Origin of the sequence: Thiohalospira halophila DSM 15071 (genome assembly GCF_900112605.1) — a bacterium.
Lineage (GTDB): Bacteria > Pseudomonadota > Gammaproteobacteria > Thiohalospirales > Thiohalospiraceae > Thiohalospira > Thiohalospira halophila.
Genome location: NZ_FOMJ01000003.1, coordinates 111,139 through 222,821 on the forward strand (window position 1 = coordinate 111,139; position 111,683 = coordinate 222,821).

The 111,683-nt window shown below is 70.9% G+C and carries 115 protein-coding genes, 1 tRNA gene and 1 other RNA gene (2 of these 117 only partly in view); 39 read left to right on the forward strand and 78 right to left on the reverse strand.

Translation table 11 applies throughout. The features are described 5' to 3' along the window. Positions 1-290: the 5' portion of a DUF4870 family protein gene (locus BM272_RS06040; protein WP_093427877.1), read on the reverse strand. The gene continues 67 nt to the left of window position 1, outside the view; only the first 290 of its 357 coding nucleotides appear in the window; the start codon lies at positions 288-290; the stop codon falls past the left edge of the window. Beyond that, a complete protein-coding gene (gene pgi / locus BM272_RS06045; RefSeq protein WP_093427878.1) occupies positions 290-1,951 on the reverse strand; it encodes a glucose-6-phosphate isomerase in 1,662 nt (553 codons plus the stop codon). Before pgi ends, BM272_RS06040 begins: the two co-directional genes overlap by 1 nt. A gap of 211 nt (positions 1,952-2,162) precedes the next feature. Between pgi and ppc the strand changes: the two genes are divergently transcribed. Next, positions 2,163-4,976, forward strand: a complete 2,814-nt coding sequence (gene ppc / locus BM272_RS06050) for a phosphoenolpyruvate carboxylase (protein WP_093427879.1) — start codon at positions 2,163-2,165, stop codon at positions 4,974-4,976. Between the two features lie 159 nt (positions 4,977-5,135). On the opposite strand, the gene panD is transcribed toward ppc, so the two are convergent. From panD to pcnB, 6 genes are all read right to left on the reverse strand, one after another. Further along, entirely contained in the window at positions 5,136-5,525 is a 390-nt protein-coding gene (panD, locus tag BM272_RS06055; protein WP_093427880.1) for an aspartate 1-decarboxylase, read from the reverse strand. Between the two features lie 83 nt (positions 5,526-5,608). Continuing rightward, positions 5,609-6,457 carry a pantoate--beta-alanine ligase gene (gene panC, locus BM272_RS06060; protein WP_093427881.1) on the reverse strand — a complete coding sequence of 283 codons (849 nt, stop codon included), beginning with the start codon at positions 6,455-6,457 and terminating at the stop codon, positions 5,609-5,611. Positions 6,458-6,477: 20 nt separating this feature from the next. Continuing rightward, complete coding sequence (gene panB / locus BM272_RS06065; RefSeq protein WP_093427882.1) at positions 6,478-7,275, reverse strand: 3-methyl-2-oxobutanoate hydroxymethyltransferase; 798 nt, start codon at positions 7,273-7,275, stop codon at positions 6,478-6,480. Positions 7,276-7,329: 54 nt separating this feature from the next. Continuing rightward, positions 7,330-7,995, reverse strand: a complete 666-nt coding sequence (locus BM272_RS06070) for a deoxynucleoside kinase (protein WP_093427883.1) — start codon at positions 7,993-7,995, stop codon at positions 7,330-7,332. Beyond that, entirely contained in the window at positions 7,988-8,491 is a 504-nt protein-coding gene (gene folK / locus BM272_RS06075; protein WP_093427884.1) for a 2-amino-4-hydroxy-6-hydroxymethyldihydropteridine diphosphokinase, read from the reverse strand. The genes BM272_RS06070 and folK overlap by 8 nt, the downstream gene beginning before the upstream one ends. Further along, positions 8,488-9,774, reverse strand: a complete 1,287-nt coding sequence (gene pcnB, locus BM272_RS06080; RefSeq protein ID WP_240308043.1) for a polynucleotide adenylyltransferase PcnB — start codon at positions 9,772-9,774, stop codon at positions 8,488-8,490. Before pcnB ends, folK begins: the two co-directional genes overlap by 4 nt. A 163-nt stretch (positions 9,775-9,937) precedes the next feature. Here pcnB and BM272_RS06085 point away from each other — a divergent pair. Beyond that, positions 9,938-10,013 (forward strand) — tRNA-Glu (locus BM272_RS06085). 193 nt (positions 10,014-10,206) lie between these two features. Next, positions 10,207-11,412: a conjugal transfer protein TraF gene (gene traF, locus BM272_RS06090; protein ID WP_093427886.1), complete on the forward strand. Its 1,206-nt coding sequence runs from the start codon at positions 10,207-10,209 to the stop codon at positions 11,410-11,412. A gap of 90 nt (positions 11,413-11,502) precedes the next feature. Here traF and nfi read toward each other — a convergent pair whose 3' ends face one another. The 4 genes from nfi to clpB form a co-directional block, all read right to left on the reverse strand. Beyond that, positions 11,503-12,177 (reverse strand): deoxyribonuclease V, encoded by a 675-nt coding sequence (nfi, locus tag BM272_RS06095; RefSeq protein WP_093427887.1) that lies wholly within the window; start codon positions 12,175-12,177, stop codon positions 11,503-11,505. Further along, positions 12,170-12,649 (reverse strand): hypothetical protein, encoded by a 480-nt coding sequence (locus tag BM272_RS06100; protein ID WP_093427888.1) that lies wholly within the window; start codon positions 12,647-12,649, stop codon positions 12,170-12,172. Before BM272_RS06100 ends, nfi begins: the two co-directional genes overlap by 8 nt. Positions 12,650-12,665: 16 nt before the next feature. Beyond that, a complete protein-coding gene (locus BM272_RS06105) occupies positions 12,666-13,052 on the reverse strand; it encodes a DUF5362 family protein (RefSeq protein ID WP_093427889.1) in 387 nt (128 codons plus the stop codon). A 123-nt stretch (positions 13,053-13,175) separates the two neighbouring features. Then, positions 13,176-15,773 (reverse strand): ATP-dependent chaperone ClpB, encoded by a 2,598-nt coding sequence (gene clpB, locus BM272_RS06110; protein ID WP_093428001.1) that lies wholly within the window; start codon positions 15,771-15,773, stop codon positions 13,176-13,178. Positions 15,774-16,090: 317 nt separating this feature from the next. Between clpB and BM272_RS06120 the strand changes: the two genes are divergently transcribed. After that, entirely contained in the window at positions 16,091-16,411 is a 321-nt protein-coding gene (locus BM272_RS06120; RefSeq protein ID WP_093428002.1) for a BrnA antitoxin family protein, read from the forward strand. Positions 16,412-16,418: 7 nt separating this feature from the next. Here the strand turns inward: BM272_RS06120 and BM272_RS06125 are convergent, their stop codons facing one another. Genes BM272_RS06125 through rluD form a run of 3 tightly spaced genes read right to left on the reverse strand, consistent with a single transcriptional unit; the run spans position 16,419 to position 18,789 of the window. After that, complete coding sequence (locus BM272_RS06125; protein WP_093427890.1) at positions 16,419-17,105, reverse strand: lysophospholipid acyltransferase family protein; 687 nt, start codon at positions 17,103-17,105, stop codon at positions 16,419-16,421. Continuing rightward, on the reverse strand, positions 17,105-17,836 hold the full coding sequence (gene pgeF, locus BM272_RS06130; protein WP_093427891.1) for a peptidoglycan editing factor PgeF: 732 nt from the start codon (positions 17,834-17,836) through the stop codon (positions 17,105-17,107). Before pgeF ends, BM272_RS06125 begins: the two co-directional genes overlap by 1 nt. Beyond that, positions 17,833-18,789 (reverse strand): 23S rRNA pseudouridine(1911/1915/1917) synthase RluD, encoded by a 957-nt coding sequence (gene rluD / locus BM272_RS06135; RefSeq protein ID WP_399349084.1) that lies wholly within the window; start codon positions 18,787-18,789, stop codon positions 17,833-17,835. Before rluD ends, pgeF begins: the two co-directional genes overlap by 4 nt. A gap of 115 nt (positions 18,790-18,904) precedes the next feature. Here rluD and BM272_RS06140 point away from each other — a divergent pair, with 115 nt between their 5' ends. Continuing rightward, complete coding sequence (locus tag BM272_RS06140; protein WP_093427893.1) at positions 18,905-19,678, forward strand: outer membrane protein assembly factor BamD; 774 nt, start codon at positions 18,905-18,907, stop codon at positions 19,676-19,678. A 41-nt stretch (positions 19,679-19,719) separates the two neighbouring features. Further along, entirely contained in the window at positions 19,720-20,241 is a 522-nt protein-coding gene (locus BM272_RS06145) for a nitroreductase family protein (RefSeq protein WP_093427894.1), read from the forward strand. Positions 20,242-20,255: 14 nt separating this feature from the next. On the opposite strand, the gene BM272_RS06150 is transcribed toward BM272_RS06145, so the two are convergent. From BM272_RS06150 to sucC, 4 genes are read right to left on the reverse strand one after another with little or no spacing between them, the layout of a single operon-like run. Beyond that, positions 20,256-20,594, reverse strand: coding sequence for a P-II family nitrogen regulator (locus tag BM272_RS06150; RefSeq protein WP_093427895.1), 339 nt, complete (start codon positions 20,592-20,594; stop codon positions 20,256-20,258). Between the two features lie 20 nt (positions 20,595-20,614). Then, positions 20,615-22,252, reverse strand: a complete 1,638-nt coding sequence (locus BM272_RS06155; protein ID WP_093427896.1) for an NAD+ synthase — start codon at positions 22,250-22,252, stop codon at positions 20,615-20,617. Next, entirely contained in the window at positions 22,249-23,130 is an 882-nt protein-coding gene (gene sucD / locus BM272_RS06160) for a succinate--CoA ligase subunit alpha (protein ID WP_093427897.1), read from the reverse strand. Before sucD ends, BM272_RS06155 begins: the two co-directional genes overlap by 4 nt. After that, entirely contained in the window at positions 23,130-24,296 is a 1,167-nt protein-coding gene (gene sucC, locus BM272_RS06165; protein ID WP_093427898.1) for an ADP-forming succinate--CoA ligase subunit beta, read from the reverse strand. The genes sucD and sucC overlap by 1 nt, the downstream gene beginning before the upstream one ends. Before the next feature lie 286 nt (positions 24,297-24,582). Here sucC and BM272_RS06170 point away from each other — a divergent pair, with 286 nt between their 5' ends. From BM272_RS06170 to yacG, 8 genes are all read left to right on the forward strand, one after another. Then, positions 24,583-24,873 carry a PP0621 family protein gene (locus tag BM272_RS06170; protein ID WP_093427899.1) on the forward strand — a complete coding sequence of 97 codons (291 nt, stop codon included), beginning with the start codon at positions 24,583-24,585 and terminating at the stop codon, positions 24,871-24,873. 165 nt (positions 24,874-25,038) lie between these two features. Next, a complete protein-coding gene (locus BM272_RS14175; RefSeq protein ID WP_093427900.1) occupies positions 25,039-25,494 on the forward strand; it encodes a prepilin-type N-terminal cleavage/methylation domain-containing protein in 456 nt (151 codons plus the stop codon). Positions 25,495-25,500: 6 nt separating this feature from the next. Next, the gene (locus tag BM272_RS06180; RefSeq protein ID WP_093427901.1) at positions 25,501-25,878 is read left to right on the forward strand and encodes a type IV pilin protein; all 378 of its coding nucleotides are present in this window, start codon (positions 25,501-25,503) and stop codon (positions 25,876-25,878) included. Then, positions 25,875-27,578 (forward strand): type IV-A pilus assembly ATPase PilB, encoded by a 1,704-nt coding sequence (gene pilB, locus BM272_RS06185; protein WP_093427902.1) that lies wholly within the window; start codon positions 25,875-25,877, stop codon positions 27,576-27,578. Before BM272_RS06180 ends, pilB begins: the two co-directional genes overlap by 4 nt. 3 nt (positions 27,579-27,581) lie before the next feature. Then, complete coding sequence (locus BM272_RS06190) at positions 27,582-28,784, forward strand: type II secretion system F family protein (RefSeq protein ID WP_093427903.1); 1,203 nt, start codon at positions 27,582-27,584, stop codon at positions 28,782-28,784. Positions 28,785-28,815: 31 nt separating this feature from the next. Beyond that, on the forward strand, positions 28,816-29,658 hold the full coding sequence (locus BM272_RS06195) for a prepilin peptidase (protein WP_093427904.1): 843 nt from the start codon (positions 28,816-28,818) through the stop codon (positions 29,656-29,658). Between the two features lie 41 nt (positions 29,659-29,699). Further along, complete coding sequence (gene coaE, locus BM272_RS06200) at positions 29,700-30,323, forward strand: dephospho-CoA kinase (RefSeq protein WP_093427905.1); 624 nt, start codon at positions 29,700-29,702, stop codon at positions 30,321-30,323. 1 nt (position 30,324) lies between these two features. Continuing rightward, positions 30,325-30,525 carry a DNA gyrase inhibitor YacG gene (gene yacG, locus BM272_RS06205; protein ID WP_093427906.1) on the forward strand — a complete coding sequence of 67 codons (201 nt, stop codon included), beginning with the start codon at positions 30,325-30,327 and terminating at the stop codon, positions 30,523-30,525. Between the two features lie 15 nt (positions 30,526-30,540). On the opposite strand, the gene BM272_RS06210 is transcribed toward yacG, so the two are convergent. The 5 genes from BM272_RS06210 to BM272_RS06230 all read right to left on the reverse strand — a co-directional run bounded on the left by BM272_RS06210 (position 30,541) and on the right by BM272_RS06230 (position 36,950). Continuing rightward, positions 30,541-30,993, reverse strand: coding sequence for a hypothetical protein (locus BM272_RS06210; protein ID WP_093427907.1), 453 nt, complete (start codon positions 30,991-30,993; stop codon positions 30,541-30,543). Continuing rightward, positions 30,990-31,934 carry a Nudix family hydrolase gene (locus BM272_RS06215; protein ID WP_093427908.1) on the reverse strand — a complete coding sequence of 315 codons (945 nt, stop codon included), beginning with the start codon at positions 31,932-31,934 and terminating at the stop codon, positions 30,990-30,992. Before BM272_RS06215 ends, BM272_RS06210 begins: the two co-directional genes overlap by 4 nt. A 7-nt stretch (positions 31,935-31,941) precedes the next feature. After that, entirely contained in the window at positions 31,942-33,159 is a 1,218-nt protein-coding gene (gene argJ, locus BM272_RS06220) for a bifunctional glutamate N-acetyltransferase/amino-acid acetyltransferase ArgJ (RefSeq protein ID WP_093427909.1), read from the reverse strand. 2 nt (positions 33,160-33,161) lie between these two features. Further along, positions 33,162-35,921, reverse strand: coding sequence for a preprotein translocase subunit SecA (gene secA / locus BM272_RS06225; protein WP_093427910.1), 2,760 nt, complete (start codon positions 35,919-35,921; stop codon positions 33,162-33,164). Positions 35,922-36,020: 99 nt separating this feature from the next. Continuing rightward, positions 36,021-36,950 carry a M23 family metallopeptidase gene (locus tag BM272_RS06230; protein WP_093427911.1) on the reverse strand — a complete coding sequence of 310 codons (930 nt, stop codon included), beginning with the start codon at positions 36,948-36,950 and terminating at the stop codon, positions 36,021-36,023. An 80-nt stretch (positions 36,951-37,030) separates the two neighbouring features. On the opposite strand from BM272_RS06230, the gene BM272_RS06235 reads away from it, so the two are divergent. Beyond that, positions 37,031-37,444 carry a DUF721 domain-containing protein gene (locus BM272_RS06235; RefSeq protein ID WP_093427912.1) on the forward strand — a complete coding sequence of 138 codons (414 nt, stop codon included), beginning with the start codon at positions 37,031-37,033 and terminating at the stop codon, positions 37,442-37,444. A 19-nt stretch (positions 37,445-37,463) separates the two neighbouring features. On the opposite strand, the gene lpxC is transcribed toward BM272_RS06235, so the two are convergent. The 19 genes from lpxC to rsmI all read right to left on the reverse strand — a co-directional run bounded on the left by lpxC (position 37,464) and on the right by rsmI (position 57,563). Then, entirely contained in the window at positions 37,464-38,387 is a 924-nt protein-coding gene (gene lpxC / locus BM272_RS06240) for a UDP-3-O-acyl-N-acetylglucosamine deacetylase (RefSeq protein ID WP_093427913.1), read from the reverse strand. A 95-nt stretch (positions 38,388-38,482) separates the two neighbouring features. Further along, complete coding sequence (gene ftsZ / locus BM272_RS06245) at positions 38,483-39,631, reverse strand: cell division protein FtsZ (RefSeq protein ID WP_093427914.1); 1,149 nt, start codon at positions 39,629-39,631, stop codon at positions 38,483-38,485. 87 nt (positions 39,632-39,718) lie between these two features. Next, on the reverse strand, positions 39,719-40,954 hold the full coding sequence (gene ftsA / locus BM272_RS06250) for a cell division protein FtsA (protein ID WP_093427915.1): 1,236 nt from the start codon (positions 40,952-40,954) through the stop codon (positions 39,719-39,721). Continuing rightward, positions 40,955-41,749: a cell division protein FtsQ/DivIB gene (locus tag BM272_RS06255; RefSeq protein ID WP_093427916.1), complete on the reverse strand. Its 795-nt coding sequence runs from the start codon at positions 41,747-41,749 to the stop codon at positions 40,955-40,957. Continuing rightward, positions 41,746-42,669, reverse strand: coding sequence for a D-alanine--D-alanine ligase (locus BM272_RS06260; protein WP_093427917.1), 924 nt, complete (start codon positions 42,667-42,669; stop codon positions 41,746-41,748). Before BM272_RS06260 ends, BM272_RS06255 begins: the two co-directional genes overlap by 4 nt. Continuing rightward, positions 42,666-43,556, reverse strand: coding sequence for a UDP-N-acetylmuramate dehydrogenase (murB, locus tag BM272_RS06265; protein WP_093428003.1), 891 nt, complete (start codon positions 43,554-43,556; stop codon positions 42,666-42,668). The genes BM272_RS06260 and murB overlap by 4 nt, the downstream gene beginning before the upstream one ends. Further along, complete coding sequence (gene murC / locus BM272_RS06270; RefSeq protein ID WP_240308045.1) at positions 43,556-44,992, reverse strand: UDP-N-acetylmuramate--L-alanine ligase; 1,437 nt, start codon at positions 44,990-44,992, stop codon at positions 43,556-43,558. The genes murB and murC overlap by 1 nt, the downstream gene beginning before the upstream one ends. Then, the gene (gene murG / locus BM272_RS06275) at positions 44,985-46,076 is read right to left on the reverse strand and encodes an undecaprenyldiphospho-muramoylpentapeptide beta-N-acetylglucosaminyltransferase (protein WP_093427919.1); all 1,092 of its coding nucleotides are present in this window, start codon (positions 46,074-46,076) and stop codon (positions 44,985-44,987) included. Before murG ends, murC begins: the two co-directional genes overlap by 8 nt. After that, on the reverse strand, positions 46,064-47,248 hold the full coding sequence (gene ftsW, locus BM272_RS06280) for a putative lipid II flippase FtsW (protein WP_093428004.1): 1,185 nt from the start codon (positions 47,246-47,248) through the stop codon (positions 46,064-46,066). Before ftsW ends, murG begins: the two co-directional genes overlap by 13 nt. Before the next feature lie 8 nt (positions 47,249-47,256). Beyond that, positions 47,257-48,591 carry a UDP-N-acetylmuramoyl-L-alanine--D-glutamate ligase gene (gene murD, locus BM272_RS06285; RefSeq protein WP_093427920.1) on the reverse strand — a complete coding sequence of 445 codons (1,335 nt, stop codon included), beginning with the start codon at positions 48,589-48,591 and terminating at the stop codon, positions 47,257-47,259. A gap of 13 nt (positions 48,592-48,604) precedes the next feature. Continuing rightward, entirely contained in the window at positions 48,605-49,687 is a 1,083-nt protein-coding gene (gene mraY / locus BM272_RS06290; protein ID WP_093427921.1) for a phospho-N-acetylmuramoyl-pentapeptide-transferase, read from the reverse strand. Between the two features lie 3 nt (positions 49,688-49,690). Then, complete coding sequence (locus tag BM272_RS06295) at positions 49,691-51,037, reverse strand: UDP-N-acetylmuramoyl-tripeptide--D-alanyl-D-alanine ligase (protein WP_093427922.1); 1,347 nt, start codon at positions 51,035-51,037, stop codon at positions 49,691-49,693. Then, on the reverse strand, positions 51,024-52,508 hold the full coding sequence (locus tag BM272_RS06300; RefSeq protein WP_093427923.1) for a UDP-N-acetylmuramoyl-L-alanyl-D-glutamate--2,6-diaminopimelate ligase: 1,485 nt from the start codon (positions 52,506-52,508) through the stop codon (positions 51,024-51,026). Before BM272_RS06300 ends, BM272_RS06295 begins: the two co-directional genes overlap by 14 nt. After that, positions 52,505-54,175: a peptidoglycan D,D-transpeptidase FtsI family protein gene (locus tag BM272_RS06305; RefSeq protein WP_093428005.1), complete on the reverse strand. Its 1,671-nt coding sequence runs from the start codon at positions 54,173-54,175 to the stop codon at positions 52,505-52,507. The genes BM272_RS06300 and BM272_RS06305 overlap by 4 nt, the downstream gene beginning before the upstream one ends. 46 nt (positions 54,176-54,221) lie before the next feature. Continuing rightward, positions 54,222-54,494, reverse strand: a complete 273-nt coding sequence (gene ftsL, locus BM272_RS06310; protein ID WP_399349022.1) for a cell division protein FtsL — start codon at positions 54,492-54,494, stop codon at positions 54,222-54,224. Continuing rightward, the gene (rsmH, locus tag BM272_RS06315) at positions 54,491-55,414 is read right to left on the reverse strand and encodes a 16S rRNA (cytosine(1402)-N(4))-methyltransferase RsmH (protein WP_093427924.1); all 924 of its coding nucleotides are present in this window, start codon (positions 55,412-55,414) and stop codon (positions 54,491-54,493) included. The genes ftsL and rsmH overlap by 4 nt, the downstream gene beginning before the upstream one ends. A gap of 3 nt (positions 55,415-55,417) precedes the next feature. Beyond that, positions 55,418-55,873: a division/cell wall cluster transcriptional repressor MraZ gene (gene mraZ, locus BM272_RS06320; RefSeq protein WP_093427925.1), complete on the reverse strand. Its 456-nt coding sequence runs from the start codon at positions 55,871-55,873 to the stop codon at positions 55,418-55,420. A 281-nt stretch (positions 55,874-56,154) separates the two neighbouring features. Beyond that, positions 56,155-56,512: RNase P RNA component class A (rnpB, locus tag BM272_RS06325), an RNA gene on the reverse strand. A gap of 205 nt (positions 56,513-56,717) precedes the next feature. Then, on the reverse strand, positions 56,718-57,563 hold the full coding sequence (rsmI, locus tag BM272_RS06330) for a 16S rRNA (cytidine(1402)-2'-O)-methyltransferase (RefSeq protein ID WP_093427926.1): 846 nt from the start codon (positions 57,561-57,563) through the stop codon (positions 56,718-56,720). Positions 57,564-57,630: 67 nt separating this feature from the next. Between rsmI and BM272_RS06335 the strand changes: the two genes are divergently transcribed. Genes BM272_RS06335 through BM272_RS06345 form a run of 3 tightly spaced genes read left to right on the forward strand, consistent with a single transcriptional unit; the run spans position 57,631 to position 61,250 of the window. Beyond that, a complete protein-coding gene (locus BM272_RS06335; RefSeq protein ID WP_159433030.1) occupies positions 57,631-59,502 on the forward strand; it encodes a penicillin-binding protein activator in 1,872 nt (623 codons plus the stop codon). A gap of 6 nt (positions 59,503-59,508) precedes the next feature. Continuing rightward, the gene (locus BM272_RS06340; RefSeq protein WP_093427928.1) at positions 59,509-59,865 is read left to right on the forward strand and encodes a YraN family protein; all 357 of its coding nucleotides are present in this window, start codon (positions 59,509-59,511) and stop codon (positions 59,863-59,865) included. Next, positions 59,862-61,250, forward strand: coding sequence for an FAD-binding oxidoreductase (locus BM272_RS06345; protein ID WP_093427929.1), 1,389 nt, complete (start codon positions 59,862-59,864; stop codon positions 61,248-61,250). The genes BM272_RS06340 and BM272_RS06345 overlap by 4 nt, the downstream gene beginning before the upstream one ends. A 6-nt stretch (positions 61,251-61,256) precedes the next feature. Here the strand turns inward: BM272_RS06345 and BM272_RS06350 are convergent, their stop codons facing one another. The 6 genes from BM272_RS06350 to BM272_RS06375 all read right to left on the reverse strand — a co-directional run bounded on the left by BM272_RS06350 (position 61,257) and on the right by BM272_RS06375 (position 65,928). Beyond that, positions 61,257-61,667, reverse strand: a complete 411-nt coding sequence (locus tag BM272_RS06350; protein WP_093428007.1) for a ClpXP protease specificity-enhancing factor — start codon at positions 61,665-61,667, stop codon at positions 61,257-61,259. A gap of 32 nt (positions 61,668-61,699) precedes the next feature. Next, complete coding sequence (locus tag BM272_RS06355) at positions 61,700-62,329, reverse strand: glutathione S-transferase N-terminal domain-containing protein (protein WP_093427930.1); 630 nt, start codon at positions 62,327-62,329, stop codon at positions 61,700-61,702. 105 nt (positions 62,330-62,434) lie between these two features. After that, positions 62,435-63,175, reverse strand: a complete 741-nt coding sequence (locus BM272_RS06360; protein WP_093427931.1) for a cytochrome c1 — start codon at positions 63,173-63,175, stop codon at positions 62,435-62,437. Next, positions 63,175-64,386 carry a cytochrome b gene (locus BM272_RS06365; RefSeq protein WP_093428008.1) on the reverse strand — a complete coding sequence of 404 codons (1,212 nt, stop codon included), beginning with the start codon at positions 64,384-64,386 and terminating at the stop codon, positions 63,175-63,177. Before BM272_RS06365 ends, BM272_RS06360 begins: the two co-directional genes overlap by 1 nt. Positions 64,387-64,395: 9 nt before the next feature. Then, positions 64,396-64,998, reverse strand: a complete 603-nt coding sequence (gene petA, locus BM272_RS06370; RefSeq protein ID WP_093427932.1) for a ubiquinol-cytochrome c reductase iron-sulfur subunit — start codon at positions 64,996-64,998, stop codon at positions 64,396-64,398. Between the two features lie 171 nt (positions 64,999-65,169). Continuing rightward, positions 65,170-65,928, reverse strand: a complete 759-nt coding sequence (locus tag BM272_RS06375) for a Nif3-like dinuclear metal center hexameric protein (protein WP_093427933.1) — start codon at positions 65,926-65,928, stop codon at positions 65,170-65,172. Positions 65,929-65,996: 68 nt separating this feature from the next. On the opposite strand from BM272_RS06375, the gene BM272_RS06380 reads away from it, so the two are divergent. Next, positions 65,997-67,145 (forward strand): S1C family serine protease, encoded by a 1,149-nt coding sequence (locus BM272_RS06380; RefSeq protein WP_317622787.1) that lies wholly within the window; start codon positions 65,997-65,999, stop codon positions 67,143-67,145. Here BM272_RS06380 and BM272_RS06385 read toward each other — a convergent pair. The 17 genes from BM272_RS06385 to BM272_RS06465 all read right to left on the reverse strand — a co-directional run bounded on the left by BM272_RS06385 (position 67,142) and on the right by BM272_RS06465 (position 81,530). After that, on the reverse strand, positions 67,142-67,969 hold the full coding sequence (locus BM272_RS06385) for an inositol monophosphatase family protein (RefSeq protein WP_093427934.1): 828 nt from the start codon (positions 67,967-67,969) through the stop codon (positions 67,142-67,144). The two genes, BM272_RS06380 and BM272_RS06385, sit on opposite strands and share 4 nt — an antisense overlap. After that, positions 67,966-69,525 (reverse strand): bifunctional GNAT family N-acetyltransferase/carbon-nitrogen hydrolase family protein, encoded by a 1,560-nt coding sequence (locus BM272_RS06390; protein WP_093427935.1) that lies wholly within the window; start codon positions 69,523-69,525, stop codon positions 67,966-67,968. The genes BM272_RS06385 and BM272_RS06390 overlap by 4 nt, the downstream gene beginning before the upstream one ends. Beyond that, positions 69,522-70,463, reverse strand: coding sequence for a class I SAM-dependent methyltransferase (locus BM272_RS06395; RefSeq protein ID WP_093427936.1), 942 nt, complete (start codon positions 70,461-70,463; stop codon positions 69,522-69,524). Before BM272_RS06395 ends, BM272_RS06390 begins: the two co-directional genes overlap by 4 nt. Before the next feature lie 94 nt (positions 70,464-70,557). Beyond that, the gene (locus tag BM272_RS06400) at positions 70,558-70,938 is read right to left on the reverse strand and encodes a hypothetical protein (RefSeq protein ID WP_093427937.1); all 381 of its coding nucleotides are present in this window, start codon (positions 70,936-70,938) and stop codon (positions 70,558-70,560) included. Then, a complete protein-coding gene (locus BM272_RS06405) occupies positions 70,931-72,061 on the reverse strand; it encodes a GGDEF domain-containing protein (protein ID WP_093427938.1) in 1,131 nt (376 codons plus the stop codon). Before BM272_RS06405 ends, BM272_RS06400 begins: the two co-directional genes overlap by 8 nt. 113 nt (positions 72,062-72,174) lie before the next feature. Continuing rightward, positions 72,175-73,263, reverse strand: coding sequence for a histidinol-phosphate transaminase (hisC, locus tag BM272_RS06410; protein WP_093427939.1), 1,089 nt, complete (start codon positions 73,261-73,263; stop codon positions 72,175-72,177). Further along, positions 73,256-74,569: a histidinol dehydrogenase gene (gene hisD, locus BM272_RS06415; RefSeq protein ID WP_093427940.1), complete on the reverse strand. Its 1,314-nt coding sequence runs from the start codon at positions 74,567-74,569 to the stop codon at positions 73,256-73,258. Before hisD ends, hisC begins: the two co-directional genes overlap by 8 nt. 1 nt (position 74,570) lies before the next feature. Next, the gene (gene hisG, locus BM272_RS06420; RefSeq protein ID WP_093427941.1) at positions 74,571-75,209 is read right to left on the reverse strand and encodes an ATP phosphoribosyltransferase; all 639 of its coding nucleotides are present in this window, start codon (positions 75,207-75,209) and stop codon (positions 74,571-74,573) included. A gap of 16 nt (positions 75,210-75,225) precedes the next feature. Further along, on the reverse strand, positions 75,226-76,521 hold the full coding sequence (murA, locus tag BM272_RS06425; protein WP_093427942.1) for a UDP-N-acetylglucosamine 1-carboxyvinyltransferase: 1,296 nt from the start codon (positions 76,519-76,521) through the stop codon (positions 75,226-75,228). A gap of 6 nt (positions 76,522-76,527) precedes the next feature. After that, positions 76,528-76,788 carry a BolA family protein gene (locus tag BM272_RS06430; protein WP_093427943.1) on the reverse strand — a complete coding sequence of 87 codons (261 nt, stop codon included), beginning with the start codon at positions 76,786-76,788 and terminating at the stop codon, positions 76,528-76,530. Positions 76,789-76,892: 104 nt separating this feature from the next. Then, positions 76,893-77,654, reverse strand: a complete 762-nt coding sequence (locus BM272_RS06435) for an ABC transporter permease (RefSeq protein ID WP_093427944.1) — start codon at positions 77,652-77,654, stop codon at positions 76,893-76,895. Then, complete coding sequence (locus BM272_RS06440) at positions 77,654-78,568, reverse strand: ABC transporter ATP-binding protein (protein ID WP_093428010.1); 915 nt, start codon at positions 78,566-78,568, stop codon at positions 77,654-77,656. The genes BM272_RS06435 and BM272_RS06440 overlap by 1 nt, the downstream gene beginning before the upstream one ends. A gap of 1 nt (position 78,569) precedes the next feature. Further along, positions 78,570-78,863, reverse strand: coding sequence for an STAS domain-containing protein (locus BM272_RS06445; protein WP_093427945.1), 294 nt, complete (start codon positions 78,861-78,863; stop codon positions 78,570-78,572). Further along, positions 78,860-79,345 (reverse strand): outer membrane lipid asymmetry maintenance protein MlaD, encoded by a 486-nt coding sequence (gene mlaD / locus BM272_RS06450; protein WP_093427946.1) that lies wholly within the window; start codon positions 79,343-79,345, stop codon positions 78,860-78,862. The genes BM272_RS06445 and mlaD overlap by 4 nt, the downstream gene beginning before the upstream one ends. Further along, a complete protein-coding gene (gene mlaE, locus BM272_RS06455) occupies positions 79,342-80,142 on the reverse strand; it encodes a lipid asymmetry maintenance ABC transporter permease subunit MlaE (RefSeq protein WP_399349041.1) in 801 nt (266 codons plus the stop codon). The genes mlaD and mlaE overlap by 4 nt, the downstream gene beginning before the upstream one ends. Then, entirely contained in the window at positions 80,139-80,951 is an 813-nt protein-coding gene (locus tag BM272_RS06460; protein WP_240308046.1) for an ABC transporter ATP-binding protein, read from the reverse strand. The genes mlaE and BM272_RS06460 overlap by 4 nt, the downstream gene beginning before the upstream one ends. A gap of 60 nt (positions 80,952-81,011) precedes the next feature. Further along, positions 81,012-81,530 carry a DUF72 domain-containing protein gene (locus BM272_RS06465; RefSeq protein ID WP_093427947.1) on the reverse strand — a complete coding sequence of 173 codons (519 nt, stop codon included), beginning with the start codon at positions 81,528-81,530 and terminating at the stop codon, positions 81,012-81,014. A gap of 296 nt (positions 81,531-81,826) precedes the next feature. Between BM272_RS06465 and BM272_RS06470 the strand changes: the two genes are divergently transcribed. The 19 genes from BM272_RS06470 (at position 81,827) to BM272_RS06560 (ending at position 97,126) form a co-directional block, all read left to right on the forward strand. Next, the gene (locus tag BM272_RS06470; protein ID WP_093427948.1) at positions 81,827-82,897 is read left to right on the forward strand and encodes an LLM class flavin-dependent oxidoreductase; all 1,071 of its coding nucleotides are present in this window, start codon (positions 81,827-81,829) and stop codon (positions 82,895-82,897) included. Beyond that, entirely contained in the window at positions 82,894-83,844 is a 951-nt protein-coding gene (locus BM272_RS06475; RefSeq protein WP_093427949.1) for an NAD-dependent epimerase/dehydratase family protein, read from the forward strand. Before BM272_RS06470 ends, BM272_RS06475 begins: the two co-directional genes overlap by 4 nt. 34 nt (positions 83,845-83,878) lie before the next feature. Next, a complete protein-coding gene (locus BM272_RS06480) occupies positions 83,879-84,634 on the forward strand; it encodes an MlaA family lipoprotein (RefSeq protein WP_093427950.1) in 756 nt (251 codons plus the stop codon). After that, complete coding sequence (locus BM272_RS06485) at positions 84,631-85,644, forward strand: calcium/sodium antiporter (protein ID WP_317622788.1); 1,014 nt, start codon at positions 84,631-84,633, stop codon at positions 85,642-85,644. Before BM272_RS06480 ends, BM272_RS06485 begins: the two co-directional genes overlap by 4 nt. Continuing rightward, positions 85,641-85,841, forward strand: a complete 201-nt coding sequence (locus tag BM272_RS06490; RefSeq protein WP_093427951.1) for a heavy-metal-associated domain-containing protein — start codon at positions 85,641-85,643, stop codon at positions 85,839-85,841. Before BM272_RS06485 ends, BM272_RS06490 begins: the two co-directional genes overlap by 4 nt. Positions 85,842-85,916: 75 nt before the next feature. Continuing rightward, a complete protein-coding gene (locus BM272_RS06495; RefSeq protein ID WP_093427952.1) occupies positions 85,917-86,915 on the forward strand; it encodes a KpsF/GutQ family sugar-phosphate isomerase in 999 nt (332 codons plus the stop codon). After that, the gene (locus BM272_RS06500) at positions 86,912-87,460 is read left to right on the forward strand and encodes a KdsC family phosphatase (RefSeq protein ID WP_093427953.1); all 549 of its coding nucleotides are present in this window, start codon (positions 86,912-86,914) and stop codon (positions 87,458-87,460) included. Before BM272_RS06495 ends, BM272_RS06500 begins: the two co-directional genes overlap by 4 nt. Beyond that, positions 87,457-88,020 carry an LPS export ABC transporter periplasmic protein LptC gene (lptC, locus tag BM272_RS06505; RefSeq protein ID WP_093427954.1) on the forward strand — a complete coding sequence of 188 codons (564 nt, stop codon included), beginning with the start codon at positions 87,457-87,459 and terminating at the stop codon, positions 88,018-88,020. Before BM272_RS06500 ends, lptC begins: the two co-directional genes overlap by 4 nt. Further along, complete coding sequence (gene lptA, locus BM272_RS06510; RefSeq protein WP_159433031.1) at positions 88,010-88,576, forward strand: lipopolysaccharide transport periplasmic protein LptA; 567 nt, start codon at positions 88,010-88,012, stop codon at positions 88,574-88,576. The genes lptC and lptA overlap by 11 nt, the downstream gene beginning before the upstream one ends. Beyond that, on the forward strand, positions 88,573-89,298 hold the full coding sequence (gene lptB, locus BM272_RS06515) for an LPS export ABC transporter ATP-binding protein (protein ID WP_093427956.1): 726 nt from the start codon (positions 88,573-88,575) through the stop codon (positions 89,296-89,298). The genes lptA and lptB overlap by 4 nt, the downstream gene beginning before the upstream one ends. A gap of 179 nt (positions 89,299-89,477) precedes the next feature. Further along, positions 89,478-90,956 (forward strand): RNA polymerase factor sigma-54, encoded by a 1,479-nt coding sequence (locus BM272_RS06520; RefSeq protein ID WP_093427957.1) that lies wholly within the window; start codon positions 89,478-89,480, stop codon positions 90,954-90,956. A 42-nt stretch (positions 90,957-90,998) separates the two neighbouring features. Then, positions 90,999-91,307 carry a ribosome hibernation-promoting factor, HPF/YfiA family gene (hpf, locus tag BM272_RS06525; protein ID WP_093427958.1) on the forward strand — a complete coding sequence of 103 codons (309 nt, stop codon included), beginning with the start codon at positions 90,999-91,001 and terminating at the stop codon, positions 91,305-91,307. Further along, positions 91,294-91,791 carry a PTS sugar transporter subunit IIA gene (locus BM272_RS06530; protein ID WP_205407766.1) on the forward strand — a complete coding sequence of 166 codons (498 nt, stop codon included), beginning with the start codon at positions 91,294-91,296 and terminating at the stop codon, positions 91,789-91,791. The genes hpf and BM272_RS06530 overlap by 14 nt, the downstream gene beginning before the upstream one ends. Before the next feature lies 1 nt (position 91,792). Further along, the gene (gene hprK, locus BM272_RS06535; protein ID WP_093427959.1) at positions 91,793-92,737 is read left to right on the forward strand and encodes an HPr(Ser) kinase/phosphatase; all 945 of its coding nucleotides are present in this window, start codon (positions 91,793-91,795) and stop codon (positions 92,735-92,737) included. Further along, positions 92,734-93,588, forward strand: coding sequence for an RNase adapter RapZ (gene rapZ, locus BM272_RS06540; protein ID WP_093427960.1), 855 nt, complete (start codon positions 92,734-92,736; stop codon positions 93,586-93,588). The genes hprK and rapZ overlap by 4 nt, the downstream gene beginning before the upstream one ends. Beyond that, complete coding sequence (locus BM272_RS06545; RefSeq protein WP_093427961.1) at positions 93,588-93,974, forward strand: PTS sugar transporter subunit IIA; 387 nt, start codon at positions 93,588-93,590, stop codon at positions 93,972-93,974. Before rapZ ends, BM272_RS06545 begins: the two co-directional genes overlap by 1 nt. A gap of 8 nt (positions 93,975-93,982) precedes the next feature. Further along, a complete protein-coding gene (locus BM272_RS06550) occupies positions 93,983-94,252 on the forward strand; it encodes an HPr family phosphocarrier protein (RefSeq protein WP_093427962.1) in 270 nt (89 codons plus the stop codon). 74 nt (positions 94,253-94,326) lie between these two features. Continuing rightward, positions 94,327-95,694, forward strand: coding sequence for a magnesium transporter (mgtE, locus tag BM272_RS06555; protein WP_093427963.1), 1,368 nt, complete (start codon positions 94,327-94,329; stop codon positions 95,692-95,694). Between the two features lie 22 nt (positions 95,695-95,716). After that, positions 95,717-97,126, forward strand: a complete 1,410-nt coding sequence (locus BM272_RS06560) for a dihydrolipoyl dehydrogenase family protein (RefSeq protein WP_093427964.1) — start codon at positions 95,717-95,719, stop codon at positions 97,124-97,126. 134 nt (positions 97,127-97,260) lie between these two features. Here the strand turns inward: BM272_RS06560 and BM272_RS06565 are convergent, their stop codons facing one another. Genes BM272_RS06565 through BM272_RS06585 form a run of 5 tightly spaced genes read right to left on the reverse strand, consistent with a single transcriptional unit; the run spans position 97,261 to position 104,132 of the window. After that, complete coding sequence (locus tag BM272_RS06565; RefSeq protein ID WP_093427965.1) at positions 97,261-98,070, reverse strand: carbon-nitrogen hydrolase family protein; 810 nt, start codon at positions 98,068-98,070, stop codon at positions 97,261-97,263. Beyond that, a complete protein-coding gene (locus tag BM272_RS06570) occupies positions 98,067-98,432 on the reverse strand; it encodes a hypothetical protein (RefSeq protein ID WP_093427966.1) in 366 nt (121 codons plus the stop codon). The genes BM272_RS06565 and BM272_RS06570 overlap by 4 nt, the downstream gene beginning before the upstream one ends. Further along, positions 98,429-102,067, reverse strand: a complete 3,639-nt coding sequence (locus BM272_RS06575) for a YhdP family phospholipid transporter (protein ID WP_093427967.1) — start codon at positions 102,065-102,067, stop codon at positions 98,429-98,431. The genes BM272_RS06570 and BM272_RS06575 overlap by 4 nt, the downstream gene beginning before the upstream one ends. A gap of 9 nt (positions 102,068-102,076) precedes the next feature. Then, complete coding sequence (rng, locus tag BM272_RS06580) at positions 102,077-103,540, reverse strand: ribonuclease G (RefSeq protein WP_093427968.1); 1,464 nt, start codon at positions 103,538-103,540, stop codon at positions 102,077-102,079. Then, complete coding sequence (locus BM272_RS06585) at positions 103,533-104,132, reverse strand: Maf family protein (RefSeq protein ID WP_093427969.1); 600 nt, start codon at positions 104,130-104,132, stop codon at positions 103,533-103,535. Before BM272_RS06585 ends, rng begins: the two co-directional genes overlap by 8 nt. Positions 104,133-104,386: 254 nt before the next feature. On the opposite strand from BM272_RS06585, the gene BM272_RS06590 reads away from it, so the two are divergent. Next, complete coding sequence (locus BM272_RS06590; RefSeq protein ID WP_093427970.1) at positions 104,387-105,409, forward strand: sodium:calcium antiporter; 1,023 nt, start codon at positions 104,387-104,389, stop codon at positions 105,407-105,409. Positions 105,410-105,436: 27 nt separating this feature from the next. Here BM272_RS06590 and rlmH read toward each other — a convergent pair whose 3' ends face one another. The 7 genes in view from rlmH to leuS are tightly spaced (at most 31 nt apart) and all read right to left on the reverse strand, a layout consistent with a single transcriptional unit that may run on beyond the window. Continuing rightward, positions 105,437-105,910, reverse strand: coding sequence for a 23S rRNA (pseudouridine(1915)-N(3))-methyltransferase RlmH (gene rlmH / locus BM272_RS06595; RefSeq protein ID WP_093427971.1), 474 nt, complete (start codon positions 105,908-105,910; stop codon positions 105,437-105,439). 3 nt (positions 105,911-105,913) lie between these two features. After that, positions 105,914-106,267, reverse strand: a complete 354-nt coding sequence (rsfS, locus tag BM272_RS06600; protein WP_093427972.1) for a ribosome silencing factor — start codon at positions 106,265-106,267, stop codon at positions 105,914-105,916. Continuing rightward, positions 106,267-106,914: a nicotinate-nucleotide adenylyltransferase gene (gene nadD / locus BM272_RS06605; protein WP_093428015.1), complete on the reverse strand. Its 648-nt coding sequence runs from the start codon at positions 106,912-106,914 to the stop codon at positions 106,267-106,269. The genes rsfS and nadD overlap by 1 nt, the downstream gene beginning before the upstream one ends. A 31-nt stretch (positions 106,915-106,945) precedes the next feature. Further along, positions 106,946-108,214: a glutamate-5-semialdehyde dehydrogenase gene (locus BM272_RS06610; protein ID WP_093428016.1), complete on the reverse strand. Its 1,269-nt coding sequence runs from the start codon at positions 108,212-108,214 to the stop codon at positions 106,946-106,948. A 10-nt stretch (positions 108,215-108,224) separates the two neighbouring features. Further along, positions 108,225-109,265 carry a DNA polymerase III subunit delta gene (gene holA / locus BM272_RS06615; RefSeq protein ID WP_093427973.1) on the reverse strand — a complete coding sequence of 347 codons (1,041 nt, stop codon included), beginning with the start codon at positions 109,263-109,265 and terminating at the stop codon, positions 108,225-108,227. Further along, positions 109,262-109,783, reverse strand: a complete 522-nt coding sequence (locus tag BM272_RS06620; protein ID WP_159433032.1) for an LPS-assembly lipoprotein LptE — start codon at positions 109,781-109,783, stop codon at positions 109,262-109,264. The genes holA and BM272_RS06620 overlap by 4 nt, the downstream gene beginning before the upstream one ends. 2 nt (positions 109,784-109,785) lie before the next feature. Beyond that, positions 109,786-111,683, reverse strand: the 3' portion of a protein-coding gene (leuS, locus tag BM272_RS06625) for a leucine--tRNA ligase (RefSeq protein ID WP_093427975.1). The gene runs 559 nt beyond the window's last position; 1,898 of the gene's 2,457 nt are visible here — the last part of the coding sequence; its start codon lies off the right edge, out of view; it ends in the stop codon at positions 109,786-109,788.

Below are 111,683 nucleotides of genomic sequence, written 5' to 3' on the forward strand. Positions count from 1 at the left end.
ACGCAGCGGAAGACCAGCCAGACCGCCCAGAGCAGACCCACCAGCACGGCCAGGGGCCCGCTCAGCGCCATGAGCACCAGGAAGAGGAATCCCATGAAGAAGGTCCGGACCTGGAACCGGAAGTGCTCCGCCACCCAGTGCGGGGCCCCGCGACGGTAGAACAGGGCCATGGCTGCCCCCACCGGGGCGGTCACCACGAAGACGAGGCCGATGAGGTAGAGGACGTAGACCACCCGGATGATGGTCTGCAGCCGCTCCTCCCCCTCGTCCTCCTCCCAGGGGGCAGCCATCAATCGGCCTCCTGCCAGCCCAGGGCGCGCTCCATGAGCCCCTCGGTGGAGGAATCGAAGAGTCCCGGCGCCACACCCGCCTCCAGGTGGGGCAGGACCCGCCCGGCGGTCTGCTTGCCGAACTCCACGCCCCACTGGTCGAAGGCGTTGGTCCCCCACAGCACCGACTCCACGTAGATCCGGTGCTCGTAGAGGGCCACCAGCGCCCCCAGGCTCCAGGGGTCGTGCCGGCGCAGGAGCAGGGTGGTACTCGGCCGGTTCCCCTCCAGCACCTGGTGGGGCACCAGGGCCTCGACCCGCTGCTCGTCCAGCCCCTTCTCCCGCAGCTCGGCGCGCGCCTCGTCGGCCCCCTTGCCGCGCATGAGCGCCCGGGTCTGGGCGAAGAAGTGAGAGAGCAGGATGCGGTGGTGATCGGCGCGACCCGGCGGCGGCTCGGCCACGGCGATGAAATCGGCGGGCACGATGCGGGTCCCCTGGTGGAGGAGCTGGAAGAAGGCGTGCTGGCCGTTGGTCCCGGTGCCGCCCCAGACCACGGCCCCGGTGGGATAGTCCACCGGCGCCCCCTCCAGGGTGACGCGCTTGCCGTTGCTCTCCATGTCGCCCTGCTGGAGGTAGGCGGGCAGCAGGCCCAGGGCCTCGTCGTAGGGGAGGATGGCGTGGGTCTCCCGGCCCAGGACGTCGTTGTTCCAGATCCCGATGAGGCCCAGGATCACGGGCAGGTTCTCGGCCAGCTCGGCGTCGGCGAAGTGCTGGTCCATGGCGCGGGCCCCGGCCAGCAGCTCCTCGAAGGCCTCCGCCCCCAGGTAGAGGACGATGGGCAGGCCGATGGCCGACCACAGGGAGTAGCGCCCGCCCACCCAGTCGCGGAAGGCGAGGACGTTCTCGGCGTCGATGCCGAACTCCGTGGCGGCCGCGGTATTGGCACTCACCGCCACGAAGTGGCGCCGGACCACCTCCGCCGCGTCGGCCTCCGACAGCTGCTCCAGCAGCCAGCTCCGGGCCGAGCGGGCATTGGTCAGCGTCTCCTGGGTCCCGAAGGACTTGGAGGCGACGATGAACAGGGTCTCCGCCGGCTCCACCTCGGCCAGCACCGCCTCCAGGTGGCGGCCATCGATGTTGGAGAGGAAGTGGACCCGCATCCCCGGCTGCGCGCGCTCGGCCAGGGCGTGGCAGACCATGGCCGGCCCCAGGTCGGAGCCGCCGATGCCGATGTTGACCACGTGGCGGATGGGTCGCCCGGTAGCGCCCGTCCACTCGCCGCCGTGGACGGCGTTGGCCATCTCGGCCATGCGCCGCCGCGTGGCCATCACCTCGGGGACGACATCCTCGCCGTCCACCTTGATGGAAGCCCCGGGCGCGGCCCGCAGGGCGGTGTGCAGGGCCGGTCGATCCTCGGTGGCATTGACGTGCTCGCCCTCGAGGAGCCGCCGGATGGCGCCGGGGAGATCCGCCTCCCGCGCCAGGTCCAGGAGGTAACGGAGGGTGGTGTCGGTGACCGGCTGCTTGGACCAGTCCACCAGCAGGGCATCGGCGAAGGTGCGGTGGTGGCGGACGAAGCGGTCGGGGTCGGCCTCGAAGAGGTCGGCGAGCCGGACGCCCTCCCATTCGCGCCCGTGCTCCTGCAGCACCGGCCAGCCAGCCCTCTCCGTGAGTCGCGCCATGTCCTCTCTCCTTGCCGCCGGGGCCACGCCCCGCTTCCGGGGCCGTTCCAAGATAGCAGGGAGAACGCGTGGCATCCACGCCGAAAGGCCCGGCAATCAGGACCCGGCGCACCTCCCGCGGGAAACCGCCGCGGCGGAAAAGGGGAATCGGTCAGTGACCCGCGCGCCGCTTTCGTTATAATGGCGCCCCCTTACGTCAGCCGGGGTCGGCATGAGCGAACCGCACACCGACAAGCAGCTCCGCTCGCGGGTCAAACTGCTGGGCAGACTGCTCGGGAATGTCCTGCGCGATCAGGCCGGAGGCCGGGTCTACACCGCCGTGGAAAAGCTGCGCAAGGGCTTCATCGCCCTGCGCCAGGAGGGGGACGATCCGCGCCAGCGCCAGCAGTTGATGCAGCTCATCGACTCCCTGGATGCGGATACGCTGGCCTGCGTGGTCCGCGCCTTCAACGTCTACTTCAGCCTGGTCAACGTGGCCGAGGAGGCCTTCTCCCACCACAAGCGGCGGGAGCAGCTCCACGAGGGCGGGCCGCTGTGGTTCGGCTCCTTCGACCTCACCCTGCGGGAATTCCACGAACAGGGGGTGAATGCCGACCAGCTCCAGGCCCTGCTGGGGGAGCTGGTCTACCGGCCCGTCTTCACCTCGCACCCCACGGAGTCCCGCCGGCGGACGGTGATGGAGACCCTGCGCCGGATCTTCGTCATCAGTCAGCAGCTGGACAATACGCGCCTGAACAGCGAGGAGCAGGAGGCGGTGGTCGAGTCCCTCCAGGCGCAGATCGAGGTGCTGTGGAAGACCGACGAGGTCCGGGCCCACAAGCCCCAGGTCCGCGACGAGATCAAGAACGGCCTCTACTACTTTCGCGAAAGCCTGTTTACCGCGGTCCCGCAGACCTATCGCAATATGGAGAAGGCGGTCCACCGGATCTACGGCGAGGCGCGCCGCTCCGATGGCAGCGAGATCAGCGTACCCAGCTTCCTGAGCTTCGGCTCCTGGATCGGTGGCGACCGCGACGGCAACCCCTTCGTGAAACCGGAGACCACGGCCCTGGCGGTCCGCCTGCAGCACCGGGAGACCATCCGCGAGTACCTGCGGCGGGTCACCGACCTCTCCTACCGCCTCACCCACTCCCGCTCCCTGTGCGAACCCTCCTCGGCCTTCCTGGACCAGCTCGCCGCCGATGAGCAGCGCTTCCCCACCATCTTCGCCGGGGAGCCCGAGCGCTACGATGCCGAACCCTACCGGCGCAAGCTCCACCTCATGCGCCACCGGCTTCGGGACAACCTGGCGCGGGTGGAGGCAAGGCTCCACGACCACGAGCCGCCGAAACCGGATACCGGCTTCGTGGACGAGACCGAGTTCCTGCGCGACCTCTACCTCATCCGCGACTCCCTCATCGGCCACGATGACGCCCGCTCGGCCGATGCCGAGCTCAAGGACCTCATCCGCCTGGCGGAGACCTTCGGCTTCTACCTCATGCGGCTGGATGTGCGCCAGGAGTCCACCCGGCACACCGAGGCGGTGGCGGCCCTGTTCGACCAGGACACCGCCCTGCCCGACTACCGCGAGCTGGACGAGGAGCAGCGGCTGACCTGGCTCGCCGAACTCATCGGCGACCCCGGCCAGCGCCACTTCAATACCGAACTCATGCCCGAGGGCGACCGCGAAACGGTGGAGACCCTGGAGGTGATGGCCCGGATGCGCGACGAGATCAGCCCGCGCGCCTTCGGCAACTACGTCATCTCCATGACCCACACCGCCAGCCACGTGCTGGAGGTCATGCTCCTGGGCGCCCTGGCGGGCCTGGTGGGCCGTCGCAATGGCGGCTGGTTCTGCCACCTCAGTGCCGCCCCGTTGTTCGAGACCATCGAGGACCTGGACCACATCCGCCCGGTCATGGGCCGACTGCTGGATGTGCCGGTCTATCGCGAGCTTCTGGACGTCTCCGGCAACCTCCAGGAGGTCATGCTCGGCTACTCCGACTCCTGCAAGGACGGCGGCATCGTCTCCTCCTCCTGGAACCTCTACAACGCCCAGAAATCCGTCACCGAGCTGGCCCGCCAGCGCGGCATCGAGACCCTGCTCTTCCACGGCCGCGGCGGCACCCTGGGCCGGGGTGGCGGCCCCACCCACGAGTCCATCATCGCCCAGCCCCCGGGCACGGTGAGCGGCCGGATCAAGTTCACCGAGCAGGGCGAGGTGCTGACCTACAAGTACTCCAACCTGGAGACGGCGGTCTACGAGCTCTCCATGGGTGTCACCGGCCTGATGAAGGCCAGTCGCAGCGTGGTCACCGACTACCACGACGACCGCGACGACTACCTGGGTATCATGGATGATCTGGCCGCCGACGGGGAGCGCGTCTACCGCGACCTCACCGATAACACCCCGGGGATCCTCGACTACTTCTACGAGGCGACGCCCATCAACGAGATCGGGCTGCTCAACATCGGCTCCCGGCCGTCGCACCGCAACAAGAAGGACCGTTCCAAGGCCTCGGTCCGGGCCATCGGCTGGGTCTTCGCCTGGGCGCAGTCCCGCCACACCATCCCGGCTTGGTACGGCATCGGCACCGCCCTGGAGAACTGGCGCGGCGACGACCCCTCGCGGCTGGCCCACCTGCAGACCATGTACCGGGAGTGGCCCTACTTCCGCAGCCTGCTCTCCAACGCGCAGATGTCACTGTTCAAGGCGGAGATGAACATCGCCGCCCACTACGCCGAACTCTGCGACGACCCGGAGACGGCGAAGCGGATCTACCGGGCCATCCAGGACGAGTACCATCGCACGGTCCGCCAGGTCCTGGAGATCAGTGGCAGCGGCCAGCTACTGGAAGAGACGCCGGGGCTCATGCTCTCCCTCACCCGGCGGAATCCCTACCTGGATCCCCTCAACCACATCCAGATCACCCTGCTCCGGCGCTATCGCGACGAGGCGCGCGAAGAGGGAGAACGGGAGCTGTGGCGCGACCCGCTACTGCGCTCCATCAACGCCATCGCCGCCGGCATGCGCAATACCGGCTGATCGCCCCGCCCCCGGGCCCCCGTCGTTCCGGATGGCGCGCAGCGCCAGTCCGGAACCCCGAGAACAGCCCTCCAACGCGCATTCCGGCATCAGTGGCTACGTTCTCGATGTTCCCGCCTGCGCGGGAACGACGGGGTCGCGGAAGGGTGGGTGCGGCCCTCAGGCGGCCTGGATCGGGACGGCGTGCTTGATCTGCTGGATGCGGTTATCGCCGGTGTCGGCGTCGAAGTAGAGCAGCGTCGGCTCGTGGCGATCCGCCTCCGCCTCGGAGAGGGTGGCGTAGGCGCAGATGATCACCGGATCGCCGGGGGTGGCGCGGTGGGCGGCGGCGCCATTGACCGAGATGATCCCGCTACCGGCCTCGGCGCGGATGGCGTAGGTCACCAGCCGCTCGCCGTTGGCGACGTTGTAGAGGTGGATCTGCTCGTACTCGCGGATCCCCGCCTTCTCCAGCAGGTCGCTGTCGATGGCACAGGAGCCCTCGTATTCCACCTCGGCGTGGGTCACGGTGGCGCGATGGAGCTTGGCCTTGAGCAGGGTCAGTTCCATGGGTTCAAGAACCTCGAAAGCAGGGACTCACAACCGATAAAGTATGGCGGCCGGAGTGGCCGCATGCAATCCCGGGACCGCTCTCACCGCTCGAAGCGCACGTTATCGATGAGCCGCGCCTCCCCCAGGCGGGCGGCGGCCAGGGCGACCAGATCACGGTCCTCGGGGCCGGGCTCGTCCAGGTCCGCGGCCCGGCGAATGGTGAAGTACTCCGGCTCAAAGCCGGCCTCCTGAAGCCGGTTCCAGCCGGCGGTGTCGGCATTACCCGGCTCTTCCCCGGCGAGCACGGCGTCCCGGGCGGCCGTCAGGGCCTGGTAGAGCGCCGGCGCCGCCGCCCGCTGCTCCGGGGTGAGGTAGCCGTTGCGCGAGGAGAGCGCCAGGCCGTCGGACTCGCGCACCGTCGGCACCCCGAAGACCTCCACCGGCAGGCAGAGGTCGGCCACCAGCCGCCGGATCACCAGCAGCTGCTGGTAGTCCTTCTCCCCGAACCAGGCGGCATCCGGGGCGACGATGTTGAAGAGCTTGGTGACCACCGTGGCCACGCCGGTGAAGTGGCCGGGCCGGCCGGCGCCGCAGAGGATATCCGATAGACCGGGGACCTCCACCCGCGTGGGCGGCCGGCTCCCCCCATCGGGATAGAGCGTGGCCACGTCGGGGGCGAAGAGCAGGTCGACACCGGCCTCCGCCAGCCGGGCGGCGTCGGCCTCGAAGCTGCGCGGATAGCGCTCGTAGTCCTCGCCGGGGGCGAACTGCAGGGGGTTCACGAAGAGGCTGACCACCACCCGGTCGGCAGTCCGGCGCGCCGCCTCCACCAGCCGTAGATGACCGTCGTGGAGGTTGCCCATGGTGGGCACCAGGCCGATGTACTCCCCTCGCCCCCGCCAGCCGGCGACGGCGGTACGAATGCCGCGAATCTCCCGATCGGTATGCACGATGCGCCTCCGTTCCGGTCTCAGGCCAGGGTGTGCTCCGGCCCCGGGAAGTCGCCCGCCTTTACCGCCCGCACGTACTCGGCCAGGGCGGCGGGGATGGAGCCGGTGGCCGCCAGGAAGTCCCGGCTGAAGGCCGGCCCGCCCCCCGGGGTCAGCCCCAGGGCGTCGTAGGCAACCAGCACCTGGCCATCACAGTCGGGGCCGGCCCCGATACCGATGACCGGGATGGTCAGGGCCCGGCGGACTTTCCCCGCCACCTCGGCGGGGACGGCCTCCAGGACCAGCAGGTCGGCCCCGGCCTCCTCCAGCGCCCGGGCCTCGGCCAGCAGCGCCTCCCCGGCCTCTTCGCCGCGCCCCTGGACGCGGTAGCCGCCGAGCTTGAACACGGTCTGCGGCAGCAGCCCCAGATGGGCGCAGACCGGGACCCCCTGCCGGGTGAGTTCGGCCACGATCTCCACCACGGGCCCGCCCCCCTCCAGCTTGACGCCGTGGGCGCCGCCCTCCTGCATGAGCCGGCCGGCCGCATTGAGGGCGGTAGCCGGATCGCCGAAGGTCAGGAAGGGCAGATCGGCGATGACCGGCCGCTGGCCACTGCCCCGGCGGACGGCGGCGGTATGGTGGACCATGGCATCCAGGGTCACCGGTACCGTGGTCTCGAAGCCCTGCACCACCATCCCCAGGGAATCGCCCACCAGCAGCAGGTCCACCCCCGCCTCGTCCATGCGGGCGGCGAAGCTGGCGTCATAGGCGGTGAGCGTGGCCACCGGCTCGCCCCGCTCCTTGAGCCGTCGCAGTTGCGCCAGGGAGGGCATGGCCATGGGCTTCTCTCCTGCTCGTCGAATCAGTTCGGAATGATACCGCTTGCGCCGCGGCTACAGATCCAGCGGCGCCGGGTTGAAGTAGTGGCGCCCCGCCCGGATCCGGCGGACCTCCCGCAGCAGCAGCTCGTAGTCGGCCTCGCTGTTCACGAAGTCCAGGGATTCAGCGTTGACGATGAGCAGCGGTGTCTCGTCCCAGGCGTGGAAGAAGCGGGTGTAGGCCTCCGCCAGCCGTTCCAGGTAGTCCCGGGCCATGGGCCGCTCGTAGTCGCGGCCGCGCTGTTCCACCCGTCGTACCAGGGTCTCGGCCGGGGCCTGGAGGTAGACCACCAGGTCCGGGCGCGGCGCCTCGGCGGCCAGCCGCTCGGCCAGGCGGTCGTAGAGCTCCAGCTCGGTGGGATCCAGGGTCAGCTCGGCGAAGAGGCGATCCTTGTCCAGGAGGTAGTCGGCCACGCGCACCGGGGCGAAGAGGTCCCCCTGGGCCAGCGCCTCCATCTGCCGGACCCGCTGGAGCAGGAAGGAGAGCTGCGTGGGCAGGGCCGCGCCCCGGGGATCGGTATAGAAGCGCTGGAGGAAGGGGTTGTCCGCCGGGTCCTCCAGCAGCAGGTCACTGCCGAAGCTCGCCGCCAGGCGCCGGGCCAGGCTGGTCTTGCCCACGCCGATGGGCCCCTCCACGGCGACGAATCGCGGCGCCCCCTCGGTAGTCGCCTCCTCAGCCATGGGCCCCCTCCTCGGTCGGTTCCAGCCCCGGCCCTGCCGGCACCCGCGCCAGCTGCTCGCGCAGCGGCCGGCCGCCGGGGAGGATCAGGTCGGGATCGATCTCGGCCAGGGGATGGAGAACGAAGTCCCGCTCCCAGACCCCGGGATGCGGCAGGCGCAGGGCCGGATCGTCACTCTCGGTATCGCCGTGCAGGAGCAGATCGAGATCCAGCACCCGCGGCCCCCAGCGTTCGGCGCGGACCCGGCCGGCGGCATCCTCCTGTTCATGGAGGGCGGCCAGCAGGGCTGCCGGGCCCAGCGCGGTCTCCAGCCGGGCGACGGCATTGGCGTAGTCGGGCTGGTCCGGCGGGCCCATGGGCGGGCTGCGCCAGATCCGGGAGGTCGCGGTGCAGCGGGTGGCCGGGAGGTCGTCCAGCCCGGCGAGCGCCGCGGCTACCTGCCGGAAGGGCCGGTCGAGATTGGCGCCCACGCCGACCCAGGCGGTGACCGTGGTCATTCCCCGCCGTTGCCCCCGGACTGCTCGGACCCGGCATCGGACTTCGGCTTGCGGCGCCGGCCACCGCGCCGGCGCCCCTTCTTGCGATTGTTCCCGCCGCCGCCCTGCTGCTGGGCCGCCATGCGCTCGCGCTCGCCCTCGTCGGCATCCTGGAAGCGGGTCCACCAGTCCGAGACCTCCGGATCGATCTCGCCGGCCGCCGCGCGCAGGACCAGGAAGTCGTAGGCGGCGCGGAAGCGCGGATGCTCCATGAGCTTCCAGGGCCGCTTGCCGGCGCGCTGGTGGAAGCGATCCTGAAGCGACCAGATCTCCCGGGCGGCGGTGGAGAAGCGGCGCGGGATGGCCACGTGCTTCACCTGGCCGCTGACCACCTGCTCCGCCGCCACCTGCAGGGCGCGGCCGGGGTTCTCGCCGGCCTTGCGGGCGGAGGCCACGTGCTGGCGCACCGGCTCCCAGAGCAGCGCGGCGATGAGGAAGGCCGGTGTCACCGGCCGGCCCTCGTTCACCCGCCGGTCGGTGTTCTCCAGGGCGCGGATGAGGAAGAGCAGCGGGAAGCCCTCCTCCTCGCGCTGCAGCGCCTCCTCGGTGATGGGGAAGAGGATGCGGAAGACGTCGTAGTAGCGCAGCAGCTCGTAGCTCTGGACCGCCGCCCCGCTGAGGAAGAGCTTGTTCACCTCCTCGAAGAGGCGGGCCGGGGGCACGCCGTTGAGGAGGTCGCCCAGCTCGCGCATGGGCGCCTCGGTCTCGCGCTCGATGCGGAAGCCGTGCTTGGCGGCGAAGCGCACCGCCCGCAGCACCCGGACCGGGTCCTCGCGGAAGCGCTCCGCCGGGTCGCCGATCATCCGCAGCAGGCCGGCCTGGACATCCTCCCAGCCGCCGCAGTAGTCGACGATGGAGTGATCGGCGATGTTGTAGTAGAGGGCGTTGACGCTGAAATCGCGCCGCCAGGCGTCCTCCTCCAGGGTGCCGTAGACGTTGTCCCGCAGCACCATGCCGTCCTCGCTGCGCTCCACCTCGCCATCGCCGTTCTCGGCAGCCGCCCGGAAGGTGGCTACCTCGATGATCTCGGGGCCGAAGTGGACGTGGACGATCTTGAAACGCCGCCCGATGAGGCGGCTGTTACGAAAGAGGCTGTTGACCTCGTCCGGCGTGGCGTCGGTGGCGACATCGAAGTCCTTGGGTTCGCGGCCCAGGAGCAGATCCCGCACCCCGCCCCCGACCATGTAGGCGGCGTAACCGTGATTGTGGAGCCGTGTCAGGACCTTGAGGACGTTCGCGGACATCGCCGAGCGGGAGACGGGGTGCTCCTCGCGGGGGATGATCCGGGGACCTGGGTCGGGACGACCGACGAGTTTCTGTAATCTGCTCTTGAGCCAGCGAATCATGGCGGTATAATACCACACCTGTCGGCCGCGGCAGGAAGCCTGCAGCGGCCCGGAAGCAAAAGCTCCCATCGTCTAGTGGTCTAGGACGCCGCCCTCTCACGGCGGAAACAGGGGTTCGAGTCCCCTTGGGAGCGCCATCTCTCGACGCCCCCGGCGACCTTCGGTCCCGGGGGCGTTCTCGTTCCCGGCCCCGAAAATCGAACGCCCGCATGGTGGAAACCTTTTCCCGTTCCGGCCTACTATGAGGCCAACAACAGCCCAGGGAAGGGAAACGACCATCAAGGGGCATGCGCCAGGGTCGGCGAGTCCCGTCACCAGGGGAGAATCACCATGCGTATCCGCATCCTCGCCGCCGCCACCGCGGCTGCCCTCACTACCGGGGGCGCCCAGGCCGCCTCCTTCGGCATCTACGATGCCCGCTCCGTGGGCATGGGCAATATCGGCACCTCCGCCGGCAACCCCTCCAACGCCAGCTTCTATAACCCGGCGCTGCTGGGGGCTCCGAACAAGGATGCCGATTTCAATCTGGAGCTGCCCATCGTCTCCCTACGGGCTGCAGCGCAGGATGAGGATATTATCGACAACTTCTCCGACCTTGAAGATGATATCGACCGGTTTGAATCCGCAACGGAACAGCTGGATTCAAACCCGACAATCGAGAATGCTCGGGCAGTGCAGAATGCAGCAGCGGCCCTGGATAGCTCGCTGCAGAGTATCGATAACAGCCCTATCGAGGTGGAGGGTTTCGCCGGGGTCCTGGGCGCCGGCACCACCGGCGAGTGGGGGATGTCCGTTTACGGCGGTGCGCGCGTCTTTGGTGGCGTCAAGGCGCACTACGAGGACCAGGCTAAACTGGAAGGCCTCGCCAATGCCGACCCGAACAACCCAGAGGCCATAAGCACTGACTCCGACCTCCAATCCAGTGTCACGAGTCGGGGGATGATGGTCGGCGAGTATGGGATCTCGCTCGCGAAGGAGTTCAACATCGCCGGCCACGGGATCAGCTTCGGCCTGACCCCCAAGATCCTTCAGGTGCAGACCTTTGACTACACGACTGACCTGAACGATGACACGGACTTCAACATCGACGAGAACACCACTGAGGAGACCGACTTCAATACTGACCTTGGTGTTTCCAAGATGTGGGACAACGGTGTCCGCACTGGTCTGATGGTCAAGAACATCATTGGCCAGACCTACACGACGGCCGAGGGCAACGACCTGGAGCTCAACCCCCAGTACCGCGCCGGGATCTCCCACCACACCGGGATCTCCACCATCGGCATCGACCTCGACCTCACCGAGAACGATCCCGTCGCGGAGGGCTTCGACCGGCCCACCCAGTACCTGGCCATCGGCGGCGAGTTCGACGCCTGGAACTGGCTGCAGCTTCGCGCCGGCTACCGCACCGACCTCGCCGACTCCTACGAGGACACCGTCCACGCCGGTGTCGGCCTCTTCCACATCCTGGATGTGGGTGCCGCCTACTCCGATCAGGAGGTCCAGGCCTCGGTGCGGCTGGGCGTGCGCTTCTAGGCCGCCCTGCGCACTCCCCCGCCTTCCAGCGGGGGATGCCCCGAACGCCCGTCGCCCTTCGGCACGGGCGTTTTCTCGTTGGGCGGGCTGTCAGCGCGGGAAGGCCTCCCGGATCCGCTTGCCGGAGGCGGCGGCATCGGCGCGCCGGGTGGTCTCGGGCAGGCGGTAGCGTGGCGCCAGGGCGAGGGTCCAGGCCACGGCGGTCTCCAGCCCCACGCGGTGGCCCGGGGAGACGTAGACCGGCCGTACCCCGGTGCGGGTACGGACCACCGCGCCGAGGGTCTCGTCGCCCTCCCCGAGCGGGACCCGGCCGCCCCGCTCCTCGGGCACCGGCCCGTGCTCGCCGATGAGCCGGCTCTTGGCCACGCCGATGGTGGGGAGTTCCAGCCGCAGGCCGAGGTGGGAGGCGACCCCCAGCCGCCGGGGGTGGGCGATGCCCTGCCCGTCGCAGACGACGAGGTCCGGCGGCGCGGCCAGCCGCCCCAGGGCGGCGGCGATCACCGGGACCTCACGGAAGGAGAGGAGTCCCGGGATGTAGGGCAGGCGTACCGGCTCCCGGGCGATGGCCGTCTCCAGGGTCTCCAGCCCCGGCCAGGCGAGGACCACGGCCGCGGCCCGCGCCACCCGGCCGCCCTCCTCGAAGCCGACGTCCACCCCGGCCACCCGTTCCACCGGCCCCAGCCGGTCCGCCGTCTCCACCCGCCGGGCCAGGCAGCGCTGGAGCCGGTGGGCGGCGGCAATGCGGCGGCCGGCCATCTCAGCCATCGGCGCCCTCGTCCCTCCCCTCGCCCTCGGCGGGACCTGGAATGGCCGGCGGTGGCGTGGGCCGCCCCAGGACCCGGCCCAGGTGGTAGTGGGCCGCCTCCCGGAGCCAGGCGTGGGAGAGGCGCCGCTGGCGGAAGCAGAGCCGCTCCACCAGCGGGCCGTTGCGGTAGAGGACCTCCTCCGGCGCGGGGTCGAAGGGCCGCTCCACGCTCACCCGCAGGAGACGGCCGAGGTTGCGGCCCAGGCCGTCGTCGGTGATGAGCAAGTGGGGCATCAACCCGCGCCGGGGGTCCGGCTCCGGATACTCGACCACCGCCAGCAGCCGCACTGGCTCTCCCGGGTGGAGGACCGGCGCCTGCCAACCGTTGAAGGTGGTCTCCAGCAGCCAGACCGGCTCGCCGAGGTGGGCGCGCAATGCCTCCACGCCGTCCTGGTAGGCGGCATCGGGCCAGATCTCAGCGTCGGCGGCCACGGCTGCCGCCCTCGCGCTACTGCGCCGGCGGAGCGCCGGGGGCCGGCATGCGGTCCGGTCCCATGCCGCCATCGCCGCCGCCGAGGACCAGGAAGGCGAACCCGAAAACCAGGCCGACGATGGCCAGGGCGGCGAGGATCTGGAAGAAGAGCCGCAACCGCCGGTTCATCAGGGTCACCGAGGCGGGGTCATCGCTCTCGTGGGCCGACTCGGCGGCATTGGCGATGCCGAAGGCGACGATGCCCAGCCAGACCGGGACCCAGGCGAGCAGCAGGCCGATCTGGGTCATGCCCAGCAGCAGGCCGTGGAAGATGATGGCGACGCCGGCGGCGCGCACCCAACCGCGGGCCTGGTAGAGGGGGGCCACCAGCTCGGCACTGACGACGGGGGTCTGTTCGGACATGGGAAACTCCTGCTAGGTCTGGTGCCCATTCTAGCGCCGCTTGCAGCGACGGGGACAATACGATCGAAAAGGCCCCCGCCTCCCGGAGGGAAGCGGGGGCCTGCCGTCAGCGGGTGGCCCGGATCAGGCCACCGAGGCCTTGCGCTCCGACTTGCCGAAGGTGAACTCGCCGTTGGCATCGAGATCCACCAGGATGACGTCGCCGGCGACGAAGTTCCCGGCCAGCAGCTCCCGGGAGAGCGGATTCTCCACCAGGTGCTGGATGGCCCGCTTCAGCGGCCGGGCACCGTAGACCGGGTCGAAGCCGGCCTCGCCCAGCTTGTCCAGAGCGGCCTCACTGACCTCGACATCCATGTGGCGGTCCTGCAGACGCTCCCGCAGGTAGTTGAACTGGATGTCGGCGATCCGGCGGATCTGCTCCTGCTCCAGCGGGTGGAAGACCACCACCTCGTCCACGCGGTTGATGAACTCCGGCCGGAAGTGGTCGCCCACGATCCCCATCACCGCCGACTTCATGGCGTCGTAGTCCGCCTCGGAGGCCATGTTCTGGATCTCCTGGGAGCCCAGGTTGGAGGTCATGACGATGACCGTGTTGCGGAAGTCCACCGTCCGGCCGTGGCCATCGGTGAGCCGGCCGTCATCCAGCACCTGCAGCAGGATGTTGAAGACGTCGGTATGCGCCTTCTCCACCTCGTCGAGCAGGATCACCGAGTAGGGCTTGCGGCGCACCGCCTCGGTGAGATAGCCGCCCTCCTCGTAGCCGACGTAGCCCGGCGGGGCCCCGATGAGCCGGGCCACGGAGTGCTTCTCCATGAACTCCGACATATCGATACGGACCATGGCCTCCTCGGTGTCGAAGAGGAAGCCGGCCAGCGCCTTGGTGAGCTCCGTCTTGCCCACGCCGGTGGGCCCCAGGAAGAGGAAGGAGCCGTTGGGCCGGTTGGGGTCGGAGAGCCCCGCCCGGGAGCGGCGGATGGCGTCGGAGACGGCGGCCACCGCCTCCTGCTGGCCGATGACCCGCTCACCCACGGCCTCCTCCATGCGCAGGAGCTTGTCCTTCTCACCCTCGAGCATCTTGGAGACCGGGATCCCGGTCCACTTGGAGATGACCTCGGCGATCTCCTCCTCGCCCACGGAGTTCTTGAGCAGCCGGGTCTCGGACATCTCCACCTGGGTGGCCAGGTCGAGCTGGCGCTCCAGCTCGGGGATGCGGCCGTACTGCAGCTCCGACATGCGCTGGAGGTCGCCGGCGCGGCGGGCGGTCTCCACGTCCACCCGGGCGCGATCCAGCTCCTCCTTGATGTGCTGCGCCCCCTGCAGGGCCGCCTTCTCGGAGCTCCAGATCTCCTCGAGGTCGTTGTACTGCTTCTCGAGATCGGCGATCTCCTCCTCGAGCTTCTTCAACCGCTCCCGGGAGGCCTCGTCGGACTCCTTGTTCAGCGCCTCGCGCTCGATCTTGAGCTGGATGAGGCGCCGCTCCAGGCGATCCATCTCCTCCGGCTTGGAGTCGATCTCCATGCGCAGGCGGCTGGCCGCCTCGTCCAGCAGGTCGATAGCCTTGTCGGGGAGCATGCGCGAGGTGATGTAGCGCTGGGAGAGCTGCGCCGCGGCGACGATGGCCGGGTCGGTGATCTCCACGCCGTGGTGGACCTCGTACTTCTCCTTCAGGCCCCGCAGGATGGCGACGGTGTCCTCCACTGTGGGCTCGTTCACCACCACCTGCTGGAAGCGGCGCTCCAGGGCGGCATCCTTCTCGATGTTCTCGCGGTACTCATCCAGCGTCGTGGCGCCGATGCAGTGGAGCTCACCGCGGGCCAGGGCCGGCTTGAGCATGTTGCCGGCATCCATGGCGCCCTCCGCCTTGCCGGCGCCGACGATGGTGTGGATCTCGTCGATGAAGAGGATGACCTGCCCCTCCTGCTTGGCCAGGTCATTGAGGATCGCCTTCATGCGCTCCTCGAAATCCCCGCGGTACTTGGCGCCGGCCAGGAGGGAGCCCATATCCAGGGAGAGCAGCCGCTTGTCCCGCAGCCCCTCCGGGATCTCGCCGTTGACGATGCGCTGGGCCAGCCCCTCGACGATGGCGGTCTTGCCCACGCCGGGCTCACCGATGAGCACGGGGTTGTTCTTGGTCCGCCGCTGGAGGACCTGCACGGCGCGCCGGATCTCGTCGTCCCGGCCGATGACCGGGTCGAGCTTGCCCTGTTCGGCGCGCTCGGTGACGTCGATGGTGTACTGCTCCAGCGCCTGGCGGGTGTCCTCGGCGTTGGGGTCGTTCACCGCCTCGCCGCCACGCAGGGACTCGATGGCCGGCTCCAGTGCCTCCTTGGTGGCGCCGAATTCGCGCATCAGCTCGCCGAGCTTGCCCTTGTCCTCGTCGGCGGCGGCGAGGACGAAGAGTTCGCTGGAGATATAGCTGTCCTGGCGCTTCTGCGCCTGCTTGTCCGTGAGGTTCAGCAGCTTGGAGAGGTCGTTGGAGACGTGGACGTCGCCGCTGGAGCCCTCGACGGTGGGCAGGTGGTCGATGGCCTCGCCCAGGCGCGAGCGCAGGGCGTTGGTCTGGACACCCGCCTGCTGGAGCAGATGGCGGATGGTCCCGCCCTCCTGGTCCATGAGGGCGGCCATGAGGTGGACCGGCTCGATGAACTGGTGATCCCGGCCCACGGCCAGGCTCTGGGCCTCGCCCAGGGCCTGCTGGAACTTGGTGGTGAGTTTGTCCATTCGCATGTGCTGACTCCTGACTCGATACTTGACGACAGGCCACGTGGGCCTCGATTACCCGTATATCTGGGGGAGTTTCGGGCGGGTTTCAAGGTGAACGGCGAGGGCGAGCACGCGCCCTCCTTGCATCACCCATTTTCTGTACATACATTAACCGAATGGAAATGGAGTTCGATCCCGGCAAGGATGCCGGCAACATCGCCAAGCACGGCCTTTCCCTGGCGGATGCAGCTGCCCTGGAGTGGGACACTCTGTGGGCGATGGAGGATGACCATCGAGACTACGGGGAGCCGCGAATGATCGGGAGATCCGACGCTATGTCGAAAACCTTGCCTGACGGCCGGCGGCTCGACGGGAACACACCGGAGGAAGAGGCCGCCATCGAGGCCGGCATCGCGGCCGACCCGGATACCTACGAGCCAACCGAAGAAGAGGCGCGACAATTGCGCCGGGTCGGCCGGCCACCCGCCGCCGTGACCAAGGAGCGGATCACCATCCGGCTGTCGCCGGATGTCGTGGAGCGCTTCCGCGCCAGCGGCCCCGGCTGGCAGGGTCGCATGAATGCGGCCCTGCAGGACTGGCTGCGGGAACACGAACCGGAGCAGGCCGAGGCCGGCGGTACCGGCCAGGACGGATAACGACCCTCTAGCCGGACCGGGGTCGTCCCAGGATCGCCACCCGGATCCCCTCCAGGCATTCCTGGCTGTCGGCCGACTGGCAGGTTCGAGGCTCGGCGGCAGTGATCCGGGCGCGGCTGCGGCGGAAGACGGCGAGCAGGGTCTGGCCGCGGCCGCGCACGCCGGTCACCCGCAGCGGCTGCACGGGGGCGCCGGTGCTCGCCGAGAGCCAGGCCATACCGCCCTTCAGGGGGCGTTCCGGGTCCTCGTCCACGTCGATCCGCCCCTGGGGAAAGAGGGCCACCACCTCGCCGCGCTCCAGGGCGCGGCGGGCGGCGCGCAGGGCCAGGTGGGGATGGCGGCTGCGCTCCACGGGGATGCAGCCGATGGCGTCGAAGAGCCGCCGCAGGCCGGGGCGCCGGTACTCCTCGGCGGCGATGACGAAGCGCAGGGGCCGCCGGCAGGCGGCGACCATCAGCAGGGGATCCAGTCCGGAGACGTGGTTGGCCACTACCAGCGCCGAGCCGTGCTCGGGCAGCGGCACCGGGTCCGCCTCCAGCCGGTGGAAGCGGCGGCAGAGGATCCGGTTGATGCCGTCCAGCCAGTTGAGGAAGGGGCCGCCCCAGTCGGCCTGGTTGGCCCGGCGGCCGGCCTGGATGACGAACACCACCAGGACCAGGACAGCGACCAACCCTACCCAGCCGACCCACCCCATCAGACCGGGTCCCGCCAGATCAGCGTGGCCATGCGGCCGGTGCGGCCTTCCCGACGGTAGGAGTAGAAGCGCTCCCCCTCGGTGAAGGTGCAGCGCCCGCCGCCGTGGACCACCGCCACCCCGGCGGCGAAGAGCCGCCGCCGGGCCAGGGCGTAGAGGTCGGCGTGGAGCGAGCCGCCCTGGTAGCGGAAGCAGGCGGCGGCACCCGGATCGGAATCGACGAAGGCGGCCCGGACCTCCTCGCCCACCTCGAAGGCCGCCGGACCGATGGCCGGCCCCAGCCAGGCGGTGATACGGCCCGGGCCCAATCGCACCGCCGTCGCCTCCAGCACCCCGGCGGCCAGCCCCTTCCAGCCGGCGTGGGCGGCGGCCACCGCCGTACCATCGCTCCGCGCCAGGAGCACCGGCAGGCAATCGGCGGTGAGTACCGCGCAGACCGTGCCGGGTTCCGTCGCAACGCTGGCGTCGGCCTGCTGCCCCGGGCCCGCGCCGGCATCGGCCACCGCGACGCCGTGGACCTGCTCCAGCCAGGCCGGCTCGGCAGGCAGCCCCAGCGCCTCCACCAGGGCCGCCCGGTCGGCGGCCACCGCGGCGGGCTCATCGCCCACGTGGTCGGCGAGATTCAGGCTGGCGAAGGGGTCCTGGCTCACCCCGCCGGCGCGGGTGGTCACCGCCGCCCGCACGCCGGGGGGACGCGGCCAATCCGGGGCAAACCAGGCGGGGGCCGTCATGCCGGGGCCGCCTCCCCGCGCAGGGCGGCCAGAAGCCCGGCGAGGTCCGCCGGCAGCGGCGCCTCCCAGGCCAGCTCCTCGCCGGTGCGCGGGTGGGTGAGGGCCAGGCGCGCGGCGTGCAGCGCCTGGCGCGGGAAGTTGGCCATGGCCTCGGCGGCCGCCGGCGCCACCCGTCCCGGGGCGGCGCGGCGGCGGCCGTAGACCGGGTCGCCGATAATCGGATGGCGGCGGTGGGCCAGGTGGACGCGGATCTGGTGGGTACGGCCGGTCTCCAAGGTGACGTCCAGCCGGGCCGCCGCCGCGAAGCGCTCGGCGACGGTGAACCGGGTCACCGCCGGCTTGCCATCGCGGATCACGGCCATGCGCTTGCGATCCCGGGGGTGGCGGCCCATGGGGGCATCGATGGTCGCCCCGCCGGTGGGGACGCCGTGGCAGACGGCGGTGTACTGGCGCTTGATCCGCCGCTCCTGGAGGTCGGCCACCAGCCCGGTATGGCCGGCGCGGCTGCGGGCGACCACCAGCAGGCCGGTGGTATCCCGGTCCAGGCGGTGGACCAGGCCGGCGCGCGGCAGGTCCGCCAGCTCCGGGTAGTGGTACAGCAGGGCGTTGACCAGGGTCCCTGAGGGGTTGCCGGCGCCGGGGTGGACCACCAGCCCGGCCGGCTTGTCGATGACCAGCAGATCCTCGTCGGCGTGGAGGACCGTCAGCGGCAGCTCTTCCGGCTCCCAGCGCGGCTCGCCGCCGGCCTCCGGCGTCACCGCCACCACCTCGCCGCCGGCCACCTTGTCCCGGGGCCGGGCCGGCCCGCCGTCGACGGTGACGCGCCCCTCGTTCAGCCAGCGGGTAAGGAGGCTGCGGGAGTAGTCCGGGAAGAGCGCGGCCAGGGCCTGATCCAGCCGCCGACCGGCCTCGGTCTCGGGGATCGCCGCCTCGAGGGCGCCCTCATCGGGGATCTCGGCCAAGGGAGGCCTCCCTGCGGATGGAAGAAGGGTTGCACGTTTCGAACCGACCCCGCTGCCGTTATACTGCGGGGTCCCAGTTTCCGACGCGGCAGGATACCCCAGCGGCATGTTCCCCCGATACCTCCTGGCTCCGACCCTCCTCGCCCTCGGCCTCCTCGCCGGCTGCGGCACCCTGAATCGCGACGACTGGTCCGCCGAGCGCTACTACGAGGAGGCGCGCGAGGCCATGGAGTCGGAGCGCTACCAGACCGCCCTGGAGTACTACCAGGAGCTGGAGAGCGAGTACCCCTACGGTCGCTACGCGGAGCAGGCGCAGCTGGACATGGCCTACGTCTACTACCGCACCAGCCAGCCGCAGTCGGCCATCGACACCGCCGAACGCTTCATCGAGATGCATCCGCGCCATCCCCAGGTGGACTACGCCTACTACCTGCGTGGCCTCGCCGCCTACGGCCAGAACCGCAGCTTCCTCAACAAGCTGTTCAACCAGTCGCCGGACGAGCGGAATCCTCAGGGAGCGCGGGACGCCTTCCGCCACTTCGCCGAACTGGTCCGCGAGTTCCCGGAGAGCGACTACGCCGGCGACGCCATCCAGCGCATGATCCACCTGCGCAACAGCCTGGGTCGTTACGAGGTCCACGTGGCCCAGTACTATCTCGACCGCGAGGCGTGGGTGGCGGCCGCCGACCGGGCCCGCTACGTGGTGGAGAACTACGATCGCACCCCCGCCGTGGCCGAGGCCCTGGCGATCATGGGGCAGGCCTACGTGCGGCTGGGCGAGACCGACCTGGCCCGTGATGCGCTCTCCGTCCTGCGCGCCAACCACCCGGAGCACGAGGGCATCGGGGAACTGGAACAGGCCCTGGCCGACAACGACTGAACGGGCCGGCCTGACACGACAATTCGAGGGGAGAACGGGCGATGTGGGACTTCTTCGAGACGGTGCGCCACCGCCACTCCATCCGCCGCTTCCGGAAGGAGCGGGAGGTGGAGGCGGAAAAGCTCCACGCCATCATCGAGGTGGCCGCCTCCGCCCCCTCGGCCGGCGACATCCAGCCCTGGCGCATCGAGGTCATCCAGGACGAGGGCCTGCGCTCGGCCCTGGATGCCGCCGCCCCCGGGGAATCCTTCATCGGCGAGGCGCCGGTGAGCCTGGTCTTCCTGGCGGAGCCGGCGCGCTCGGCGGCGGAGTACGGCCAGCGCGGCGCGGACCTCTACGCCATCCAGGACACCACCATCGCCGCCGCCTACGCCCAGCTGGCCGTGGTGGCCGCCGGCATGGGCTCCACCTGGGTGGGCCACTTCGACGAGGCGGCGGTGCGCTCGGCCCTGGGCACCGGCGAGGAGCTGGTGCCGCTGACCATCCTCTGCGTGGGCTACCCGGCGGAGGTCCCGGAACCCACCCCGCGCCGGCCGCTGGAAGAACTCGTCCGCTACCGGTAGCCGGGGCAGCGCCCCTATAGCGCCGCCTCGTCCTCCTCGCCGGTGCGGATGCGGATGGTCCGCTCCACGGGGGTGACGAAGATCTTGCCGTCGCCGATCTTGCCGGTCCGGGCGGCCTCGGTGATGGCCTCCAGGCAGGTATCCACCTGGTCGTCATCGACCACCACGTCGATCTTCACCTTGGGCAGGAAGTCCACCACGTACTCGGCGCCGCGGTAGAGCTCGGTGTGGCCCTTCTGCCGGCCGAAGCCCTTGACCTCGGTGGCGGTCATGCCGGCCACCCCGACATCCGAGAGCGCCTCGCGCACGTCGTCGAGCTTGAAGGGCTTGATGATGGCCTCGATCTTCTTCATGGCGTGTTCCTCCCAGCCGGTCAGGCCTCCGGGGCGTCGTGGCGGCAGCCGGAGGTAATGGGGTAGCGCCGGTCGCGGCCGAAGGCGCGCCGGCTCACCCGGATCCCCGGCGGCGCCTGCCGCCGCTTGTACTCGTTGCGGTCCACCAGCCGCGCCACGCGATGGACCGTGGCCGCATCGTAGCCCCGCTCGATGATGGCCGCCACCGGCTCGTCGGCCTCCACATAGAGGGCGAGGATGGCGTCCAGTTCCGGATAGGGGGGCAGGGAGTCGCTGTCCTCCTGGTCCGGGGCCAGCTCCGCCGAGGGCGGCCGGTCCAGGACCCGTTGCGGGATGACCGGGCCGAGCCCGTTGCGGTAGTCGGCCAGGGCGTAGACGGTGGTCTTGGGGACGTCCTTGAGCACCGCCAGGCCGCCGGCCATGTCGCCGTAGAGGGTGGCGTAGCCCACCGCCATCTCGCTCTTGTTGCCGGTGGTCAGGACCATGCGACCGGTCTTGTTGGACAGCGCCATGAGCAGCGTCCCCCGGATCCGCGCCTGGATGTTCTCCTCGGTCACCCCTGGCTCGGTCCCGGCGAAGGGGCCGGCCAGGGCCTCCAGGAAGCCACCCTGGATCCCCTCGATGGGGAGGGTGTGGTACTCGACGCCCAGGCTCTCGGCCTCGGCGGCGGCATCCTCCAGGCTCATGGGGCGGGTATAGGGTGAGGGCATCATCACCGCCGTCACCCGCTCCGGACCCAGGGCATCCACCGCCACCGCCAGGGTCAGGGCGGAGTCGATACCGCCGGAGAGCCCCACCACGGCGCCGGGGAAGCCGTTCTTGGCGATGTAGTCGCTCACCCCCAGGACCAGGGCGCGGTAGACGGCCGACTCGCCGGTGGCCGGCGCCGAGGCGGGACCCGACTCCGGCTGCAGCCCCTCGTCGGTGCGCGCCAGGCGGACCCGGTGGAGGCCGTTCTCGAAGGCGGGAGCGCGCTGGGTCACCCGCCCGGCGCCATCCACCGCGAAGGAGGCGCCGTCGAAGACCAGCTCGTCCTGCCCGCCCACCAGGTTGGCGTAGAGCAGCGGCACCCCGGCAACGGCGGCCCGCTCGCCGACGCTGGCCTCGCGCTCGGCGCCGCGTTCGGCGTGGAAGGGGGAGGCATTGAGGACCAGCACCGCCTCGGCGCCGGCCTCGGCGGCCGATTCCACCGGACCGGGGACCCAGACATCCTCGCAGACCACCAGCCCCAGCCGGCAGCCGGCCACCTCCACCACGCAGGGCGCCTCCCCGGGGCGGAAGTAGCGCTTCTCGTCGAAGACGCTGTAGTTGGGCAGCTCGCGCTTGGCGTACAGGGCCGCCACGCCGCCGTCCCGCAGATGGAGGGCGGCATTGTGCAGCCCCCGCTCGTCCCGCCACGGGGTCCCGAGGACGATATCGATCCCGGCCGCCGCGGCGATGCGCTCCACGGCGGCGCGGCACTGGCGCTCCAGCTCCGGGTGGAGCAGGAGGTCGTCGGGGGGATAGCCGGAGAGGACCAGCTCCGGGCAGAGCAGCAGTTCGGCGTCCAGCTCCTCGCGCGCCCGGGCCGCGGCGGCGATGACCGCCTCGGCATTGCCGGCGACATCCCCCACCAGGGGATCGAGCTGGGCGATAGCAACGGTCAGGCCGTCGCTCATGTCGCGATCCCGGCCAGCGCCGCCTGCATGGTCTCGCCGATGGCCGCCGGGGAGCGGGTCACCCGGACGCCGGCCGCCTCCAGGGCGGCGAACTTGTCCTCGGCCCGCCCCTGGCCGCCGGCGACGATGGCGCCGGCATGGCCCATGCGCTTGCCCGGCGGTGCGGTGACCCCGGCGATATAGGCGATCACCGGCTTGGTGACGTGGTCACGGATATAGGCCGCGGCGGCCTCCTCGGCGCCGCCGCCGATCTCCCCCACCAGGACAATGCCGTCGGTCTCGGGGTCGGCCTCGAAGCGGGCCAGGCAGTCGACGAAGTCCAGGCCGTGAACCGGATCGCCGCCGATGCCGACGCAGGTGCTCTGCCCCAGCCCCGCCTCGGTAGTCTGGGCCACCGCCTCGTAGGTGAGCGTCCCGGAGCGGGAGACGATACCGACCCGCCCCGGGCTGTGGATGGCGCCGGGCATGATCCCGATCTTGCAGGCGCCGGGGGTGATGACGCCGGGGCAGTTGGGGCCGATGAGGACCGAACCGCGGCCGCGCAGGGCCGCCTTGACCCGGACCATGTCCTGGACCGGGAGCCCCTCGGTGATGCAGACGATGGTCCGGATCCCGGCATCCGCCGCCTCAATGATGGCGTCGGCCGCCCCGGGCGCGGGGACGTAGATCATGGTGGCATCGGCGCCGGTGGCGGCCACGGCCTGGCCCACGGTGTCGAAGACCGGCCGGTCCAGGTGGGTCTGCCCCCCCTTGCCGGGGGTGACGCCGCCCACCAGGTTGGTGCCGTAGGCGATGGCCTGCTCGGAGTGGAAGGTCCCCTGCCGGCCGGTGAAGCCCTGGCAGATGACCCGGGTGTCGGCATCTACGAGGATCGCCATCAGTCGCCCCTCCCCGCGGCCACGACGCGCGCGGCCGCCTCGTCCAGCCCGGCGGCGGTAATGAGCTCCACGCCGCTCTCTGCCAGCAGCCGGCGACCGGCCTCGGCGTTGGTCCCCTCCAGGCGGACCACGATGGGCACGTCCACGCCGGCCTCCTCCACCGCCGCCAGGATCCCCTCGGCGATGAGGTCGCAGCGGACGATGCCGCCGAAGATGTTCACCAGGATGGCGCGCACCGAGTCATCGGTGCGGATGAGCTTGAAGGCCTCCGCCACCCGCTCGGCGGTAGTACCGCCGCCCACGTCCAGGAAGTTGGCCGGCTCACCGCCGTGGAGCTTGATAAGGTCCATGGTCGCCATGGCCAGGCCGGCGCCGTTGACCATGCAGCCGATGGTCCCGTCCAGGGCGACGTAGTTGAGGCCCTGCTCCCGGGCGCGCGCCTCCCGCGGGTCACCCTGGTCGGGGTCGTCCAGGCCGTGGCGCTCCGGGTGGCGGTAGGCGGCGTTGCCCTCCAGCTCCACCTTGGCGTCCATGGCCAGTAGCTCACCGGCCGGGGTCACGCCCAGGGGATTGATCTCCACCAGGGAGCAATCGGCGGTGGTGAAGACCTCGTAGAGGCCGCTCATCACCGAGGCCAGGTCGCCCCGCGGCGCCTCTTCCAGGCCCAGGGCGAAGCCCAGCTCCCGGGCGTGGTGGGGCATGAGGCCGGTGGCCGGGTCGATGTGGACGGTGTGGATCCGCGAGGGGTCCTCAGCGGCCACCGCCTCGATATCCATGCCGCCGGTGGCGGAGGCGATGAAGGCGATGCGCTCCGCCTCCCGGTCCACCAGCACGGCGAGATAGAGCTCCTGCTCCACGGTGGAGGTGGCCTCCACCAGCACCCGCCCCACGGGCAGACCCTCAGGGCCGGTCTGGGCGGTGACCAGTCGGCTGCCGAGGAGCTCGCTGGCGGCAGCGGCCGCCTCCTCGGCGCTCTCCACCCGGCGGACGCCACCGGCCTGGCCGCGCCCGCCGGCGTGGACCTGTGCCTTGACCATCCACGCGGTCCCTTCCAGATCGCGGGCGGCATCGGCGGCCTCCGTGGTGGAGGCGGCCACCAGCCCCGCGGGGACCGGGATGCCGTGGTCGGCCAGCAGGTGCTTGGCCTGGTATTCGTGGAGGTGCATGGGTGCCCTCGGAGCGTTTCCAGAGCCCGGTATTCTGGCCGAAATGGCGGGGTTAGAAAAGCGAGACCGACACCCTGGCCGGACAGTCATCTGCTCGCCCCGGAAGAGGCCCGGCGGATGGTACGGGTCCCGGCTGCCAGGTCGTCGGCAGCAGGGATGCTGCCGTCGAGCCGACAGGGACGTTTTCACGGCGTACCTGGCAGCCGGGACCCGTGCCAGCCGCCCTCCAAATCCGGACGGCCACCGGCCCATTCCGGCCGTGGCCCCCAAGCGGTACCATGGCCCCATGAACGGGATCCGCCTCATCCTCCTCGCCGTCGCCGTGGCCATCGCCTGGCGGCTGTTCAAGAATTGGCGCGCCCGGCGCGCCGTCGACTCCCCCGATCGCCCGAAACAGACCCGGGACCAGCGCCGGGATCGGCAGGGGACCGGCTCGGGTCAGAAGGGGATCGACACCATCCGCTGCGACCACTGCGGCACCCATGTCCCCGTGGGCCGGGAACTGCGCGCCCACGGCCGGACCTGGTGCTCCCGCGAATGCCGGGATGCCGACCGGGAGAAGTCGGACCGCGACTAACAGCGTCCCGGGGGTTGCACGCCGACGACAGTTGGTCCATAAATGGACACGCGAGCCGGTCGTGGGCCGGCTCAGGGAGCATTGCGACAGGACGTCGGCCTCTCCTACCCACGCCCTGCGCAGTGCCTTCCAGAAACGGACGATAATCCGACACCGGAGGTCAGCATGCGCAAGTCCCAGGGTTTCACCCTCATCGAACTGATGATCGTCGTGGCCATCATCGGCATCCTCGCCGCCGTGGCCATCCCGGCCTATAACGGCTATATCGAGCAGAGCCGCGTCAACGCCGTCCAGTCCAACAAGGACACCGCAGTGCGCTACATCAAGAACGAGGTATCCAAGGTCGCGGCCGGCGGGGAGAGCCGGGTCGACGCCGATGGCGATATCGGTAACCTGGCCGATGCCCTCAATGAGGGCGGAAAGACCAACCCCATGGATGACGAAGACCCTGCCTTCGTTGCCGACACCCAGGGCAACGCGGCCGAAGGCCAAATCTCCATCAACGGGGACCTCGACGGCGATACCATCACGGTGGGTGTCGGCGGCGACGGTAGCGCACCCCTCGACGAGGACTGGGCCGACCCCGGCGTTGACGGAACCGTCGACATCACGGTCGAGTAGCATCCAATGCTCCGCCCCGGCTTCACCCTGGTGGAGCTGATGATCGTCGTGGCGATCCTCGGGATCGTCGCGACCGTCGCCATCCCGACCTATTCCGGCTACGTGGACACCGCCCGCCAGGGCCAGGCCCGGCAGAACGCCGCCAGCCTGGAGCTGGCCCTGGAGTCCTACTACCTGCAGAACAACACCTACGTCGCCGGCAGCTGGGACCCCGACGGTACCCGGACCCTGGAGACCGGGGCCCTGGGCTGGGAACCGGAGGGGGAGGAGATCACCCACACCTACCAGGTCACCGCCGGTGACTGCGGCGACATCGCCCTCTGCTACGACCTCACCGTCACCGACGAGGACGGTCATACCATCATCGATCAGGACGACTCATGAGCGGCAACGCACCCCAGGGGGTTACCGCCGAACTCCTCGCTGCCGGCCACCTGGATGCCGAGGCGGCCCGCGCCGCCGAGGCGGCGGAGGGCTCCCGGGTGGCCCACCTGGTCACCGAGGCCGGGGTGGACCCCGTGGTCGTGGCCGAGGCGGCGGGCCGCGCCTTCGGCCTGCCGGTGGTCGACCTGACGGCGGTGGAGCCGCTCCCGGAGGCGCTGGAAGGGCTCAAGCCGGATCTCCTGCGCCGCCACCGCCTCCTCCCCTTCTTCCGGCGCGGCCGACGCCTGGCCGTGGCCCTGGCCGACCCCGGCATCCTCCACGGCCTGGACGAACTCCAGTTCCAGGCCGGGGTCACCGCCGAGGCGGTGGTCGCCCCCCACGACCAGATCGAACCGGCCCTGGAGGCCGCCCTCACCGCCCGGGAGCAGGAGCTGGATGAGGGCACCGACGATACCGGGGAGATGGACGACCTGGACAATATCGGGGTGGACACCGGCGGGGAGACCGAGGAGAGCGACCCCGCCGCGGAGGGCGTGGACGAGGCGCCGGTGGTGCGCTTCATCAACCGCATCCTCCTGGACGCCATCCGGCGCGGCGCCTCGGACATCCACTTCGAACCCTTCGAGGAGTCCTACCGCATCCGCGTGCGCCTGGACGGCGTCCTGCGAACCATTACCCGGCCGCCGGTGGCCCAGGCCCCGCGCCTGGCAGCCCGGCTCAAGGTGATGGCGCGGCTGGACATCTCCGAGCGCCGCCTGCCCCAGGACGGGCGCATGAAGGTCCGGATCACGCGCAACCGCGCCGTGGACTTCCGCGTCTCCACCCTGCCGACCCTCTTCGGCGAGAAGGTGGTGCTGCGCATCCTCGATCCCATGGCCGCCAGCCTGGACGTGGACTCCCTGGGCATGAACGAGGACCAGAAGGCGGCCTTCCTCGCCGCCCTGGAGCGCCCCCAGGGGATGGTCCTGGTAACCGGCCCCACGGGCAGCGGCAAGACCATGTCCCTCTACACCGCCCTGGGCCTGCTCAACGACGATCGGCGCAACATCGCCACTGCCGAGGACCCGGCGGAGATCAACCTCCCCGGGGTCAACCAGGTGAACGTGAATCCCCGGGCCGGACTGGACTTTGCCGCCGCCCTACGCTCCTTCCTGCGCCAGGACCCCGACATCATCATGGTCGGCGAGATCCGCGACCTGGAGACGGCGGAGATCGGCATCAAGGCGGCCCAGACCGGCCACCTGGTGCTCTCCACCCTGCACACCAACGACGCCCCCCAGACCCTGGCGCGGCTGGTGAACATGGGGGTGCCGACCTACAACATCGCCACCAGCGTCAGCCTTATCATGGCCCAGCGGCTGGCCCGGCGGCTCTGCGACCACTGCAAGCAGCCCGTGGAGATTCCCCGGAGCGCGCTGGAGGCCGCCGGCTTCCCGCCCGAGGAGGCGGCAGAGGTCCGCCCCTTCGGCCCGGTGGGTTGCGAGCACTGCAACGAGGGCTACCGCGGCCGCGCGGGGATCTTCCAGGTCATGCCGGTCTCCGACGATATGGCGCGGCTCATCATGGAGGGCAGTGACGCCCTGGCCCTCGCGGCGCAGGCGGAGCAGGAGGGGATCCGCGATCTGCGCCGCTCCGGGCTGGACAAGGTGGCCGACGGCATCACCAGCCTGGAAGAAGTGGAACGGGTAACCCGGGAGTAGACGATGGCCGAGACGGCAACGGAGAGGGATTTCCAGTGGCGCGGCCGGGATGCCGACGGTAACCGCCGCCAGGGCCGCATCCGCGCCAGCGGAACCGACAGGGCCCGCGCCGAACTCCAGCGCCAGGGCCTGAAGGTAGAACGGATCCGCCCTGCTCGGGGCGGTCGCCGCATCAAGAGCGCGGACATCGCCCTCTTCGCCCGCCAGCTCTCGGTGATGGTCAATGCCGGCGTCCCCCTGGTCCAGGGGCTGGCCATCATTGCCGAGGGCTTCGACTCCCCGGCCATGCGCCATCTCATCAGCGAGCTGCGGCGGGATATCGAGGGGGGATCGCCCCTCTCATCCGCCCTGGAACGCCACCCGGCCCACTTCGACAGCCTCTTCTGCAACCTCGTGGCGGTGGGCGAGCAGACCGGCCGGCTCGACGAACTCCTGGAGCGGATCGCCGATACCCGGGAGCGCCTGGAGGCCATCAAGTCCAAGGTCCGCAAGGCGCTGGCCTATCCCACGGTGGTCCTCGCCGTGGCCCTGGCCATTACCGCCCTGATGCTCATGGTGGTGGTGCCCGCCTTCCAGGGGCTCTTTGCCGGCTTCGATGCCGAGCTGCCGACCATCACCCGCTGGGTGATCGGGCTCTCGGAGTTCGCCCAGGCCTGGGGCCTCCCGATCTTCGGCCTCCTGGTGCTGATGGCCATCGGCGCCTGGTGGTGGTACCGCCGTTCACCGGCCCTGCAACACCGGGCCGCCAGCTGGCTGCTTCGTGTGCCCCTTATTGGGGGGATCGTGCGCAAGGCGGCCATCGGCCGCTTCGCCCGGACCCAGGCCACCCTCTTCAATGCCGGCGTCCCCCTGGTGGAGGGGATGGACTCGGTGGCCGGGGCCATGGGCAACCCCGTCTACGCCGATGCCATCACCCGCATCCGGGACCAGGTGGCCACGGGCCAGAGTTTGCAGCGGGCCCTGGAGGCCAGTGGCCTGTTCCCCGACATGGTCGTCCAGATGGTGGCCATCGGCGAGGAGACCGGCTCCCTGGACGCCATGCTCTCCAAGGTGGCCGATTTCTACGAGGCGGAGGTCAATGATGCCGTGGACACCCTCTCCAGCCTCATGGAGCCCATCGTGATGGTGGTCCTGGGCGGCCTCATCGGTGGCCTGGTGGTGGCCATGTACCTGCCGGTCTTCCAGATGGGCCAGGCCATCGGCTAGAGTCGTCCCCTCCTGCCGCCCGGAGCCGCCCGTGTCCACCGAAACCCTCTGGATCACCCTCGCCGCCCTGCTGGGGCTGGTGGTAGGCAGCTTCCTCAACGTCGTCGCCCTGCGCCTGCCGGCCCGGCTCTGGCACCAGTACCGGCGGGAGTGCCGCGAGGACCTGGGACTGGAGGCCCCTTCGGAGGAACCCCCGCCGGGCCTCCTCGGGCCGCCCTCCCACTGCCCCGCCTGCGGCCATCGGCTGCGCCCCTGGGAGAACGTGCCGGTGGTGAGCTGGCTGCTCCAGCGCGGCCGCTGCCGGGCCTGCGGCACCGCCATCAGTGTCCGCTACCCGGTCGTGGAGCTGGCCGCCGCGGGGCTCGCCGTCTGGGCCGTGGCGGCCGCGGGGCCCGGTCCTCAAGCGCTGGCCTACGCCGGACTGGGCTGGACCCTGCTCACCCTCTCCCTCATCGACCTGGACCATCAGCTCCTGCCCGATGGCCCGACCCTGGGGCTGCTCTGGGCGGGCCTGCTCCTGGCCACGCTGGGTATCGGTCCCCCACCGGCGACCGCCATCATCGGGGCGGCCGCCGGCTTCAGCGCCCTGTGGCTGGTGGCCACCGGCTATCGCCTGCTGGCCGGCCGGGAAGGCCTGGGGGGAGGCGACCTCAAGCTCCTGGCCGCCCTGGGCGCCTGGGTGGGCTGGCAGCCGCTGCCGCTGGTGGTCATCGCCTCGGCCGTCCCCGGCGCCGTGATCGGGCTCCTCCTCACCGCCGGCGGCCGGAACCGCCACGAGCCACTGCCCTTCGGCCCCTTCCTCGCCCTGGGCGGCTGGTTCGTGGTCCTCCACGGCGACCAGCTGGCCCGCTGGCTCTACGGCGCCCCCCTCTGAGCCGGCTTCCCCGGCCCGCCCACGGCGGCTAGGATCGCGCCATGAACGAACAGCGACCCTTCACCGTAGGCCTCACCGGCGGGATCGGCAGCGGCAAGTCCACCGTGGCCGACCTCTTCGCCGAGCGCGGGATCCCCGTAGTGGATGCCGACGAGGCCGCCCGCGCCGTGGTGGCCCCCGGCAGCGAGGGGCTGGCCGAGGTGGTTGCCCGCTTCGGTGAGGCCGTGCTGGCCGCGGACGGCTCCCTGGATCGGGCCGCCCTGCGTCGACGGATCTTCCAGGAGCCGGAGGAACGGGAGGCCCTGGAGGCCCTCCTCCATCCGCGGATCCGCGCCTGGATGGAAGAACAGACCGCCGCCGCCGAGGGCCCCTGGGTGCTTCAGGTCATCCCGCTGCTGGTGGAGAAGGGATGGGCCGACCGGCTGGACCGGGTGCTGGTGGTGGAGGCCGATCCCGACGAGCAAGTCCAGCGCGCCGCCCGCCGCGACGGGGCGGAGCCGGCCGAGGTGGAGGCCATTCGGGCCAGCCAGGCGACGCCGGAGGAGCGGCGGGCGGTGGCCGATGATATCCTGCGCAACGACGATCGCGGCGCCCTGGCCGAGGCGGTGACGCAGCTGGATGCACAGTACCGCGCCCTGGCCGCCCGCGGCGGGGAGGAAGACTGAGATGAGCGAGAACGAGACGGGGCCCACCGTGCCCTGCCCCACCTGCCGCAAGCCGGTGGTCTACAGCACGGAGAATCCCTGGCGCCCCTTCTGCAGTGAGCGCTGCCGGCTGGTGGACCTGGGCGCCTGGGCCGACGAGGAGCATCGCATCGCCGGTGAGCCGGCGCCCCCGCCACCGGACGACGACCCCGAGGCCTACTGAGCCCCGGGCGCCGGGTCAGCGCTCACCCACCTCGAAGGGGAAGGCAAAGCGGGTCATCCCCGCCGCGTGGTGGACCGTGACCTCGGCGAACCAGTCCACACGATCGGCCGTGCAGACCGGCAGCATTGCCTCCGTGGACCAGCTGTCCTCGCCCTCCGCCTCCAGGGGGTAACGATTCTCCCCCATCTCCATGCCGGTCATGTCGAAGCGGACCATGACCCGGGAGACCTCGCGAAAACCGGTCGTCTCTGCCTCCAGGTCGAAGGCCTGCAGGGTCCGGAGGGTCGCGGGCAGGGTCAGGGTCACCTCGCCGCCGTCGGCGGCCAGGGTGCAGGGGTTCCCGGTAGGCCGGCACTCCTCGGCGACAACATCGGCGGCCAGCGGGTCCGGGGCCCGGCTCGAGAGCCAGGCATAGGCGGACCCCAGGGCGAGACCCAGGAGGGCAGCGGCCACGAGATTGCGGTTCATGCCGCCCCCTGCCAGAAGGCCCGGATCCCGGCCAAGCCCCGGGCCCCGGCCGCTACCGCGGCGGCCCGATCGCCGGGACCGACGCCGCCCAGGGCGTAGACCGGCAACCGCGCCCCGGCCACCAGGCGCCCGAATCCGGCCCACCCCAGGGGCTCCGTCCCCGGATGGCTGGCCGTCGGTGCCACGGGGCTCAGGAGGGCGAAGTCGGCGCCCACTTCCTCCGCTCGCGCCAGGTCGGCAGCCGAGTGGCAGGAGGCCCCCACCCACGCCAGGTTGGCCGGGCGCTCCTCCATCCGGGCCAGCCGGCGGCTGTTCAGGTGGACCCCGGCGGCCCCGACCTCGCGGGCCAGCTCCGGCTCGGCATTGAGCAGCAGGCGCCCGCCCACCGCCGCCACCCGGGCCACCGCCGCCTCCGCCAGCACGGCGTAGGCGGCCTGGTCCAGACCCGGGGCGCGCAACTGGACCAGGCCGGTGGCGGCAGCCGTGGCGGCCAGCCCCTCCAGAAAGGTCTCCAGTCCCGCCCCCGGCTCCGGGCTGATGGCCAGTTCATCGGGCAGGCGAAGGCTGGTGATCACGGCGGCATTGGCCGCGGGCATGGGGTAGTCGGGGAGTTCTCCGGCGGTGACCCAGCGCAGCGGCTGCCCCTCCCGGGAGGTGATCTCACCGTCCCAGGCAGTCACTCGCCAGATGTGGAGACGCGGCCCGTCGTCCACGGGGGGGAGCGTGATCAGGGGTTCGGCGACGGTGGGGGTGATCCCCACCTCTTCGGCCAGCTCCCGGGACAGGGCGGTCTCCGGGCTCTCCCCGGCCTCCACCTTGCCGCCGGGAAACTCCCACAGGCCGCCGCCGATGACCTCCGGCGGACGCTGATCGATGAGGACCCGGCCGTCAGCGGCGACGATCACGCCGATGGCGACCGCCGGCTCGTTGCCGGCTCCCATCACCGCCTCAGCTGCGGTACTCGGCGTTGATGCGGACATAGTCGTAGGAGAGATCGGAGGTCCAGACGGTGGCCTCGGCATCACCCCGTCCCAGCGCCACGTGGATGGTCACCTCCGACTCGGCCATCACCGCGGCGCCCTGCTCCTCGGTGTAGTCGACGGCGGGCTCGCCGCCACGGACGATGCAGACCTCGCCCAGATGGATGGTCACCCCGGTCAGGTCCAGGCCGTCGATGCCGGCACGCCCCACCGCGGCGAGGATCCGGCCCCAGTTGGGGTCGCCGGCGAAGAGCGCCGTCTTTACCAGGGGCGAGTGGGCGATGGTAAAAGCCACCTGCTCACACTCGGCCTCGTCCCGGCCGCCGCTCACGTGGAGGGTGACGAAGCGGGTCGCGCCCTCGGCGTCCCGGACGATGGCCTGGGCCAGGGCGGTACAGGCCCGTTCCACCGCGGCCGCAAAGGCGGGAAAGCGCGGGTCGTCGGTGGACTTGAGCGGCGCACTGTGACCGGTGTGGGTACTCACCAGCACGGCGGCATCATTGGTGGAGGTGTCGCCATCCACGGTGATGCGATTGAAGCTGCCGTCCACGGCCCGACGCAGGGCGGCGTCCAGCACCGGCTCGGTGGCCGGCAGGTCGGTGGCCAGGAAGGCGAGCATGGTGGCCATGTCCGGGCGGATCATCCCGGATCCCTTGGTGATCCCGGTGAGGATCGCCCCGTCCAGCTCCTCGATGACCTCGGAGTAGCCCTTGGCGACGGTATCCGTGGTGCGGATGGCATCCGCCGCCGCGGCCCAGCCCTCTACCTCCAGGCACTGGAAGGCATCGGCGATCCCGGGGATGAGCCGATCCATGGGCAGGGGCTCGCCGATGACGCCGGTGGAGAAGGGGAGCACCGCCTCGGGGCTGCAACCGCCGAGGTCGGCGACCTCGCGGCAGCTCGCCTCGGCATCGCGCTGACCCTGCTCGCCGGTGCCCGCGTTGGCGAAGCCGGTGTTGATGACGAGATAGCGAGGCGTGGCGGCCTGCAGATGGGCCTCGGCCACGCGCACGGGGGCCGCGCGGAAGGCATTGCGGGTAAAGACCGCAACCGCCCGGCTGCCGGCGGCCAGGGACATGAGCACCAGGTCCGGCCGACCGGGCTTGCGCAGCCCGGCGGCCACCACACCCAGCCGAACGCCGGGGACCGGCCGCAGCACGGGCGGCTCGTTCAGCCCCACGGCCATGGCTATTTCACCCGCCCGTGGCAGTGCTTGTACTTGCGGCCGGAGCCGCAGGGGCAGGGCTCGTTCCGCCCCACCTTGCGGCCGGAGCGCACGAAGGGCTGCTCCGGCGCCTCCTCATCCTGCGCGGCGGCCGGCTCGGCCTCCTCCTCGGGGGCGGCCATGGCGGAGGCCTCGGCGTGCTGGTAGGCCATCTCGCCGGCGGGCGTCTCCGCGCGGCGCTGGGCCTCCACCGCCTCCACATCCTCTTCCGCCTGCACCTGCACCCGCGAGAGCGTGGTAATGGTGTCGTGCTTGATGCGGTCGAGCATCTGATTGAAGAGGGTGAAAGCCTCCTTCTTGAATTCCTGGGTGGGATTGCGATGGGCGTAGCCGCGCAGGTGGATCCCCTGGCGCAGGTAGTCCATGGCCGCCAGGTGCTCCTTCCAGGCGGTATCGAGCACCTGGAGCATGGCCGCCTTCTCGAACTGGCGCAGCACCTGGGCACCCGCGCGGGCCTCCTTGTCGCGGTAGGCGGCCTCCGCCTCCTCGACAATACGCTGACGCAGCCCCTCCTCGTCCAGCTGGTCGTCCTCGGCCAGCCACTGCTGCAGCGGCAGCTCCAGGGCGTACTCGTCGGCCAGGGCGCGCTCCAGGCCGGGGACGTCCCACATCTCGTCGATACTCTCCGGCGGGATGTAGGTATCGATGGTGGCGTTGATGACCTCGGCCCGGATTCCCTCGATGGTCTCCGAGATGTCCTCGGAGCTCATGAGCTCGTCGCGCTGCTCGTAGATCACCTTGCGCTGCTCGTTGGCGACGTCGTCGTATTCCAGCAGCTGCTTGCGGATGTCGAAGTTGCGCCCCTCCACCTTGCGCTGGGCATTCTCGATGGCGCGGCTCACCCAGGGGTGCTCGATGGCCTCGCCCTCCTTCATCCCGAGCTTCTGCATCATGCCGCTGACCCGCTGGGAGGCGAAGATGCGCATGAGGCTGTCTTCCAGGGAGAGGAAGAAGCGGCTGGAGCCGGGATCGCCCTGGCGGCCGGAGCGCCCGCGCAGCTGGTTGTCCACCCGCCGCGATTCGTGGCGCTCGGTGCCGATGATGTGCAGGCCGCCGGCCTCGATGACCTGGTCGTGGCGCTGCTGCCAGTCGGCGCGCACCCGCTCGCGTTCGGCCTCGCCGGCCTCCTCGCCCAGTTCGGCCAGCTCCGCTTCCAGGTTGCCGCCTAGGACGATGTCGGTCCCGCGGCCGGCCATGTTGGTGGCGATGGTCACCGCCCCCGGGCGACCGGCCTGGGCGATGATCTCCGCCTCGCGCTCGTGCTGCTTGGCGTTGAGCACATTGTGGGCGATCCCGGCCTCCTTGAGCTTGCGGTCCAGGATCTCGGAGACGTCGATGGAGGCCGTACCCACCAGGACGGGCTGGCCACGCTCCACGCAGTCCCGGATCTCGGCGACCACGGCGTCGTACTTCTCGGCCTGGGTCAGGTAGACCAGGTCGCCGAGATCCTGGCGCGCCACCGGCTTGTGGGTGGGGATGACCACCACCTCGAGCCCGTAGATCTGCTGGAACTCGTAGGCCTCGGTATCCGCCGTGCCGGTCATGCCGGCCAGCTGGTCGTACATCCGGAAGAAGTTCTGGAAGGTGATGGAGGCCAGGGTCTGGTTCTCCTGCTGGATGGCCACCCCCTCCTTGGCCTCCACCGCCTGGTGGAGCCCCTCCGACCAGCGCCGGCCCGGCATGGTACGGCCGGTGAACTCGTCGACGATGACGATCTGATCGTCCTCGGTCACCACGTAGTCCACGTCCCGCTGGAAGAGCGCCCGCGCGCGCAGCGCCGCATTGACGTGGTGCATCAGGGCGATGTTGGCGGCGTCGTAGAGGCTCTGCCCCTCGCCCAGCAACCCGGCCTCGGTGAGCAGGCGCTCGATCTTCTCGTGGCCGACCTCGGTGAGGTGGACCTGGCGTGCCTTCTCGTCCACGAAGTAGTCGCCGGTGGCTTCTTCGTCCCCTTCCATCTCGTCCGGATCCACCTCCTGGGGCTCCAGGTAGGGGATCAGGGCGTCGATGCGCTGGTAGAGACCGGGATCGCCCTCCGCCGGGCCGGAGATGATGAGGGGGGTGCGCGCCTCGTCGATGAGGATGGAGTCCACCTCGTCGACGATGGCGTAGTGGAGCCCGCGCTGGACCCGCTCCTCCCGGGAGAAGGCCATGTTGTCGCGCAGGTAGTCGAAGCCGAACTCGTTGTTGGTGCCGTAGGTGATATCCGCGGCGTAGGCGTCGCGCTTGTCCTGGGGGCTCTGACCCGAGTGGATGCTCCCCACGGCCATTCCCAGAAATTCGTAGACCGGCCGCATCCAGTCGGCGTCGCGAGAGGCGAGGTAATCGTTGACGGTAACGATGTGGACGCCCTCGCCCTTCAGGGCGTTGAGGTAGGCCGGCAGGGTCGCGACGAGGGTCTTGCCCTCGCCGGTCCGCATCTCGGCGATGCGGCCACTGTCCAGCACCATGCCGCCGATGAGCTGGACATCGAAGTGGCGCTGACCCAACGTCCGGCGCGCCGCCTCGCGGACGGCCGCGAAGGCCTCCGCTCGCAGCTCCTCGGTCCCGGCCCCGTCGGCCATGCGCCGCCGGAATTCATCGGTCTTCGCCGCCAGCGCGGCATCATCCAGGGCCTGGTATTCCGACTCCAGCTCGTTGATCCGCTCCACCTCGCGCCGCAGGCGCTTGATGAACCGATCGTTTCGACTGCCGAGTACCCGATTGACGAGTGAAGCGAACATGTAACCGTCGCATCTGCCGCAAGAAGACTTGACCATCTTACCCTATGGCAGGGTTGTGCGGCAGGGGTGCAGAGGGGCGCGGAAGCGCCCCGGGAGGATTCAGCGGTTGGCCCGCCGGATGTAGCTGGCCGGATCGACGGTGTCCCCGTCCTCCCAGACCTCGAAGTGGACGTGGGGGCCGGTGGAGCGTCCGGTGGATCCCATGAGGGCGATGGCCTCGCCCTGCTCCACCGTATCGCCCACCTCGACCAGGATCTCGGCATTGTGGCCGTAGCGGGTGATTACCCCGTTTCCGTGGTTGATCTCCACCAGATTGCCGTAGCCCCAGCGGCTGCCGGCCCAGGTAACCACACCGGAGGCGGTGGCGATGACATCGCTCCCCTCGCGCCCGGCGAAATCCATGCCCTTGTGGAATTCCCGGTTGCCGTTGAAGGGATCGGTGCGCATGCCGTAGTGGGAGGAGCGCCACCCCTTGCGGATGGGCCGGCCGGCGGGGAGGACCTCGTCCTGGAGATTGCGGTTCATCATCATCCCCTCCAGCACGGAGAGCTGGCGGGAGCGGCTATCCAGTTGCTGCGACAGGTCCCCCAGGGCCTTCATGAAGTCGGGCTTCGCCACCGGCCGGGCCTCCTCCGACGACTCGGGGCCGCCCTGGCCGGGGACCTTGCCGAACTGGAACTCACCGCCATCCAGGTCGGCCATCTGGGTGAGTCGCTCGCCCAGCGCGTTGAGCCGGATCATCTGGGCCTGCATCTCGCCCAGCTTCATCGCCAGGGCATCCAAGTTATTCCGGGCCTCCTGGCGGGCCTCCTCCACTCGGGCCTCCTGCTCGGCCAGCCGCTCCTGGTACTGCTGCTCCAGCTCCGACGGATTCATGGAGACGTAGCGCTCCCCGGCGACGAACCCAAGCACCACGGCGGTTACCGGCAGGAGGAAGAGGGACGCGAACAGGGCGACGGCCGCCCCCCGATGGTGGAGGGTCAGGTGGCGGCCTCCGTTGAGCCTGGGGGAGTGGATGATGATATTCATGGCCGGAATCCCTTGATTGGCGGTTCTCGGTTAGTATCGTGCTGGTGATCGGGCCATGCCACCAGGACACGTTTCACAAAATGCGACAACCGAAGCCGCTTGATGACCTGTTCCCCGGCGACGGGGTTACCGACCGCGCCCGGCGCCTGGCCCACGCCGATGGCATCCTCCGGGCCGCGCTACCGGAGGCGGCGGCGCCACACGTCCGCCTGGCCAACCTCCGCGGGGGTTGCGCCATCCTCCACGCGGACTCCGCCGCCTGGGCCGAACGGCTGCGCTACCTCCGTGCCACCATCCTCGATGCCCTCGGCGAGGGCGTCTCGGACCTGCAGATCCGGGTCGTCACGCCCGAGAGCGAGCCGTCGCCCCGTAGCACCCCGCGCCGGCCACCCCCCGAATTCGCGGGCCGGACCCTGAAACAGCTTGCCGACCACTGCGAGCCCGGACTGGCCTCCGCCCTGCGCCGTCTCGCGCGCCACGCCCGGACGGAATGAGACCGGTCTTCAGGCCCTCCTAGGCCGGCGCGCCCTCGGCATCGGCGGCCGGATGGGCATAGGCGATGGGCGCGGTGCCCTTCTCGAAGGTCACCTCCTCCCACGCCTCGGGGTCCGCGATCAGCGCACGGAGCAGGCGGTTGTTCAGGGCGTGACCGGACTTGAAGCCCTCGTAGGCGCCGATGAGGCTGTGGCCCAGAAGGTAGAGATCACCGATGGCGTCGAGGACCTTGTGCTTCACGAACTCGTCCTGGTAGCGCAGGCCGTCCTCGTTGAGGATGCGGTAGTCGTCCAGGACGATGGCGTTGTCGAGGCTGCCGCCGAGGGCGAGATTGTTCGCCTGCAGGTGCTCGATATCGTTCATGAAGCCGAAGGTCCGCGCCCGGGAAACCTCCTTGACGAAGGAGGTGGTGGAGAAGTCCACCTCCGCATTCTGGCCGCAGTCCTGAATGGCGGGGTGCTCGAAATCGATGCGAAAGCCCACCTTGAAGCCGTCGAAGGGCTCGAAGCGGGCCCACTTGCCGTCCTCTTCCACCGCCACCGGCTTGCGGATGCGCACGAAGCGCTTGGCCGCCGACTGCTCCTCGATGCCGGCCGACTGGATGAGGAAGACGAAGGGCCCGGCACTGCCATCCATGATCGGCACCTCGGCGGCGCTGACGTCGATGATGGCGTTGTCGATCCCCAGCCCGGCCAGGGCCGAGAGGAGGTGCTCGACGGTGGAGATGCGCACCCCGTCCTTGACCAGCGCCGTGGAGAGCGTGGTATCCCCCACGTTCTCTGCCCGCGCCGGGATGGTCACCGGCTCGTCCAGATCCACGCGCCGGAACAGGATCCCGGAATTGACCGGCGCCGGGCGCAGGGTCAGGTAGATCTTCTCACCGGTGTGGAGACCGACACCGGTGGCCTTGATCGCTTGTCTCAGGGTGCGCTGCTTGATCATCGAGCCGGTTTTCACCTCGTCTGGCGTCTGGAGATCCCTGTTCGGGAACGATTGACCAATCGTACCACAGTCTCAATCCCATTGACCACGTGATGTCAATCCGCCTGGCGCCGCAGGAAGGCCGGGATATCCAGGTAGTTGTACTCGTCGTCGCCCTGGTTGCCCTGCCCGGTGGTGCCGTCCCCGGCGGCCTTGTTGCGGATCACCGTGGGGCGGTCGAGCTCGTGGTAATCCATGTCGCCGGAGGCCTTGCGCTTGGGCATCTCCACGGTCTTCTCCGGCTCCGGAGACCGCCCGATGCCGGTGGCCACCACGGTGACGCGCATCTCGTTCTCCATGTCCATGTCGATGGCCGTACCCACGACCACATTGGCATTGGCGTCGGCGAACTCGCGGACCGTGTCACCCACCTCGCCGAACTCGCCGATACTCATGTCCGGGCCAGCGGTGACGTTGACCAGAACGCCGCGGGCGCCGGCCAGGTCCACATCCTCCAGCAGCGGGCTGGAGACGGCCGACTCGGCCGCGGTACGCGCCCGGCCCTCGCCGGTCCCGCTGCCGCTGCCCATCATGGCCATGCCCATCTCCGACATCACCGCGCGCACGTCGGCGAAGTCGACGTTGATGAGCCCGGGCCGGGTGATGAGTTCGGCGATACCCTGCACCGCCCCGTAGAGGACGTTGTTGGCCGCCTTGAAGGCGTCCAGCAGGCTGGTGTTCTTGCCCATCACCGAGATCAGCTTCTCGTTGGGGATGGTGATGAGGGAGTCGACGTACTCGCCCAGCTGCTGGATCCCCTCGTCGGCCACGGAGGTCCGCTTGCCCCCCTCGAAGGGGAAGGGCCGGGTCACCACGGCCACGGTGAGGATGCCCATCTCCCGGGCGATCTGGGCCACCACCGGCGCACCGCCGGTCCCCGTGCCGCCGCCCATACCGGCGGTGACGAAGAGCATGTCGGCACCCTCGATGCTCTCGACGATGCGGTCCTTGTCCTCCAGGGCAGCCTGCCGGCCGATCTCCGGGTCGGCCCCGGCGCCGAGGCCCTTGGTCACCCCGTTACCCAGCTGCAGTACCGAACGCGCCGACGACTTCTTCAGCGCCTGGGCGTCGGTATTGGCGCAGATGAAGTCCACGCCATCCAGGTTCTGCTCCACCATGTGCTCGACCGCATTGCCGCCGCCGCCGCCAACGCCGAGCACCTTGATCACCGCATTCGGTGTATAGGAATCCATCAGTTCGAACATCGCTTGTTACCCCTTGGTCGTAATCCGTCCTGGCCTGCGGGCGGGTGCCCGCTCCCCTTGTCGCGTCGCTGTCCTGAAAGTCCGGTATCAGAACCCCTGAAACCATCCGCGCATGCGCTCCAGCATGCCCTTGACCCCGTTGTTGTTCCGCTCTCGATCCATGAACCCTCCTCCCTTGTGCATTTGACCGAATCGCAACAGCCCCACGCCGGTGGCATGGATGGGGTTGCGGACCACGTCCACCAGCCCCGAGACCCCCTGCGGCAGCCCCAGCCGCACCGGCATGTGAAAGACCTCCTCGGCGAGGTCCACCGCGCCCTCCATGCGCGAACTCCCGCCCGTGAGGACCACGCCGGCGGCACACAGGTCCTCGAAACCGGAGCGTCGCAGCTCCGCCTGGACCAGATTGAAGAGCTCCTCGTAGCGCGGCTCCACCACCTCCGCCAGGGTCTGGCGCGCCAGCCGCCGCGGCGGCCGGTCGCCCACCGAGGGGACCTCGATGGTCTCCTCGGAGGTCGCCAGCTGGCGCAGGGCGCAGGCGTACTTCACCTTGATCTCCTCGGCGTGCTGGGTGGGCGTGCGCAGGGCCACGGCGATATCGTTGGTCACCTGATCGCCGGCGATGGGGATGACCGCCGTGTGGCGGATGGCGCCCTCGGCGAAGATGGCCATGTCGGTGGTGCCGCCACCCACGTCCACCAGGCAGACCCCGAGTTCCTTCTCGTCCTCGGTGAGCACGGAGTGGCTGGAGGCGAGCTGCTCCAGGATGATGTCGTCCACCTCCAGGCCGCAGCGGCGCACGCACTTGACGATGTTCTGCGCCGCCGACACGGCCCCGGCCACCATGTGGACCTTGGCCTCCAGGCGCACTCCGGACATGCCCACGGGCTCCCGGATACCCTCCTGGGCATCGATGATGAACTCCTGGGGGATCAGGTGGAGGATCTGCTGGTCCGCCGGGATCGCCACGGCGCGGGCCGCATCCAGCACCCGGTCCACGTCCCCCTGGGTGACCTCCTTGTCCCGGATGGCCACGATGCCGTGGGAGTTCAGGCTCTGGATGTGGCTCCCGGCGATGCCGGCGAAGACCGAGTGGATCTGGCAGCCTGCCATGAGTTCGGCCTCTTCCACCGCCCGCTGGATGGACTGGACGGTGGACTCGATATTCACCACCACGCCCTTCTTCATCCCCCGGGAGGGGTGGGACCCGATGCCGATGACCTCGATGGTGCCCTCGGGATTCACCTCCCCCACGATGGCCACCACCTTGGAGGTCCCGATATCCAGGCCCACGATGAGATTTTTCTCGCCTCGTTTAGACATTCATGCCCTCTCCCGTCGTCCGGCGTGGCCGCCCAGGCTCGGCGGCTCGCCCTCCCAGCGCACGGCAAATCCGTTGGTATAACGCAGATCCACGGCCTTGATGCGATCGGCCATGGGCTGCAGCGTCTCCGGCCAGCTGGCCAGGAAGCGCTGCAGGCGGTCGCGCCAGGCATCACGGCCCAGCACCACCTCGATTCCGTTGTTCAACTCCAGCCTCCAGGCGCGGCGCCGATCCGCGGCGAGCCCCTGGAGCGACAGACCCGCCCCCTCCAGGGTCCGGCCCAGTTCCCGGAAGCGCCGGGCCATGTCCCCGGCCAGCGCCTCCGGACCGCGGAAGGTCGGAAGCCCCTCGGGAAGGCTCTCCGGCGCCGGGCGCAGTAGCACACCCTCGCGGCTGACCACGCCCCCGGCGTCCCAGCGCGCCAGGGGCCGGTGCTCGGTGACCTCGATCCCGAGGCGGTCGGGCCAGATCCGGCGAACGCGGGCCTCCGCGACCCAGGGGAGTGCCTCCACTGCCTTCCGGACGGCGGCTACATCCACGGCGAAGAAGCCGCTGTCGGCGTGGGGCGCCACCGCCCGGCGCACCGCATCGCCGTGGACCCGCTCCAGCCGCCCTTCCAGCTCCACGGCCTCCAGCGGCAGGGTCGCCGGGTCCTGCAGCCAGGAGAGCGCGGTGGCCGCCAGAGCCACCAGCACCAGACCGCCGGCAAAGGCCCCCAGCAGGCGCGGATCCAGCACCTCGTGCCAGCGGGGAGCGGCGTCGCGCCGCCGATCGTGGCGTTTCGCCTGACTCACGCCGCTCCCTCCCCACCGCCCTTGAGAGCGGCGCTGTCGAGTATGGTCCGCGCCAGGGCGGGAAAATCCAACCCCGCCGCCGCGGCGGCCATGGGAACCAGGCTGTGATCGGTCATGCCGGGCACGGTATTCACCTCCACCAGCCAGTCGGTCCCGTCGCCATCCCGGAGGATGTCCACCCGGCCCCAGCCGCGGCCATCCAGGGCCGCGAAGGCCGCGCGGGAGAGGCGCGCCATCGCCGCCTCGTCGGCCTCCGAGAGGCCCGCCGGGCAGTGGTAGCGGGTGGTCTGTTCGCTGTACTTGGCCGCGTAGTCATAGAAGCCCCTGGGGGTCTCCAGCCGGATGGCCGGCAGGGCCCGGTCCCCCAGCAGGGCGACGGTGTACTCCTCGCCGGTCACCCAGCGCTCGGCGAAGACCTCGTCGTCGTAGGCGGCGGCGGCCGCTCGGGCGGCCTCGAGGTCGGTGGCGCGCTCCACGCGGCTCATACCGATGCTCGAGCCCTCCCGGGCCGGCTTGACCATCAGGGGCAGCCCCAGCCGCGCGACCACCGCCTCCGGATCGGTCTCCGGGGTCAGCTCCGCCCAGTCCAGCGTGGGCAGACCGGCCCCGCGCCAGATCCGCTTGCTGCGCAGCTTGTCCATGGCCAGGGCGGAGCCGAGGACGCCGCTGCCGGTATAGGGGATCCCGAACGCCTCCAGGCAGCCCTGGATGACCCCGTCTTCACCACCCCGGCCGTGGAGGGCGATGAAGGCCCGCTCCCAGCCGCCATCGACCAGCGCCCGCACGGCGGTGGGGCCGTCGACATCCAGCGCCTCGGCGCTCACCCCCGCCTGCTGCAGAGCGGCGAGGACCGCCCGCCCGCTCTTGAGCGAGATGGGCCGCTCCGCCGACCAGCCGCCCATGAGGACCACCGCCGTCATGCCGCCACCCCCGCGATCCGGACCTCGGGCTCCAGGACGACGCCGTGGACGGCCCGGACTCGCTCGGCCATGCGGGCCATGAGCGCCTCGATGTCGGCACTGGTGGCCGCGCCGGTGTTGACGATGAAGTTGGCGTGCCGCTCGGAGACGCAGGCCCCGCCCACGCAGGCCCCCTTGAGGCCGGCCGTCTCCAGCAGTCGCGCCGCATGGTCGCCGGGGGGATTGCGGAAGGTGGAGCCCGCCGTGGCCTCCTGGACGGGCTGGGTGGCGCCGCGCTGCTCCAGCAGCTCGCGCACGCCCTCGCGGCCCCGACCGCCCGGCTCCAGGGCCAGTTCCGCGGCGGTGAACCACTCGCCCTCGGGGCCGCGGACGTGGCGATAGCCCACCTCGTAGTCCGCCGGCGTGCGCCGCCGCCGTTCTCCGGCGTGGTCCACGGTCTCCACCGCCACCACGCGCTCCCAGGTCTCGCCTCCGAAGGCGCCGGCGTTCATGGCCAGGGCCCCGCCCAGGGTGCCGGGGATCCCGCCCCAGAACTCGCCCCCGGTCATCCCCGACTTGCCGGCGAAGCGGGCGAGCTTGGCGCAGGGCACCCCGGCCCCGGCGCGCAGGGTCATCGCATCCTGCCACTCCAGGTCCGCCAGGCGGTTGGTGGTGGCGATGACCGTGCCGGGGAAGCCGCCGTCGCGCACCAGCAGGTTGGAACCCAGCCCCAGCCACAACAGCGGCTCCTCCGGCGACAGGCCGGCCAGGAAGGTCGCCAGGTCGTCGGCATCCGCCGGGCGATAGAAACGCGTCGCCGGCCCCCCGGTCCGCCAGGTGGTATGGCGGCTCAGGGGCTCGTCGGTGCGCAGCTCCCCGCGCAGAGCGGTGATCTCGGGAGCGGCCATCATGCGCCCTCCTCCGCCAGCCGCCGGGGCAGTTCGCCGGCCAGGGCGCCGATGCTGCCGGCTCCCAGGGTGACCACGACGTCGCCGGCGCGGATCCGCTCCCGGAGGACGGCCACTGCCTCGTCGGCGTCGGCGGCGAAGACCGGCTCCGCACCACCCCGATCGCGGATGGCGCGGCAGAGGCTGCGACCATCGGCGGTGGGAATGGGGTCCTCCCCGGCGGGGTAGACCTCCATCACCACCAGGTTCTCCACGCCGGCCAGGGTCCGGGCGAAGTCGTCCAGCAGATCCCGGGTGCGGGTGTAGCGATGGGGCTGGAAGACCACGTGGATCCGGCGGTCCGGCCACGCCTCGCTCACCGCCTCCAGCATGGCCGCCAGCTCCCGCGGGTGGTGGCCGTAGTCGTCCACCAGCGTGACGGGGCCGGCCGGCGTGGCCACCCCCTCGGTGACCTGGAAGCGGCGCCCGATCCCGGCGAAGCCCTCCAGGCCCCGGGCGATGGCGGCGGGCTCCACGCCCAGCTCCCGGGCCACCGCGGCGGCGGCCAGGGCGTTGCGCACGTTGTGCCGGCCGGGCAGATTCAGCCGCACCGTCTGCGGCTCGCCATCCGGGAGGTGGAGCTCGAAGCGGGTCACCAGGCCATCGGCCTCCAGCCCCGTGGCGCGGACGTCGGCGCCGTCCTCCAGCCCGTAGGAAAGGACCGGCTTGGCCACCTCCGGGCGCAGGGCGCGCACCTCCGGATCGTCGTGGCAGAGCACCGCCAGACCGTAGAAGGGCAGGTGGCCCAGGAAGGTCAGGAAGGTCTCGCGCAGCCGCTGGAAGTCGCCGCCGTAGGTCTCCAGGTGGTCGGCGTCGATATTGGTAACCACCGCCACCACCGGCGTCAGGTGGAGGAAGGAGGCGTCACTCTCGTCCGCCTCCGCCACCAGGTAGGGGCCGCCGCCCAGACGGGCATTGGCCGCGGCGCTGTTCAGGCGGCCGCCGATGACGAAGGTGGGATCCAGTCCCCCCTCCGCCAGCAGACTCGCCACCAGGCTGGTCGTCGTCGTCTTGCCGTGGGTCCCGGCCACCGCGATGCCGTAGCGGAAGCGCATGAGTTCGGCGAGCATCTCCGCCCGCGGCACCACCGGCACCCGCGCCTCCCGCGCGGCGACCCACTCCGGGTTGTCCGCGGTCACCGCCGACGAAGTGACCACCACGTCGGCATCCGCCACCCGGGCCGGGTCGTGCCCACGCCCCACGGTGGCACCCAGTTCGGCCAGCCGGCGGGTGGCGTCGTTCTCGCCCAGGTCGGAGCCGGAGACGGCGTAGCCGAGATTCAGCAGCACCTCGGCGATCCCGCTCATGCCGGCACCGCCGATCCCGATGAAGTGGATCCGCCGGATGCGGCGCATCAGGGGTACTCCACCCGGGTCCAGGGGGCGGGTCTCAGCCATGGCTCACCTCCCGGCAGATGGCCGCCACCGTCTCCGCCGCCTCCGGCCGCGCCCGCTTGCGGGCCGCGGTGGCCATGGCCTGCAGCCCGCCCCGGCCCCTGGCGGCGTCGGCGGCGACCTCGTCCAGGGCGCGGGCGAGGTTCGCCGTCTCCAGCTGGTCCTGGGGCCAGAGCTGGGCGGCGCCCACATCGGCCAGGTAGGCGGCGTTGCGGGTCTGATGATCATCCACTGCGTGGGGGAAGGGTACCAGCAGGCTCCCCACGCCGGCCGCCGCCAGCTCCGCCACCGTGAGGGCCCCGGAGCGGGCGATAACCAGATCGGCCCAGGCGTAGGCGCTCGCCATGTCCTCCACGAAGGGGACTACCTCCGCAGCAACCCCGGCCTCGGCGTAGGTAGCCCGGGCCTCTTCCTGCTCGCGCTGGCCGGCCTGATGGTGGACCTCGACTTCGCCGCGCCGCTCCATGGCCGCCACCGCCGCGGGTACGGTCCGGTTGAGCGCCAGGGCCCCCTGGCTACCCCCCAGGACCAGGATCCGCAGGGGCCCCTCCCGCCCCTGGAAACGCGCCGCCGGCTCTGGCAGCGCGGCGATATCGGCCCGGACCGGGTTCCCGGTCACCGTGGCGCCCACCCGCTCGGGGAAGGCGCCGGGGAAGGCGGCCAGTACCCGGGCCGGGCGCAGCCGCGCCAGGGCCCGATTGGTCAGGCCGGCGCTGGCGTTCTGTTCATGGATGATCAGCGGACGGCCGGTGAGGCGTGCCGCCAGCCCGCCGGGGCCGGCGGCAAAGCCACCCATGCCGAGTACGGCATCCGCCCCGCGCTGCGCGAGGATCCGGCGGGCACCGAGCACGGCCCGGGTCAGCCGCCACGGGGCGGCCAGCCAGCGGCCGGCCCCGTTGCCGCGCAGCCCCGCTACGCTCAGGGTATCCAGGTCGAAACCGGCCTCCGGCACCACGCGGGCCTCCAGGCCCTCGGCGGTGCCCAGCCAGCTCACCGTGTCCCCGGTGCTGCGCAGGGCCTCGGCCACCGCCAGGGCGGGGAAGATGTGTCCACCGGTGCCGCCGGCGGCGATGACTAGGTGCGCCATGCGCCCCTCCCGCGCCGGTGGCGCTGTGCGAAGCGGTTCTCGTGGTCCACGCGCAGCAGCAGGGCCAGGAGCAGGGCGGTACTCACCACCGAGCTGCCACCATAGCTCACCAGGGGCAGGGTCAGCCCCTTGGTGGGCAGGACGCCCATGTTGACGCCGGCACTGATAAAGACCTGCAGCCCCAGCCAGAGGGCGATGCCGTAGGCGATATAGGCCGCGAAGATGCGACCGGCCGCCTCGGCGACTCGGGCGACCACCAGCCCGCGCACCACCAGCAGGCCGTAGAGGGCCAGGATGGCCAGCACCCCTATCAGCCCCAGTTCTTCGCCGATGACCGCGAAGACGAAGTCGGTGTGCGCCTCCGGCAGGTAGAAGAGCTTCTGCACGGAGCCGCCCAGGCCCACCCCGGTCCACTCGCCGCGGCCGAAGGCGATGAGCGCCTGGGTCAGCTGAAAACCGCTGTTATAGGGGTCGGCCCAGGGATTCAGGAAGGCGGTCACCCGCTCCAGCCGATAGGGGGCGGAGACCACGAGCAACGCCACGACCCCGGCCGCCACCCCGGAGGCCGCGGCGAAGAGCCACAACCGGGCACCGGCCAGGAAGAGCACCCCCAGGACGGTGGCCGCCATGACCACGGCGGCCCCGAAATCGGGCTGGGCCAGCAGCAGGGTCCCGGCGACGGCCAGTAGCAGCAGCGGTTTGAAGAAACCGCCGGCCGAGGTCTGAACCTCTTCCTGGCGACGACCCACATAATCGGCGATGTAGACCAGCAGGGCGATCTTGAAGAACTCCGATACCTGGAGGTTCACCGGACCCAGGGGCAGCCACCGGGTCGCGCCGTTGACCTCCACCCCGACTACCAGGACCACCAGCAACAGGCCAAAGCCCAGCGCCAGCCCCGGTCCCGAGAGGCGCTGCCACTGGGCCAGGGGAGTGGTCACTACCAGCCACCCCAGCGCGGTCCCGGCGGCGTAGAAGACCAGCTGGCGCGCGACGTAGTGGAAGGGCGAACCGAGATTCCGATCGGCGATATCCATGGAGGCCGAGGCGACGATGACCAGCCCCAGCCCCACCAGCAAGGCCACGGCGAGGACCAGAAGGGGGTCGAAGGGCCAGGGCTGGCTGGTCGCGGCTCCGCCCCGGGGGCGATAGCCCTGCTGCAGACCGGACATTGCCTCGCTCATGCCGCCCTCCCCGCCACTGCAGTGGCGAAGGCCTCGCCCCGCTGGGCGTAGCCATCGAACTGGTCGAAGCTGGCGCAGGCCGGCGACAGCAGCACGGTATCTCCGGGCTGCGCCAGCTCCCCGGCGCGGGCCACCGCCTCCGTCATGTCGGCGGCGGCGTGGACCGGGACGTGGGGCGCGAGGACCGCGGCGATGGTCGGGCCGTCCTCGCCCAGGGTCACCGCCGCTCGCAGCCGGCCCCGGCGTGCGGGCTCGGCCAGCGGGGCAAAGTCCTGGTCCTTGCCCTGCCCCCCGGCGATGAGGACCACCGGTACCTCGAGCCCCTCAATGGCCGCCAGGGCCGCACCGACGTTGGTGGCCTTGGAATCGTCGACCCAGGTCACGCCGTCGCTCTCCGCGACCCGGACACAGCGGTGGTCCAGGCCGATGAAGCCGGCCAGTGCGGTCCGCATGGCGGCCCGGGGCAGGCCGGCGGCCTCGCCCAGGGCCAGCGCCGCCAGCGCATTGGCGCGATTGTGCGCGCCCACGAGGGGCAGCTCCGCCGCCGGCATCACCCGCTCTTCCCCGCAGGCGAGCCAGGGTGTCCCGTCGGGGCCGGAGCGGATGCCCCAGTCGCCAGCAGCGGGCTCACCCAGGGTAAAGCCCCGGGTTTGACCCGGCCCCGAGAGGGCCGCCGAACGCGAGTCGTCGCAATTGACCACCAGGGTCTCCGCCCCCCGTGCGATACGCGCCTTGGCGGCGGCGTAGTCGTCCAGGTCGGCGTAGCGGTCCAGGTGGTCGGCGCTGACGTTGAGCACCGTCGCCGCCTTCGGCGCCAGGCTCTCGGTGGTCTCCAGCTGGAAGCTGGAGAGCTCCAGGATGTAGAGGGCCGGCTCGGGATCGGTGAGCAGCTCCAGGGCGGGCGGGCCGTAATTGCCCCCCACCCCGGCGCCCACGCCGGCCTCCGCGGCCATGGCGGCAAGCATGGCCGTCACCGTGGACTTGCCGTTGGAGCCGGTGATGGCGACCACCGGCGCAGTGGCGGCGCGGGCGAAGAGTTCGATATCGCCGATAATCTCCGCCCCGGCCGCCTCGGCCGCGGCGATGGCCGGAGTGGAACGGGCAATGCCGGGGCTGACGATGATCCGCCGGGCCTCGGCCAGAAGCCGGGCATCCAGGCCGCCGGTGATGATCGTCGCCCCCGGATGGGCACGCCGGGCCGCCTCCAGCTCCGGCGGCGCGCTCCGGGTATCCATGGCCACCACCGCCTCGCCGCGAGCGGCGAGATGCGCGAGGCAGGAGACGCCGGTGCGCCCCAGCCCGATGACCACGTTGTTGGCGGAATCGCTCAACCCATTGCCTCCGTTACCGGACCTTCAGCGAGGCCAGACCGATGAGCACCAGGATCACCGTGGTGATCCAGAAGCGGACGATGATCCGTGGCTCCGGCCAACCCTTGAGTTCGAAGTGGTGGTGCAGCGGCGCCATGCGGAAGAACCGCCGCCCCGTGGCGCGGTAGCCGAGCACCTGGACCATGACCGACAGGGTCTCGGCGACGAACACCCCGCCCATGATGAAGAGCACCAGTTCCTGCCGGGTCACCACCGCCATGGCGCCCAAGGCCGCGCCCAGGGCCAGGGCGCCCACGTCGCCCATGAAGACCTGGGCCGGGTAGGCATTGAACCAGAGGAAGCCCAGCCCGGCGCCCACCAGGGCGCCGGCGAAGATGACCACCTCCCCGGCCCCGGCGACGAAGGGAATCCCGAGGTAATCCGCGAAGACGCCATGGCCCACGGCGTAGGCGAAGATCCCCATGGCCCCGCCTACCAGCACCGTGGGCAGGATGGCCAGGCCGTCCAGTCCGTCGGTGAGATTCACCGCATTGGAGGCGCCGACGATGACGAAGTAGGCCAGCAGGATGAACAGCGGCCCCAGCTCCAGGTAGATCCCCTTCACGAAGGGGATGACCAGCTGGGTCTCGATACCGGCCGGGGCGGCATACCAGAGCCAGACAGCGGCGGCGAGGCCGGCCACCGACTGCCAGAAGTACTTGTAGCGCCCGCGCAGCCCCTGGGGATCCTTGAGGACCAGCTTCTTGTAGTCGTCCACCAGGCCGATGAGGCCGAAGGCCAGGGTCACCAGCAGGACCACCCAGACGTAACGGTTGGTGAGGTCGGCCCAGAGCAGGGTGGACAGCCCCAGCGCCACCAGGATGAGGGCGCCGCCCATGGTCGGCGTACCCGCCTTGTCCAGGTGGGACTCGGGACCGTCGTCGCGCACGGTCTGGCCTACCTTGTAGTAGGTGAGCCGGCGGATCATCCAGGGCCCGACGATGAAGGAGATCACCAGCGCCGTGAGCACCCCGAGGATGGCGCGCAGGGTCAGGTACCCGAAGACATTGAAGCCGGAGTGAAACTCCGTGAGCCACTGGCTCAGGTGATAGAGCATGTGTCAGTTCCCCTCTTCGGTCAGGGCCGTCACCACGGCCTCCAGGCCCATGGTACGGGAGCCCTTGACCAGCACTGTCGTCTTGTTATCGAGTTTCCTGGCGAGGGCGCTGGCCAGCTCATCCGGGTCCGCCCACTGCCGACCGCCGCCGAAGGCCTTACCGGCAGCAGCGGCGAGTTCACCCACGGTCCAGAGTTCGTCGATCCCGGCTTCGGCCGCCGCCCGGCCCGCCCGGGCGTGGTAGTCCTCGGCACTGCCCCCGAGTTCCCCCATATCCCCCAGGATCAGGATCCGCCGGCCCGGCGACGCCGCCAGGACCTCCAGGCCCGCGGCCAGGGAGGCGGGGTTGGCATTGTAGGTATCGTCCAGGAGGGTCGCGCCCTTCCGACCCCGACGTTGCACCAGGCGACCGGCCACCGGTGCCGCGGCCTCCAGGCCGGCCGTGACCTCTTCCAGAGTCGCCCCACCCGCCAGGGCCAGGGCCGCCGCCGCGGCGGCGTTGTCCGCATTATGCGATCCCGCCAGCGGCAGATGACACCGCCCCGTTCCCCAGGGCGTCTCCAGGTCCAGCTCCTGGCCCGACTCGGCGGGGGTCGCTGCCACGCGCACCTCGCCGGCCTCCCGGCCAAAGGTGAGGCAGGGCCGACCCTCCGCGAGCCCGCGCCACTGGTCGGCGAAGGGCGAGTCGGCCGGGAACAGCGCCGTCCCCCCGGCCGGAAGGCCGCCGAAGATCTCGCCCTTGGCCGTGGCCACCCCCGCCACGGAACCGAAGCCCTCCAGGTGGGCGGGGCCGGCGTTGGTGACAAGCGCCGCATCCGGCGCCGTCGCGGCGGTAAGTTCGGCGATCTCGCCGGGATGGTTGGCTCCCATCTCGATGACGGCACGCTCGTGGTCGTCCCCCAGCCGCAGCAGGGTCAGGGGGACGCCGATGCGGTTGTTCAGGTTGCCGCGGGTGGACAGGGTGGCGTAGCGCCGCGACAGGATCGCGGCGGTGAGCTCCTTCACCGTGGTCTTGCCGTTGCTGCCGGTGAGCGCCAGCACGGTCCCCTCCCAGGCTCGACGCCAGGCGGAGCCGAGGTCCAGGAGACCGTCCCCGGTGTCGGCCACCTGCCACTGGGGGCACGCCGCCGCCACCGGGTGGTCGACCATGGCGGCCACGGCGCCGGCCTCGGCGGCCGCCGCCACGTGGTCATGGCCGTCGAAACGGGGGCCGCGGAGGGCAATGAAGAGTTCACCGCCGACAACGGCCCGGCTGTCCGTGGTCACGCCGGTGAAGGCGACGTCGGCGCCGTGGAGCTCACCGCCCACGCGCTCGACCCACTGGCCCAACCGCGGCTCAGGCAGGGGCATGGGCACCTCCCCGGCGCTCCAGCGCCGCCCGGGCGGTATCGATATCGGAGAAGGCCCGGCGGGTAGTCCCCACCTCCTGCTCCGCCTCGTGGCCCTTGCCGGCGATGAGCACGGCATCCCCGGCGCCGGCCGTGCCGATGGCGTGGTCGATGGCGGCGGCGCGATCGTGGATGACCGTGACGGCCTCGGGCCGGGCAAAACCGGCGAGGATCTCGCTGGCGATGGCCGCGGGATCCTCCCGGCGCGGATTGTCATCGGTGATCACCACCACATCGGCCCCCGCCTCGGCCACCGCGCCCATGGGTGCGCGCTTGCCCGCATCGCGGTCCCCGCCGCAACCGAAGACCAGCCACAACCGTCCCCGGGTCTGCTCCTGCATGGCGGCCAGCGCCGCCTCCAGGGCGGCCGGGGTGTGGGCATAGTCCACCCGCACCTCCGGCGGTCCGCCCGGGACGGCCTCCAGCCGGCCCGGGGGCGGCATGACCGCCGCCAGGGCCGCGGCGATGGCGGCCGGCTGCCACTCCAGGGCCACCAGGGTGGCCACCACGGCGAGGGCGTTGGCCGCGTTGAAGGCCCCGGGCAGGGGCAGATCCAGCCGAACCGGCCCCACCGGTGTGGCCAGGGCCAGCCGCTGCCCGCCGTAGTGCGGCTCCCGCCCCTGCAACGCTACCTCGGCGGTGGCGTGGACCCCGTAATGGATGATCCGGCAGCCGGCCGGTACCACGGCAGCCATCTGCGGGGCCGCCGGGTCGTCGGCATTGATGACCGCCACCTTCAGCTCCGGCCGGGCAAAGAGTCGCGCCTTGGCGGCGATGTAGGCCTCCATGTCGGCGTGGTAGTCCAGGTGGTCCCGGCTGAGATTGGTGAAGACGGCGATATCCACGGCGGCGCCGGCCAGCCGCTCCTGGGCCAGGGCGTGGGAGGAGACCTCCATGACCGCGGCCCCCGCCCCGGTGTCCCGAAAGCCGGCCAGGGTCTGCTGGAGGGTCACCGGATCCGGTGTGGTGTGGATGGCCGGCGCCAGATCGGGCCACAGGCCGTGGCCCAGGGTCCCGATGAGGCCGGCCGGCCGCTCGCCACCGCCGAGGGCCTGGGCCAGGAGCCAGGCACAGGTGGACTTGCCGTTGGTCCCGGTGACCCCGATGAGGGTGAGCGCCGAAGCCGGGTCTCCCAGGGAACGGGCGGCGATGGTGCCGGCCGCCGCGCGCAGTCCGGGGACCGGCAGGGCGTCGGCCACGGGCGCCTCGCCGTCCGCCGGTTCCCAGGCAATGGCCACCGCGCCGCGCTCCCGGGCCTCGGTGGCATGGGCGCGGCGCTGCTCGCCCTCCCGGGCGATGGCCAGGAAGAGGTCTCCCGGGGAGGCGTGGCGGCTGTCGGCGGCAACACCGGTCACCTCCCCGTGCAGGGGGGCGTCGGTGAGGCCGGCCAGCAGCTCGGCCAGGGAGCGGGGTTCGATGACGGCAGCGCTCATTGCCCCTCCTCCCGCCAGGCCAGCCGAGGCTGCTCCTCGTCGAGATCGTCCGGCGGAATGTCCAGCAGGCGCACGGCGCCGGACATCACCCGGCTGAAGACCGGTGCCGCCACCTGCCCGCCGTAGTATTCGCCGTTGCGCGGTTCATCGATGGTCACCACCATCACCAGGCGCGGATCGCTGGCCGGGATCAGGCCGGCGAAGAGCGCCTGGTAGCGGTCGTCGGCGTAGCCCCCGGCCACGGCCTTCTTCACCGTGCCGGTCTTGCCGGCCACCCGGTAGCCGGGGACGTCGGCGCGGTGACCGGTGCCGCCGGGGGCGACCACGGCCTCCATCATGCGGCGCACGGCGCGCTGCACCTCCGGATCGAGGACCTGCTCGCGGACGCCCGGATTGCGGTCTGCCACGAACCGCACCGGCTTCCGGACCCCGTCCCGCGCCAGCACCGTGTAGGCCCGCGCCAGCTGCAGTGGCGTGGTGGAGATCCCGTAGCCGAAGCCCAGGGTGGCCCGCTCGACCTTGCCCCACTGGAAGAAGTCGCCGAGGTGGCCGTTGGCTTCGCCGGGGAAGCCGCTGCCGCTGGTACCGCCGAAACCCAGGGCGGAGAGGGTTCCCCAGAGCCGCTCGGGAGGCGTCTCCAGGGCGATCTTGGCCGCCCCGATGTTGCTGGATTTGCGGATCACCCCGGCCACCTCCAGGGTGCCGTAGCCACGGACGTCACGGATCTCCATCCCCGCCACCCGGTGGTAACCGTTGCCGGTTTCTACCTCGGTATCCGGCTCGAAGCGGCCGCTGGCCAGCGCCGCAGCGGCGATGAAGGGCTTGATGGTGGACCCCGGCTCCAGCAGGTCGGTGACGGCGCGGTTCCGCCCCGAGGCGCCGCTGGCGTTGTCACGGTTGTTGGGGTTGAAGGACGGCTGGTTGACCATGGCCAGGACCTCGGCGCTGCGCGCGTCCAGGATCACGGCGCTGCCCCCCTTGGCGTCGTGACGGGTCACCGCGGCCTTGAGTTCGCGGTAGGCGAGATACTGCAGGCGGCGGTCCAGGGTCAGGCGCAGATTCTCCCCCGGCTCGGGCGGACGAAGCCGCTCCACATCTTCCACCACGTGGCCGAGACGGTCCTTGATGACCCGCTTCTTGCCGACCCGACCGCTGAGCTGCTCCTCCCACGCCATCTCCAGGCCGGCGATCCCCTTCTCGTCGATATCGGTCATGCCCACGAGCTGGGCCGCCACCTCGCCGGTGGGGTAGTAGCGGCGATATTCGCGGCGCAGATGGACACCGGGCAGCCCCAGCTCGGTGGCCTCCCGGGCCACCTCCGGGGAGACCTGGCGGCGCAGGTAGACGAAGGAGCGTCCCTGCCGGGCCTCGACGAAGTCGGCCATCCGCTGCGGATCGAGGCCCAGGGTCCGGGCCAGCTCCGGCCAGCGCTCCCGGGCGGCCAGGAAGTCCTCCGGCTTGACCCAGACGGAGTCCACCGGGGTGCTCACCGCCAGCGGCTCGCCGTGGCGGTCGAGGATGTTGCCGCGATGGGCGGGGATATCGACCACGCGCAGGTGACGGGCATCCCCCTCGCTCTGGAGGAAGCCGCTGTCCAGGACCTGCAGGTCCACCGCGCGACCGACGAGCACCGCCAGCCCCACCAGGAGCAGGGCCCCGACCACCATCAGGCGGCGGGGGGATGGACCATTGTCCGGCTCGGTGCCTGCCACGCTAATCCCTCACGATGATGACGCGGTCCATGGGGGGCCGCTCCATGTTCAGCTGCTCCCGGGCGATCCCCTCGATACGGGCGTGGGTCCCCCAGGTACTCTGCTCCAGCTGCAACCGACTCCATTCGGCGTTGTATTCATCCCGACGCTCTTCCAGGGCCTGAAGCTCGCCGAAGAGCTGCCGACTCTGGTGCTTGGACCAGACCACACCCAGGGCGGAGAGCAGCACCAGCAGCCCCATAAGGACGGTGATCCCGGCCGTGAGCCCCCTCAATCCCGCCGCTCCGCCACCCGGAGCACGGCGCTGCGCGCCCGGGGGTTCTCGTCCACTTCCGCCTCGCCGGCGCGCCGCGCACCGCCCACGAGGGTCAGCCGCCGCCGGATCTGATCCTCCCGCAGCGGCATGTCCGGCGGGGCATCGCCCCGCGCCTCGTCGCGCATGAAGCGCTTCACCCGACGGTCCTCCAGGGAGTGGAAGCTGATGATCGCCAGCCGCCCGCCCCGGGTGAGGGCCTCCAGCGCCACCGGCAGGACCCGGTCCAGCTCCCCCAGTTCGTCATTGATGGCGATACGCAGGGCCTGGAAGGTCCGCGTGGCCGGATCCCGGCCCGGCTCCCGCCGCGGTACCGCCTCGGCGATGAGGGCGGCGAGCCGGCCGGTGGTCGTGATCGGCTCCTCCTCTCGGGCGGCGACGATGGCCCGGGCGATCCGCCGGGCGAAGCGCTCCTCGCCGTAGTCGCGCAGCACCCGGACCAGCTCCTTCTCCTCCACCCGGGCCAGCCAGCTCGCGGCATCCTCGCCCCGGGTGGGATCCATGCGCATATCCAGCGGGCCGTCGTGGCGAAAGCTGAATCCCCGCTCCCCCTGGTCCAGCTGAGGCGAGGAGACGCCCAGGTCCAGCAGGATCCCGTCCACCGAGCCGTTGAGATCGACGGCCGTGAGATGTTCGCCCAGATGGGCGAAGGAATCCGCGATGATGGTCACACGCGCATCCTCCCCCAGCTGCTCCCGGGCGGCTGCTACCGCCTCCGGATCCCGATCCACGACCCAGAGCCGCCCCTCCGGCCCCAGATGCTCGAGGATGGCCGCGGCATGGCCGCCCCGGCCATAGGTCCCGTCGACATAGAGACCGTCGGAACGGATGGCCAGCGCCTGGAGGGCGGCGTCGCAGAGGACCGGTCGATGCCCGCCCATGGCCTAGAGGGAGAGCCCTTCGAGCTCGGCTGGGAGTTCACCATCACCCTCGGCCTCCTCCTGGAACCAGAGTTCGCGGTTGCTGTTCCAGCGATCCTCGTCCCAGATCTCGAACTTGTTGCCCTGCCCCACCAGCACCGTGCGCCGGTCCAGGCCGGCGAACTCGCGCAACGGCTGCGGCAGGAGGATCCGGCCGCTGCCATCCATGTCCACGTCGGTGGCATGACCGATATACAGGCGCTGCAGACGGCGGATGGTCGGATTGAGGCTGGAGAGCTGGGTCAGCTTGCGCTCCAGGCTCTCCCATTCGGGCAGCGGATAGAGCAGGAGACAGTAGTCACGGTCCACCGTGACCACCATCTGGCCCTCACTCAGCTCCATGATGCGCTCGCGATGCCGGGCGGGGATGGCCAATCGGCCCTTGCCGTCCAGTGCGAGCGCGCTGACCCCTCGAAACACAACCCCTCCCGGCTATGGGCGCGCCTGCCATTTTTTCCCACTTCCTCCCACTTGCCGACACTATAGGTAGCGGTTTTCCCCCGTGTCAACCTGAACTGGGCAGTAACTGACCGATTTCTTTCTTTTGACACAAGGACTTACCGATTCCCCTAGTGCACGCTTGGGAATACCGGCAAACCGGCATGGATTCAGCGAGTTGCCGCTAATCGCTCAAGGGATTCCTGAATTCCGGGCGGAAGGGGCCGGAGATATGAATCGAAGGTCGGAGAGTCTTCGAGGGGAGAAGGAGCCGGTCGTTAAGCCGGGTTCTGTCGCGGACAGTCATTCGTCTGGGACGTGCGTCGCCGCACGCCTCAAGCAGCCTACCCGGGGGCGGATGCGGGCCACACCGTCTGCCCCCCTATTCGGCCTTGCTCCGGGTGGGGTTTGCCGTGCCGCCGACGTTGCCGCCGGCGCGGTGCGCTCTTACCGCACCTTTTCACCCTTGCCGGCGCCCCGCGGGGCGCTTGGGCGGTCTGTTTTCTGTGGCACTTTCCGTCGGCTCGCGCCGCCCAGGCGTTACCTGGCACCCTGCCCTGTGGAGCCCGGACTTTCCTCCGCGCCGCCCGATGGCGAAGCAGCGACTGCCTGACCGACTCCAGCAGGTATTGTCGGGGCGCCGGGTCGCGGTTGCAAGCCGAGGGGAAGCTGAAAGCGTCGGTTCCCGAACCCGGGGCAGGGTCCGTCAGGGACGCCGTGGATACCTCCCTGTAGGCTTGCGCGCAACATCCCTGTTGCGCGACACCCTGACGGACCCTGCCCCGGGTTCGGGAACCGACGCGCCCCCGCTACGCGGATTCCGCATCTATCGGTCACCCTCCCCCTCCTGGAGGTAACGGTAGAGGGTGTTGCGCCGCGCCCCGGTGAGATCGGCGGCCACCGCGGCTGCCCGACGGGGCGGCAATTCCGCTGCCAGCCGGGTGACCAGCCGGCAGGTCGCCTCATCCAGGGCGTCGGGGTCCGGCGGCGGCGCACCGCCCACCACGAGGACCATCTCCCCGCGGCGCTGGTCCGGATCGGCGGTCACCGCCGCGGCCACGCCGGCCAGGTCAGGGCCCAGGAAGGTCTCGTGGCGCTTGGTGAGCTCCCGGGCCAGGGTGGCCGGACGGTCGCCCCCCAGGATCTCCACCAGGTCGGCCAGGCAGGCCTCGATACGGTGCGGGGCCTCGAAGAAGACCAGGGTGCGCGCCTCGCGGGCCAGTCCGTCCAGCCGCTGGCGGCGAGCCCCGGCCTTGGCGGGGAGAAAGCCCTCGAAACAGAAGCGGTCCGAGGGGATGCCGGCACCCATCAGGGCAGCCAGCAGGGCACTGGGACCGGGAATGGGCGTAACGCGGATCCCGGCCTCCCGGGCGGCCCGGACCAGTCGGAAACCGGGATCGGAGACCAGCGGCGTACCGGCATCACTGACCAGGGCGAGGTTCTCCCCGGCCTCCAGGCGGCTTACCAGCGCCGGGATCCGGTCGCGCTCGTTGTGCTCGTGCAGCGACACCAGGGGCGGATGGGCCCCGATATGCTCCATCAGCCTGCCCGTACGCCGCGTATCCTCGCAGGCCACGGCATCGGCCCGCGCCAGCGCCTCCGCGGCCCGGGGCGAGAGATCCCCGAGATGGCCGATGGGCGTCGCCACTACTTCGAGCCCGCTTGTCTCCATTGACACCCCTCCCTTCGCACCAGATACTGCCTGTCTGAAACCCACCCCATCAGTATACGGGCGACCCATGCCCCTTCGCCTCCTCCCGGCCCTGTTCGCCGCTGCCCTGACCGCCTGCGCCACTGCGCCCCCCGACCGCCCCCCGGGGGAGGATGCAACGCCGCAGGACATGGCCCCGCGCCCGATGGTGGAGCCCACCCGCCCGGCGGAGCCGGATCGCGAACAGGCGCGGGAGGCCCAGGAGCTCTCCCGGGAGGCGGCGACCTCGGGCCCCGAACGTCGCCACCGCCTCCAGCTCGACGCGGTCGCCCGTTTCCTCGACGGCGGCTACCTGGACCCGGCGGCGCGCCTCCTGCGGAACATCCCGCGGAAGGAGCTGGAACGGGCCCAGGCGGCACGCTGGCAGCTCCTGGCCGGACGTCTGGACCTGGCCCGCCGGCGGCCGGCAGCGGCCCTGGAACGGCTGGAGACCCTGGCCTCGGAACCGGCGCTGGCCCGTCCGGCGCTGACCCTGGTCGCGCGGGCCCACGACCGCCTGGACCGACCCCTGGAGGCCGCCCGCGCCCGCATCAACCTGGCTCCCCACCTCGATGAAGCGGAGAGCCGTGAGCGCAACCGCCGGGCGATCTGGGCCGGCCTGCTGCAGGTGCGTCAGCCGCGCCTGGCCACCGCCCGAACCCGCGTGGGCGACGACTTCACCGGCTGGGTGGAGCTGGCCCGGCTGGCCAAGGGCTTCCAGACCGAACCGCAACAGCTCCAGCAGGCCGTGGCCTCCTGGCAGAGCCGCTTCGACGACCATCCCGCGATGCCCGTCGCCGAAGAACTCCTCCTGCGCGACCCGAATCTTGTGGAACGACCCACCGAGGTCGCCGTCCTCCTGCCGCTGAGCGGGCGCTACGCCGATGCCGGCGCGGCCGTGCGCGACGGTCTCCTGGCCGGCTGGTTCGAGGCCCGCAGGCGGGGAGGCGCGGAGAAGACCCGGCTGACCTTCCACGATACCGCGGCCAGCGAGGATATCCCGGCCCTGGCGCGGCGGGCCGTGGAGGAGGGGGCCGGGATGGTGGTCGGCCCCCTGCGCAAACAGACCGTGGCCGCCCTGGCCGAGGACCCGCCGTCGATTCCCGTACTGGCCCTGAACAGTGGAGAGGGCCGGGAAGGCAGCGAGCGCTTCCACCGCTTCGGCCTGGAGCCGGAGGCCGAGGCCGTGGAGGCGGCGGACCGGCTCTGGCGGGATGGCCACAGCCGCGTCGCCATGCTCCGGCCGCGGGGCGACTGGGGCGAACGCATGGCTGAGGCCTTCCAGCAGCGCTGGCGAGGCCAGGGCGGGGCGCTGGCCAGTGCGGAGTTCTACGACCCCGAGGGCAGCCGGCTCTCCCTGCCCGTAAAGCGGCTGCTGGGGGTGGATGCCAGCGAACAGCGCTACCGTAATCTCCGCGCCGACCTCGGTGCCCGGCTCCACTTCGAGCCGCGCCACCGGCAGGACATCGACGCCGTCTTCCTCGCCGCCTTCCCCGAGCCGGCGCGCCAGATCCCGCCCCAGCTCCGTTTCCAGGGGGCACGAGAGCTGCCGGTCTACGCCACTTCCCATGTCTACAGCGGCCGCCCCGATCCCGACATGGACAGCGACCTGGAAGGGCTCCGCTTTGCCGACAGCCCCTGGGCGCTGGGACCCGACACCGATCGACTCTTCCGGCTCCGCCGGGAGACGGCGGAACACCTGCCGGACAGCGCCCTCGCCCGCCGTCTCCACGGGCTGGGTATCGATGCCTGGACCCTGCTGCCGCGGCTGGCGCTGCTCCGGGCCCACCCGGAAGAGCGCGTGGACGGGGCCACCGGCACCCTGCGCCTGGCGGAGGATGGCCGGATCCGGCGAGACCTCTGGTGGGCCCGGTTCGAGGACGGGCGGCCCGTTCGGCAGTCGCTGGTCAGGGACGATTGACCAGCCATGGCACGGGCGAAGGGAGACGCCGCCGAGGAACGCGCACTGAACCACCTCCAGCGCCAGGGACTGACGCTGGTCACCCGGAACTGGCACTGCCGCATGGGTGAACTGGACCTGATCATGCGGGAGGGCGAGGAGCTGGTGATCGTCGAGGTCCGCCAGCGCACCCACGCCAGCTTCGGCGGCGCGGCGGAGAGCATCACCGCCACCAAGCGCCGGCGCCTGACCCGGGCCGCCCGGCTCTATCTCCAGCGCCACCCCCGGGAGGCCCAGCGGCCGGTCCGCTTCGATGTGGTGGCGCTCAACGGCGATGGCGAGCCGGAGTGGATCCGCCACGCCTTCCTTCCGGAGGCTCCGTGACCGATACCGACGCCCTGTTCCGCCGCCTGGAGGGCGAACTCCCGGCGGGGGCCCTGCTCACCGACCCGGACGAGTGCTGGGTCTACGGCTACGACAACAGCCGCCGCCAGGGCCGACCGGTAGCGGTGGCACAACCCGAGGACCGGGATCAGGTGGCCGCGATCCTGCGCCACTGCCACGCGGCCGGGGTCACCGTGACGCCCCGCGGGCGGGGCACCGGCACCACCGGTGCCACGGTTCCGGATCACGGGGGCGTCATCCTCTCCACGGAGCGCCTGCGGCGGCTGGAGCCGGTCGCGGCGGATGACCGCTACGTCGTCGCCGAGCCCGGAGTGACCAACGGCGCCGTCCAGGCCGCCGCCGGCGAGCACGGCTTCTTCTGGCCCCCCGATCCCACCAGCGCCGCCTACTGTTCCATCGGTGGCAATCTCGCCTACAACTCCGCCGGTCCGCGCGCCGTGAAATACGGCACGCCCCGGGAGAACACCCTGGGCCTGGAGGCGGTGACGATGGATGGCCGGGTCCTGCGTAGTGGGGTACGAACCACCAAGGGGGTCGTGGGCTACGACCTCACCCGGCTGCTCATCGGCTCCGAGGGGACCCTGGCGGTCATCACCGAGGCGACCCTGAAGCTCACCCCTCTGCCGGAGGCGCGGGCGACGCTCAAGGCGGTCTATGCGGACATGGCCGCCGCCGCCCGGGCCGTGAGCCGGATCATGGCCCAGCCGGTGGTGCCCTGCGCCCTGGAATTCATCGACGGGGCCGCCATCGAGATGGTGCACTCCCATTCGGAGGCCGATCTCCCCGAAGGGGCCGGGGCGCTGTTGATGATCGAGGTGGACGGGCCCGCGGCCTGCCTGGAGGCCTCGGCCACGGCGGTAGCCAATGCCGCCCATGGCGAGGGACTCCTCGACCTGCAGCGCGCCACCGAGGCCGCCGATGTCGCGGCCCTGTGGGCCACGCGCAAGGCGCTATCCCCCGCCCTGCGGCAGGTGGCGCCAAAGAAGATCAACGAGGACGTCGTGGTCCCGGTCTCGCGGATCCCGGAACTCATCGAGGGACTCCAGGGGCTGGGACGGCGCCACGGGATCACCATCGTGAATTTCGGCCATGCCGGCAACGGCAACATCCACGTGAATCTGCTGGTGAACCCGGACGACGCCGAGGAGCTGGACCGTGCCTGGCGCTGCCTGGACGAGGTCTTCGCCCTGGTGCTGGGGCTGGACGGGACACTCTCCGGCGAGCACGGCGTGGGGCTGGAGAAGCGGGACTACGTCGACCGCGAGATCACGCCGGCGACGCTGGATCTCATGCGCGGCATCAAGGAGGCCTTCGACCCCCGGGGCCTGCTCAACCCCGGCAAGGGCCTGCCGAACGCCTCCTGAGACCCGCTACTTGACCACCTTCAGGTGGGAACGGTCACTGCCGCCGCCCCCGGTGTCATCCCCGGACGGGCCGTCGTCACCATCGCCACCCGGTTCCGGCGGCGGCGGACCGTCGTCGCTGAAGAGCATCCCCTGCCCGTTCTCGCGGGCGTAGATGGCCTGGGCCGCGGCCACCGGCACTTCCACCGTCATCGGCTGACCGCCGAAGCGGGCATCGAAGCAGATGGTCTCGTTGCCGAGATCCATTGCACCGGTGGCGGTGGGGCTGATATTGAGCACCACTCGGCCCTCCTCCACCGTCTCCGGCGGAACCTGCACGCCGGGCATGGTGGCATCCACCAGGAGATGCGGTGTCATCCCGTTATCCACGATCCAGTCGAAGAGCGCGCGGATGAGGTACGGCCGGCTGGAGGTCATCTCGTCCAAGGTTGGCTCCTGCTGCTTGTGTCTCAGGCCCGGCGCATTTCGCGCTCGGCCTCGTCCAGGCTCTCGCGGACCGCCGGCCGCTGAAAGAGCCGCTCGGTATAGCCGAGCAGGCCCGACGCCTTCTCCGGGATCTCGATCCCCAGGGCCGGCAGTCGCCAGAGCAGTGCGGCCATGTCGACATCCGCCAGCCCGAAATCATCACTCATGAACCAGGTCATGCTGTCGAACAGCGGGCCGATGGAAACCAGGCCCTCCCGGAGCTCCTTGCGCGCCCGGGCCGCCGTCTTCTCCCCCTTCTGGAGGATATCCCTGGCCAGCGGCTCCCAGTCCTGACGGATGCGGTGGCGCAGCTGCCGGACATTCGCCCGGGCCACCGGGTCCACCGGCATCAGCGGGGGATGGGGAAAGCGTTCATCGAGGTACTCACTGATCACGCGATCCTCATAGAGGACCAGGTCGCGATCCACCAGCGTGGGGACGGTGGCGTAGGGATTGAGTTCAACCAGATCCTCGGGGGGGGCCGTCGGGTCCACCTCGACCACATCGGCACTGATGCCCTTCTCCGCCAGGACGATACGGACCCGGTGGCCCGCCATTTCGCCTGGCTCGGCGAAGAGGGTCATCGCGGAACGTCGATTGGCAAGCGCCGCCATACACGTTCTCCCGGTTGTTGGACTAGAAACACGAAGGGGGGGCCAGACCCCCCCTTCGCTCGAGGTACGGCCTCCTGCCGTACCGGCCCGGCTGTATTGGCCAGCCTAGTGGATATCCTTCCAGAACTCGCGCTTCATGAAGTAGGCGAAGACCAGGAGGACCGCCAGGAACCCGATGACCCAGACCCCGAGGGTGGGACGCTCCAGGCGGGCCGGCTCACCGACATAGGAGAGGAAGGTGACGATGTCCCGGGCGGCACGATCGTACTCCGAGTGGGTCATGCTGCCCTCGGTGACGTACTCGAAACCGTCGCGGACCTTGTGCTCCTCGCCATCCTCGCCGGTGACGGTCTTGTAGACCGGCTTCTTGAGCCCCTCCAGCTCCCACAGGGCATGGGGCATACCCACGTTGGAGAAGACGGTGTTGTTCACACCGAAGGGCCGGCTGTCATCCAGATAGAAGCCCTTGAGGTAGCTGTAGAGCCAGTCCTCGCTCCGGGAGCGGGCGACCACGGAGAGATCCGGCGGCGTGGTGCCGAACCAGTTCGCCGCCTGCTCCGCCGGCATGACGTTGTCCATCATGTCATTGACGGTGTCGTCACCAGGGATGAGGTTCTTCTCCACCTGGTCCTGGGAGAGCCCCAGGTCCTCGGCCGTCCGCCGCCACCGCTGGAACTCCACCGAGTGGCAGGAGAGGCAGAAGTTGGAGAAGAGCTTGGCACCGCGCTGCAGCGCCGCCTCGTCGTGGATATTGACCGAGACCTCCTCCAGGTGGGCACCGCCGCCGGCGGCCGTGGCCAGCCCGGGGAGGAGGGCCAACAGGAACGTTGCGATCGTCTTTTTCATTACTTCGTCACCCTCTCCGGAACCGGCTTGTCCTTGTCGACCTTGGTGTACCACGGCATCAGGATGAAGAACGCGAAGTACAGGATCGTGAAGATCTGCGCCAGCGTCGTGTAGATACCGGTGGCCGGCTGGGTCCCGAGGTACCCGAGCACCAGGAAGCTCACGGTGAAGACGGTCAGCGCCATCTTGAACAACGGACCGCGATAGCGCACCGAGCGGACCGGGCTGCGATCCAGCCAGGGCAGCAGGAAGAGCACCACGATGGCCGCTGCCATGAGGATGACCCCGATGAGCTTGTCCGGAACGGCCCGGAGGATGGCGTAGTACGGGGTGAAGTACCACAGCGGCACGATGTGCTCCGGCGTCTTCAGCGGGTCAGCCGGGACGAAGTTGGCGGGCTCCAGGAACCAGCCGCCACCCTCGGGCACGAAGAAGACCACGGCGCTGAAGAAGATCAGGAAGACGATGGTGCCGACGATGTCCTTCACCGTGTAGTACGGATGGAAGGGGATCCCGTCCTTCGGCTTGCCGTTCTCGTCCTTGTTCTTCTTGATGTCGATGCCGTCGGGGTTGTTCGAACCCACCTCGTGCAGCGCGATGATGTGCGCCACCACCAGGGCCAGCAAGATGATCGGCAGGGCGATGACATGCAGGGCGAAGAAGCGGTTCAGGGTGGCGTCGGAGACGACGAAATCACCGCGGATCCACAGCGCCAGCTGCTCGCCGATGCCCGGCACGGCCCCGAACAGGGAGATGATCACCTGCGCCCCCCAGTAGGACATCTGACCCCAGGGGAGGAGATACCCCAGGAAGGCCTCGGCCATGAGCACCACGTAGATGAGCATGCCGAAGATCCAGACCAGCTCCCGCGGCTTCTTGAACGAGCCGTACATCAGGCCGCGGAACATGTGCAGGTAGACCACGACGAAGAAGGCGGAGGCGCCCGTGGAGTGGAGGTAGCGGATGAGCCACCCCCAGTTCACGTCACGCATGATGAACTCCACCGAGCCGAAGGCCTGATCGGCATCCGGCTTGTAGTTCATGGTCAGGAAGATCCCGGTAACGATCTGGATCACCAGCACCAGCAGTGCCAGGGACCCGAAGAAGTACCAGAAGTTGAAGTTCTTGGGGGCGTAGTACTCGGACAGGTGCTCCCGCCACATCTTGGACATGGGGAAGCGGGCGTCCACCCACCCCGCTAGATCACGCATGACGCTCATTTACGCGGCTCCCTGTTCTGGATCCTCGCCGACGAGGATCTTGTTCTCGGCCGTGTAGCGGTGCGGCGGGACCACGAGATTGGTGGGTGCCGGCACCCCCTGGAAGACGCGCCCTGCCAGGTCGAAGCGCGAGCCGTGGCAGGGGCAGAAGAAACCGCCCTTCCAGTCCGCACCCAGGTCATCCGGGCCGAACTCGGGGCGGAAGGTCGGGGAGCAGCCCAGGTGGGTGCAGATCCCCACGCCCACCCAGTAATCCTCCTTCACCGAACGGGTGGGATTCTGGGCATACTCGGGCTGCTGGCTCGCGACCTCGGACTCGGGGTCGCGGAGCCGGTCATCCAGGCTCGGCAGGGCGTCGATCATCTTCTGGGAACGGCGCACGACCCAGACCGGATTCCCGCGCCACTCCACGGTCAGCATCTGACCGGGCTCGAGTTTGCCGACGTCCACCTCCACCGGCGCGCCGGCGGCCTGGGCCTTGCGGCTCGGCCAGAAGGACTGGAAGAACGGTGTCACCGCGTAGGCCACGCCGACTCCCCCCACCACCGTGGTTGCGGCGGTCAGGAAGCGGCGCTTGCCGATATCCACGCCATCTTTACTCATTTTATGGATACTCCCGAAGCTGAAGGTGCCGAACGCCCGCGCTCGCCGACGGGGGGCGCCCCAATCCGGATTTCAGGATGTTCTTATTAACTGAACTACCCGGGATAATCAGCACGGTAGTCTCGGCCATTCGACCCCCGGGGGTCAAGTTCTGTACCCGCCACAGCGGCCTCACGCGGGGCTGTCGACGTCCAGAAACTCGTGATCCAGATCAAATTCCTCTGCCAGACGCCGCGCCAGTGCGTCGGGGCCGAAGGTCTCGGTGGCATGGTGACCGGCGGCGAAATAATCGATGCCGCACTCCCGGGCAATATGGACCGTGGGCTCGCTGATCTCGCCGCTGACGAAGGCATCCATGCCGCGATCGGCGGCCTCCTCGATGAAGCCCTCGGCCGCCCCCGTCGCCCAGGCCAGGCGGCGGATGGGGCGGCCGTGGCCGCGGATGTGCAGCGGCGGACGCCCCAGGATCGCCCCCAGGGAGTCCGCGAGTTCCTCGCCGCTGCAGGGCTCGGTGAGGCTGCCCACCCGGCCCAGGGGGCCGCCGTTGCGCTCGGCAAAGGGACCCTCCACCTGCCAGCCCAGGGCGCGCCCCAGGCCCACGGCATTCCCCACCTCCGCGTGGGCATCCAGGGGGAGGTGGTAGGCGAGCAGGCCGATCCCCGCCTCCAGCAGCCGGGAGAGACGGCGGTACTTCATCCCGACGACCCGGGGGTCCTCGCCCTTCCAGAAGAAGCCGTGGTGGACCACCAGCAGATCCGCCCCGCGCTCGGCGGCGCCGTCGATGAGGGCCTGGCTGGCCGTGACCCCGCTGACCACCTTCTGTACCTGTTCCGGCCCCGCCACCTGGAGCCCGTTGGGGGCATAATCGGTAAAGTCCGACACCGCCAGATAGCGATCGCACCAGTCCACCAGATCCGCCAGTCGCGCCATAGTTACCGTCCCCCGGCTGCTTTCCTATAATAGGTCGAGTCTATCGAGGCCGCCCCCGGAAACGCCACATGCCCATGCAACGTACCGCCACCTTCCTCCTCCAGGCCACCGCCGTGGGCGTGGTCGCCGCCCTCGCCCTGCTCTTCCTCGCCCCGGAGCGCGCCGGCCAGCCCATTGTGGAGATCCACAGCGCCGAGGCCGCCGATCGGGCCCCCGCCGCGAGCTCCTACGCCGATGCCGTGGAGCGCGCCGCCCCCTCGGTGGTGAACATCTACACCCGCAAGAAGGTGGTCCGCCGGGACCACCCCTTCATGGACGACCCCTTCTTCCGCCGCTTCTTCGGCGACCGCTTCGGGGTCCCCCGGGAACGCATGGAGAGCAGCCTGGGCTCCGGGGTCATCGTCAGCGAGGACGGCTACATCCTCACCAACCACCACGTCATCCAGGGGGCCGACGCCATCGAGGTCGCCCTGCACGACGGCCGGACCGCCGAGGCCGCCATCGTGGGCTCGGACCCCGGCAGCGACCTGGCGGTGCTCCGGGTCGGACTCGAAGAGCTCCCCACGGCGGAGTTCGGCGACTCCGAGGGGTTACGGGTGGGCGACGTGGTCCTGGCCATGGGGAATCCCTTCGGGGTCGGGCGCACGGTGACCCAGGGGATCATCAGCGCCACCGGCCGCAACCAGCGCGGGCTCTCCGCCTTCGAGGACTTCATACAGACCGATGCGGCCATCAACCCCGGTAACTCCGGCGGCGCCCTGGTGGATGCCGCCGGGCGGCTGGTGGGTATCAACACGGCCATCTACTCCCGCACCGGCGGCCACATGGGAATCGGCTTCGCCATCCCCGCCGACCGGGCCCGGGCGATCTTCACCGACCTGGTGGAGACCGGGCGGGTGGAACGCGGCTGGCTGGGCATCGAGGTCCAGGCGCTGTCGCCGCGGCTGCGGGAATCCTTCGGCCTGGAGGGGGAGAACGGCGTCGTCATCACCGGCCTGCTCCGGGACGGACCCGCCCACCGGGCCGGCCTGCGGCCGGGAGATGTCGTCACCGGCATCGACAGGGAGCCGGTGGACGAGATGAACGCGGCCCTGCGCCGGATCGCCGACCTGGAGCCCGGCACGACGGTGGAGCTGACCGGCCTGCGCAACGGCCGCCAGCGCACCTGGGAGGTGACCATCGGCGAGCGGCCGGCACGCAACCAGCGACGGCGCTAGTCGGGAGTCGCGCCTTCCCCCTCCCCCGCCTCCCGGAGCCAGGCCTGCCACTGCCGGAAGAGGTCGCCGTCCAGGGCGGCCACCACCGAGCGGCTCTCCAGGACCGGCTCGAAGACCGGCTCCCCCGCCAGCGTTGCGGCGTGGCCGCCCGCCTCGGAGAGGATCAGGCTGCCGGCGGCCAGGTCCCAGACCTTCTGCCCGCCGTGGACGTAGAGGTGGCAGCGCCCGGCCGCCACCCAGCACCAGTCCAGGGCCACGGAGCCGAAGCTGCGCTGGGAGCGGTAGGGCGGTTCGGTGGCCAGGGCCGCCGCCAGCCCGGTGGGCAGGCGCTTGAAGTCCACCAGCGCCGAGGCGTGGGCCAGGTCGGGCTGAAAGCCCTCCCCCAGCCGCTCCCCGTCCAGCCAGGCGCCCTCTCCCCGGGCGGCGGTAAAGCACTCCCCGGTGGTGGGATGGTAGACCACCGCCAGCTCCACCCGGCCGGCCACTACCAGGGCCAGGGAGATGGAGAAGAAGGGGATCCCCACGGCGAAGTTCCCGGTCCCGTCCAGCGGGTCCAGGATCCAGAGCCCGGCCTCGTTCCCGGTCAGGTAGTCGGCCTGCTCGGCGGCGGTCATCTCCTCCCCCAGCAACGGGATCGCCGGCGCCAGGCGGGCCAGCTCCGCCGTCAGCGCCTCCTGGCAGGCGGTATCCGCCTCGGTGACCAGGCTGCCATCGGCCTTGAACTCGTGCCCCACCCGCTCGTAGCGCGGCAGCAGCTCCGCCTCCGCTGCCCGGCGCACACAGGCGGCCACCGCGGCCAGGTCCGGTCGCCCCGCGACAGTCACGAGCGCGGCTCCGGCCGGTCGTTGAGCCAGGAGACCCGGTAGAGGTCCAGCCGCCGGTCCTGGAAGTTGCGCACGGTGCCCTCGTTGCGCAGCTGCTTGAGCTTGTCGAGTTCCAGATCCACCACCAGGGTCATCTCCGTGTTGGGGGAGCTCTCCGCCAGGATCCCGTCCTGGGGGAAGCTGAAGTCACAGGGGGTGAAGACCGCCGACTGGGCGTACTGGATGTCGACGTTCTCCACGTTGGGGAGGTTGCCCACGCTGCCGGCGATGGCCACGTAGCACTCGTTCTCGATGGCCCGGGCCTGGGCGCAGTGGCGTACCCGCAGGTAGGCGTTGCGGGTGTCGGTCCAGAAGGGGACGAAGAGGATCTGCACCCCCTGCTCGAACAGGGTCCGGCCCAGCTCCGGGAACTCCACATCGTAACAGACCAGGATCCCCACCCGGCCCACATCGGTATCGAAGACGCGCAGCTCGTCGCCCCCCTCCAGGGCCCAGTCCTTGGACTCCTGCGGGGTGATGTGGAGCTTGCGCTGGCCATCGGCGGTGCCATCGCGACGGCAGAGGTAGGAGACGTTGTGCAGCCGGCCGTCCACGTACTCCGGCATGGAGCCGGCGATGATGTTGGTGTTGTAGGTCACCGCCAGCCGCTGGATGGCCTCCACCAGCGGCTCGGTATAGCCGGCCAGCTCGCGGATGGCCTCCGCCGGGTAGGGCGCCTCCACCAGCGCCATCAGCGGCAGATTGAACAGCTCCGGGAAGATGACGAAATCCGACTCGTAGGCGCCCATGGCGTCCACGAAGAACTCCAGCTGGCCGATGAGCTCCTCCAGGGAGGTCATGGAGCGCATCTGCCACTGCACCAGCCCCACCCGGGCGGTGGTCTTGGTCCCGCCGAAGAGCGGCTGCTCCTTGGGCTCGTAGTAGAAGTTGTTCCACTGCAGCAGGGTGGCGTAGCCGCGGGACTCCTCGTCCTCCGGCAGGTAGCCCTTGAGGACCCGCTTGACCTGGAAGTCGTTGGCCAGCTGGAAGGTGAGGATGGGGTCGTAGATCTCCCGGCGGCGCACCTGCTCGATGTACTCGTGGGGCCCCATCTGGTCGGCGTACCGGCCGTAACCGGGGATCCGGCCGCCGGCGATCATGGCGCGCAGGTTGAGCTGGCGGCAGAGCTCCTTGCGGGCGTCGTAGAGCCGCCGGCCCAGGCGCATGCCGCGGTAGTCGGGATGGACGAAGATGTCCACGCCGTAGAGGACGTCGCCGTTGGGATCGTGGGTGGTGAAGCGGGCCCCGGCGATGACATCCTCGTAGGTGTGCTGGTCGCCGAAGTCCTCGTAGTCGACGATGACGGCGAAGGCGGCGGCCACCACCCGGCCGTTGTCCTCGATGGCGATCTGGCCCTCGGGGAAGCGGTGGATCTGGGCCAGGTATTCCTTGTGGGTCCAGGCGCCACCGATGCCGGGGTAGACGGCGTCCATGGCGGCCTTGATGTCGGGGTAGTCCTCCGGCTGGAGGTTGCGCAGGGTGAGCCGGTGCTCGTCCTCGTGGGCGTACTCGCTCATTCGTTCTCCGCGGCCCGGGCCAGGATCCAGGAATCGGCGGTGGCGTTCACCGCCGCTGGCTTGTCGGCGAAGGGCACGGCCAGCGCCATCCCCGCCTCGATGGCCGCGCGACCCGCCTCGTCCTCCCGCGCATCCACGTCCAGTACCGCCAGACCCTGCTCGCGGAAGAGCGCCTCCATGTCGTCCACCCGCAGGCGGTTCATGTACATGAAGGGGTTCCCCGCGTAGCGCCGCCAGCGCCCCTCGGGATACTGCAGGAAGTTCACCATGGTAATCGACGGGTCACTGTGGGCGAAGTGGTCGGTGTAGTCCACCCGATGGAGGAGCCAGCCGCGGCCCCGGGTCACCCGGCCGCCCTCGGCCAGGATCGGCCCCAGGACCTCGGGCGGGATGTGCTCCAGGACGTTGAAGGAGATGTGGACATCCGCCTCCCCGTCGGCCATGGGAAGCGCCCGGGCATCCCCGGGGCTGTGGTAGGTAATCCCGGTGGCCTCGAGGATCTCGTCCAGTCCGGCCCGTGCCAGCCCCTCGAATCGGGCCAGGCGCTGAGGGACGGCCTCCAGCCCCGCCTCGCGGAACCAGGCCACGATGGACTCGGAACGGGCCGCCAGATGGGCCAGGTCGGCGCGGACCAGGTCTTCGCGCAAATAGGGGTTGAGGTCCACGGTGAGGGTGCGCTGGGCGCCGGCCAGCCAGAGCGCCAGCGGGGTGGCGATCCGGCGACCGGTACCCACCTCCACCACCGCCGCCCCGGTGGGATCGCCGCCGGCGGCCACCATGCGGCGGGCCATCTCGATGCCGGCCCGGAACTGCGGCACCGGATCAAAGAGTTCGGCGCCGCCGAACCGTCGCTGCAGGGCGTGATAGACCGACTGCCGGGGGGGATCCGGCAGGCGGGCGATGAGGTTCTGGATGAGGGCCTTGGTCTTCCAGTGCATGGCGCGCGCTCCGTGGCTGTCCGCGGCGATGGTAGCCGGGTTCACCGGCCGCGGACAGCGGCGAGCGCACGCTTTATGCGCAACCGGACCCCCTTCAGGGTCCGAAGGCGACCAGAAGCACCAGGGCCACGAGGGTAGCGGGGACCAGCACGAAGGCCCCCACGGGCGAGGGATCCCGCGAGCGGCGTAGCCGGAAGGAGGCGGTGAGCAGGGAGGCCACACCAAGAGCCAGGCTCAGCACCAGCAGCCGGGGCACCCAGGCCAGCGTCTCCCGATCCCAGACCGAGGGCAGCACGATGCGTTCCCCGGTGAAGTGCTCCCAGGCCCGGTGAAGGAAGTACTCCTGCGGCGGGGCGGCCGCATCCAGGGTAAAGAGCGCCGCCAGCAGCGCCAGCCATCCCAGGGCGGTGACCGCGGCGACACCCCGTCGCCAGAGATCGGGGCCGCGGCGGCGTTCGAGCCCTCCCTCAGCCATCGACGGTCGCCTCCGCCACCAGGTCGCGGCCCCCCTCCTTGGCCTGATAGAGGGCCTGATCCACGCGGGAGAGCAGTGCCCCCACGGCCTCCTCCTCGCCCCCCTGGGCCACACCCACGGAGACGGTGTAGCTCACCGGGGTCCCGTCCTCGGCCCTGACCTCCCGGCCCCGGGTCTCGGCCCGGATGGTCTCCGCCAGCACCCGGGCCGCCCCGGCATCCCGGCCTGGCAGGGCGACCAGGAACTCCTCGCCGCCGTAGCGCGAGAGCAGGCACTCCCGCTGGCAGACCCCGCGCAGGACGCCGGCGAAATCGGCCAGGACCGCATCGCCGGTGAGGTGGCCGTGGGTATCGTTGATACGCTTGAACAGATCCAGGTCGAAGAGCAGCACCGACAGCGGCTCCCCGGTGCGCCGGCAATCCAGCCGGGCGCGCTCCATCTCCGCCAGCAGGGCGCGGCGGTTGAACAGTCCGGTCAGGGCATCCCGGGTGGCCTCGCGGTAGAGGCGCAGCAACATGTAGAGCTGACTCTGCTGAACCCAGACGACGATGGCCGCGAGCAGAGCCAGCAGCCAGAACTCCGCCAGGGTCGTCAGCTCGGTGATCGCCCCCGCCTCCACCTCGGCCAGCGCCAGGGTCGCCCCCACCGCGGCCACCCCGGCGATCCCCTCGACCAGGGTGAGCGGGAAGATGGCCAGGATGGTCACCATGAGGTAGGGCAGGAAGTAGTAGCCCACCACGATGCCGGTGTCCGAGTCGTCCGCGGCGAGGACGAGGCGCGCCCCGACGTAGAAGGCGGCGGGGATCAGGATGAACAGGGCCAGCCGCAGCCGGGCGCGGAACAGGTCGTGGCGACGATGCCGCCAGCCGGCCAGCAGCAGGAAGGCGAGGCCAGCGCCGACACGAAGGCTCACGATGCCGGTGCGCCCGGGCTCCGCCAGGAAGAGGAGGTCCAGCGGGATCCAGGCCAGGGTCAGCAGCCCCGCCACCAGCGAGAGCACCTCGATGCGCAGGGCGATCCGTTCGGCCCGGGCGCCGTTGAAATCGGGGGAGTGATTCCGCGCCGTGAAGAGGTCGGCGAGGCTCCCGTAGCGCAGCCACTCCCGGGGATGGATTCTCTGCATGAGGGCGATCACCGAGCCGCTGACGGGCGCTGGGTCAAAGGGTTACACAAGCGCCGAAGAATAGCACGATTCCCCTGCCCGGCTCATGCCTTTGGCGGCCTCCGGGTATCCGCTCAGGACATCCCTCTCAGGCTGCCATCCAGCGCCTCCAGGAAGGCGGCGTTCTCCTTGGGCGTACCCACCGTCACTCGCAGGCAGTCGGCCAGCGCCCCGCCGGCCCCCGAGAGATCCTTGATGAGGACGCCGCGCTCGCGGATCCCCTCGAAGAGAGCCCGACCCTGTCCCTCCGGGGCCCGGAAGAGCAGGAAATTGGCCGCCGAGGGCCAGACGGCCAGCCCCGGCCGCTCGACCAGGGCGGCGTACAGCCGCTCGCGCTCGTCGCGGATGGCCGCCGCCTGGACCTCGAAGGCGTCCCAGTGGTCCAGGGCGAAGCGCGCCGTCGCCTGGGTGAGGCGATTGATGTTGTAGGGCAGCCGGATCTTGTCCAGCTCCGCCAGCCACTCCGGGTGGCCGGCGGCAAAGCCCAGGCGCAGCCCGGCCAGCCCCGCCTTGGAGAGCGTGCGCAGGACGATGAGATCGGGGTGGTCGACCACCCGGGGCAGGAAGCTCTCCCGGGCGAAGGCGTGGTAGGCCTCGTCCACCACCACCAGCCCCGGCGCCGCCGTCAGCGCGGCTTCCACCGCCTCGGGCTCGAACAGGTTGCCGGTGGGATTGTTGGGCCAGGCCAGGAAGACCAGGGCCGGCTCGTGCTCGGCAATGGCCGCGATCAGGGCCTCCCGGTCCAGCCGGAAGTCCTCCCCCAGGGGGACGCCGACAAACTCCATGCCGGCGGCCTCCGCCAGCAGCCGGTACATGGCGAAGCCCGGCTCCGGCGCCACCACCGTCCGGCCGCGCTCGGCCACCGCGTGGATGAGGATCTGGAGGATCTCGTCGGAGCCGTTGCCCAGCAGCAGGTCGGCGGCCTCCGGCACCCCGAAGACCCGGCGCAGGCGGTCGGCGACCTCGCCGGCGGCAGGGTCGGGGTAACGGTTCACCGGCTCGGCAGCCAGTGCCTCCTGCCAGCCCTCGCGCAGCTCCGCCGGCCAGGGCCAGGGATTCTCCATGGCATCGAGCTTGACCAGGCCGGAGGCATCGGCAACCCGGTAGGCCGAGAGCGCCCGGATGGCTGGCCGGACCCACTCCGCCGCCCGCGTCTCAGCCATGGTCGCCCGTTCCCAGCCGGCGACGGGCCGCCTCGGCGTGGGCGCCCAGCCCCTCGCCGTCGGCCAGGGCCGCCGCCGTGGGGCCCAGGGCGGCCGCCCCGGCCGCCGAGCAGCCGATGAGGCTAGAGCGCTTCTGGAAGTCGTAGACCCCCAGGGGCGAGGAGAAACGCGCCGTGCGCGAGGTGGGAAGGACGTGGTTGGGCCCGGCGCAGTAGTCGCCCAGGGACTCCGAGGTATAGCGACCCAGGAAGATGGCGCCGGCGTGGCGGACCTTCGCCGCCAGCGCCTCGGGCTCGGCCACCGAGAGTTCCAGGTGCTCCGGGGCGACGCGGTTGATGACCGCGGCCGCATCGTCCAGGTCGCGGCACTGGATGAGGGCGCCGCGGGCCGCCAGGGAGCTCCGGATGATGGTCTCCCGCCCCATGGTGGGCAGCAGGCGATCCATGGCCTCGGCCACCCGATCCAGGTAGGCGGCATCCGGGCAGACCAGGATGGCCTGGGCATCCTCGTCGTGCTCCGCCTGGGAGAAGAGGTCCACCGCCACCCACTCGGGGTCCGTCTCGCCGTCGCAGACCACCAGGATCTCCGAGGGGCCGGCGATCATGTCGATGCCCACGGTGCCGAAGACCATGCGCTTGGCGGTAGCGACAAAGATATTGCCGGGGCCGACGATCTTGTCCACCGCAGGCACGGTCTCGGTGCCGTAAGCCAGGGCGGCCACGGCCTGAGCGCCACCGAGGGTGAAGACGCGGTCCACCCCGGCCACGGCCGCGGCGGCCAGGACGAGGTCGTTGAGTTCGCCGTCCGGGGCCGGGACCACCATGACCAGCTCCCCCACCCCGGCCACCTTGGCCGGGAGGGCGTTCATGAGCACCGAGGAGGGGTAGGCCGCCTTGCCCCCGGGGACGTAGAGACCCGCCCGGTCCATGGGGGTGACCTGCTGGCCCAGGACGGTGCCGTCGGCCTCGGTGTACTGCCAGGATTCCTGGCACTGGTGGCGGTGGTAGCCCCGGATCCGCTCGGCGGCAGTCTCCAGCGCCTGGCGCTGGGCGGACGGCAGGGCCTCCAGGGCCCGCTGCAGGCGCTCGGCGGGCAGCTCCAGGTCCGCCATGGTGGCGGCATCGCGCCGGTCCAGCCGGTTGGTCTGCTCCACCACGGCGGTATCACCGCGGGTGCGGACGTCGGTGAGGATGTCGCGGACGATGCCCTCCACCCGGTCGTCGGTCCCCTCTTCCCAGGCCAGGAGGCGGTCCAGGGCGGCGTCGAAGCCGTCCTCGTCGGTATTCAGTCGCTGAATGTCCGGCATCTCACTCCCCTCCCACGGCCTCGCGGAAGGCCGAGATGATGCCTCCCAGGGCGTCGTGCTTGACCTTCATGGCGGCGCGATTGACCACCAGCCGGGAGCTGATGTCGGCGATGTGCTCCTGGGGCTCCAGGCCGTTGGCGCGCAGGGTGTTCCCGGTGTCCACCACGTCCACGATGGCATCGGCCAGCCCCACCAGGGGGGCCAGCTCCATGGAGCCGTAGAGCTTGATGATCTCGACCTGCTCGCCCTTCTCGGCGTAGTAGCGCCGGGTGGTGTGGACGTACTTGGTGGCGATGCGCCGGCGTCCGCGCGGCGGCTCGGCCTCCCCGGCCCGGCCGGCGACCATGAGCCGGCAGGCGGCAATACCGAGATCCACCGGCTCGTAGAGGCCGTCGCCGCCGTGCTCCATGAGCACGTCCTTGCCGGCGACGCCGATGTCGGCGGCGCCGTACTGGACGTAGGTGGGCACGTCCGAGGCGCGCACGATGACGATGCGCACGCCGGGGCGGTTGGTCTCCAGGATCAGGCGGCGGCTGCTCTCGGGGTCTTCCGCCGGCTCGATGCCGGCGTGGCGCAGCAGCGGTACTGTCTCCTCGAAGATCCGGCCCTTGGAGAGCGCCAGGGTGATCGGCTCGGCCATTCCCTCTTTCCTTCCTCTAGTGTCCGAGGTCGAGTTTTTCCAGATCGCGGGCGGTGACACGACGGATACTCGCCCCCAGGGCGGCGAGCTTCTCCTCGATGCACTCGTAGCCGCGATCGATGTGATAGATGCGGTCCACCAGCGTATGCCCCTCCGCCACCAGTCCGGCGAGGACCAGGCTGGCGGAGGCGCGCAGGTCGGTGGCCATCACCGGAGCCCCGGTAAGGCCCGGGCGCCCGCCGATGAAGGCGGTATTGCCCTCCAGACGGATATCGGCCCCCATGCGCTGGAGCTCCTGGACGTGCATGAAGCGGTTCTCGAAGACCGTCTCGGTCACCGTGGCCGCCCCCTCGGCGATGGCATTCAGGGCGCAGAACTGCGCCTGCATGTCCGTGGGGAAAGCGGGATACGGGGCGGTGTGCAGCGACACCGCCCGCGGCTTCCGCCCCTCCATGTCCAGTTCGATCCAGTCCTCCCCGGTGGTCACCTTCGCCCCGGCCTCGCCGAGCTTGGCCAGCACCGCGTCCAGGATGTCCGGGCGGGTATCCTTGGTGCGGACACGCCCCCCGGTGATGGCCGCGGCCACCAGGTAGGTCCCGGTCTCGATGCGGTCGGGCAGGACGCAGTAGGTGGTGCCGTGGAGGCGCTCCACCCCCTCGATGGTCAGAGTGTCGGTTCCCGCCCCCTGGACCTTCGCCCCCATGGCGTTGAGGCAGTTGGCCAGGTCCTCGACCTCCGGCTCCCGGGCGGCGTTCTCGAGGATAGTGGTCCCGCGCGCCAGGGCCGCGGCCATCATCAGGTTCTCGGTCCCGGTAACGGAGACGATATCCAGGAAGATCCGGGCGCCGTGCAGCCCGTCGGCGGGTGCGGTGGCCTCGATGTAGCCGTTCTCCACCCGGATGTCGGCGCCCATGGCGCGCAGCCCCTCCAGGTGGAGGTCCACCGGCCGGCTGCCGATGGCGCAGCCGCCGGGGAGGCTCACCTCGGCCCGCCCGTAATGGGCCAGCAGCGGCCCCAGGACCAGGATGGAGGCGCGCATGGTGCGTACCAGCTGGTAGGGGGCCCGGACGTTGGTAAGCCGGGAGGCATCCACCTCGATGTTCAGGCGCTCGTCCACCACCAGGCTCACCCCCATGTGCCCCAGCAGCTCCAGGGTGGTGGTGATGTCGTGGAGGTGCGGGACGTTGCAGACCGTCGTGGGTTCGTCGGTGAGCAGGGTCGCCGCCAGGATGGGCAGGGCCGCATTCTTGGCCCCCGATATCCGTACCTCGCCGGCCACGGGCTGGCCGCCGGTGATGACGAGCTTGTCCATCCCCCGCTAGCCGGAGGTTACGCGCAGCTTGCGGGCGCGCTCCCACTCGTCCGGCGTGTGGGCCTGAATGGTCAGGGCGTGGAGTTCCCCGCTGGTGATGGCCTCGTTCACCGCCTTGTAGACCATCTGCTGGCGCTTGACCTTGCTGACGCCCTCGAAGGCGGGGCTGACCACCACCGCCTCGAAGTGGCTGCCATCCCCGGTAACCTCGGCCTCGCTGTCCGGGACCGTGGCCTCGATGCGCTCCTTGACCGTCGCCGACTCCATCGTTTCCCCCGTCCTGACCTTCGCTGACAATGATCCACGAGGATACAGGAAAGCGCGGACCCTCCGCCACAGGCGCCCCGCCCCGTTCAGGGCCCGGGCGGTCCTCAGCTGCGCAGCTTGTAGCCCCGCTGGAGCAGCGCCAGTGCCAGGCCGCCGGCGAGGGCGAAGAAGAACACGCCCATCCCCAGGCTCAGCCAGGGCGAGACATCCGACTTCTCGATGAAGGCCCAGCGGAAGCCGTCGATCATGTAGAAGAAGGGGTTGAGCAGCGAGAGCTCCCGCCAGAAACCCGGCAGGGAGTGGATGGAGTAGAAGACCCCGGCCAGGAAGGAGAGGGGCACGATGATGAAATTCTGGAAGGCCGCCAGCTGGTCGAACTTCTCCGCCCAGACCCCGGCGATGATCCCCAGCGCCCCCAGGATCCCCGAGGCGAGGACGGCGAAGACCAGCGCCATCAGCGGATGGGCCAGGGGCACATCGATGAAGATCCCGGCCACCAGCCAGACCACCGCCCCGACCAGGACGCCGCGGAGGATGGCCGCCAGGGTGAAGGCGGTGAAGAACTCCGACGGCGACAGCGGGGACAGCAGCACGAAGACGATGTTGCCGTTCATCTTCGACTGGATGAGGCTCGACGAGCTGTTGGCGAAGGCGTTCTGCAGCACCGACATCATGGCCAGCCCCGGCACCAAGAAGGTAAGGAAGGGGACGCCGTCCCAGATGTCCACCCGGTCGGAGAGCGCCTGGCTGAAGACCAGCAGGTAGAGCAGCGTGGTAATAGCCGGCGTGAGGACCGTCTGAATGGTCACCTTGGCGAAGCGCAGGACCTCCTTGCGGGTCAGGGCATAGATGCCGCGGATATTCATCAGGCCGCCTCCTCGTCGCCGGTGAGCTCCATGAAGACGTCCTCCAGGCTGGGCTCCTCGGTATGGATATCGGTCACGCCCACGCCGGCGCGGAAGAGGGCCGCGAGTACCTCGCCGGCATTGTCCGTATCCTTGCGCAGGCGCAGGGTCACGCCGCAACCACTGCGATCCACGATGCGTTCACTGACCGCTTCGGGCAGTACCGCATGCTCGTCGGTGAGGGTCAGGCGGAGCAGCCGCCACGGGTAGCGATTGAGCAGACCGTCCTTGGTATCCAGGGCGCAGACGGCGCCGTGATCCAGGATGGCGATGCGATCGCAGAGCGCCTCCGCCTCCTCCAGGTAGTGGGTGGTCAGGACGATGGTGTGGCCCTCGCCGTGGAGCTTGCGGGTGAGCCGCCACAGCGCCTGGCGCAGCTCCACGTCCACCCCGGCGGTGGGCTCGTCCAGGACCACCACCGGCGGCCGGTGGACCAGCGCCTGGGCGATGAGGACCCGGCGTTTCATCCCGCCGGAGAGCGCCTGCATGTTGGCATCCGCCTTGTCCGTCAGGTCGAGGACGTGGAGGAGCTCGTCGATCCAGGGGCCGTTGCGCAGCAGCCCGAAGTAGCCGGACTGCAGCTCCAGCAGCTCGCGCACGGAGAAGAAGGGATCGTAGACCAGCTCCTGGGGGACCACCCCCAGGGCGGCCCGGGCCCGGCGGAAGTCGGAGACGGTATCGTGGCCCATGATCCGGACCCGGCCGCTGCTGGCCCGGGCCAGGCCGGCCATGATCCCGATGAGGGTCGACTTGCCGGCACCGTTGGGACCGAGCAGGCCGAAGAACTCCCCCTGCTCGATGCGTAGATCCACCCCCTTCAGGGCCTCCAGGAGGCCGTAGTGCTTGCGGACGTCGGCGATATCCACCGCCGGGATGTCACTCGTCGCCATGGTCGAGTACCTCCGTGATGCCGCTCACGCGGGCGATGGCCGCCAGCTGCGACGGCAGGTGATGATAGTTCAACGGGCTACCGTTGCCGTGGGCCGCGGCGAGCCAGTCCAGCAACAGGGCGAGACCGGCGGAGTCGGCCCGGGTTACGCCGCCCAGGTCCACCTCCCCGGTGGGTGCGGGCGTTCGCGCCAGCTCGGGGACGGTGGCGAAGGTCAAGCGCCCGGACAGGCGGTACCCCGCCTCCGTTGCCTCCAGGCGCGGCGCCTCCTCCGCGGTCACTGCGCCCCCCCGGAGTCGCTACCCGAACCGCTACCGCCGTCGAAGAGGAACTGGCCCACCAGCTCCTCCAGCACCATGGCCGACTGCGTGATGGTGATGCGGTCGCCCTCGGTGAGTGGCTGCGGCACCCCGCCGGGGTCCAGGGCGATGTAGTTCTCCCCCAGCAGCCCCTCGGTATAGATGCTCGCCGTGGTATCCATGGGGAATTCGTACTCCCGGCTCAACTGCAGCGTTACCCGTGCCTGGTAGGCATCGGGGGCGTACTCGATCCCCTTCACCGTCCCCACCCGGACGCCGGCCACCCGGACCGGAGCGCCGGTGGTGAGGCCGCCGATATTGTCGAAATAGGCCTCCACCGGGTAGCTCTCGCCACCCTGGAAGCCGGTCATGTCCGTGGCGCGCAGGGCGAGGAAGAAGATCGCCGCCACCCCCAGGACTACAAACAGCCCTACTGCCAGTTCCACTGCCCGGGAAGCATTCATGCCGCATCTCCAAACATCAGTGCCGTGAGTACGAAGTCCAGCCCCAGGACGGCCAGGGAGGTATGGACCACGGTGCGTGTCGTGGCGCGGCTCACCCCCTCGGAGGTGGGCCGCGCGTCATAACCCTGGTAGACGGCGATCCAGCCGGCCACCACGCCGAAGGCGACACTCTTGATGACGCCGTTCACGAGATCTTCGCGGAAGGAGACCGTACTCTGGATCTGGCTCCAGAAGGTGCTGCCCTCCAGCCCCAGCAGCTCCACCGCCACCACGTAGCCACCCAGCAGGCCCACGGCGCTGAACATCGCCGTCAGCAGCGGCAGGGCGATGATGGCGGCGAAGAAGCGCGGCCCCAGGACCCGGCGGATGGGGTCCACCGCCATCATCTCCATGCTCGCCAGCTGCTCGGTGGCCTTCATCAGCCCGATCTCGGCGGTAAGGGCCGAACCGGCCCGGCCGGCGAAGAGCAGCGCCGCCACCACCGGCCCCAGCTCGCGCAGCAGCGAAAGCGCCACCACCGGCCCCAGGGACTGCTCGGCGCCGAAGTTCACCAGGGTGTGGAAGAGCTGCAGCCCCAGGACCATGCCGACGAACAACCCCGAGACGACGATGATGACGAACGACAGGACGCCGACGCTGAAGACCTGTGACACCACCAGTCCGGGCCGGGTCACGGCCACGGGGAGGCTCGCCACCAGGGCCACCAGAAGACGCGCCGCCCGGCCCAGCCGCTGGACGCCCTCGATGGTGCTGCGCCCCAGCCGCTGCAGACCATCCACCGCGCCGGACCCGATCACGACCGCACCCCCTTGCCCAGCAGCTCTTCCCGGAAGGGCGGCGCCGGGTAGTGGAAGGGGACCGGCCCGTCCGGCAGGGCGCCCAGGAACTGGCGCGTCCAGGCCGACTCGCTGGCCTGCAGCTCGGCCGGCGTCCCCGCCTCGGTGACCCGGCCGCCGGCGAGCAGATAGGCGTAATCCGCGATGCTCACGGTCTCGGCGACATCGTGGGAGACGATGATGCTGGTCATGCCCAGGGCGTCGTTGAGTTCCCGGATGAGGGTGACCAGGACCCCCATGGAGATGGGGTCCTGGCCGGTGAAGGGCTCGTCGTAGAGCATGATGGCCGGATCCAGCGCCACGGCCCGGGCCAGTGCCACCCGGCGCGCCATGCCGCCGGAGAGCTCCGCCGGCATCAGCTCCCGCGCCCCGCGCAGACCCACCGCCTCGAGCTTGAGCAGGACCAGCTGGCGAATGACCCGCTCGGAGAGCCGGGTATGCTCGCGCAGGGGGAAGGCGACGTTGTCGTAGACCGACAGGTCGGTAAACAGCGCCCCGCTCTGGAAGAGCATCCCCAGCCGCTTGCGCAGCTCGAACAGCGAGCGCCGTCCCAGGGTGGTGACCTCCTGCCCCTCCACGCGGACAGAACCGGACTGCGGCCGGATCTGGCCGCCGATGAGGCGCAGCAGGGTGGTCTTGCCGGTCCCGCTGGGCCCCATGATGGCGCTCACCGAGCCCGGCGCCACCGCCATGTCCACGCCATCGAAGATGGGGTCCCCCCCGTAGCCGAAGGTGAGATCCCGGATCGCTACTGCCTCGTCAGCCGCCAAGCGCCCTTCCCCTGGTTCCTGCGTATTCGTCGCGTGCGCTCATGGTACCGGATGAACCGGTCACAGACCCATGAGTTCCGCTACCGTCCGTGCCCGCTCCAGCGCCTCGGGAACCCCGGCCTCGCCCTCGATGACCAGGAAGCCGGCCGCCGCGCCGCTGCCGGAGAGCGCCTCCCAGGCCACCCGCAGCGCCGGCGGCGTGGCGGCCTCGACCGTCACTCGGCTCAGGGCGATGCCGCCGGCGGTCGCCACTTCGCCGTTCTCCGGCCAGGCCAGCCGCGGCAGCGTCCCCTCGCCGGGGCCGATGGCGGCGACCAGACGCTCCGCCAGCGCCGCCTCGACCCCGGCCGGCGGCGTCCCCTCCACCAGGAAGCCGAACCCTTCCGGGGTGTCGGCGTACCACTGCCGCGCCTGCTCGGCGGACGCCTCAGCCCAGGCGGCCGCCGGAACGACCACGGCGGGGAACTCGTTGGCGTAGTAGGTGAGCCGCCACTCCGCCGGCAGATCCTCGGGGTAGAAGCCCCCGGACCACGCCGCATGGTCCCAGCCGCGGGTCGCCACGTAACCGAATCGTGCCATGGGTCCTCCTCTACCAGACGGTCAGTATGATCCCCGACGGCGAAATCGCCAACCCCGAGACATCCAGGCTCTTGCCCGCAAAAGGCCCGGCGGCTGGTGCGAGTCCCTGATACCCGATCGTCGGCAGTAGGGATGCTGCCGTCGAGCCGACAGGGACGTCTTTACGGCGTATCGGGTATCAGGGCCTCGTACCAGCCGCCCCCGGAATGCACCCACCCTTTACCACCCCCCGGACGCAGGCCCTGCGATATGGGATACTCCCGCCATCGGCAGCCGGGTCCCAGGGGCCGTTCACCATGCGCTTCGACCTCTTCAACGAACTCTCCGTCCCCGCCCACGGCCAGCGGGACGAACGCCAGGTCTTCCGGGAGACCCTGGAGGAGTGGGCACTGGCCGATGAACTGGGCTTCGACACCGCCTGGCTGGTGGAACACCACTTCATGCCGGAGTACTCCCACGCCACCGCCCCGGCGCTCTTCCTGGCGGCGGCGGCCCAGCGGACCCGGCGCATGCGGCTGGGCCACGCCGTGGTGCCGCTGCCCTACCACCATCCGGTGCGGGTCGCCGAGTCCACCGCCACCCTGGATGTCCTCTCCGAGGGGCGGGTGGAGTTCGGGTTCGGCCGCGGCTTCTCCCCCTCGGAATACGCCGCCTTCGGCGTGCGCATGGCGGACAGCCGGACCCTCACCGCGGAGTCCCTGGCCATCTGCCGCCAGGCCTGGGCGGAGGGCCGGGTGGACCACCACGGCGACCACTGGGACTTCGACGACCTGGCCGTGACCCCCCGCCCCCTGCAACAGCCCCATCCGCCGCTGTGGAGTGCCGCCGTCAGCCCCGAGAGCTTCGAGCTGGCCGGCAGCGAGGGCATCGGGGCGCTGGCCGGCCCCTTCAAGCCCTGGTTCATGGTCCGGGAGGACATCCGCCGCTACCGCGAGGCCTTCACGGCCGCCGGCCATCCTGCCGGGGTGGAGCCGCGAGTGGGCATGACGCTGGGGATCTTCTGCCTCCCCGACGGGCGGGAGGCGCGGCGGCTGGCCAGGCCGGCGGTGGAGTGGTTCTACGGCCACCTCCTGGGCCAGACCCGCCCGGTCCTCAAGAGCCTCTACGAGGGCTACGAGTACTACCAGAAGTGGGGCCGCTGGCGGCCGCTGCTGGAACGGGCCGTGAGCCTGCGCCTGCTGGAGGCGCTGGGCATGGTCATCGTCGGCGATCCGGCCCACTGTCGGCGCCGCCTGGCCGAGCTGGCCGAGGCCGGCGTGGACCACACCCTCTGCGCCGTAGGGGCCGGCGCCCTGCCCACCGGGGAGACGCGCCGGAGCCTGCATACCCTGGCCGAGGAGGTGATCCCGGCCCTGCGCGAGCCGTGAGGGTCGCCGTCACCGGCGGCGCCGGCAGCCTGGCCCGCGCCGTGGTACCGGCCCTGGCGGCGGCGCCGGGGATCACCGCCATCCGCCTCCTCGACCCCGTCCCGCCCCCGGCCGACCTGCCCGGCGAACACCGCGCCGTGGACATCACCGCCCCGGGCCTGGAGGCGGCGCTGGCCGACTGCGACGCCCTGATCCATCTCGCCTTCGTCGTCCACCGCGGCGGCCCCGGCCGACCCCGCGCCCGGCGGCAACTGCGCCGGGTCAACGTCGCCGGCAGTCGCAACGCCTTCACCGCCGCCGCCCACGCCGGTCTGAAGACCGTCATCCACCTCTCCAGCGCCGCGGTCTACGGCGCCTGGCCGGACAATCCGCCGCGGCTGGACGAGAGCGCCCCCCTGCGCCCCAACCCCGGCTTTGCCTACGCCGAGGACAAGGTCGCCGCCGAGGCGGAGCTGGCCGCCGCGGCCGCCGCCCATCCCCGCCTGCGCACGGTGGCCCTGCGGCCCCCGGCCATCCTGGGCCCCCATGCCCTCCCGCTGCTGCGCCGCCTGCTCGCCAGCCCGGTCCGCCCGGCGGGCGGGCCGCCGCTGCAGTGCGTCCACGAAGAGGATGTGGCGACGGCCCTCCTCGCGGCCCTGGCGCGGGACGTCCACGGCGCCTTCAACCTGGCGGCGGAGCCGCCGCTGACCCCGGAGCGGCTGGAGGCGGCCACCGGCCGTCGGCCCCGCACCCTGCCTGCCTGGCTGCTGCAGGGCCTCCAGCGGGCGGCCTGGCCGCTTACCGGCGCCTGGGGCGAGCCGGGCTGGGCGGCCGGCCTGCGCCACCCGCTGCTGCTGGAGACCGCCCGCGCCCGCCGGGAGCTGGGCTGGGCGCCCGCCTGGTCGGCGGCGGAGTGCGTGCGTGCCACCCTCGACGACGCGCCCTGTTTCCCTGCGGCGAGCCAGTAGTACAATGCCGCCAACACTGACCGAATGGTTTGCCATGCCCCGCCTGCTCGCTACCCTCCTGCTGCTCCCGTCTCTCCTGCTGGGCGGCTGCGCCTCCACCGGCGGGCCGGACGGGGCGACCAGCGAGGCCGATCCCCTGGAGCCCTGGAACCGGGCGGTCTACCGTTTCAATCGGACGGCGGACGAGTGGGTCCTGGCGCCGGCGGCCCGGGGCTACGTGGCGGTCACGCCGGAGCCCGTGGACACCGGCGTGACCAACGTCTTCCAGAATCTCGAGGATGTCGGCAACCTGGTGAACAATACCCTCCAGGGCAAGATGGATCGGGCGGTCTCCGACCTGGGCCGCGTCAGCTTCAACACCACCCTCGGGCTGCTGGGGATCTTCGACGTCGCCTCGCCACTGGGCTTCGAGCGCCACGACGAGGACTTCGGCCAGACCCTGGGCTGGTGGGGAGTCCCGTCGGGGCCCTACTTCGTACTGCCGCTGCTGGGCCCGAGCACCATCCGGGACACCGCCGGGCGGGGCGGGGACTACTTCGTCTCCCCCTACGACTACCTGGAGCTGACCACCGGTGGGGCCTACGCCCTCTATACGCTCCGCGCCGTCGACTTTCGCGCCAGCCTGCTGGGGACGGACCGCCTGCTGAACGAGGCCAGCTTCGATCCCTACGCCTTCCAGCGGGATGCCTGGCTGCAGCGGCGGCGCAACCAGGTCCATGACGGCGATCCGCCGATGATGGAAGAGGAGGAGATGGACATGCTCGAGGGCATGGAGGGCGTCGGCGAATGAGCCCGATGATGGGGGAGCTGGGCCTGCCCCTACTGGGCGTGCTTGTCGGCTTCATCATCCTGGTCTGGGCGGCGGACCGCTTCATCGAGGGGGCCGCCGGCCTGGCGCGCAACCTGGGCGTCTCGCCCCTGGTAGTGGGGTTGACCATCGTCGGCTTCGGCACCTCCGCCCCGGAGATGCTGGTCTCCGGCCTCGCCGCCTGGGAGGGCAACAGCGGCATCGCCATCGGCAATGCCCTGGGCTCCAATATCACCAACCTGGCCCTGGTCCTGGGCGTGACCGCGCTGCTCATCCCCATGCAGGTGGGATCGGCCATCCTCCGCCGGGAGTTCCCGGTGATGCTGCTGGTCATGGTGGCCGCGCTGCTGCTGCTGGTGGACGACCGGCTGGGGCGCCTGGACGGCATCCTGCTGCTGGGCGGCATGGTCGCCTACGTGGCGTGGCTGGCCTGGCTGGCGCGCAACGACGGCGGCGCCGCCGACCCCATGGTCTCGACCCTCACCGAAGAGGTCCCCGAGGCCATCCCCTCCGGCCGCGCCCTGCTCTGGACCCTCATCGGCCTGCTCCTGCTGCTGGGCAGCGCCCGCCTCATCGTCTGGGGCGGCGCCACGGCCGCGGCCAGCATGGGCGTCAGCGATCTGGTCATCGGCCTTACCATCGTCGCCTTCGGCACCAGTCTGCCGGAACTGGCCGCCGCCCTGAGCTCCGCGCGCAAACGGGAGTTCGAGATGGCACTGGGCAACGTCATCGGCTCCAACATCTTCAATCTGCTGGGCGTCCTGGGACTGCCCGGGCTCATCCACGCCACCGCCGTCCCCGCCGGCGTCCTGCAGCGCGACTTTCCGGCCATGCTGCTGCTCACCGCCCTGGTCTTCCTCTTCGCCCTGGGGCGCGGCGGCAGCGACGGCCACATCAACCGCCGGGAGGGGGGAGTCCTGGTCGCCGTCTATGTGGGCTGGCTGGCCTGGCTGCTCCTGAGCCCCGGCTCCTTGCCAGGGAGACCGACATGAGCGAACGCTTCGAGGTGGACAACGTGAAGTGCGGCGGCTGTGCCGCCGCCATCCGCGACGGCCTGGCCGAGGTAGCGGGCGTGGAATCCGTGGAGGTGGATATCGCCTCCGGCCAGGTGGAGGTGGCCGGTAGCGACCTGGACCGTGGTGAACTCGCCACCCGCCTGGCCTCGCTGGGCTACCCCGAACGCGACTGACCCCCTGCCGGTTCGCCGCGGCCCGCTGTACACTGAGGGGTCCAACGACTGGGCCAATCGCCGGAAGCCACCGACATGTCCGAAGCCACGACCCCCGAGCCCGAAGAGGACCGCCTGCGCGAACTGGCCACCGCGGTCCTCGAGGGAGAGGCCCGCGCCGTCGCCGCCCTGAGCGAGCACCTGGATGCCGGCTTCCTGCACGCCTGCCGCCTGCTGCTGGGCTGTCGTGGCCGAGTGGTGGTCACCGGCATGGGCAAGTCGGGCCACATCGGTGGCAAGATCGCCGCTACCCTGGCCAGCACCGGGACCCCGGCCTTCTTCGTCCATCCCGGCGAGGCCAGCCACGGCGATCTCGGCATGATCACCGGGGACGACGTGGTGGTGGCCCTCTCCAACTCCGGGGAAACCGACGAACTCCTTACCATCCTGCCGGTCCTCAAGCGGCTGGGCGTCCCCATGGTGGCGCTCACCGGCCGACCCTCCTCCACCCTGGCCCGGGAGGCCGACGCCCACGTGGACGTCAGCGTCGCCGAAGAGGTCTGCCCCCTGGGGCTCGCCCCCACCACCTCCACCACGGCGGCCCTGGCCATGGGCGATGCCCTGGCGGTGGCACTGCTGGAGGCGCGCGGCTTTCGCCGCGAGGACTTCGCCCGGACCCACCCCAGCGGCCGGCTGGGCAAGCGGCTGCTGGTCCACGTCCGGGACATCATGCACCAGGGTGAGGGCGTGCCCCGGGTAGCGCCGCAGGCGAGCCTCGCCGACGCCCTGGTGGAGATGAGCCGCAAGGGGCTCGGCTTCACCCTGGTGGTGGAGGCCGACGACCGCCTGGCCGGGATCTTCACCGACGGCGACCTGCGTCGCGTGCTGGACCACGGGCCGGTGGACGTCCACGCCACCGCCATCGGCGAGGTGATGACCCGCAACGGCCGTACCCTGGACGCCGATCAGCTCGCCGCCGAGGCCCTGGAGATCATGGAGCGCCACCGGATCAACGGCGCCCCGGTGGTGGATGGCGACCAGCGCGTGGTGGGCGCCTGCAACATGCACAACCTGCTGCGCTCGGGGGTAGCATGAACGAATTCGACACCCTGGATCCCGAAGTCCGCCGCCGCGCCGCCGGCGTCCGCCTGGTCGCCTTCGACGTGGATGGCGTCCTCACCGACGGCAGCCTCTTCATCGGCGACGGCGGCGAGGAGTACAAGGCCTTCCACTCCCGGGATGGCCACGGCATGAAGATGCTCGGCGCCACCGGCGTCACCCTGGCGGTGATCACCGGCCGCGAATCCGAGGTGGTCCGCCACCGCATGGAATCGCTGGGGATCGACCACGTCCATCAGGGCTGCGTGGACAAGCGCCCCGCTTTCGAATCCCTCCTGGCCGAGACCGGTCTCGCCCCGGAGGAGGCGGCCTACGTCGGCGACGACGTGGTCGACCTCCCCCTCCTGCGCCGGGTGGGCCTGGCGGTGGCCGTGGCCGATGCCGCCCAGGCGGTCCGCCAGCGGGTCCACTGGATCACCCCCAGTGGCGGCGGTCACGGCGCGGCCCGCGAGGTCTGTGAACTCATCCTGGAGGCCCGGGGGGCGCTGGACGCCGCCCTGGCTCCCTACCTGGAATCATGACCCCGCGGCTGTTTTTCCTGCTCGCCCTGGCCGCCGGCGTGGCCGCCTCCGGCTACTGGGCCTACCGGACGCCCGCCCCCGAGCCCCGCATCGCCGATGACGGCCCGCGAGCGGTGGAGGCCTCCATGCGGAGGGTCACGATCACCGACCACGACCTCGACGGCCGGCCGGCGCGCCGCCTGGAGGCCGCCCATCTGCTGCAGTACGCCGACAGCGACGAGTCCATCCTGTGGCAGCCGCGCGTGACCCTGCTGGATCGCGGCCCGTCCTGGCGGCTGGACGCTCCCTACGGCCGCTGGCGGCATGATGCCGGGGCCGAACTCATCCTCCTCCAGGAGGCGGTGCGGATCCGCCGCGAGGCCGGACCCGACGGCCGCGCCCTGGCCGTGGACACCCGCGACCTGGCCATCTTCCCCGGCAGGGAGGAGGCCTGGTCCGCCCACCGCTCGGTGATCCGCGACGGCGCCGGCCGCCTGGTGGGCACCGGTCTCCACCTGGCCTGGCCCACTGAGCGGGTCCGCCTGCTCGCCGATGTCCACGGGGGCTACCGTGTCCGCTAACCGCCTCCTTGCCCTGCTGCTCCTGACCGCCCTCGCCACCCCGCTGGCCGCCCAGGAGCTGGACGTGGTCTCCGACGAGGCCAGCCTGGACCAGGGCGAGGGAGTGGCAACCTTCCGCGGCGACGTGGAGGCCACCCGGGGCAAAACCCGGCTCACCGGGGCCTGGATGCGCGTGGAGCAGGTGCCCTCTGCGGAGAGGGACGGCGAGGAGACGGGCCTCCGTCGCCTGGAGCTGGAGGGCGACCCGGCCCGCCTCTTCCACACCAGCGAGGAGGGCGAGGAGCTGCGCGGCCGAGCGCGACGCATCGTCTACCGCGCCGGGCCGGAGCGCCTGGACCTCCACGGCGACGCCGTGCTCGAGCGCGGGCAGGACCGCTTCGCCGGCGACCACATCCGCTATTTCCTTGAGACCGACCGGGTGGAGGGGCGCGGCGGCGACCAGGGCGGCCGCGTCCGCACCACACTCTTCCCCGAGGGCAATGGCGACGAGGAGGGCGGTGAGGCCCCGGTGGAAGGCACGGACAATACGGATGACGAGGGAGGCGGACAGCCATGAGCCGCCTGGTCGCCTCGGAACTCACCAAGTCCTTCCGCGGCCGCCAGGTGGTGGGCGGCGTCTCCCTGGAGGTGGGCGCCGCCGAGGTGGTCGGCCTCCTGGGCCCCAACGGCGCCGGCAAGACCACCAGCTTCTACATGATCGTCGGCCTCATCGCCGCCGACAGCGGCCGGGTGGAACTCGACGGCGAGAACCTCACCGCCGCCCCCATGCACCTGCGGGCCCGGCGCGGGCTGGGCTACCTCCCCCAGGAGGCCTCGGTCTTCCGCAAGCTCACCGTGGCGGACAACCTCCTGGGGGTGCTGGAACTGCGCCGGGAGCTGGATGCCGATGGCCGACGGGCGCGGCTGGAGGAGCTGCTGGACGACTTCCAGATCGGCCACCTGCGTGATGCCCGGGGCATGAGCCTCTCCGGCGGCGAACGCCGGCGCGTGGAGATCGCCCGTGCCCTGGCCGCCGAGCCGCGTTTCATCCTCCTGGACGAGCCCTTCGCCGGCGTCGACCCCATCTCCGTGGGTGAGATCCAGACTATCATCCGGGGCCTCCGGGACCGCGGCATCGGCGTGCTCATCACCGACCACAACGTCCGCGAAACCCTGGGGATCTGCGAGCGCGCCTACATCGTCTCCGCCGGCGAGGTCATCGCCGGCGGCCCCCCGGCCACCCTGCTGGCCGACGAGCAGGTCCGCGCGGTCTACCTGGGAGAGGACTTCCGGCTCTGAGGGAATAATCCCAAGGCGACCGAGGGGCCCGGGCCCCGCCCACTTGCCGAATCTCGACCGAAATCCCTCCCTCGCAAAGGCTCGCCGCCCCTGCATTCCCGATGCCAGCTGGGTTAGAATCAACCGTACGAGCCGGTAACCACCACTTCCGGGGCAACGGCACGGGGCTCCCATAGCCGATGAAACAGTCCATTCAGCTGCGCCTGGGGCAGCAGCTCACCATGACGCCGCAACTGCAGCAGGCCATCCGCCTGCTGCAGCTCTCCTCCGTGGAACTCCAGACGGAGATCCAGGAGGCGCTGGAATCCAATCTCATGCTGGAGAGCGGCGACGAGGCCACCGACGAGGGGGATCCCGGCGAGGCCAGCGCGGACTCCGGTGAGGAGAGTGAGACCGCCGCCCGCAGCGAGGACAACGAGGTCGGCACCACCGGCGAATCCCTCCCCGACGACCTGCCCGTGGACACCAGCTGGGACGACGTCTACGAGCCCGGCTCCGGCGCGAGCTCCGGTACCGCCCCCGCCGGCGAGGAGGGCGAGTACACCGTCCAGAACAGCGCCCCGGAGGACCTCCACGACCACCTCCTGTGGCAGCTGAACATGTCCCACCTGACCCCGCGGGACACCCTCATCGGCGAGGCGGTCATCGACGCGGTGGGCGACGACGGCTACCTCACCGCGGATCTGGAGGAACTGAGCGAGGCCATCGCCCCGGACCTCCCCGATATCGAGACGGACGAGATCCGCGCCGTCCTGCACCAGATCCAGAACTTCGACCCGCCGGGCATTGCCGCCGCCGACCTGCGCGAGAGCCTGCTGCTCCAGCTCGACCAGCTCGCCGCCGATCCCGAGCCGGCGGGGCTGGCCACCGCCCGCGCCATCGTCGCCGACCACTTCGACCTACTGGGCCGGCGCGACTTCAACCAGCTCCAGCGCCGGCTCCACCTCGACGAGGCGGGGCTCGCCGACATCCTCCGCCTCATCCAGTCCCTGAACCCGCGGCCCGGGGGCCAGATCACCGCCGGCGAGCCGGAGTACGTCACCCCCGATGTCATCGTCCGCCGCGACCGGGGCCGCTGGCGGGTGGAGCTCAACCCGGAGGTGGCGCCGCGGCTGCGCATCAACACCGAGTATGCCGATCTCATACGGCGCGGCGACCAGAGCGACGACGCCACCTACCTGCGCAACCACCTCCAGGAGGCGCGCTGGTTCCTCAAGAGCCTGCAGAGCCGCAACGAGACCCTGCTCAAGGTGGCCACCAGCATCGTCGAGCGCCAGCGCGACTTCCTGGAACAGGGCGAGGAGGCCATGAAGCCGCTGGTCCTGCGCGACATCGCCGAGGAGGTGGAGATGCACGAATCCACCATCTCCCGGGTGACCACGCGCAAGTACATGCTCACCCCGCGCGGCGTCTTCGAGCTGAAGTACTTCTTCTCCAGCCACGTGGGCACCAACGAGGGGGGCGAGGCCTCTTCCACCGCCATCCAGGCGCGCATCCGCCGCCTCATCGAGGCCGAAGAGACCCGCAAGCCGTTGAGCGACAGCCGGATTGCCCGCATCCTCGCCGATGAGGGCTTCCAGGTCGCCCGGCGCACCGTGGCCAAATACCGGGAGGGGATGCAGATCCCCCCCTCCAATGAACGCCGGCGGCTCACCTAGACCCGTTCGCCGACACGCATCCATCAACAGGGGATTGAGACCATGCAGCAGCTCAATATTACCGGCCACCACGTAGAGATCACCGATGCCCTGCGCAGCTACGTCCAGGAGAAGATGGAGCGCCTGGTCCGCCACGGCGACGGCATCGGCAACGCCCACGTCGTCCTCAACGTGGAGCCCCACCAGCGCCAGCAGGCGGAGGCCACCATGCACGTCAGCGGCGCCGACCTCCACGCCGAGGCCGAGTCCGACGACCTCTACGCGGCCATCGACGCCCTCATCGACAAGCTCGACCGCCAGCTCACCAAGCACCGCGACAAGCTCCAAGACAAGCACCATGGCAAGGGCTGAAGCGACGCACCCGACCGGCGATGGCGCCACCTCCCTGGCCCTGGGGGAGATCCTCGCCCCCGACCGGGTAGCGCTGGACGTCAGCGCCGCCAGCAAGAAGCGGACCCTGGAGACCATGGCCGATTTCCTCTCCGGCGACGGCCTCTCCCGGGATGCCATCTTCGACGCCCTGCTGGGGCGGGAGCGGCTCGGCTCCACCGGCCTGGGCCAGGGGGTCGCCCTGCCCCACGGCCGCCTGCCGGGGAACGACCGCACAGTGGGTGCCTTCCTGCGCCTGGACGGCGGCGTGGACTTCGACGCCCAGGACCAGCAGCCGGTGGACCTGGTCTTCGGCCTGGTGGTCCCCGAGGCCTCCACGGATACCCACCTCCAGACCCTGGCCGCCATCGCCCGGCTGTTCAGCGACGAGACCGTCTGCCAGCAGCTGCGCCAGGCGGAGTCCGCGGCCCAGGCCCATCGGCTCCTCGTGGGCGAGGCCGGCTGACATGGATGGGGGCGTCGGCGTCGGTGATCTCCTCCGCCTGGCCGGCAAACCCCTGGGACTCCGCCGGCTGGATACCACCGGCGCCGACCCCGCCTGCCGGCTGGAGGCCGACGACGACGCCGCCCTGGTAGGCCCCTTCAATCCGGTCCGCCCCCCCTGCATCCAGGTGGTCGGGACCGTGGAGCGGGACTACCTGGCCGATCTGGGCAAGAACTCCCTGGCGGATGCCCTGGCCAGTCTGGTCCGCACCGACCGCATCATCATCCTCGCCGACGGCATTGAACCGCCGAGGGTCCTGGCGGAGCAGGTGGCCGCCACGGGTACGGCCCTGCTCACCAGCGACGCCCCCACCCACACCGTGATCAGCAACCTGCGCCACCTCCTGGCGCGGGACACCGCCCGGGTGACCACCCTCCACGGGGTCTACCTGGAGGTCCTGGGGCTGGGCGTCCTGCTCACCGGCTCCAGCGCCGTGGGCAAGAGCGAGCTGGCCCTGGAGCTCATCAGCCGCGGCCACCGCCTGGTGGCCGACGACGCCCCGCGCTTCCGCCGCGTGGACCCGGAGACGGTGAACGGCCACTGCCCCGAGGCCCTGCGCGGCTTCCTGGAGGTCCGCGGCCTGGGGGTGCTGGATATCCCGGCCATGTTCGGCGAGAGCGCCCTGAAGGCGAGCAAGAATCTGCGCCTGGTGGTCGACCTGCAGCCCTTCGATCAGGTCTCCCTGGATGCCGAGGCGCGCCTGCGCGGGGCCCGGCAGGACCAGGAGGTCCTGGGCGTCACGACCCCGGGCATCACCCTGCCGGTGGCGCCGGGGCGCAACCTCGCCGTACTGGTGGAGGGGGCCGTGCGTAATCACATCCTGGCCCAGAGCGGGTATGATGCCGCGGACGCCTTCATGAACAAGCAGCGAGCACTGATGGACGCCAGCAGCGGGAGCGGCACATGAAGCTGGTCGTGGTCAGCGGCCTCTCCGGGTCGGGCAAGAGCGTGGCCCTCCACGTACTGGAGGACCTGGGCTACTACTGCATCGACAACCTGCCCCTGGGGCTGCTCACGGCCCTGGGCGGGCAGCTCTCCGGCCCCGGCGGCCGGACCCCCGAGCGGGTGGCGGTGGGTATCGATGCCCGCAACCTCGCCGGCGACCTCGAGCGCTTCCCGGCCATGCTGGAGGAGCTGGCCGGCCACGGCTTCGAGAGCGAGACCCTGTTCTTCTTCGCCGAGCGCGAGACCCTGCTCAAGCGCTTCTCGGAGACCCGGCGCAAGCACCCGCTCACTGACGGCTCCCTGCCCCTGGGCGACGCCATCGACGCCGAATGGCAACTGCTGGAGCCCATCGCCGCCAACGCCGCGCTCCACATCGACACCAGCCACACCAACGTCCACGAGCTGCGCGATCTCATCACGAGCCGCGTGGGCCGGGAGGAGGCGGGGCTCTCCCTGCAGTTCCTCTCCTTCGGCTTCAAGCACGGCGTCCCGGCGGATGCGGATTTCGTCTTCGACATCCGCTGCCTGCCCAACCCCCACTGGGAGCCGGAGCTGCGCGCCCTCACCGGCCGCGACTTCGCCGTGGCCGAGTACCTGGAGGGAGAGCCCCTGGTGGAGCAGATGTACGCCCAGATCCGCGACTTCCTCGCCACCTGGCTGCCCCACTTCCAGCGCGACAACCGCAGCTACGTCACCGTGGCCATCGGCTGCACCGGGGGCCAGCACCGCTCGGTCTACTTCGCCGAACGGCTGGGGGCCCACTTCCAGGACCAGCTCGACTCGGTCCAGGTCCGCCACCGGGAGGTCCCGTAATGGTCGGTCTGCTCGTCATAACCCACGCCCGCATCGGCGACGCCCTGCTGGATACCGCGCGCACCATGCTGGGGCCGCCGCCGCTGCTCACCGAGGTGCTCTCGGTCCCCCAGGACTGCGACCCCGAGGCCATGCTGGCCGAGGCGCGTCAGCGCCGGGCGGAGGTGGACGACGGCAGCGGCGTCCTGGTCCTCACCGACATGTACGGCTCCACCCCCTCCAATATCGCCGCCCGACTGCTCAGTGACGGCAACCTGAGGCTGGTGGCCGGCATCAACCTCCCCATGCTGGTCCGGGTCCTCAACTACCCGAGCCTGCCCCTGGATACCCTAGCCGACAAGGCCATCAGCGGCGGCCGCGAGGGCGTCCTGAGCAACCCCCTGTGAGACCCTCCATGCCCAGCCGCGACGTCGACATCATCAACCGTCTGGGGCTGCACGCCCGCGCCGCCGCCAAGTTCGTCAACACCGCCGGCGAATACGCCGCCGACCTGGAGGTGGAGCGCGACGGCCAGCGGGTCAACGGCAAGAGCATCATGGGGGTGATGATGCTCGCCGCCGGCCAGGGCTCCACCCTCACCCTCCACGCCGAGGGCGACGACGCCGACGCCCTGCTCGACGGCCTGGAGGCCCTCATCGCCGACCGCTTCGGCGAGGGCGAATAGTCTCCGCACGGCCCCCCCTCTGCGCACCCCGGCCGGGGGTCTGGTACACTCCGGCCGGATAGCGAGGGGAGCCCATGGCCGAAGCGGCGGAAGAGACAACCCAGTCCGAGTCCGACGAGCTGCGCCGCGAATTCGTGCTGGCGCTGGAGTCGGGGGACCCCGTCGCCGCCGGGGAGCGAGTCGCCGACCTCCACCCCGCCGAGATCGCCCACCTGCTGGAATCCCTGCCGGCCGCCGACCGCGAGCCGGCCTGGGAGGTCATCCGCGACCGCTTCCACGCTGACGTCCTCAGCTACCTCAATGACGACCTGCGCGCAGAGCTCCTCCACCGGCTCTCCCCGGAGGAGCTGGTCGAGGCGGCGCAGCAGCTCGACATCGACGACCTGGCGGACGTCCTGCCGGACATGCCGGATGCCGCAATCCAGGCCGTGCTCAACAGCCTGGACGACCAGCGCCGTTCGCGCCTGGACACCGCCCTGGCCTACCCCGAGGACAGCGCCGGCGGCCTGATGAACCTGGACGCGGTCACCGTCCGCGGCAACATCACCGTGGACGTGGTCCTGCGCTACCTGCGCCGCCTGGGCGACCTCCCCGACGCCACCGACACCCTGTTCGTGGTCAGCCGCGAGGGACGCTACCTGGGCCACCTGCCGCTGTCGGAGCTGGTCACCGCCGAGCCGGGGCTCACCGTGGCCGAGGTCATGCGCCGGGACCTGGACGGCATCCCCGGCGAGACCCCGGCCCACGACGTGGCCAAGCGGTTCGAGCACCGCGACCTCATCTCCGCCCCGGTAGTGGACACCGACGGGACGCTGCTCGGCCGGATCACCATCGACGACGTGGTCGACGTCATCCGTGACGAGGGCGAGCACTCCTTCCTGAGCATGGCCGGTGTCCAGGACGAGGAGGACATGTTCGCGCCGGTGCGCGCCTCCGCCCGGCGGCGCGTGATCTGGCTGGGGCTGAACATGGTCGCCGCCTTCGTCGCCGCCCGGGTCATCGGCCTGTTCGAGGCGAGCCTGCAGCAGGCGGTGGCCCTGGCGGTGCTCATGCCGGTGGTGGCCAGCATGGGCGGCATCGCCGGCAACCAGACCCTGGCGCTGGTGATCCGCGGCCTGGCCCTGGACCAGATCGGACCGGGCAATACCCTCAAGCTCCTGCGCAAGGAGATCACCGTCGGCCTGGTCAACGGCCTGGGGCTGTCGGTGCTCATCGCCGGCGTGGCCTGGGCCTGGTTCGGCGACCCGGCCCTGGGCGGGGTCATCGCCCTGGCGCTCATTATCAACCTGTTCATGGCCGCGGTGGCGGGGACCCTGATCCCGCTGCTGCTGCGTCGGCTGGGCGGCGATCCCGCCCTGGGCGGCGGCATGCTGCTGATGACCGTCACCGACGTCACCGGCTTCGGCGTCTTCCTGGGGCTCGCCACCCTGCTGCTGCTGTAACCGCACACCCCCGGAGGTATCCATGGCGAACCAATACGACCTGGCCATCATCGGCTCCGGCCCCGGCGGCTATCGCGCCGCGGTGCTGGGCGCCCTGCGCGGCCTCAAGGTGGCCATCGTGGAGAAGGACACCTGGGGCGGCTGCTGCCTCAACCGCGGCTGCGTCCCCAAGAAGGACTGGCACCATACCGCCCGCATCCTGGCCGCCAGCGAGGGCTTCGCCGAGCGCGGCATCCGGGGGAGCCTGGAGCCGGACCTGGAGGCGGCCTGGGACCACCAGAAGGCCGTGGTCGAGGAGGTCCGGGGCAACTACACCGACTACATGAAGCGGCTGGGGATCGCCGCCCACGTCGGCCACGGCACCCTGGTGGACGCCCACACCGTGCGCGTGAGCGGGGACGGCGGCGAGAGCGACCTCACCGCCGACCACCTCATCCTGGCCACCGGCTCCCACGCCCGCATCCCGGAGGGGATCACCCCCGAGAGCGGCCGCATCCTCACCACCGACATGCTCTTCGATGAGCGTCCCCCCGAGGGTCGGCGGGTGGCCCTGGCCGGCGGCGGCGTCATCGGGACCGAGCTGGCCTGGATCCTCACTCGCCTGGGCTGCGAGGTCACCTGGCTCATGGGCACCAAGCCCCTGCGCGGCGCCGGCTTCACCCCCCAGGCCCTACGCACCCTGGAGGCGGCGCTCAGCCGCGAGGGCGTGAAGGCCCAGACCGACCGGCGCCTGGCCGGGGCGCGGGTGACCGACAACGGTGTCACCGTGGAGCTGGCTGACGGCGCCACCGAGGAGGTGGACTGGCTGCTGCTGGGCACCGGCCGGGTCCCGCACACGGCGGGGCTGGAGCCGGCGGCGGCCGGCGTCGAGGTGGATGGCGACGGCTTCATCACCACCGGCGCCGACCTGCGCACCGCCGCCGGCCACATCTTCGCCATCGGCGACGTCCGCACCCCCATCATGACCGCCAACCAGGCCCTGGCCGACGCCACCACGGCGGTGGACAACATCGTCACCGGCAGCGCCCGGGAGACCCCGGAGAAGCGCGTCCCGTGGGCGGTCTACAGCGCCGTGGAGCTGGCCCGGGTGGGTATGGACGACGACACCGCGGAGGACGAGGGCTGGGAGCCGGCGGTGGGCTTCGCCGCCTTCGAGACCTCCCCCCGCGCCCTGGGCCAGGGGGATGCCGAGGGCCACGTCCGGCTGCTGGCCGACATGGATGAGGGGACGCTGCTGGGCACCGAGATCGTCGGCGACGAGGCCGCCGAGCTCATCCACCTGGCCGCCCTGGCCCCGGACCCCGACACGGCCCTGCGGCTCCTGGCCGGTGGCCCCTGGAACCACCCCACGCGGGGCGAGGAGCTGGGCAATGCCGCCGAGACCATGGCGGCCCAGTGGGGCATGGGCGAGTTCGTCTTCCCCGAGGAGTGAGGACCGGTCGTTCCGGATGGCGCGCAGCGCCAGCCCGGAACCTCGAGAACAGGCCGTCGGGGTGATCCCAATCCCGGTGGCAGGGCCCTCGGGATTCCCGCCTGCGCGGGAATGACGGATCCAGCAAGGGCGGCTCAGCGCCGACGGTGCTCCAGCGCCGGGAAGGTCCGGCGGACGCTGCGCTGGTAGTCGGCGTTGCGGTCGGCGACCACCACGCCGGAGCCGTTGGGCAGCCGGTCCAGCACCGACCCCCAGGGGTCGATAATGGCCGAGTGGCCCCAGGTCTGGCGGCCATTGGCGTGGTAGCCGCCCTGGGCGGGGGCCACCAGGTAGCAGAGGTTCTCGATGGCCCGGGCCCGGGTGAGGACCTCCCAGTGGGCCCGGCCGGTGATGGCCGTGAAGGCGGAGGGGACGATGAAGGTCTCCGCCCCGGCCGCCACCATCTCCCGGAAGAGCTCCGGGAAGCGCAGGTCGTAGCAGACCGCCAGCCCCAGCCGGCCAAAGGGGGAGTCCAGGGTAACCACGGCCTCCCCCGGCTCCAGGGTGCGGGACTCGGTGTAGCTCTCGCCGCTGTCCGGGAGGTGGACGTCGAAGAGGTGGATCTTGTCGTAGCGCGCCACCCGCTGGCCGCGGTCGTCGAAGACCAGGCAGGCCGGACGGGCCCGAGTGCCGTCGGCGCTGGCGATGGGGACCGTCCCGCCCACCAGCCAGATGCCGTTGCGCCGCGCCTGCTCGGCGAGGAACTCCTGGAGCGGCCCCTCGCCGTCGGCCTCGGCGGCGGTGACCAGGTCGTCATCCACCATCCCCATGAGGCCGAAATTCTCCGGCAGGGCCACCAGCTCTGCCCCGGACCGGGCGGCATCGGCGATGAGCCGACCCGCCTCGATGAGATTGGCCTGGCGATTCGGCCCGGAGGCCATCTGCACGGCTGCCAGTCTACTCACTCCGCGTTCCCCTTGTCGGTGGTCTCGATGGTCAGTTCCAGTGCGGCTGCCGCTCCGCCGGGCCGCAACTCCAGGCGCCGGGGTGCGACCCCCAGTGCCTGCAACCGGGCCGCCAGTTCCCGCGCCCGCAGGGTTCCCCGGTCGCCGCCGGGATGGCGGATGACCAGGCGCGTCCCCGGCTCCGCCAGCCCCTGGATGACGCCGCGCAGGGGCGGCCAGGCGACCCACTCGGCCATCTCCCGGGGCGCCTCCAGCGCACTCAGGGGCAGGCGAGCCTCGGCCTGCACAACCCCGGCCTGGAAACCGCACAGGATCGGCATCAGGGCAGCGGCGAGCTTACCACGAGCGCGGTACCGGCTCATTCCTCCTCCTCGTCCAGTCGCCGGATCTCGGGGTCCTCCCAGCTTCCCGTGACCCGATAGACATAGCGCGTGACATCGTCGATGGGCAGGACCCGCTCCGCCAGCCAGACCAGCGCCCCGGTCTGCGGTCCCCAAAGAAGCGCCGAGGGCAACGCCAGCGTGCTGCCGTCTCCGGGGACCACCAGGATGCGCTGGTCCAGCTCCCGCGCGACCAGATCGGTCTCCCCCGTGACCGCAATGCGGGCCGACGGGGCCTCCAGGGTCATCTTGTCGATGGCGGCGATGCCGCCGGACAGCGTCACGCGGCTGTCCAGCTTGTCGAAGGAGAACCCCCGGCTGAAGAGGTCACTGAAGTCCAGGGTCAGTCGCCGCGGCAGGGCCTGGAGACTGAACAGCCCCAGCAGGCGACCGGCCCCGGCCTCTACCTGAACCAGGCGGCCATCCCGTATCCGGGTCCGCGCCTGCCCCTCCAGGGTGGCCGGGTGGAAGTCCTGGGGCCCTCCGGGCCAGTGGAGGTCGAAGGAGCTTCGGAGCTCACCATCGGCGAAGATCGTACGGTACCCCAAAGCACCGAAGAAGGCACCGGAGTCCTCGGAGCGCAAGGAGAGTTCGAGCCCGGTTCGTCCGGACTGCCTTTCCCAGGCCAGCACGCCGTCGCCACGGAAGTCATCCCCGCGCAGCTGCAGCGTCCGGGTAGCCCAGCCGGTAGCAGTGGGGCCGGCAACGACCTCCACCTGACCCAGCGCCATATCCCCCAGGCGAAGCTCGCCGATGGCCACCTCCAGCTCCGGCCACCCCCTCGCACCGCTCCCCGGTTCCGGTGGCTCCCCACGGGGAAGACCGTCGCCACCGGCGAGATGGAGCCGCTCCATGTCCAGTTCCAGCCGCTGGATCCCGCCGCCGTCCCGCTCCCCGAACTCCGGCAGCCGGGCCCGCCACGCCGCTGTGTCCAGCCCTTCCAGCGCCCCCGTGACACGAACCCCGCGCTGGGGGAGGGGCGGGGCGACCTCGCGCGCACCGAAGTGGACCGCTCCACGCCCCTCGCCGAAGCGGGCGCGGGCCGCCAGCCCTCCCGCCTGCAGGAAACGCCATTCGGAGTCGGCATGCTCCCAGCGGACCTCGGTGGCGCGCGCGACCCCGCGAGCCTTGCCCAGGGGGTGGGGCAGATCCAGGCCCACGTCGCGGAGCGGGCTGTGGCCATGGACCCGCCATCCGTCGGCGTCGTGAGTCGCATTCAGGGTCCACCGCGCCCGCCCCGCGGCCCGCTCCAGCGGCCAGGCCGGCCAGAGCGCCTCCAGGGGCGCAACGGCCGCCCGCCCCTTGGCCGTGACATGGGAGCGAATCGCGCCGCGCTCGCCACTGGAGGTAATGGCGAGCTCCGCCGGCCCGTCCAGCAGCTCACCGGTAAGGCCGGGGCTCTCCAGCCCCCGGGGCGTGAAGGTGATCGGGCCGGTGATCCCGCGCCAGGTGAGCTCCCCCTCCCCCACGGTGAGCCCCAGATCCACATCCTCCGCCGTCAGCTCCCCTGTATAGTCGGGTGGGCTGCCATCGAGCGGGAGATCCAGCGCCAGGTCCAGGGTCATGGGACCCGTGGCCCGGGCACGGTCCAGCAGGGGCTCCGCCCCGGGCACCAGGGGCGAGCGGTGCAGATAGTCCAGGAAGGCGCCGGCCTCCCCCGACACGGGACTCTCCAGGGTGACCCGGGCATTGCGAAAATCCTCGATGGCGAAGCGGGCGCCGTCGAGCACCGCGCCGGTGGCGGTACGGCCGGTAGCCTTGCCGGAAAGCCCCCGACCGCGGATGGTAAGCCGCCCGTCGATCCTCTCCAGCCGGGGCCAGCCCGGGCCATAGGCGAGCTCGGCATCGGCCACCGCCAGGTCCGCAAAGAGCCGGCCCCGCCGGTCCCGTGGCCAGGGGAAGACCCCCTTCTCCACCCGACCGAAGAGGAGGATCCGGACATCCCGGGCGGTCCCGCCGACCACGCCGCGGTCCAGCCAGTCCACCAGCTTCGGCTTCATCTTCTCCACCGGCAGGTAGCGCGACAGGTGGGCCGCGTCGGCCCGGTCGGCCCCGACCTGGAGATCCACGAACACCGGCTCCCCCGGCCCGGGCCAGTGCAACCGCGCCTCCCCCCGAGCGGCGACGTGGGCGTTCTCCACCCGCCCCTCCCGGAACTGAAAGCGCCAGCCATCCCCGGCACGCTGCCAGTCCACGCGCACCGAGGCCGCATCCACCGGCCAGGGCTTGCGGGCAAAGACGGGGAAGGCGAGCTGCCCCGATCCCATGGCCAGCCGGGCGACGCCCCCGGCGGGATCGACCCAGACCTCCGCATCCAGGCCCGCAACCCCGGGCAGTTGTTCCACGGGCTGGTTCGTCCACCCGGCCAGTCGGGCGTGCAGGGACCAGCGCTCCTCGGCCACCGCCTGGGGCCGATAGCGAAGATGGAGCCGCTCCACCCGGCCGCGCGGCTCCGCCGCCGTCACCCGTCGCCGGACCTCCTTCGGGGCATCGGGCCAGCTCTGCAGGACCGCGGCCAGATCCCCCGCCGCCAGGCCCGCTGCGTCCACGGCCAGCCTGCCCCCCTCCGTGGCGGTAGCGCGCAGTCGCGCCGTCGATTCGCGCTCCCCCGTGCCGTGCAGATCCAGGCGGGGGATGGTGAGCCGCCAGCCGTCGGCGCGCCGCTCCCAGTCCAGGTCCACCTCCAGAGCGGCGAGGGGGAGCATCGCACCCTCCCGGCGAAGCTCGTCCAGGCGGATCTGGCCGTCCACCGCCACCGCTCGCCCCTGTCGCCAGCGGCTCCAGAGCATGGCGTCGGCGGTGCCCCCGACCCCGGCGGTATCGACGCCGGCATCGGCGAGGCCGTCCAGGGAGATTCCCTCGGCGCGCAGGAAGACCCGCCCTTCCCAGTCCCCCGGACGAGCGGCGACGCCGTAGAGGTCGGCGGCCAGGGAGAGACGACCGGCCGCCGGGCCGGGCAGGCTCAGCTGCCCCGCCAGCTGGTGGCGTCCGAAGCGGTTGGTGAGGGTCAGCTCGTCGGCGTGGAAACGGTGGGGGCGGCCATCGCCGTGCTGCCGGTCCACCCAGGTCAGGTCGCTGTCGCGCACGGTCAGCCGCGCCTGGCGGAAGAACCAGGGCAGCAGGGCCCCGTCGCCTTCGCCCCCCCCTTCCTCCGCCAGGGCCATGCCGGCGGCGCGCAGTCGCCCCTCCGAGTCACGAACCAGGCCGAGGTCGGCCCCCGAGAGGGTCAGCTCCCCCAGCACCGGCTGGCCGTCCCGGAGGCTGCGCAGGGGGCTCAGGGCGAGGTGGAGTTCGTCAAAGGTGGCCAGGGAGTCGCCGCCGGGGGTGTTCAGGCGGACTCCCTCCAGTACCAGGGTGGGCCGGACCCCGTCCACGGTAGCATCCATGGAGGCCACCTCCACCTGGAGCCCCAGGTAGTCGCCCACGGCGGCGGTGACGGCATCGCGATAGCCCTCGGCATTGTCCAGCACCAGGCGCGCACTGGTGATGATCACGGCCACGGCGATGATGAGGGTCGCCGCCACACCCCAGACGGCGTGCAGCAGGGCCCGGACGGTCCCGCCCAGCCAGCCGCCGCGCGGCGACTTCTTTCCGGCCCGGCCCTCTCCTTCGCTCACGCCACTCTCCTAGAGGAGCACCACGTCGAACTGCTCCTGGGTATAGAGGGCCTCCACCTGGAACCGCACCGAGCGGCCGATGAAGTCCTCCAGCTCGGCCACGCTGGCCGACTCCTCGTCCAGCATCCGGTCCACCACCTCCTGGGCGGCCAGGACCAGCAGCTCCCTGGTGTCGAACTGGCGCGCCGAGCGCAGGACCTCGCGGAAGATCTCGTAGCAGACGGTGGCCGTGGTCTTCACCGAGCCCCGTCCACCGCAGGTTGGACAGGGCTCGCAGAGGATCTGTTCCAGGCTCTCCCGGGTCCGCTTGCGGGTCATCTCCACCAGCCCCAGGGCGGAGACCTCGCAAATCCGCGCCCGGGCCCGGTCGCGCTCCAGGGCGCTCTCCAGCGCGCGCAGGACCTGGCGGCGATGCTCCTGGTCCCCCATGTCGATGAAGTCGAGGATGATGATCCCGCCGAGGTTGCGCAGCCGCAGCTGCCGGGCGATGGCCTGGGCCGCCTCCAGGTTGGTCTTGAAGATGGTCTCCTCGAGGTTGCGGTGGCCGACGTAGGCGCCGGTGTTCACGTCCACCGTGGTCATCGCCTCGGTCTGGTCGATGACGAGATAGCCCCCGGACTTGAGCTCGACCTTGCGCTCCAGCGCCTTCTGGATCTCCTCCTCCACACTGTAGAGGTCGAAGAGCGGCCGTTCCCCCGGGTAGTGTTCGATGAGTTCCACCATCTCCGGGACGAAGGTCTCGGCGAACTCCCGGATCCGCTGGTAGGTCTCCCGGGAATCCACCCGGACCCGCTCGTAGGGGGTCCCGGCCATGTCCCGGAGCACCTGGAGTGCCAGCGGCAGGTCCTCGTGCACCAGGCCCGGTGCCGTCGTCGCCGCCGCCCGGTCGTGGATGGAGTCCCACAGGCGCTGAAGATAGGTCACATCGGCGGCGACCTCCGCCTCCCCGGCCCCCTCGGCGACGGTGCGCACGATGTAGCCGCCGCGCTCCTCGCCCTCGCTGGCCGCCGCCACCATGGCGCGGAGACGCTCGCGCTCCTCGGCATCCTCGATCTTCTGGGAGATCCCGACGTGATGCCCCCCCGGCAGGAAGACCAGGTAGCGCGAGGGGATGGTGAGATGGGTGGTCAGGCGTGCGCCCTTGCCGCCGATGGGGTCCTTGACCACCTGGACCAGGATCTCCTGTCCCTCCCGCAGGAGGGCGCGGATGTCCTGCTCGTTGCCGTTGCGCCGGCCCTCCCCCTCGCCCACGGCGACATCGGAGGCGTGGAGGAAGGCGGTGCGTGCCAGCCCGACCTCCACGAAGGCCGACTGCATGCCGGGCAGCACCCGGACCACCTTGCCCTTGTAGATATTCCCCACCAGCCCCCGGCCAGTGGACCGCTCGATGCGGACCTCCTGGAGGACGCCGTTCTCCACCATCGCCACCCGCGTCTCGTGCGGGGTGACGTTGATAAGCAGTTCCTCACTCACCGCGCACCTCCTTCCAGGGAGCGAGCCCCTGGCGCGCCAGCAGCTCGGCGGTGACCTGGAGGGGGAGCCCGGCCACCGCCGAACAGCTCCCGCTGATCCGTTCCACGAAGACCTCGCCCCGGCCCTGGATGGCGTAGCCGCCGGCCTTGTCCACCGGCTCGCCGCTCGCCCAGTAGGCCGCTGCCTCCTCGGCCGAGATGGGCACCAGGCTCACCTCCGTGGTCACGCAGCGCGACTCCAGTCCCGCCGGCCCCGCCACGGCGACGGCCGTATGGACGTAGTGGCTGCGCCCGCCCAGCCGCTGGAGCATGGTCAGCCCCTCCGCACGGTCGGCCGGCTTGCCCAGGATGGCGCCCTCCAGGTCGATGGCGGTATCGGCGCCGAGGACCGGCAGCTCCCCCGCGGCGGCGTATCCTGCCTGGCACTTCTCCCGCGCCAGGCGCTCGACGAAGGTGGCCGGCGCCTCCCCCGCCCGGGGCGTCTCGTCCACCTCGGTGGCCTCGGCCCGGACCCGCAGGCCCAGCCGCTCCAGGATCTCCCGGCGGCGCGGCGAGGCAGAGGCGAGATGCAGATGGGGCTCTTCGGCGGCCATGACACAACCTTTTCGACAGGACCGCCCATCCTACCGGATGGCGCCATCGCCGTCCCACCCGGCTGCGGCCTCTCGCAAGGGCCGTCAGGATTGCGCCCACCGCCCCGGAGCCCGCGGACGGCCGAGTACCTGAGCGGGGTCGGTTGATCGGTCCTTTTCGATCCAATACTTTCGGGCTTCATCGACAGGGATGAGGCCCCGGCCCGCTTCGTCCTCTCTGCCGTTCCCTTCGGGCCTTCCAACGCGAGCCGCCCGTGTTCGACTCCCTCCTGGCAAGCTGGCTGACCTTCGCCCTGGCCGCCGTGGTGATCGCGGTCACCGGGGTGTATATCTCCCGCCTGGCCGATCTCCTGGCCGACCGCACCGGCTGGGGCGAGGCGATGATGGGCGGACTCCTGCTGGCCGGGGTGACCTCGCTGCCCGACTTTACCGCCACCCTCACCGCCGCCGCCCACGGCTACGCCGAGCTGGCCATGAGCAACATCATGGGCAGCCTGGCCGTGAACATCGTCTTCCTGGCCGTGGGCGACATCCTCTATCGCAAGGCCAACCTGGAACACGCCGCGGCCTCCTCGCCCAACCTCATCCAGGCGGCCCTGCTCATCGCCCTGCTGGCGATCCCGCTCATCGCCATGGTGACGCCGGAATACGCCCTGCTCGGCCTCCACCCGGCGACCCCGCTGCTGCTCTTCGCCTACCTGGTGGGCTACCGCTCGGTGCAGAGCAGCCAGGAGCGGCCCATGTGGCTGCCGCGGCGCACGGCCCAGACCGTGGAGGACAAGCCCGACCGCGCTCGCCGCAGCCGCCACGGCCTCTCCCGGCTCTGGGCGGTCTTCATCGCCCAGGCACTGATCATCGCGGCGGCAGGCTGGACCCTGATGACCGCCGCCGAGACCATCGCCGTGCGGTCCGCCCTCTCCCAGACCGCGGTGGGGGCGCTCTTTACCGGCGTCTTCACCTCCCTGCCGGAGCTGGTCACGACCATCGCCGCCATCCGCTACGGCGCCCTGACCCTGGCGGTGAGCAACATCGTCGGCACCAACGCCTTCAACATGCTGGTCATCGCCGCGGCGGACGTTACCTACCGCGAGGGCTCCATCTACCACGCCATCACGTCGCAACAGCTGCTGTGGGGGCTGGTAACCATCCTCATGACCGCCATCCTGCTCATCGGCCTGCTCCAGCGCGAGCGCTACGGCATCGCCCGGATCGGCCTGGAGAGCGCCCTGATCCTGGTGATCTACGCGGCGGTGGCCGTGGCGACGCTGCTGATCTGACGGAATGCTGAACCGGGGGGAAGCCGCTCAACCGCGATGGTAGGGGTGACCCTGGAGGAGGCTCCAGGCGCGGTAGCACTGCTCGGCCACTACCACGCGGACCAGGGTGTGGGGCAGGGTCAGGGGCGAGAGGGACCAGCGGGTCTCGGCGGCCTCCAGACAGGCGGCGTCCAGGCCGTCGGCGCCGCCCACCAGGAGGGCGACATCCGGCCCCTCCTCCCGCCAGCCCTCCAGGCGCCGGGCGAGTTCCGGGGTATCCCACCCCTTGCCGCGCTCGTCCAGGGCGATAATCCGGGCCCCCTTGGGCACGGCAGCCAGCAGCCGCTGGCCCTCGTCCCGGCGCAGGCGCTGGATGTCGGGGTTCTTCTTCGGCCGGTTGGCGGCATCCACGGGGTGGATGTGGAGGGGGAGTTCGCGGGGGAGACGGCGCTGGTAGTCGGCCACCGCCGTCTCCACCCAGTCCGGCATGCGCCGGCCGACGGCGACCAGGTGGATCCGCACCGGCTAGTCCCCGTCGGACGCCCCGCCGGGGGAGACGTCCATGGCCCAGAGCTTCTCCAGGTTGTAGAAGTCACGGACCTCCGGGCGCATGACGTGGAGGACCACATCACCCAGGTCGACCACGATCCAGTCGCCGGTCTCCTCGCCCTCCACGCCCAGGGGCTGGACGCCGGCGGCCTTGGAGCGCTCGGTCACCCGCTCGGCCATGGCCTGGACCTGGCGGGCGGAATTACCACTGGCGATGACCATGGTATCGGTGACGGTACTCTGATCGCGCACATCGAGCACGCGGATATCCTGGCCCTTGAGTTCCTCGAGGGCGTCGGTGACCAGGTCCTGCAGGGCGTCGCTTTCCATCAGTCCTTCCGGTAGAGGCGGTGGTGTTGGATATAGTCGCAGACCGCGTCGGGGAGCAGGTAGCGCGGGCTGCGCCCGGCCGCCAGCAGGGCGCGGATCCGGGTGGAGGAGATGTCCAGCTGGGTCACCGGCATGAGGTGGACACGGCCCGCGGGCTCGCGGGCCAGCTCCCCGGGCTCGATGACGCCGCGCTCGGCCACCAGGGCCGCCAGCGGGCCACCCTGGTCCTCCATGCTGTCCGGGTCCCAGCCCGGCCGGTGGGAGACGACCAGATGCGCCAGCTCCGGCAGCCGCTCCCACTCGTGCCAGCTCGCCAGGCCCAGGAAGGCGTCCATGCCCAGCATCAGGGCCAGGGGCTCGTCGGGACCGATCTCGGCGCGCAGCCCGGCCAGGGTCTCGGCCATGTAGGAGGGGCCCTCGCGGTCCACCTCGCGCCGATCCAGGTGGAAGTCGGGCTGACCGGCGATGGCCGCCTCCAGCATGGCCAGGCGGTGCTCGGTGGCCACCCGCGGCGCCCCGCGATGGGGCGGATGGCCGGCGGGGAGGACGTGCACGCGGTCCAGGCCCACCTCCTCGGCCATCTCCACCGCCGGGCGCAGGTGGCCCAGGTGGACCGGGTCGAAGGTGCCGCCGAAGACGCCGATCACGCCGGTGCCCCGCCCCGCGCGGTGGTGCACATCAGGTACGCACCTGGCCGTCGCCGTAGACGACGAACTTCTCCGAGGTCAGGCCCTCCAGCCCCACCGGACCGCGCACGTGGAACTTGTCGGTACTGATCCCGATCTCCGCGCCCAGGCCGTACTCGAAGCCGTCGGCGAAGCGGGTGGAGGCGTTGACCATCACCGAGCTGGAGTCCACCCCGGCGACGAAGCGCCGGGCGCGGCTGTAGTCCTCGGTGACGATGGCGTCCGTGTGCCGGGAGCCGTGTTCGTCGATGTGGTCCATGGCCGCGTCCAGGTCGTCCACCACCCGGATGGCGAGAACGGGGCCCAGGTATTCAGTATCCCAGTCCTCGTCGGTGGCCGCGTGGGCGTGGGGCAGGAGGGCCCGGGTGCGCTCGCAGCCGCGCAGCTCCACGCCGATCTCGCCGAGCCGCTGACCCAGCTCGGGCAGGAGGTCGCCGGCCACGCCCTCGGCCACCAGGAGGGTCTCCATGGTGTTGCAGGTGCCGTAGCGCTGGGTCTTGGCGTTGACCGCGATATCCAGGGCCCGCCGGCGGTCGGCGCGATCGTCCAGGTAGACGTGGCAGACGCCGTGGAGATGCTTGATGACCGGTACGCTGGCCTTGCGGCTCACCATCTCGATGAGGCCCTTGCCGCCCCGGGGGACGATGACGTCCACGTACTCGGGCATGGCCACCAGCCGCTCCACGGCGGCGCGGTCGGTGGTCGCCACCACCTGGACCGCCTCCTCCGGCAGCCCGGCGGCGGCAAGGCCGGCGCGGATATGGTCGGCGATGGCGGCATTGGAGCGCGCCGCCTCGGAGCCGCCGCGCAGGATGGCGGCGTTGCCCGACTTCAGGCACAGCGCCGCGGCATCGGCGGTGACGTTGGGGCGGGACTCGTAGATGATCCCCACCACACCCAGCGGCACCCGCATCTTCCCCACCTCGATCCCGGACGGGCGACGGGCGAGGTCGCGGACCGCGCCCACCGGGTCCGGCAGGCCGGCCACCTGGCGCAGCCCCTCCGCCATGGCGGCGATGCGATCCGGGGTCAGCTCCAGGCGGTCCAGCAGGGCCTCGTCCAGCCCGGCCTCGCGGCCGGCAGCGAGGTCCTCGCGGTTGGCCGCCAGCAGCGCCTCCTGGTCCGCCTCCAGGGAGGCCGCCATGGCCTCCAGGGCAGCGTTCTTGTCGCCGGTGCTCGCCCGGTTCAGGGCCCTGGAGGACCGCCGCGCGGCCCGCCCGAGTTCGTCCATGTAGGCCTGGATGTCCGTCGAATTCTCCATGGGATTCACTCTACTCCCGTCCCGTCCGCGGCCGGCGCGGGAAGAGGGTCCGGCCGGCCATGATGAGCGCCAATTGTAGCAATTCGTCCCAGGCGGTGCGTAGCGCTCCCCCCTTCAGGGAGTCGTCCACGCCGGCCAGCCGGGAGAGGACCCGGCGCCAGCCCCGCACCCCCAGTCGGCGGGCGGCGGCAATGACCACGGGCCGGCGGTTCTTCCAGACCCCCAGGCGGTCGGCGGCGGCCCCGGGATCCTCGCCGGCGCGGGCGGCGGCGGCCACGGCGGCGGCGATGCGCGCCTCCCGGGCCAGGACCCAGAGGACCAGGGGCGCCTCGGTGCCCTCCTCGCGCAGCCCCTCCAGGACCCGCACGGCCCGGTCCGGCTCACCGGCCAGGGCCGCCTCGCCCAGATCGAAGAGATCGAAGCGGGCGCTGTCGGTGACCACGGAGGCGGTATCCCGGGCATTCAGCGGCCCCGGGGGCTGGATGAGGGCCAGGCGGTCCACCTCCTGGGCGGCGGCGGGGAGATTGCCCTCGGTGCGCTCGGCCAGCAGGGTCAGGGCATCCTCCTCGGGCTCCAGGCCGCGGGCGGTAAGGCGCGCGGCCAGCCAGCGGCGCAGATCACCGCCGGTCACCGGCCAGACCGGGACCCAGACGGCCGCCGCCTCCAGCTCCCGGAACCACTTGCTCTGCTGCACCGAGCGATCGAGCTTGGGCAGGGTCAGCAGGAGTACGGCATCCGGCGGCGGGTTGGCGGCCCATTCCCGCAGCGCCCGCGCCCCGGCCTCGCCGGGCCGGGGGCTGTCCAGGCGCACCTCCAGCAGGCGGCCATCGCCGAAGAGGGAACCGGTGGCCGCCCCGGCGGTGAGGGCCGACCAGTCGAAGTCCTTGCCGGCGTTGAAGACCTCCCGGGCAGTGTTCCCGCGTTCGCGGGCGGCGGCACGGATGGCGTCGGCGGCCTCCAGGAGCTGGAAGGGCTCGTCCCCGCTGACGAGATAGATGGGGTCCCCGGTGGAGGCCAGGCGGTCGGGGAGCTGCTCCGGCTGGAGCCTCACTCCGCGCCCCCTGCCGGACGGGTCTCCTCCCCGGCCCGGGCCTCCATCTGTCGCAGGATGGCCATGGCCAGGTCCCGGCGCATGGACTCGCGCAGCCGGTCCACCTCGGAGCTCTTGCCCAGGACGTTATCGGGGTCGAAGAGGAATTCCCGGGTGCGCTGGGTGGTCTGGCGCGGGATGAGGGTCTCGCCCTCGGCGTCGGCGACCTCCCAGGTCACACCCTCGATGAGTTCGTACTCCAGCGCCCGGCCCTCGCCGTCGGTGGAGAGCGTCCGCTGCTCCTGGATGCTGGAGAGGATGCGCAGGGTGGCGGCCTCCTGCTCGCTCTCCGCGCCCACCACACGGGCCCCGGAACCGCGCAGGCCCAGCGTGATGGCCGAGCGGATCTGCTCGCTGCCGCCGGTGACCCGGACGGTCTCCAGCGCCGGCGGCAGCTCGAACCCGCCCCGGAGCTGCCAGCCGCAGCCGGCCGGCAGCAACAGGAGCAGGGCGAGGCAGAGCGCGGCGGCGCGGGCCACGGTCAGGCGGCGACCACGTTGACCAGCTTGCCGGGGACGACGATGACCCGCTTCACCGTCTTCCCCTCCAGGTGGCGGGCGACGTTGGGCTCGGCCAGGGCGTCGGCCTCGATGGCCGCCTGGTCGGCGTCGGCGGCCACCTCCAGCTCCCCGCGCACCTTGCCGTTGACCTGCACGGCCAGGGTCTGGGTATCCCGCGCCAGGGCGGACTCGTTTACCTCGGGCCAGGCGGCGTCCACCACCGGCTCGCCGTGGCCCAGGGCCTGCCACAGGGTATGGGTGATGTGGGGCACCACCGGCGAGAGCATGACCACCACGGCCTCCAGCGCCTCGCCCAGGACCCCGCGGCGGGCTGCGTCCTCCCCCGCCTCGTACTTGTAGAGGGCGTTGACCAGCTCCATCACCGCCGCCACGGCGGTATTGAAGGTGTGGCGCTCGGCCATGTCGCCGGTGACCTTGGCGATGGTCTCGTGGACCTTGCGCCGCAGGTCCCGGGATTCGTCGTCCGGCATCTCCGCCGGTACCGGCGGCACCGGGCCGGCCTCGGTGAAGTCGCGCACCGCCCGCCAGACCCGGCGGAGGAAGCGGTTGGCCCCCTCCACGCCCTCGTCGGACCACTCCAGGGCCTGATCCGGCGGCGCGGCGAACATCATGAACAGTCGCGCGGTGTCCGCCCCGTGGCCCTCCACCAGGGACTGCGGATCCACGGTGTTGCCCTTGGACTTGGACATCTTCGCCCCATCCTTGAGGACCATGCCCTGGGTGAGCAGGTGCTCGAAGGGCTCGTCCCCCGGCACCAGGCCCTCGTCCCGCAGTACCTTGTGGAAGAAGCGGGCGTAGAGCAGGTGGAGGATGGCGTGCTCGATGCCGCCGATGTACTGGTTCACCGGCAGCCAGTAGCCGGCGCGCTGGTCCACCATGGCCGTGTCGCTGTCGGCGCTGGTGTAGCGGGCGTAGTACCAGGAGGACTCCATGAAGGTATCGAAGGTGTCCGTCTCCCGCCGTGCGGCGCCGCCGCAGCTCGGGCAGGTGGCGGCGAGGAAGGCCTCATCCCTGGTCAGCGGCGAGCCGGGCTCGGTGAGGGTCACATCCTCCGGCAGGCGTACCGGCAGCTGGTCCTCCGGCACCGGCTGCGGCCCGCAGTCCTCGCAGTGGATTACCGGGATGGGGGCGCCCCAGTAGCGCTGCCGGGAGACCCCCCAGTCGCGCAGGCGGTACTGGGTGCGGCGTCGCCCGCGGCCGTCGGCCTCCAGGCGCTGGATGGTCGCCTCCTTGGCGGCCTCCGAGGTCATGCCGGTGAACTCGCCGGCCTCCACCAGCACGCCGGGCTCGGTGAAGGCGGCCTCGGCGGGGTCCGGCGCCGCCCCCTCGGCGGGCGCCACCACCGGCCGGATGGGCAGATCGTAGCGCTGGGCAAAGGCGTGGTCCCGGGGGTCGTGGGCCGGTACGGCCATCACCGCCCCCTCGCCGTAGGTCATGAGGACGAAGTTGGCGACCCAGACCGGGATGGTCTCGCCGGTAAGGGGATGGATCGCCTCCAGCCCCAGGGGCAGGCCGCGCTTCTCCTGGGCCTCCACCGCCGCCTCGGAGGTGCCGGTGTGGCTGCACTCCTCCACGAAGGCGGCCACCTCCGGATCCCGGGCGGCCACCTCGGCCACCAGTGGGTGCTCCGGCGCCAGCCCCATGTAGGTCACGCCCATGAGGGTATCCGGCCGGGTGGTAAAGACGGTGATGGGCTCGTCGCGGCCGGCCAGGTCGAAGACCACCTCGGCGCCCTCGGAGCGGCCGATCCAGTTGCGCTGCATGGTGCGCACCTGCTCCGGCCAGCCGGGGAGGTCGTCCAGGCCGTCCAGGAGTTCGTCGGCGTAGTCGGTGATGCGCAGGAACCACTGCGGGATCT

Coding starts and splice junctions, on each gene's coding strand:
- pgi (WP_093427878.1), bottom strand. CDS start 1,951: ATGGCGCGACTCACGGAGAGGGCTGGCTGGCCGGTGCTGCAGGAGCAC.
- ppc (WP_093427879.1), top strand. CDS start 2,163: ATGAGCGAACCGCACACCGACAAGCAGCTCCGCTCGCGGGTCAAACTG.
- panD (WP_093427880.1), bottom strand. CDS start 5,525: ATGGAACTGACCCTGCTCAAGGCCAAGCTCCATCGCGCCACCGTGACC.
- panB (WP_093427882.1), bottom strand. CDS start 7,275: ATGGCCATGCCCTCCCTGGCGCAACTGCGACGGCTCAAGGAGCGGGGC.
- BM272_RS06070 (WP_093427883.1), bottom strand. CDS start 7,995: ATGGCTGAGGAGGCGACTACCGAGGGGGCGCCGCGATTCGTCGCCGTG.
- folK (WP_093427884.1), bottom strand. CDS start 8,491: ATGACCACGGTCACCGCCTGGGTCGGCGTGGGCGCCAATCTCGACCGG.
- pcnB (WP_240308043.1), bottom strand. CDS start 9,774: ATGTCCGCGAACGTCCTCAAGGTCCTGACACGGCTCCACAATCACGGT.
- traF (WP_093427886.1), top strand. CDS start 10,207: ATGCGTATCCGCATCCTCGCCGCCGCCACCGCGGCTGCCCTCACTACC.
- nfi (WP_093427887.1), bottom strand. CDS start 12,177: ATGGCTGAGATGGCCGGCCGCCGCATTGCCGCCGCCCACCGGCTCCAG.
- BM272_RS06105 (WP_093427889.1), bottom strand. CDS start 13,052: ATGTCCGAACAGACCCCCGTCGTCAGTGCCGAGCTGGTGGCCCCCCTC.
- clpB (WP_093428001.1), bottom strand. CDS start 15,773: ATGGACAAACTCACCACCAAGTTCCAGCAGGCCCTGGGCGAGGCCCAG.
- BM272_RS06120 (WP_093428002.1), top strand. CDS start 16,091: ATGTCGAAAACCTTGCCTGACGGCCGGCGGCTCGACGGGAACACACCG.
- BM272_RS06125 (WP_093427890.1), bottom strand. CDS start 17,105: ATGGGGTGGGTCGGCTGGGTAGGGTTGGTCGCTGTCCTGGTCCTGGTG.
- pgeF (WP_093427891.1), bottom strand. CDS start 17,836: ATGACGGCCCCCGCCTGGTTTGCCCCGGATTGGCCGCGTCCCCCCGGC.
- BM272_RS06140 (WP_093427893.1), top strand. CDS start 18,905: ATGTTCCCCCGATACCTCCTGGCTCCGACCCTCCTCGCCCTCGGCCTC.
- BM272_RS06145 (WP_093427894.1), top strand. CDS start 19,720: ATGTGGGACTTCTTCGAGACGGTGCGCCACCGCCACTCCATCCGCCGC.
- BM272_RS06150 (WP_093427895.1), bottom strand. CDS start 20,594: ATGAAGAAGATCGAGGCCATCATCAAGCCCTTCAAGCTCGACGACGTG.
- BM272_RS06155 (WP_093427896.1), bottom strand. CDS start 22,252: ATGAGCGACGGCCTGACCGTTGCTATCGCCCAGCTCGATCCCCTGGTG.
- sucD (WP_093427897.1), bottom strand. CDS start 23,130: ATGGCGATCCTCGTAGATGCCGACACCCGGGTCATCTGCCAGGGCTTC.
- sucC (WP_093427898.1), bottom strand. CDS start 24,296: ATGCACCTCCACGAATACCAGGCCAAGCACCTGCTGGCCGACCACGGC.
- BM272_RS06170 (WP_093427899.1), top strand. CDS start 24,583: ATGAACGGGATCCGCCTCATCCTCCTCGCCGTCGCCGTGGCCATCGCC.
- BM272_RS14175 (WP_093427900.1), top strand. CDS start 25,039: ATGCGCAAGTCCCAGGGTTTCACCCTCATCGAACTGATGATCGTCGTG.
- BM272_RS06180 (WP_093427901.1), top strand. CDS start 25,501: ATGCTCCGCCCCGGCTTCACCCTGGTGGAGCTGATGATCGTCGTGGCG.
- pilB (WP_093427902.1), top strand. CDS start 25,875: ATGAGCGGCAACGCACCCCAGGGGGTTACCGCCGAACTCCTCGCTGCC.
- BM272_RS06190 (WP_093427903.1), top strand. CDS start 27,582: ATGGCCGAGACGGCAACGGAGAGGGATTTCCAGTGGCGCGGCCGGGAT.
- coaE (WP_093427905.1), top strand. CDS start 29,700: ATGAACGAACAGCGACCCTTCACCGTAGGCCTCACCGGCGGGATCGGC.
- yacG (WP_093427906.1), top strand. CDS start 30,325: ATGAGCGAGAACGAGACGGGGCCCACCGTGCCCTGCCCCACCTGCCGC.
- BM272_RS06210 (WP_093427907.1), bottom strand. CDS start 30,993: ATGAACCGCAATCTCGTGGCCGCTGCCCTCCTGGGTCTCGCCCTGGGG.
- BM272_RS06215 (WP_093427908.1), bottom strand. CDS start 31,934: ATGGGAGCCGGCAACGAGCCGGCGGTCGCCATCGGCGTGATCGTCGCC.
- argJ (WP_093427909.1), bottom strand. CDS start 33,159: ATGGCCGTGGGGCTGAACGAGCCGCCCGTGCTGCGGCCGGTCCCCGGC.
- secA (WP_093427910.1), bottom strand. CDS start 35,921: ATGTTCGCTTCACTCGTCAATCGGGTACTCGGCAGTCGAAACGATCGG.
- BM272_RS06230 (WP_093427911.1), bottom strand. CDS start 36,950: ATGAATATCATCATCCACTCCCCCAGGCTCAACGGAGGCCGCCACCTG.
- BM272_RS06235 (WP_093427912.1), top strand. CDS start 37,031: ATGCGACAACCGAAGCCGCTTGATGACCTGTTCCCCGGCGACGGGGTT.
- lpxC (WP_093427913.1), bottom strand. CDS start 38,387: ATGATCAAGCAGCGCACCCTGAGACAAGCGATCAAGGCCACCGGTGTC.
- ftsZ (WP_093427914.1), bottom strand. CDS start 39,631: ATGTTCGAACTGATGGATTCCTATACACCGAATGCGGTGATCAAGGTG.
- ftsA (WP_093427915.1), bottom strand. CDS start 40,954: ATGTCTAAACGAGGCGAGAAAAATCTCATCGTGGGCCTGGATATCGGG.
- BM272_RS06260 (WP_093427917.1), bottom strand. CDS start 42,669: ATGACGGCGGTGGTCCTCATGGGCGGCTGGTCGGCGGAGCGGCCCATC.
- murB (WP_093428003.1), bottom strand. CDS start 43,556: ATGGCCGCTCCCGAGATCACCGCTCTGCGCGGGGAGCTGCGCACCGAC.
- murC (WP_240308045.1), bottom strand. CDS start 44,992: ATGGCTGAGACCCGCCCCCTGGACCCGGGTGGAGTACCCCTGATGCGC.
- murG (WP_093427919.1), bottom strand. CDS start 46,076: ATGGCGCACCTAGTCATCGCCGCCGGCGGCACCGGTGGACACATCTTC.
- ftsW (WP_093428004.1), bottom strand. CDS start 47,248: ATGTCCGGTCTGCAGCAGGGCTATCGCCCCCGGGGCGGAGCCGCGACC.
- mraY (WP_093427921.1), bottom strand. CDS start 49,687: ATGCTCTATCACCTGAGCCAGTGGCTCACGGAGTTTCACTCCGGCTTC.
- BM272_RS06295 (WP_093427922.1), bottom strand. CDS start 51,037: ATGCCCCTGCCTGAGCCGCGGTTGGGCCAGTGGGTCGAGCGCGTGGGC.
- BM272_RS06300 (WP_093427923.1), bottom strand. CDS start 52,508: ATGAGCGCTGCCGTCATCGAACCCCGCTCCCTGGCCGAGCTGCTGGCC.
- BM272_RS06305 (WP_093428005.1), bottom strand. CDS start 54,175: ATGGTGGTCGGGGCCCTGCTCCTGGTGGGGCTGGCGGTGCTCGTCGGT.
- rsmH (WP_093427924.1), bottom strand. CDS start 55,414: ATGGGCGGGCATCGACCGGTCCTCTGCGACGCCGCCCTCCAGGCGCTG.
- rsmI (WP_093427926.1), bottom strand. CDS start 57,563: ATGGAGACAAGCGGGCTCGAAGTAGTGGCGACGCCCATCGGCCATCTC.
- BM272_RS06335 (WP_159433030.1), top strand. CDS start 57,631: ATGCCCCTTCGCCTCCTCCCGGCCCTGTTCGCCGCTGCCCTGACCGCC.
- BM272_RS06340 (WP_093427928.1), top strand. CDS start 59,509: ATGGCACGGGCGAAGGGAGACGCCGCCGAGGAACGCGCACTGAACCAC.
- BM272_RS06350 (WP_093428007.1), bottom strand. CDS start 61,667: ATGACCTCCAGCCGGCCGTACCTCATCCGCGCGCTCTTCGACTGGATC.
- BM272_RS06355 (WP_093427930.1), bottom strand. CDS start 62,329: ATGGCGGCGCTTGCCAATCGACGTTCCGCGATGACCCTCTTCGCCGAG.
- BM272_RS06360 (WP_093427931.1), bottom strand. CDS start 63,175: ATGAAAAAGACGATCGCAACGTTCCTGTTGGCCCTCCTCCCCGGGCTG.
- BM272_RS06365 (WP_093428008.1), bottom strand. CDS start 64,386: ATGCGTGATCTAGCGGGGTGGGTGGACGCCCGCTTCCCCATGTCCAAG.
- petA (WP_093427932.1), bottom strand. CDS start 64,998: ATGAGTAAAGATGGCGTGGATATCGGCAAGCGCCGCTTCCTGACCGCC.
- BM272_RS06375 (WP_093427933.1), bottom strand. CDS start 65,928: ATGGCGCGACTGGCGGATCTGGTGGACTGGTGCGATCGCTATCTGGCG.
- BM272_RS06380 (WP_317622787.1), top strand. CDS start 65,997: ATGCCCATGCAACGTACCGCCACCTTCCTCCTCCAGGCCACCGCCGTG.
- BM272_RS06390 (WP_093427935.1), bottom strand. CDS start 69,525: ATGAGCGAGTACGCCCACGAGGACGAGCACCGGCTCACCCTGCGCAAC.
- BM272_RS06395 (WP_093427936.1), bottom strand. CDS start 70,463: ATGCACTGGAAGACCAAGGCCCTCATCCAGAACCTCATCGCCCGCCTG.
- BM272_RS06400 (WP_093427937.1), bottom strand. CDS start 70,938: ATGGCTGAGGGAGGGCTCGAACGCCGCCGCGGCCCCGATCTCTGGCGA.
- BM272_RS06405 (WP_093427938.1), bottom strand. CDS start 72,061: ATGCAGAGAATCCATCCCCGGGAGTGGCTGCGCTACGGGAGCCTCGCC.
- hisC (WP_093427939.1), bottom strand. CDS start 73,263: ATGGCTGAGACGCGGGCGGCGGAGTGGGTCCGGCCAGCCATCCGGGCG.
- hisD (WP_093427940.1), bottom strand. CDS start 74,569: ATGCCGGACATTCAGCGACTGAATACCGACGAGGACGGCTTCGACGCC.
- hisG (WP_093427941.1), bottom strand. CDS start 75,209: ATGGCCGAGCCGATCACCCTGGCGCTCTCCAAGGGCCGGATCTTCGAG.
- murA (WP_093427942.1), bottom strand. CDS start 76,521: ATGGACAAGCTCGTCATCACCGGCGGCCAGCCCGTGGCCGGCGAGGTA.
- BM272_RS06430 (WP_093427943.1), bottom strand. CDS start 76,788: ATGGAGTCGGCGACGGTCAAGGAGCGCATCGAGGCCACGGTCCCGGAC.
- BM272_RS06435 (WP_093427944.1), bottom strand. CDS start 77,654: ATGAATATCCGCGGCATCTATGCCCTGACCCGCAAGGAGGTCCTGCGC.
- mlaD (WP_093427946.1), bottom strand. CDS start 79,345: ATGAATGCTTCCCGGGCAGTGGAACTGGCAGTAGGGCTGTTTGTAGTC.
- BM272_RS06465 (WP_093427947.1), bottom strand. CDS start 81,530: ATGGCACGATTCGGTTACGTGGCGACCCGCGGCTGGGACCATGCGGCG.
- BM272_RS06470 (WP_093427948.1), top strand. CDS start 81,827: ATGCGCTTCGACCTCTTCAACGAACTCTCCGTCCCCGCCCACGGCCAG.
- BM272_RS06480 (WP_093427950.1), top strand. CDS start 83,879: ATGCCCCGCCTGCTCGCTACCCTCCTGCTGCTCCCGTCTCTCCTGCTG.
- BM272_RS06485 (WP_317622788.1), top strand. CDS start 84,631: ATGAGCCCGATGATGGGGGAGCTGGGCCTGCCCCTACTGGGCGTGCTT.
- BM272_RS06490 (WP_093427951.1), top strand. CDS start 85,641: ATGAGCGAACGCTTCGAGGTGGACAACGTGAAGTGCGGCGGCTGTGCC.
- BM272_RS06495 (WP_093427952.1), top strand. CDS start 85,917: ATGTCCGAAGCCACGACCCCCGAGCCCGAAGAGGACCGCCTGCGCGAA.
- BM272_RS06500 (WP_093427953.1), top strand. CDS start 86,912: ATGAACGAATTCGACACCCTGGATCCCGAAGTCCGCCGCCGCGCCGCC.
- lptC (WP_093427954.1), top strand. CDS start 87,457: ATGACCCCGCGGCTGTTTTTCCTGCTCGCCCTGGCCGCCGGCGTGGCC.
- lptB (WP_093427956.1), top strand. CDS start 88,573: ATGAGCCGCCTGGTCGCCTCGGAACTCACCAAGTCCTTCCGCGGCCGC.
- BM272_RS06520 (WP_093427957.1), top strand. CDS start 89,478: ATGAAACAGTCCATTCAGCTGCGCCTGGGGCAGCAGCTCACCATGACG.
- hpf (WP_093427958.1), top strand. CDS start 90,999: ATGCAGCAGCTCAATATTACCGGCCACCACGTAGAGATCACCGATGCC.
- BM272_RS06530 (WP_205407766.1), top strand. CDS start 91,294: ATGGCAAGGGCTGAAGCGACGCACCCGACCGGCGATGGCGCCACCTCC.
- hprK (WP_093427959.1), top strand. CDS start 91,793: ATGGATGGGGGCGTCGGCGTCGGTGATCTCCTCCGCCTGGCCGGCAAA.
- rapZ (WP_093427960.1), top strand. CDS start 92,734: ATGAAGCTGGTCGTGGTCAGCGGCCTCTCCGGGTCGGGCAAGAGCGTG.
- BM272_RS06545 (WP_093427961.1), top strand. CDS start 93,588: ATGGTCGGTCTGCTCGTCATAACCCACGCCCGCATCGGCGACGCCCTG.
- BM272_RS06550 (WP_093427962.1), top strand. CDS start 93,983: ATGCCCAGCCGCGACGTCGACATCATCAACCGTCTGGGGCTGCACGCC.
- mgtE (WP_093427963.1), top strand. CDS start 94,327: ATGGCCGAAGCGGCGGAAGAGACAACCCAGTCCGAGTCCGACGAGCTG.
- BM272_RS06560 (WP_093427964.1), top strand. CDS start 95,717: ATGGCGAACCAATACGACCTGGCCATCATCGGCTCCGGCCCCGGCGGC.
- BM272_RS06570 (WP_093427966.1), bottom strand. CDS start 98,432: ATGAGCCGGTACCGCGCTCGTGGTAAGCTCGCCGCTGCCCTGATGCCG.
- BM272_RS06585 (WP_093427969.1), bottom strand. CDS start 104,132: ATGGCCGCCGAAGAGCCCCATCTGCATCTCGCCTCTGCCTCGCCGCGC.
- rsfS (WP_093427972.1), bottom strand. CDS start 106,267: ATGGAAAGCGACGCCCTGCAGGACCTGGTCACCGACGCCCTCGAGGAA.
- BM272_RS06610 (WP_093428016.1), bottom strand. CDS start 108,214: ATGGAGAATTCGACGGACATCCAGGCCTACATGGACGAACTCGGGCGG.